This window comes from Pedobacter cryoconitis, assembly GCF_003259615.1.
Classification (GTDB): Bacteria; Bacteroidota; Bacteroidia; order Sphingobacteriales; family Sphingobacteriaceae; genus Pedobacter; species Pedobacter cryoconitis.
Genome location: NZ_QLLR01000021.1, coordinates 1 through 104,572 on the forward strand (window position 1 = coordinate 1; position 104,572 = coordinate 104,572).

102 protein-coding genes are annotated in these 104,572 nt (G+C 39.7%); 64 read left to right on the forward strand and 38 right to left on the reverse strand.

Annotated elements, in window-relative coordinates; genetic code table 11:
* On the forward strand, nt 1-226 hold a 226-nt coding region (locus LY11_RS17870; protein ID WP_170132714.1), incomplete at its 5' end, for an ATP-binding protein.
* Nucleotides 227-287: 61 nt separating this feature from the next.
* On the opposite strand, the gene LY11_RS17875 is transcribed toward LY11_RS17870, so the two are convergent.
* The 5 genes from LY11_RS17875 to LY11_RS26750 all read right to left on the reverse strand — a co-directional run bounded on the left by LY11_RS17875 (nt 288) and on the right by LY11_RS26750 (nt 3,853).
* Nucleotides 288-1,385: a hypothetical protein gene (locus LY11_RS17875; RefSeq protein WP_111635016.1), complete on the reverse strand. Its 1,098-nt coding sequence runs from the start codon at nt 1,383-1,385 to the stop codon at nt 288-290.
* A 27-nt stretch (nt 1,386-1,412) separates the two neighbouring features.
* On the reverse strand, nt 1,413-2,420 hold the full coding sequence (gene gwsS / locus LY11_RS17880; RefSeq protein ID WP_111635017.1) for a grasp-with-spasm system SPASM domain peptide maturase: 1,008 nt from the start codon (nt 2,418-2,420) through the stop codon (nt 1,413-1,415).
* A complete protein-coding gene (locus LY11_RS17885) occupies nt 2,410-2,604 on the reverse strand; it encodes a hypothetical protein (RefSeq protein WP_111635018.1) in 195 nt (64 codons plus the stop codon). The genes gwsS and LY11_RS17885 overlap by 11 nt, the downstream gene beginning before the upstream one ends.
* 1 nt (nt 2,605) lies before the next feature.
* Nucleotides 2,606-3,583: a grasp-with-spasm system ATP-grasp peptide maturase gene (gwsG, locus tag LY11_RS17890; protein WP_170132715.1), complete on the reverse strand. Its 978-nt coding sequence runs from the start codon at nt 3,581-3,583 to the stop codon at nt 2,606-2,608.
* 105 nt (nt 3,584-3,688) lie between these two features.
* Nucleotides 3,689-3,853 carry a hypothetical protein gene (locus LY11_RS26750; RefSeq protein WP_170132716.1) on the reverse strand — a complete coding sequence of 55 codons (165 nt, stop codon included), beginning with the start codon at nt 3,851-3,853 and terminating at the stop codon, nt 3,689-3,691.
* 259 nt (nt 3,854-4,112) lie between these two features.
* Here LY11_RS26750 and LY11_RS17895 point away from each other — a divergent pair, with 259 nt between their 5' ends.
* Nucleotides 4,113-5,267 carry a tetratricopeptide repeat protein gene (locus tag LY11_RS17895; RefSeq protein WP_111635020.1) on the forward strand — a complete coding sequence of 385 codons (1,155 nt, stop codon included), beginning with the start codon at nt 4,113-4,115 and terminating at the stop codon, nt 5,265-5,267.
* A gap of 136 nt (nt 5,268-5,403) precedes the next feature.
* The gene (locus tag LY11_RS17900) at nt 5,404-6,591 is read left to right on the forward strand and encodes a GAF domain-containing sensor histidine kinase (RefSeq protein ID WP_111635021.1); all 1,188 of its coding nucleotides are present in this window, start codon (nt 5,404-5,406) and stop codon (nt 6,589-6,591) included.
* A 1-nt stretch (nt 6,592) separates the two neighbouring features.
* Here the strand turns inward: LY11_RS17900 and LY11_RS17905 are convergent, their stop codons facing one another.
* Nucleotides 6,593-7,678 (reverse strand): Fic family protein, encoded by a 1,086-nt coding sequence (locus tag LY11_RS17905; RefSeq protein ID WP_111635022.1) that lies wholly within the window; start codon nt 7,676-7,678, stop codon nt 6,593-6,595.
* 218 nt (nt 7,679-7,896) lie between these two features.
* On the opposite strand from LY11_RS17905, the gene LY11_RS17910 reads away from it, so the two are divergent.
* Nucleotides 7,897-8,559 (forward strand): TetR/AcrR family transcriptional regulator, encoded by a 663-nt coding sequence (locus LY11_RS17910; protein WP_111635023.1) that lies wholly within the window; start codon nt 7,897-7,899, stop codon nt 8,557-8,559.
* 270 nt (nt 8,560-8,829) lie between these two features.
* Here the strand turns inward: LY11_RS17910 and LY11_RS17915 are convergent, their stop codons facing one another.
* The 7 genes from LY11_RS17915 to metK form a co-directional block, all read right to left on the reverse strand.
* Complete coding sequence (locus LY11_RS17915; protein WP_111635024.1) at nt 8,830-11,844, reverse strand: glycoside hydrolase domain-containing protein; 3,015 nt, start codon at nt 11,842-11,844, stop codon at nt 8,830-8,832.
* A 132-nt stretch (nt 11,845-11,976) separates the two neighbouring features.
* On the reverse strand, nt 11,977-12,321 hold the full coding sequence (locus LY11_RS17920; RefSeq protein WP_111635105.1) for an antibiotic biosynthesis monooxygenase family protein: 345 nt from the start codon (nt 12,319-12,321) through the stop codon (nt 11,977-11,979).
* Between the two features lie 13 nt (nt 12,322-12,334).
* The gene (locus LY11_RS17925; protein WP_111635025.1) at nt 12,335-13,096 is read right to left on the reverse strand and encodes a cytochrome P450; all 762 of its coding nucleotides are present in this window, start codon (nt 13,094-13,096) and stop codon (nt 12,335-12,337) included.
* 60 nt (nt 13,097-13,156) lie between these two features.
* Nucleotides 13,157-13,513, reverse strand: coding sequence for a hypothetical protein (locus LY11_RS17930; RefSeq protein ID WP_111635026.1), 357 nt, complete (start codon nt 13,511-13,513; stop codon nt 13,157-13,159).
* Nucleotides 13,514-13,591: 78 nt separating this feature from the next.
* Nucleotides 13,592-13,939, reverse strand: a complete 348-nt coding sequence (locus tag LY11_RS17935; RefSeq protein WP_111635027.1) for a hypothetical protein — start codon at nt 13,937-13,939, stop codon at nt 13,592-13,594.
* Nucleotides 13,940-13,991: 52 nt separating this feature from the next.
* Nucleotides 13,992-15,539 (reverse strand): alpha,alpha-trehalase TreF, encoded by a 1,548-nt coding sequence (gene treF / locus LY11_RS17940; protein WP_111635028.1) that lies wholly within the window; start codon nt 15,537-15,539, stop codon nt 13,992-13,994.
* A gap of 178 nt (nt 15,540-15,717) precedes the next feature.
* Nucleotides 15,718-16,986, reverse strand: a complete 1,269-nt coding sequence (gene metK / locus LY11_RS17945; protein WP_111635029.1) for a methionine adenosyltransferase — start codon at nt 16,984-16,986, stop codon at nt 15,718-15,720.
* 233 nt (nt 16,987-17,219) lie between these two features.
* Between metK and LY11_RS17950 the strand changes: the two genes are divergently transcribed.
* The 30 genes from LY11_RS17950 to LY11_RS18095 all read left to right on the forward strand — a co-directional run bounded on the left by LY11_RS17950 (nt 17,220) and on the right by LY11_RS18095 (nt 44,050).
* A complete protein-coding gene (locus LY11_RS17950; RefSeq protein WP_111635030.1) occupies nt 17,220-18,119 on the forward strand; it encodes a diacylglycerol/lipid kinase family protein in 900 nt (299 codons plus the stop codon).
* Nucleotides 18,120-18,129: 10 nt separating this feature from the next.
* A complete protein-coding gene (locus tag LY11_RS17955; protein ID WP_111635031.1) occupies nt 18,130-18,483 on the forward strand; it encodes a translation initiation factor in 354 nt (117 codons plus the stop codon).
* 133 nt (nt 18,484-18,616) lie between these two features.
* Entirely contained in the window at nt 18,617-20,221 is a 1,605-nt protein-coding gene (pckA, locus tag LY11_RS17960) for a phosphoenolpyruvate carboxykinase (ATP) (RefSeq protein WP_111635032.1), read from the forward strand.
* Between the two features lie 282 nt (nt 20,222-20,503).
* On the forward strand, nt 20,504-21,331 hold the full coding sequence (locus tag LY11_RS17965) for a MotA/TolQ/ExbB proton channel family protein (RefSeq protein ID WP_111635033.1): 828 nt from the start codon (nt 20,504-20,506) through the stop codon (nt 21,329-21,331).
* A gap of 86 nt (nt 21,332-21,417) precedes the next feature.
* Entirely contained in the window at nt 21,418-22,032 is a 615-nt protein-coding gene (locus LY11_RS17970; RefSeq protein ID WP_111635034.1) for an ExbD/TolR family protein, read from the forward strand.
* An 8-nt stretch (nt 22,033-22,040) separates the two neighbouring features.
* Nucleotides 22,041-22,577 (forward strand): ExbD/TolR family protein, encoded by a 537-nt coding sequence (locus tag LY11_RS17975; protein WP_111635035.1) that lies wholly within the window; start codon nt 22,041-22,043, stop codon nt 22,575-22,577.
* A gap of 27 nt (nt 22,578-22,604) precedes the next feature.
* Nucleotides 22,605-23,426: an energy transducer TonB gene (locus LY11_RS17980; protein ID WP_111635036.1), complete on the forward strand. Its 822-nt coding sequence runs from the start codon at nt 22,605-22,607 to the stop codon at nt 23,424-23,426.
* Nucleotides 23,427-23,440: 14 nt separating this feature from the next.
* A complete protein-coding gene (locus LY11_RS17985) occupies nt 23,441-23,665 on the forward strand; it encodes a hypothetical protein (RefSeq protein ID WP_111635037.1) in 225 nt (74 codons plus the stop codon).
* Between the two features lies 1 nt (nt 23,666).
* Nucleotides 23,667-24,572, forward strand: coding sequence for a substrate-binding domain-containing protein (locus LY11_RS17990; RefSeq protein ID WP_111635038.1), 906 nt, complete (start codon nt 23,667-23,669; stop codon nt 24,570-24,572).
* 140 nt (nt 24,573-24,712) lie between these two features.
* A complete protein-coding gene (locus LY11_RS17995) occupies nt 24,713-26,431 on the forward strand; it encodes a tetratricopeptide repeat protein (RefSeq protein ID WP_111635039.1) in 1,719 nt (572 codons plus the stop codon).
* A 227-nt stretch (nt 26,432-26,658) separates the two neighbouring features.
* The gene (locus LY11_RS18000; protein ID WP_111635040.1) at nt 26,659-27,030 is read left to right on the forward strand and encodes an NADH-quinone oxidoreductase subunit A; all 372 of its coding nucleotides are present in this window, start codon (nt 26,659-26,661) and stop codon (nt 27,028-27,030) included.
* 106 nt (nt 27,031-27,136) lie between these two features.
* Nucleotides 27,137-27,679: an NADH-quinone oxidoreductase subunit B gene (locus tag LY11_RS18005; RefSeq protein WP_068405166.1), complete on the forward strand. Its 543-nt coding sequence runs from the start codon at nt 27,137-27,139 to the stop codon at nt 27,677-27,679.
* Nucleotides 27,679-28,179 (forward strand): NADH-quinone oxidoreductase subunit C, encoded by a 501-nt coding sequence (locus tag LY11_RS18010; RefSeq protein ID WP_111635041.1) that lies wholly within the window; start codon nt 27,679-27,681, stop codon nt 28,177-28,179. Before LY11_RS18005 ends, LY11_RS18010 begins: the two co-directional genes overlap by 1 nt.
* 4 nt (nt 28,180-28,183) lie before the next feature.
* Complete coding sequence (locus LY11_RS18015; RefSeq protein ID WP_111635042.1) at nt 28,184-29,398, forward strand: NADH-quinone oxidoreductase subunit D; 1,215 nt, start codon at nt 28,184-28,186, stop codon at nt 29,396-29,398.
* Complete coding sequence (locus LY11_RS18020; protein ID WP_111635043.1) at nt 29,391-29,903, forward strand: NADH-quinone oxidoreductase subunit NuoE family protein; 513 nt, start codon at nt 29,391-29,393, stop codon at nt 29,901-29,903. Before LY11_RS18015 ends, LY11_RS18020 begins: the two co-directional genes overlap by 8 nt.
* Nucleotides 29,903-31,270 carry an NADH-quinone oxidoreductase subunit NuoF gene (gene nuoF / locus LY11_RS18025; RefSeq protein ID WP_111635044.1) on the forward strand — a complete coding sequence of 456 codons (1,368 nt, stop codon included), beginning with the start codon at nt 29,903-29,905 and terminating at the stop codon, nt 31,268-31,270. The genes LY11_RS18020 and nuoF overlap by 1 nt, the downstream gene beginning before the upstream one ends.
* A 61-nt stretch (nt 31,271-31,331) precedes the next feature.
* On the forward strand, nt 31,332-32,336 hold the full coding sequence (locus LY11_RS18030) for a 2Fe-2S iron-sulfur cluster-binding protein (RefSeq protein ID WP_068405175.1): 1,005 nt from the start codon (nt 31,332-31,334) through the stop codon (nt 32,334-32,336).
* Entirely contained in the window at nt 32,336-33,376 is a 1,041-nt protein-coding gene (nuoH, locus tag LY11_RS18035; RefSeq protein WP_111635045.1) for an NADH-quinone oxidoreductase subunit NuoH, read from the forward strand. Before LY11_RS18030 ends, nuoH begins: the two co-directional genes overlap by 1 nt.
* 33 nt (nt 33,377-33,409) lie before the next feature.
* Nucleotides 33,410-33,910, forward strand: a complete 501-nt coding sequence (locus tag LY11_RS18040) for a NuoI/complex I 23 kDa subunit family protein (protein WP_111635046.1) — start codon at nt 33,410-33,412, stop codon at nt 33,908-33,910.
* An 80-nt stretch (nt 33,911-33,990) separates the two neighbouring features.
* Nucleotides 33,991-34,488: an NADH-quinone oxidoreductase subunit J family protein gene (locus LY11_RS18045; RefSeq protein WP_068405181.1), complete on the forward strand. Its 498-nt coding sequence runs from the start codon at nt 33,991-33,993 to the stop codon at nt 34,486-34,488.
* Entirely contained in the window at nt 34,488-34,817 is a 330-nt protein-coding gene (gene nuoK / locus LY11_RS18050; RefSeq protein ID WP_111635047.1) for an NADH-quinone oxidoreductase subunit NuoK, read from the forward strand. Before LY11_RS18045 ends, nuoK begins: the two co-directional genes overlap by 1 nt.
* Nucleotides 34,818-34,838: 21 nt before the next feature.
* Nucleotides 34,839-36,731: an NADH-quinone oxidoreductase subunit L gene (nuoL, locus tag LY11_RS18055; protein ID WP_111635048.1), complete on the forward strand. Its 1,893-nt coding sequence runs from the start codon at nt 34,839-34,841 to the stop codon at nt 36,729-36,731.
* A gap of 21 nt (nt 36,732-36,752) precedes the next feature.
* A complete protein-coding gene (locus LY11_RS18060; protein WP_111635049.1) occupies nt 36,753-38,219 on the forward strand; it encodes a complex I subunit 4 family protein in 1,467 nt (488 codons plus the stop codon).
* A gap of 4 nt (nt 38,220-38,223) precedes the next feature.
* Nucleotides 38,224-39,597: an NADH-quinone oxidoreductase subunit N gene (locus LY11_RS18065; RefSeq protein WP_111635050.1), complete on the forward strand. Its 1,374-nt coding sequence runs from the start codon at nt 38,224-38,226 to the stop codon at nt 39,595-39,597.
* Nucleotides 39,598-39,641: 44 nt separating this feature from the next.
* Complete coding sequence (locus LY11_RS18070) at nt 39,642-40,286, forward strand: DedA family protein (protein ID WP_111635051.1); 645 nt, start codon at nt 39,642-39,644, stop codon at nt 40,284-40,286.
* A 13-nt stretch (nt 40,287-40,299) separates the two neighbouring features.
* Nucleotides 40,300-40,851, forward strand: coding sequence for an inorganic diphosphatase (locus LY11_RS18075; protein ID WP_183868339.1), 552 nt, complete (start codon nt 40,300-40,302; stop codon nt 40,849-40,851).
* On the forward strand, nt 40,851-42,176 hold the full coding sequence (locus tag LY11_RS18080) for a hemolysin family protein (RefSeq protein WP_111635052.1): 1,326 nt from the start codon (nt 40,851-40,853) through the stop codon (nt 42,174-42,176). The genes LY11_RS18075 and LY11_RS18080 overlap by 1 nt, the downstream gene beginning before the upstream one ends.
* Before the next feature lie 11 nt (nt 42,177-42,187).
* Complete coding sequence (locus LY11_RS18085) at nt 42,188-42,892, forward strand: 16S rRNA (uracil(1498)-N(3))-methyltransferase (protein WP_111635053.1); 705 nt, start codon at nt 42,188-42,190, stop codon at nt 42,890-42,892.
* On the forward strand, nt 42,889-43,548 hold the full coding sequence (locus LY11_RS18090; protein WP_111635054.1) for a DUF4159 domain-containing protein: 660 nt from the start codon (nt 42,889-42,891) through the stop codon (nt 43,546-43,548). Before LY11_RS18085 ends, LY11_RS18090 begins: the two co-directional genes overlap by 4 nt.
* Nucleotide 43,549: 1 nt before the next feature.
* Nucleotides 43,550-44,050 (forward strand): biotin/lipoyl-containing protein, encoded by a 501-nt coding sequence (locus LY11_RS18095; RefSeq protein ID WP_111635055.1) that lies wholly within the window; start codon nt 43,550-43,552, stop codon nt 44,048-44,050.
* Between the two features lie 120 nt (nt 44,051-44,170).
* On the opposite strand, the gene LY11_RS18100 is transcribed toward LY11_RS18095, so the two are convergent.
* Nucleotides 44,171-45,775 (reverse strand): SUMF1/EgtB/PvdO family nonheme iron enzyme, encoded by a 1,605-nt coding sequence (locus tag LY11_RS18100; protein WP_111635056.1) that lies wholly within the window; start codon nt 45,773-45,775, stop codon nt 44,171-44,173.
* A gap of 218 nt (nt 45,776-45,993) precedes the next feature.
* Between LY11_RS18100 and porV the strand changes: the two genes are divergently transcribed.
* From porV to LY11_RS18115, 3 genes are read left to right on the forward strand one after another with little or no spacing between them, the layout of a single operon-like run.
* A complete protein-coding gene (gene porV, locus LY11_RS18105; RefSeq protein WP_146610869.1) occupies nt 45,994-47,178 on the forward strand; it encodes a type IX secretion system outer membrane channel protein PorV in 1,185 nt (394 codons plus the stop codon).
* 11 nt (nt 47,179-47,189) lie between these two features.
* On the forward strand, nt 47,190-47,666 hold the full coding sequence (gene ispF / locus LY11_RS18110; RefSeq protein WP_068405202.1) for a 2-C-methyl-D-erythritol 2,4-cyclodiphosphate synthase: 477 nt from the start codon (nt 47,190-47,192) through the stop codon (nt 47,664-47,666).
* 46 nt (nt 47,667-47,712) lie between these two features.
* On the forward strand, nt 47,713-47,928 hold the full coding sequence (locus tag LY11_RS18115) for a hypothetical protein (protein ID WP_146610870.1): 216 nt from the start codon (nt 47,713-47,715) through the stop codon (nt 47,926-47,928).
* 65 nt (nt 47,929-47,993) lie between these two features.
* On the opposite strand, the gene LY11_RS18120 is transcribed toward LY11_RS18115, so the two are convergent.
* The 9 genes from LY11_RS18120 to LY11_RS18160 all read right to left on the reverse strand — a co-directional run bounded on the left by LY11_RS18120 (nt 47,994) and on the right by LY11_RS18160 (nt 55,569).
* Nucleotides 47,994-48,866 carry a pirin family protein gene (locus tag LY11_RS18120; protein WP_111635058.1) on the reverse strand — a complete coding sequence of 291 codons (873 nt, stop codon included), beginning with the start codon at nt 48,864-48,866 and terminating at the stop codon, nt 47,994-47,996.
* A 64-nt stretch (nt 48,867-48,930) separates the two neighbouring features.
* Nucleotides 48,931-49,461 (reverse strand): YceI family protein, encoded by a 531-nt coding sequence (locus LY11_RS18125; protein WP_111635059.1) that lies wholly within the window; start codon nt 49,459-49,461, stop codon nt 48,931-48,933.
* Between the two features lie 86 nt (nt 49,462-49,547).
* Nucleotides 49,548-50,135, reverse strand: a complete 588-nt coding sequence (locus LY11_RS18130) for a Crp/Fnr family transcriptional regulator (RefSeq protein ID WP_068405211.1) — start codon at nt 50,133-50,135, stop codon at nt 49,548-49,550.
* A 17-nt stretch (nt 50,136-50,152) separates the two neighbouring features.
* A complete protein-coding gene (locus LY11_RS18135; RefSeq protein WP_111635060.1) occupies nt 50,153-50,311 on the reverse strand; it encodes a FeoB-associated Cys-rich membrane protein in 159 nt (52 codons plus the stop codon).
* Nucleotides 50,312-50,361: 50 nt separating this feature from the next.
* On the reverse strand, nt 50,362-51,555 hold the full coding sequence (locus LY11_RS18140; protein ID WP_111635061.1) for a hypothetical protein: 1,194 nt from the start codon (nt 51,553-51,555) through the stop codon (nt 50,362-50,364).
* 1 nt (nt 51,556) lies between these two features.
* Nucleotides 51,557-52,387, reverse strand: a complete 831-nt coding sequence (locus tag LY11_RS18145; RefSeq protein WP_111635062.1) for a type 1 glutamine amidotransferase — start codon at nt 52,385-52,387, stop codon at nt 51,557-51,559.
* Nucleotides 52,384-53,490 (reverse strand): carboxylate-amine ligase, encoded by a 1,107-nt coding sequence (locus LY11_RS18150; RefSeq protein WP_111635063.1) that lies wholly within the window; start codon nt 53,488-53,490, stop codon nt 52,384-52,386. Before LY11_RS18150 ends, LY11_RS18145 begins: the two co-directional genes overlap by 4 nt.
* Before the next feature lie 21 nt (nt 53,491-53,511).
* Nucleotides 53,512-54,786 (reverse strand): hypothetical protein, encoded by a 1,275-nt coding sequence (locus LY11_RS18155; protein WP_111635064.1) that lies wholly within the window; start codon nt 54,784-54,786, stop codon nt 53,512-53,514.
* Nucleotides 54,787-54,825: 39 nt separating this feature from the next.
* A complete protein-coding gene (locus LY11_RS18160) occupies nt 54,826-55,569 on the reverse strand; it encodes an esterase family protein (RefSeq protein WP_211321592.1) in 744 nt (247 codons plus the stop codon).
* A gap of 186 nt (nt 55,570-55,755) precedes the next feature.
* Here LY11_RS18160 and LY11_RS18165 point away from each other — a divergent pair, with 186 nt between their 5' ends.
* Nucleotides 55,756-56,577 (forward strand): alpha/beta hydrolase, encoded by an 822-nt coding sequence (locus LY11_RS18165; RefSeq protein WP_111635065.1) that lies wholly within the window; start codon nt 55,756-55,758, stop codon nt 56,575-56,577.
* Nucleotides 56,578-56,638: 61 nt separating this feature from the next.
* On the opposite strand, the gene LY11_RS18170 is transcribed toward LY11_RS18165, so the two are convergent.
* Nucleotides 56,639-57,310, reverse strand: a complete 672-nt coding sequence (locus tag LY11_RS18170; RefSeq protein WP_111635066.1) for an oxidoreductase — start codon at nt 57,308-57,310, stop codon at nt 56,639-56,641.
* Nucleotides 57,311-57,589: 279 nt separating this feature from the next.
* Between LY11_RS18170 and typA the strand changes: the two genes are divergently transcribed.
* The 3 genes from typA to LY11_RS18185 all read left to right on the forward strand — a co-directional run bounded on the left by typA (nt 57,590) and on the right by LY11_RS18185 (nt 61,477).
* Nucleotides 57,590-59,392 carry a translational GTPase TypA gene (gene typA, locus LY11_RS18175; protein WP_111635067.1) on the forward strand — a complete coding sequence of 601 codons (1,803 nt, stop codon included), beginning with the start codon at nt 57,590-57,592 and terminating at the stop codon, nt 59,390-59,392.
* A 119-nt stretch (nt 59,393-59,511) separates the two neighbouring features.
* Complete coding sequence (locus tag LY11_RS18180; protein ID WP_111635068.1) at nt 59,512-60,228, forward strand: 3-ketoacyl-ACP reductase; 717 nt, start codon at nt 59,512-59,514, stop codon at nt 60,226-60,228.
* 28 nt (nt 60,229-60,256) lie between these two features.
* Nucleotides 60,257-61,477 carry a serine hydrolase domain-containing protein gene (locus LY11_RS18185; protein WP_111635069.1) on the forward strand — a complete coding sequence of 407 codons (1,221 nt, stop codon included), beginning with the start codon at nt 60,257-60,259 and terminating at the stop codon, nt 61,475-61,477.
* A gap of 101 nt (nt 61,478-61,578) precedes the next feature.
* Here the strand turns inward: LY11_RS18185 and LY11_RS18190 are convergent, their stop codons facing one another.
* Together LY11_RS18190 and LY11_RS18195 are read right to left on the reverse strand one after the other, a co-directional pair.
* Nucleotides 61,579-62,331 (reverse strand): glycosyltransferase family 2 protein, encoded by a 753-nt coding sequence (locus LY11_RS18190; protein ID WP_111635070.1) that lies wholly within the window; start codon nt 62,329-62,331, stop codon nt 61,579-61,581.
* Between the two features lie 18 nt (nt 62,332-62,349).
* Entirely contained in the window at nt 62,350-63,621 is a 1,272-nt protein-coding gene (locus LY11_RS18195) for a glycosyltransferase (RefSeq protein WP_111635071.1), read from the reverse strand.
* 246 nt (nt 63,622-63,867) lie between these two features.
* Here LY11_RS18195 and LY11_RS18200 point away from each other — a divergent pair, with 246 nt between their 5' ends.
* On the forward strand, nt 63,868-64,620 hold the full coding sequence (locus tag LY11_RS18200) for a class I SAM-dependent methyltransferase (protein WP_111635072.1): 753 nt from the start codon (nt 63,868-63,870) through the stop codon (nt 64,618-64,620).
* A gap of 350 nt (nt 64,621-64,970) precedes the next feature.
* Here the strand turns inward: LY11_RS18200 and LY11_RS18205 are convergent, their stop codons facing one another.
* The 7 genes from LY11_RS18205 to LY11_RS18235 form a co-directional block, all read right to left on the reverse strand.
* Nucleotides 64,971-65,876, reverse strand: coding sequence for a glycosyltransferase (locus tag LY11_RS18205; protein ID WP_111635073.1), 906 nt, complete (start codon nt 65,874-65,876; stop codon nt 64,971-64,973).
* A gap of 3 nt (nt 65,877-65,879) precedes the next feature.
* Nucleotides 65,880-66,641, reverse strand: a complete 762-nt coding sequence (locus LY11_RS18210) for a class I SAM-dependent methyltransferase (RefSeq protein ID WP_111635074.1) — start codon at nt 66,639-66,641, stop codon at nt 65,880-65,882.
* A 69-nt stretch (nt 66,642-66,710) separates the two neighbouring features.
* Nucleotides 66,711-68,051 carry a flippase gene (locus tag LY11_RS18215; RefSeq protein WP_111635075.1) on the reverse strand — a complete coding sequence of 447 codons (1,341 nt, stop codon included), beginning with the start codon at nt 68,049-68,051 and terminating at the stop codon, nt 66,711-66,713.
* An 18-nt stretch (nt 68,052-68,069) separates the two neighbouring features.
* The gene (locus LY11_RS18220; RefSeq protein WP_111635076.1) at nt 68,070-68,582 is read right to left on the reverse strand and encodes a DinB family protein; all 513 of its coding nucleotides are present in this window, start codon (nt 68,580-68,582) and stop codon (nt 68,070-68,072) included.
* Nucleotides 68,583-68,676: 94 nt separating this feature from the next.
* Nucleotides 68,677-69,366 (reverse strand): YjjG family noncanonical pyrimidine nucleotidase, encoded by a 690-nt coding sequence (locus tag LY11_RS18225; RefSeq protein ID WP_111635077.1) that lies wholly within the window; start codon nt 69,364-69,366, stop codon nt 68,677-68,679.
* The gene (gene upp / locus LY11_RS18230; protein WP_111635078.1) at nt 69,366-70,010 is read right to left on the reverse strand and encodes a uracil phosphoribosyltransferase; all 645 of its coding nucleotides are present in this window, start codon (nt 70,008-70,010) and stop codon (nt 69,366-69,368) included. The genes LY11_RS18225 and upp overlap by 1 nt, the downstream gene beginning before the upstream one ends.
* Complete coding sequence (locus tag LY11_RS18235) at nt 70,000-71,121, reverse strand: DUF7033 domain-containing protein (RefSeq protein WP_111635079.1); 1,122 nt, start codon at nt 71,119-71,121, stop codon at nt 70,000-70,002. Before LY11_RS18235 ends, upp begins: the two co-directional genes overlap by 11 nt.
* 68 nt (nt 71,122-71,189) lie before the next feature.
* On the opposite strand from LY11_RS18235, the gene uvrB reads away from it, so the two are divergent.
* From uvrB to LY11_RS18330, 19 genes are all read left to right on the forward strand, one after another.
* Nucleotides 71,190-73,238 (forward strand): excinuclease ABC subunit UvrB, encoded by a 2,049-nt coding sequence (gene uvrB, locus LY11_RS18240; protein WP_111635080.1) that lies wholly within the window; start codon nt 71,190-71,192, stop codon nt 73,236-73,238.
* Nucleotides 73,238-73,438 (forward strand): YwbE family protein, encoded by a 201-nt coding sequence (locus LY11_RS18245; RefSeq protein WP_068405291.1) that lies wholly within the window; start codon nt 73,238-73,240, stop codon nt 73,436-73,438. Before uvrB ends, LY11_RS18245 begins: the two co-directional genes overlap by 1 nt.
* A gap of 134 nt (nt 73,439-73,572) precedes the next feature.
* Entirely contained in the window at nt 73,573-73,845 is a 273-nt protein-coding gene (locus LY11_RS18250; RefSeq protein WP_111635081.1) for a DUF4834 family protein, read from the forward strand.
* Nucleotides 73,846-73,929: 84 nt separating this feature from the next.
* Nucleotides 73,930-76,395 (forward strand): hypothetical protein, encoded by a 2,466-nt coding sequence (locus LY11_RS18255; protein WP_111635082.1) that lies wholly within the window; start codon nt 73,930-73,932, stop codon nt 76,393-76,395.
* Between the two features lie 434 nt (nt 76,396-76,829).
* Nucleotides 76,830-77,681: a UDP-2,3-diacylglucosamine diphosphatase gene (locus LY11_RS18260; protein ID WP_111635083.1), complete on the forward strand. Its 852-nt coding sequence runs from the start codon at nt 76,830-76,832 to the stop codon at nt 77,679-77,681.
* Between the two features lie 28 nt (nt 77,682-77,709).
* Entirely contained in the window at nt 77,710-78,696 is a 987-nt protein-coding gene (locus LY11_RS18265; RefSeq protein ID WP_111635084.1) for a glycosyltransferase family protein, read from the forward strand.
* A gap of 96 nt (nt 78,697-78,792) precedes the next feature.
* Complete coding sequence (locus tag LY11_RS18270; RefSeq protein ID WP_245952824.1) at nt 78,793-79,707, forward strand: DUF6427 family protein; 915 nt, start codon at nt 78,793-78,795, stop codon at nt 79,705-79,707.
* A 74-nt stretch (nt 79,708-79,781) separates the two neighbouring features.
* On the forward strand, nt 79,782-80,537 hold the full coding sequence (locus LY11_RS18275) for a type III pantothenate kinase (RefSeq protein WP_111635086.1): 756 nt from the start codon (nt 79,782-79,784) through the stop codon (nt 80,535-80,537).
* Nucleotides 80,521-81,840, forward strand: a complete 1,320-nt coding sequence (locus tag LY11_RS18280) for a PorV/PorQ family protein (protein ID WP_111635087.1) — start codon at nt 80,521-80,523, stop codon at nt 81,838-81,840. Before LY11_RS18275 ends, LY11_RS18280 begins: the two co-directional genes overlap by 17 nt.
* Nucleotides 81,840-82,412, forward strand: coding sequence for an LptA/OstA family protein (locus LY11_RS18285; protein WP_111635088.1), 573 nt, complete (start codon nt 81,840-81,842; stop codon nt 82,410-82,412). The genes LY11_RS18280 and LY11_RS18285 overlap by 1 nt, the downstream gene beginning before the upstream one ends.
* Before the next feature lie 384 nt (nt 82,413-82,796).
* Nucleotides 82,797-86,006 carry a SusC/RagA family TonB-linked outer membrane protein gene (locus LY11_RS18290; RefSeq protein ID WP_111635089.1) on the forward strand — a complete coding sequence of 1,070 codons (3,210 nt, stop codon included), beginning with the start codon at nt 82,797-82,799 and terminating at the stop codon, nt 86,004-86,006.
* 17 nt (nt 86,007-86,023) lie between these two features.
* Nucleotides 86,024-87,451, forward strand: a complete 1,428-nt coding sequence (locus tag LY11_RS18295) for a SusD/RagB family nutrient-binding outer membrane lipoprotein (RefSeq protein ID WP_111635090.1) — start codon at nt 86,024-86,026, stop codon at nt 87,449-87,451.
* Between the two features lie 256 nt (nt 87,452-87,707).
* Nucleotides 87,708-90,473, forward strand: coding sequence for a TonB-dependent receptor (locus LY11_RS18300; protein WP_111635091.1), 2,766 nt, complete (start codon nt 87,708-87,710; stop codon nt 90,471-90,473).
* A gap of 203 nt (nt 90,474-90,676) precedes the next feature.
* Complete coding sequence (locus LY11_RS18305) at nt 90,677-92,764, forward strand: peptidylprolyl isomerase (protein WP_317048005.1); 2,088 nt, start codon at nt 90,677-90,679, stop codon at nt 92,762-92,764.
* A 64-nt stretch (nt 92,765-92,828) separates the two neighbouring features.
* Complete coding sequence (locus LY11_RS18310) at nt 92,829-93,344, forward strand: DUF2480 family protein (RefSeq protein WP_111635093.1); 516 nt, start codon at nt 92,829-92,831, stop codon at nt 93,342-93,344.
* 32 nt (nt 93,345-93,376) lie between these two features.
* Entirely contained in the window at nt 93,377-94,153 is a 777-nt protein-coding gene (locus tag LY11_RS18315) for a DUF3108 domain-containing protein (RefSeq protein ID WP_111635094.1), read from the forward strand.
* A gap of 3 nt (nt 94,154-94,156) precedes the next feature.
* Nucleotides 94,157-94,723, forward strand: coding sequence for a DUF3109 family protein (locus LY11_RS18320; protein ID WP_111635095.1), 567 nt, complete (start codon nt 94,157-94,159; stop codon nt 94,721-94,723).
* A gap of 18 nt (nt 94,724-94,741) precedes the next feature.
* Nucleotides 94,742-95,602, forward strand: a complete 861-nt coding sequence (gene rfbA / locus LY11_RS18325) for a glucose-1-phosphate thymidylyltransferase RfbA (RefSeq protein WP_111635096.1) — start codon at nt 94,742-94,744, stop codon at nt 95,600-95,602.
* A 25-nt stretch (nt 95,603-95,627) separates the two neighbouring features.
* The gene (locus tag LY11_RS18330; RefSeq protein WP_111635097.1) at nt 95,628-96,500 is read left to right on the forward strand and encodes an ROK family protein; all 873 of its coding nucleotides are present in this window, start codon (nt 95,628-95,630) and stop codon (nt 96,498-96,500) included.
* Between the two features lie 61 nt (nt 96,501-96,561).
* Here LY11_RS18330 and LY11_RS18335 read toward each other — a convergent pair whose 3' ends face one another.
* The gene (locus tag LY11_RS18335; protein WP_111635098.1) at nt 96,562-98,337 is read right to left on the reverse strand and encodes an aminopeptidase P family protein; all 1,776 of its coding nucleotides are present in this window, start codon (nt 98,335-98,337) and stop codon (nt 96,562-96,564) included.
* 232 nt (nt 98,338-98,569) lie between these two features.
* Here LY11_RS18335 and LY11_RS18340 point away from each other — a divergent pair, with 232 nt between their 5' ends.
* Together LY11_RS18340 and LY11_RS18345 are read left to right on the forward strand one after the other, a co-directional pair.
* Complete coding sequence (locus LY11_RS18340; protein WP_245952825.1) at nt 98,570-98,791, forward strand: hypothetical protein; 222 nt, start codon at nt 98,570-98,572, stop codon at nt 98,789-98,791.
* A gap of 120 nt (nt 98,792-98,911) precedes the next feature.
* Nucleotides 98,912-100,021, forward strand: coding sequence for a HesA/MoeB/ThiF family protein (locus LY11_RS18345; RefSeq protein WP_111635100.1), 1,110 nt, complete (start codon nt 98,912-98,914; stop codon nt 100,019-100,021).
* Nucleotides 100,022-100,089: 68 nt separating this feature from the next.
* Here the strand turns inward: LY11_RS18345 and LY11_RS18350 are convergent, their stop codons facing one another.
* Genes LY11_RS18350 through LY11_RS18365 form a run of 4 tightly spaced genes read right to left on the reverse strand, consistent with a single transcriptional unit; the run spans nt 100,090 to nt 104,284 of the window.
* Nucleotides 100,090-101,310 (reverse strand): ABC transporter permease, encoded by a 1,221-nt coding sequence (locus tag LY11_RS18350; RefSeq protein WP_111635101.1) that lies wholly within the window; start codon nt 101,308-101,310, stop codon nt 100,090-100,092.
* A gap of 11 nt (nt 101,311-101,321) precedes the next feature.
* Entirely contained in the window at nt 101,322-102,068 is a 747-nt protein-coding gene (locus LY11_RS18355) for an ABC transporter ATP-binding protein (protein ID WP_111635102.1), read from the reverse strand.
* Nucleotides 102,065-103,312, reverse strand: coding sequence for an efflux RND transporter periplasmic adaptor subunit (locus LY11_RS18360; protein WP_111635103.1), 1,248 nt, complete (start codon nt 103,310-103,312; stop codon nt 102,065-102,067). The genes LY11_RS18355 and LY11_RS18360 overlap by 4 nt, the downstream gene beginning before the upstream one ends.
* Nucleotides 103,313-103,315: 3 nt before the next feature.
* Nucleotides 103,316-104,284 (reverse strand): TolC family protein, encoded by a 969-nt coding sequence (locus LY11_RS18365; protein ID WP_111635104.1) that lies wholly within the window; start codon nt 104,282-104,284, stop codon nt 103,316-103,318.
* Nucleotides 104,285-104,332: 48 nt separating this feature from the next.
* Between LY11_RS18365 and LY11_RS18370 the strand changes: the two genes are divergently transcribed.
* A partial coding sequence (locus LY11_RS18370) for a transposase (RefSeq protein ID WP_146610871.1) occupies nt 104,333-104,572 on the forward strand: 240 nt, incomplete at its 3' end.

Below are 104,572 nucleotides of genomic sequence, written 5' to 3' on the forward strand. Positions count from 1 at the left end.
TGGATTGAAGGCTTTGAATAATGATGCCAGGATTGCCGTGCTGGATATCCTGGAGGATAGATACGGGAATGGGGCTACAATCATTACTTCACAGCTTCCGGTGGATACATGGTATGCTTTTATTGATGAACCAACATTGGCCGACGCAATTATGGACAGGCTGTCAGCTTCTGCGCACAGAATAGCCCTTACGGGAAAATCTTTACGAAATAAAAAAAATCATTAAGTTTGAAAAATACCACTCTTGTTTAGTGGGTATAATGCATAGTTAGTGTATTTTATGCCGCTCAAAGAAGTGGTGTACTTTGCCGTGGAACACTGGTGTACTTTGTTCGGAATATCCACAAATCAATCATCTTGATTTTCGTCCCTGTTTTCTGCAGCATATAATCACTGCGTCCGAGCCTGTTTTTTGGCGTTGGCCAGGCTACAAGTAAATCATAATCACCTTTTCTGTCTGCAGCTGAAATACCCGGTGAATTCAAGCTGTCCAGTACTACGAATGGCATACCCGTGGATTCAGAAGCTGCTGAGCCATCCAGTCTGGCCATGAATTCATTTTCCTGCAATACGCTCTGATTGATGGTTAATGGATCAATACCCGATATTACTTTAAAATATTCAGCCATATACATACCCTTGCTCGTTGCTGCCTGTTCCCATATATGAGAAACGCCCGCATGCACAAGGATTTTAGCCTTAGGATCTTTTACAATGACCTGGTATAAATTTCTAGCCTGCAGTAATTCTCTCATATTTCTTCTGTGAGCCGGGAAATCTGGATTATCAGGCGTATGGTCTTCACTTTCATAAGCAATCAGGCGGAAACCTAACCTTTGTGCCTCTCTGATTAAATTAGCCATATTTGGTTCATTCGCATAGACGGCTGCTTTATCCCTGTTCAGGCTAACAGAATCTTCAGGCGTTAATGCTTCTAGGGCCAGGTATCTAAAACCAATATTATAGAATTGCTGCAGTAAATTGTAAGTTAAGATCCGGTGTTTTGGAATCAGATGATTTTCATTAATCATCACTACGGTTTGATCTTTTGCGCGGTTAATGATATACGGTATTGCTGGCGTAAAACTTACTTTATGATGCTTTGAAAGGGAATCTTTTTCCTTGAATTTATACGGGTAATCCTCGCCAATAAATGCAGTAAACAAGTTGATAGCCTGGTCATAACTGTAGGTAGATAAATTTCCCGGAGCCGATTTGTGAGCTTCATAATACTTTTTCCTAAGGACTTTAATGGTATCAATTGCTTTTAGATATTGGTTTTTCTTAATATAATTCAGGCCTAAATCATAAACATTAACATTTTGGCCAAAACTGTTTCCTGCATTAAGTATAAAAAAGATTAAAAGTAATTGAATTTTATTCATAGCTAAAATTAATGTTTATATTCAGACTTATGCCCAGCTCATCGTATAGGGATCATATTTACATTTGGCAGGTTTGCTATACTCATCCGGTATAAAAGCTCTGCAATCGGTACACATATAACGGAATTCACAATCTTTACAGACTTCAATTTTATCTTTATTCATGCTCCATACTTTCTGGAAATCGGGCTGATGGGATATTTCTAATAAACTTGTTGAAAAAACACTGCCAAAACTATGTTTCATAGCCGGACAGTTTTTTATGTCCCCTGTTTTGTCCACAGCTATTTTTCTGTTTAAACAAGAATTGAACTGCAGTGACTCCGTAAAGAAGTATTTGTTCGCTCTGAAATATTCCGGACTAATAAACCCGCAATGTGTTTCGTTAGTGATCTTCTGTTGGATATAGCGAAGTTCATGTATGCTGCCCGGAAATTTATAATCATACCCATCAGGAGCACTGTGAATGACCACTGAAATCACTCTGGGAAATAAGTTGATCAGCTTAAGGTACTGAAGTTTGGATATAAGTGGGTTGTAGCACAATGAGAGTTCAATACTGCGGATTTTTCCAATGCCGTCAGCAACATGTGTCAGCGTTTGCATCAGAAAGCTAAAATCAAAAGCATCGTAGAAGCGGAATTGTATAGTCGCACATCCGAGCTGCTCTAGCTGATTAACGACATCCCGGATGTTGAAGAATGAGTTGCGGTCATAATCAATTATTGCATTTGTAATATGATTTGGAGTCTTCCAATCTAAGCAGAGAAGTGGAAAAGATTCAGGTTCGTCCGTATAAAAAGCATACTCATTTTTAATCAGGTGATCGAAGTACTTAGAGATTTCTCCCGCATCCTCTTCACTATACGCAGAAGTAAGCTGAGCGACCGTAACTGAATTGCTTTGTAGTAAAAGCTCTGCGATCTGAAGTGGCAAAAAGATAAAATCACCCCTTTGAAGGTCAACTAAAGTTGCTCTTCTATTCCCTTTGACTATCAAGCAGCAGGCGAAAAGCCTGATATATTTATTTCCCATAATCAATATTCATTGAAATGGGCTTGGCAGCGTTGATAATGAGACTTGCGTCGTTCTTATAATGTGTACTTCTATAGCCAGCTGGCATCCCTGAAGATGTTTTTGGCTTTACGGGGTCTGCTGAAATTGCATTTAAAGGCAGAAACTTTACTAAACTCTTTTTGATGAAAAGTAAAATGGACATATTAATTTAATTTATTGATTAAAGACAAAGCAATCTTTTCTTCCAGAAAATAATTGCATGGATTAGAAACCATATCATACTGGCCTTTGGGATTAACTTCGAGGAATACGAACCGTCCGCTTTTAGTTTTAATCATATCAATAGAGCCCGTGTTTAAACCGGCATATTCCATGAAACATTGAATGCTTTTGAGAATGGTCTTTGGCAAATTATAAGGGACAAATCTATTTGGTTTCTTGAAATTGTAATTTCTGTAGTCAACCTTTGTCTGTTCATCTAATTGAGAGAAAATTGCCATTGCATAACATTCACTATCTAAATAAAATATCCTGAGCTCTATATCTTTTTCCAGGTATTCCTGAATCAAAGACGGGAGGAATTTTTTGCGCTTAAAGTATCTGAAAAAGTCTTTGCTTAATAATTTAGGAGAGATACTGTATTTATTTTCCGGGGTGCCGAAGATCTCTGATTCAGCAAGTGGTTTTATAATTGATTTTCCCTTTAATTTTTGTAAAAATGCTATAGCCTGTTTTCTATCATTGGTAATTAAAGATTCGGGAATGTCCAGGCCGGCTTTTGATGCCAATATCAATTGTTTGGTTTTATCTAAGCTATTCACAGCCTCTATATTGCATAACCACTTTGCCTTGGTAAACGAAATTGTTAAAGCCTGAATAAATGCTGTATACTCAAAAGATAGAAAGCTTGATAACTGATCACTTAATATGTTTTTCGATTGCAGCATTAAGTCTGAGCTTCTGAAAACTCCGGATTTCCGGAACCAGACGACCTTGAAATCTGAAGTTTGATGCTGATCAATTGTAAATTCACTATGATTGTGATCAATGCTGTAAGCGACGGTGTGATTGGCCAGTAAGTCGTCGATGTTTATTCTTTGATACTGAACATTATAATAATTTAGCCAATCGATGGTTTGATCTGTAGAATGATCTCCGTGGGCTGTTAAAATCAGGATCATAGGCATCAAATCATTTAATTAGATAATTCCTTTGACAGGATAATCAAAGTTGAAATAGCCTGGCTGATGAAATCTGTAAGAACATCGGCCAGGCTAAATGCAATGTTAATCGTTATCGCCTTTTACTGTGATTTCACCTGTTGTGCGATCTTTGTTTATAGATGGATACTCAGCAAGCGGTGCTTGAGCGCCACCTAAAACATTTTTCATTTCATTTTGATTTAATGGACTGATCATTTCAGCATTAAATTTTTCAATTTGATTACTCATAATATTTAGTATTAAAGGTTAAATAATAAGCGCAACATAGTTAATTTAATAAGTAAAACAAAATATTAATTAAACTATGGATTGTTTTTAATTATCTTTGAAGGTAACTAATGAAGTTTTGATGTTAATTAAATAGTCTTTAATGATGTCTGATGGCTGTTTGGTGAATGTTGGAAGATTATTTAATCGTTAAATGATTTATTATATTTAATGCTGACAGCTTAATGATTGGCGTAAAACAGAAGGTAATATATTCTAAATGAGGAAATTAATTTATATAATTATCATATTAAGCGCTCCGTTATTTTCAATCGCCCAAATTGTCTCAAAGATTGATCAGGAGAAGTTGCTTGATCTTTACCAGGCGCAGCGCTATACGGAGGCTGCAGATTACCTTAAATCGGTATACTCCGTTACTACCGAAGTGCCTAAAGAGATTTCTCAGCTTGCTTATGCCAATATGATGGCGGGAAATCTGCCTGTTGCAGAAAAATATTATCTCAAATTGCATAGTGATCATCCCAATAATTTACCGGTTTTATTTAACCTGGCTAATATCAGTCACCGCAGAGGCGATGATACGAGGTCAAAATCTTTTTATCTTGAAATCGCTAAGATAGATAGTACAAATTTCAACGTTTACAAGCAATTGGCAGCATTGGTGATTGCACCCACAGCTCCTGAAAAGATTGACTTTCTTACAAAAGCAAATGCGCTGAATCCTGTACATCCTGATGTAGCTTTCGATTTATCCTATAGTTTAAATCTGATCAATAAAAATGAACAGGCTTATACAGTTATACAAACTGCTTTAGCAGCGGACACCTCCAATATGATATTACTGAAAGCTAAAATGCCTGTATGTATTGCTTTGTCAAAAATAGAGGAAACTATTAAAACCGGTAATCAACTGATGACTTTAGGGGATAGTTCCGGTTACGTGCTTAATAACCTGGGTAAAGCTTATTTCATAAAAAAGGAATATCTTAAAGCACTGGGAATGTTTAAAGCTATTGAAAAACTACAGCAGAAAAGCGAAGTGATCCTGTATTATACAGCTTTATGCTATAGGGAATTAAATGATTATCCTAATTCGATTGAAAGTATGAAACTTGCTATCAAAGAGGGGATTTCTTCTAATACTGACAAATATTATAAGATTCTTGGGGAGACTTATGAAGCGAACTCAATGCTTAAAAATGCCAACGATTCTTATTTGAAAAGTCTCACCTTTGAGAATGACGGCGGGGTATTTTATAATTTAGGGCTGATCAACGATTTCAAAATTGCGCGCAAACAGACCGCAGTCAAATATTATAAGCTTTATTTAGCCAGTAAGCCCGATCCTGTTAAATATAAAGAGGTAATTGAATATGTAAAACTAAGGATTACAGCAATAAAAGCTAAAGAATAAGTATAAGCAGCGAAGCTCCTAAACGGTGGCTCGCTGCTCAATACTGTGGTAAAGCTTTGAATCGCTAACTGTTTAAAAAAAGATTAACTTTGGTTATACATGATTTCTAAAAATCGATCTTGTTAAGATTACATTTATGGAAGATAGTTTATCAATAGATTTTAATCAGGATATTGAGTCCGTCTCTAAAATAGCAGAAGTAAATAGCATCCTGGATGTCATTTGCAAAATTACAGGCATGGGGTTCGCTGCGGTTGCGCGGGTGACTAAAGAACGCTGGATCACCTGTGTAGTTCTAGATAAAATAAACTTCGGATTAAAGCCCGGAGACGAACTCAGGGTTGAAAGTACTATCTGTTACGAAATTGAAAATGCAAGAGAACCTGTGGTGATTAGCTATGTGGCTAAAGATGCCAAATATTCCAATCATCATACCCCAAAAGAATATGGCTTTCAAAGTTATATATCAGTTCCGATAATTCTGAATGACGATTATTTCTTCGGGACACTTTGTGCCATTGATCCTGCTCCTGCAAATTTAGATAAATCTGAAATTCTTGCAATGTTTAAATTGTATGCAAATATGATTGCTTTTCATTTGAATACCGCCCGGAAACTGATTGCTACAGAAAACTCTTTGAAAGAGGAAAAAGAAACCGCTGTATTGCGTGACCAGTTTATCGCGATATTAGGGCATGACCTGCGTAATCCACTAGGGGCAATACGGAATAGCGGCCAACTTTTAAAAAGATTAAACTTAGACGAACGCGGAAAGAAATTAGCCAATATTATTATAGACAGCTCATTCAGAATTAATGGGTTGATAGAAAATGTACTGGATTTTGCCCGGGGAAGACTTGGGGATGGAATAACCCTGAACTTTAACAGTGGAGGGACGCTTGAAGCATCCCTGCCCCAGGTGATAACTGAGCTCCGTATGCTCTCGCCAGAAAAAGAGATCATAGCAGATCTTTCAATTCAAACTGAGATCAGTTGTGACCATAAAAGAATAGCCCAGTTATTCTCAAATATACTTGGAAATGCCATGAGCTATGGTACGCCCGGTACTCCTATTGTTGTGAAAGCTATTTCTAATCAGCATGAGTTCCAATTAGACGTATATAATGAGGGCCAGAAGATACCCGAAGCCAAGCAGCAGAAGTTATTTCTTCCTTTTCACAGAGGAGCAGCAAACCGCAACGGCGAAGGATTGGGTTTAGGACTGTATATCTCTGCTGAAATTGCTAAAGCCCATGGGGGTAATTTAACGGTGGATTCTACGGAGGAGAGAACCTGCTTTAGTCTGCATATTCCCTGTCAATAGGCTAATTAATGAGCTGATAATTCGTACTCCTGCCAGCTCCCTGCTGCACAAGGATGTTCTTTTTAACCAAATCCTGAATATCTCTAAGCGCAGTATCCTTCGAAGCTTTAGTGATTTTTGACCATTTAGAGACTGTTAAATTCCCAAAGAACCCATCCAGCAACAAATCAAGTATTTCCTGCTGACGGATATTAAATGTTGTATTCCGGTTTACTTCCCAAAAAAGAGCCCTGGTTCTGATGGCATCCAGTATTATATCTGTACTGTCCATAGCACGGTACAGGCAATCTAAAAACCAATTTAACCACGCCGTGACATCCAATGACCCTTTTTGAGTTTTTTCAAGGATTTCATAATACTGATTCCGGTCTTTTTGTATTTGAGCAGACATACTATAAAACCGGTTTTCTGTTTGGTCCGCTCTCGCTAACAGCATATCTGTGATCGCCCTTGTCATACGGCCATTTCCATCGTCAAAAGGATGTATGGTCACAAACCATAGATGTGCGAGCGCTGCTTTAATAACCGGGTCAAGGTTCTGTTCGTTATTCAGCCAGTTCGTAAACCTGGTCATTTCAATGAGAAGCTTTTCTGCGGAAGGTGCTTCAAAATGTATTTTTTCTTTGCCCATTGCACCCGATACAACCTGCATAGGCCCATCACGTAATCCGGCCACTTTTATTTTATAAAGCCCGCTGCGTCCTGAAGGGAATAAAGAGCCATGCCAGTTATTTAATCTTTCGGCAGATAAAGGCTGCTGATATTGCTGAATTGCGTCGAGCATCATTTCTACTACACCATCCACGTGACGCTCTGTTTGTATAGCGCCTGCGATCTCTATGCCCAGGCGTTTGGCGATAGAAGAGCGGACTTGTTCATTGTCCAGGTATACGCCTTCAATTTCACTTGATTTGGTCACGTCCAGTGTAAGCGTTTGGAGGATAGTTTCTTCTTTGAGATTAAACCCAAGTGCACTCATCTGACCCAGTATTTTGCCTTGGCGGTATCTGACTTCGCCCAGTTTTTTAGTTAGATTTTTTGTGTTCCAATAAAGATTTGGCCAGTTAGTTAGTTCATGGATATACATATTCGCCGCATTTATGCAGTGAATATACGAACTAATCACCGCATGTTTGTTTAATCGCCGCTTTTATGCGGCGAATAGATCAATTAATCGCCGCATACAGGGTTGCTTAGCATCCAGCATACAGTTAATTCCTCTGCTCTCTAATTAAATCAACTAAAAAATAAGTTTGAAAGATTACATAAAACTCTATTTTTGGACAAATTCCTACGAAAGAGATTATGCTGGATAAAAATGTTTTAAACAAGACGGAACCGAAAAACAGGAAACTAACTGAGCGTAAGCTTATTGATGCAGTAGGGGAAATAATCCGTTCAAAGGGCTATACAGGTTTGGGCGTAAATGCTATTGCTAAAAGTGCCGGAGTCAGTAAAAAGCTGATTTATCGCTATTTTGGCACTGTAGATTCTTTGATTGAAACTTATCTTATAGAAAGGGATTATTGGGTTACTTTCTCTAAAAAGGTAAGTGATGCAGCGGTGGCCTCCAATAAAAAGCAGACCATGATTGAATTTTCGTCCAGCATCTTCGAAAATCAATTTGACTTCTTTTTTAATGAAGATGAAATGCAGCGGATCATCCTTTGGGAGATCTCGGAAAAAAGTAATATTTTAAATGAGCTGAGCAGAAAGCGTGAAGCTATGGGAGAGGAGCTGTTAAAGTTAACAGACCCTTATTTTAAAGATTCGGATATAAATTTCAGAGCTGTTTCGGCCATTATTATTTGTGGAATCTATTATTCTGTTTTACACACCAAAAAGAATGCGAGTACTTTATGTGGTCTTGACCTGAATACCGAAGCAGGAAGAAAAGAGATTACCAGGACAGTAAGAAAGATAGTAGAGCTGTGCTTCGGAAGTAAAAAGAAAAAAACAGCAGTATAGATACCTCATGGCTAAACACACCTAAAGCCATGAGGTATACTATTTAATGTTGGTAAGAACGATTTCTAATCTTCTCAAAGATTCACACAAAGCAAAGTTAGATCAGATTAATTCTCTAAGTGGTGACATAAGCTAAAAATAATTCAATTATTTTTAGCTTAAATATTTATTTAAATATCTTTTTATCAGCGTGTTATGTTTTGCTCTGTGAAAGTCGTGGATAAAATTATTTGACAGATCATTTCATAATCGAAAATTGGGCGCTGAAAATCACTCCAGAACCAGCAATAAACCTTCTCCTTTTTTAACAAGAATTTCTTCATTTACAGCGTAACTGCCTGCCGGTTGAAAGTTCCGTATAGCAGGTGCTTTAAGCTTTGCTTTTTTAGGATCAATGCCCAAAGCTTTCCAGTCCAGCTGAAGTTTCACTTTCATGTCTTCTTTAGCCCAGCTTGCTACAGCAATCAACGCCTTTTTATCCTTTAAATAAACGGTTGCCAAAACATTGGCCGCTGTTATTTTAACTGGATTGCTTTTGACCCAATAGCCAATCATCCGGCTATGCTGAAGATCAAAACTATCCCATATTTTCCAGATCGGGCGTGGATCTGCATTCGCTGACCAGGGCATCCGGTTTGTCATTCCATAAACCATTCCTCTCCATGGATTGCCTCCGCCTTCCAGCATTTCACCCATCAGTCCAAATGGAATCCCTGAAATTTCTGTCAGGTAAAAATCTTGCGTATTGTTTTCATAATCGAAGTTTTCTCCAAACCACAACCTGTTTAAATAGGGGAAATGATCCATGTATAAATTGGCACTGTTATTAAAACCATCGCGTTTATTATACTGGTTTGCCGAGTGCAGGTCAATTATACCAGGGTGACCATTTTGAGTTAATACTCTTTTAATTCTTTTCATGGTCGTTCTGTCGTAAGCCACATCATCCAGATAAATGCCGTCGATCCCAACATTTTGCACTAACCAGCTCATTCCTTCTACATAGTAATTATGCCAGCGGCTCATCCCGCTATTGATAATCGCCGCATCTTTTACTTCAGGGACATACCACGCGGCAATATAATCCGCATTTAAATGTTCCTGTAACCACGCATAACCGCCCCCTTTACCTTTAGAGAATACTTCGTGCCCAAGACTTCTTAAAGGTGCCAATTCATAAGCACTATTAGATACCTCGCGAACGGTATTGTATATTTTTACTTTTAAACCCAGGTGATGTGCCGAATCTATATAACTCTTCATCGCCTGGTGTGCGATAAATGGATAATTGATATAAGGGTTAATAGCAGTACCATGGTGGATGTTGATTACTGTAGCGCCTGTGGCCTTAATCGTGTCTACGGGAGCATATTTATGATAATACCTTGTTGCCCACTGGTCTGCTGTATTCAGCGTGTGGAAAGGGGTGATCATTAAATTGAAATTATAGTAAAGCGTATCTCCGGCTTTCATTTCCCTTGCGCCACTATAGTTGGTTACAGCAGTACGTGTTGCCTGCTGTTGAATATCAATCCCTCCCTGATCCTGATTTCCCCATGAACCGGGTAGTACAAGAGGTTTGTCGAGATAAAAATTGGTATTTAACGGGCGGGTATAGCGTTCATCCCTCAAAGAAAAGCGTAAACCTGCATTTACTGCACCAATCCAGGCCCCATCCTGATTTTTATGGGCAACATCCCACTTCCATTTATAATCGGCAGGTATTTTTCCGCCTTTTAAATTCAGCCCCATCATATATTCAGCAACTTCCTTTTTAAAAGGGATGACCATCCTGATGTCTTTAAGTTTTAGCGCTGTTAAGGCAGTAAGTTTAATCGTATAATTAATAAACCCGTCAAACTCCAGACTCGCTTTAACCTCCATTTTTAATTTTGGGGAAGTATTTAAGGCTGTCCATTCCACCTCGCCCGGCGTTAACTGTTTGATTTCAGGTTTTCTGGTTTTCCATTGGATGACCGAACCAGTTGCTTCTTCAGCAATCAGAGCAAAAGGAGCAGCCAATAATGGCCGCGGACGCTGGTCAATCCCTGTCATTTCTTCTGTAAAGAACGATTCGATTTGTGCCGGCATGCCATCGTCCCCAAGCATCACTTTTCTGCCTAATAAACTAATCGTATTCGTATTTATTTTTAGAGGAATATAAGGTTTGATCAATTCGTTTTTCTGGCCTGAAGTTGAATTCAACCACGTTAAGCGGGTTTGTTTCCAAGGTTCGTTCACGCCTCCGTTAACCGCCTTTTTCGGGCTGATTACTAGTTTAAGCTGTATGGGCACAGCTGCATTGCCCTCAGTCATCACGGTCACTGTGCCGCTATAGGTGGCGGGTTTTGTATCTTCCGGAATATCCAGTAAACACCATAAAGATTGGATTTCTCCTTTAGTCACGTCTACCTGTTTCTTTAATACCTGGTTATCCCAGTTGATGCCGTCGGTATTGAGGCACGAAAGTAAAGAAGAGGGAATAATAGCCCCATCAATACTTTTCAAATCAGTAAACTTTAACGTCACCTGATGCAGATCTTTTGAAAAGGCATATAAACCTAGCTGAAAGCTGAAGTTTTCACCCCGGTCTGCCGTATCTGTAAAGTTTAGCGCCGTTCCTTTAAGCGCCCAGCGCTGAGGAAGGTCTTTCTCCATCTTTACGGGATGTAACCTGTCTTCAGGGAAAACGAGGTAAGGCTGGCTTTTGTTTTTCGAAACCAGGCTTGCTACTTCTTTTGCAGTGGCGATGACTTCCATCGGGTAAAAGCTGTTTAACTGGTTATAAGATTCCAGATAATCTACTTTGGCAGCTATCGTCTTACCGCTTATTTTATTTTTCCAGGCTGATGTGGCCCGATCGGACGGTTTTTTATAAACTGCTGTCGGATAATTTGAACCCGGCTGTACATGAAAAGGCAGGTAATAAATATAGTAAGTGCCTGCGCCAGAAACTGGTTCGAAATAAATAGTTCCTGTCTCTCTGGTCAGGGCCTGCGTTTTTACATTCCATATCCGCTGATTGGAGCGGGCATCCACCACAATAATTTCTTTGTTTGCCGGATCATCCTTTCTTCGCCATTCTACGACCGTTTTTGCTACTGCGCCAGCTGAGCTGACCTTAACAACCGCACGGTGGTTACCTAATGAATCCGGGTTCCAGGTTTCTGTGCCGGTTTTATATTTTAATTGCTGTGCCTGGCTGAGTGTACAATTGATACTGAAAAGTAAGGCAACCCCAAAGATTGCTTTAGAAAAAAAATTTACCTCGGTTAATTTGAACATGGTCTTAGGTTAGGGGTGTTTTCCTAAGCTGAAGGTATTCATTTTAATCACGAAAGGCCTGAAAATGGCCCTGATTTAGGGCTTAAAATTAACGCAAACGTTTGAAATGCAGCCTTGCTAAACCGTTGTTATCTATCCGTGTACTATTCTGCTATCTTTTGGCGCTTCTTCCCGGTCAAACATTCCGTAGTCTCTCACCACAGTTGCTATTCTTAAATGGTAGTCCTTAAAAACCGTTTCACGGCCCTGTGCTTGTGCATTACGGTGCATTTCAATATTTCTCCATTCGAGAATTGCTTTTTCATCTTCCCAAAAGGACAAGGACAAGATTTTATTCGGATGTACCAGGCTCTGGAATCTTTCGATAGATATAAACCCCGCAACGGCAGCGAGTTCAGGATTAAGCTTTGCTGCAATGGCCAGATAGTCTGCCATTTTTCCCGCTGCGGGGATAACTTCAAAAATTACTGCGATCATTTTTCTTGATTTTTTAAAGGGTGATAAATAGATTTTTAACCAGTCTTGCATTTAAAAGTGGCTCATAGGTAATGGTTTGCGGCAGAATTTGAATACGTTGGTATAAAATTTTAAATGTTTCTGCAGTGAGGTGAATCACTAAATGTTTAGCCAGACATTGATGATGGCCCGCACCAAAGGTCAGGTGTTCCTGATTATTGATTCTAAAAGGATTATAGGTTAAGGGAGATTCAAACACTTGTGGATCAAGATTCGCTGCAGCCAGTAAAATAGTAATCATTTCTCCTGATTTGATCAATTGATCACCTATCAAAAGATCTTTTCCTGCAACCCTTCGGGTTAAATGTATGGGTGGGTCAAAACGTAAAGTTTCAATGACTGCTTGTTTGAAATAGTTTGCCGCTTCAATTTCCGGAACTGGCTGTGGGTGATCGGCAAGCTGCAAGAGTGTATTAGTCAGCAGACCTCTTCCTGCATCATAGCTTTGAATCAACAGGCCAATGAGATTAACGATCAGTAATGTTGCCCATTCGCTGGAAACTGAACTGTTTTTATCCGCTGTGTGATGGGGCAGGTATTTTTGCAATAGGGAAAATACCTTGTTGATCAGTTCATTAAGTTTTATAGTGTCCGCTGCGGTTTGTTGTGGGGACATGATTTTAACCAGTAGCGGCAGTTGATCAATCAGGAACTTACTATCTTCTGTTCCAATCTTCAGGCTTTTCAGGATATAGAGCGCTGGTAATTTTTTACAAACTACCTCAACCCAGTCCATAGGCAGTCCTGTGATAACTGGTGCTAATAGAAAATCAAGCAACTCAGGTACAGCAACAGGCTACATTTGATTATAAAGCTGTAATGCTACTGCTCTTGACTGCTGATGCTGCTGGAAATTATTCAGCCGGGCTAACTGTTGAATTAACTGAATTGCATTTTGATTCAGGCCAGTATGGCTGGTTTGAAGTTCAGGAATCAGTGCATCCTGATGTTGTAAAGCCTCTTTAGCTAAAGAATAAGCATAGATAATCCAGCTTTGCTGCGCGGAAGCATAATAAATGGGGTGTGCTGCTCTTTTTTGTACATAAAATGTACGGGATTCAATTGTATTCCAATCTAAAATAATTCCGGTGTCCATGAAGTTTTTGTTATTGACTTCACCAAAATTACCAAACCTGAAAAGCTGATACTTCATTCTAAAATGAAGTGTCCTTAAGACAGGTAAAACGCACAAAGGAAAACTGGTTAAGTTTTCCTTTGATTCACTGGCTATTTATTTAAATAATTCTTGCAGATCTCTGTCGGCGGTAGGGATCTTTTTGAGAAAATCATCAAAACCCGTTCCTTCATGAGAGCTGTACATGCCATAGGCATCAATAATGTAGCCAATCTGGCCTTCTTTGTCTTCTAACAAATAAAGCACAGAATTATCTGCCGGATCTGAGTCACCTTCAAAACGATAAGTTTTTATGATAGTCAGATCTTCCGGTACATAGATTTTGTGCAGACCAACACCTTGCATTTTGCCGTGGTCAGTCATCTTTATTTCGTTATCTAACCCTTTTTGCCTTAATTTTTCTAAAATCTGGCTAAGTGTGTTCATTTCCGCTGGTTGTTCCATAATAAAGATTGTTTGCTTATTAAACAAAGCCTTCAATAAATGGTTTTCTTTTTTATTTCGTGTACCCGTATTTTTTCATCAATGAAATTAATACCCCATTCGTCCATCCAAATCCATCCTGAGAAGCATATTCTCCACCTCCGGCTTTCAATTGCAGGTCTACCACATTGTATTTCTCCATCAACTTTCCTGTACGCTGATAAACGTTCGTATTTAAATTGATCCAGCGCACTGCAATCTGTTTCTCTAAACCATGAAAACCATAATTACCTAACCCGGTAATCGCCATCCATTGTAAGGGAGCCCAGCCGTTAGGTGCATCCCATTGTTGATGCGTATTCAGCGGTGTAGAAACCAATCCTCCCGGTTTCAGGAATTTTTGCTGTAAAATATGCTGAGCCAGTTTTGCCTGTTTTAAATCTGCCAGGTTAAAGGATAAAGGAAACATGCCTGCCAAACTCAATACAGGAGACTGTTTTTTAGTTTTAAAATTGTAATCTGTAAACCAGGAATACTTTGGAGACCAGAAATATTTCCGGATACTGGCTTTCCTTTTTAAGGCCAAGGTCTGATACTGCTTTTCTTTGACTACATCGTGTTGAAGTGCATAACATTTCTGCAGGGTGAGTTCCAGGTTATACAATAAACAATTCAGGTCTACAGGAACAATTTGTGTAGTTTGAATGGTCTTTAATTGCATGCCATCTGCCAGCCACCTGCTGCTGAAATCCCAGCCGCTTTCTGCTGCCGATCTTATATCACGGTATATTTCCGGGTTTTTTGCTTCGGCTTGCTGGCCGATCAGCACATCTTCCTTATAAGATTCTTGTCTGGGCGTATTTAACTGGTCGTAATAGCGGTTCAGCTTACTTCCGTCGGGCATAACCACTACATGTTTAGTCGGAGCAGACTGATCCATCCAATACGTATATTCTTTTTCCAGCGCCGGTAAATAGGTAGCGTAGGCCTCATTTCCTTTGATTTGGGCAAGCAGCCCGATCATCAGTGAGAAAAACGGAGGTTGAGATCTGCTGAGGTAATAATTTCTGTTTCCGTTTGGAATATGTCCATTCTGCTCAATCAGGTAAGCAAAGTTTTTGATCATATTTTCAATGGTTTCATTTTCTCCGGATACCTGCAGCCCTAACATCGTAAAATAACTGTCCCAATAATAGACTTCTCTGAAGCGTCCGCCGGGAACGATATAAGGAGAAGGGAGATCAAGCAGGGAATTATTAGCGATTTTTTCTGCTGGTTTACGAAGCAGTGCCTCCCAGAGTTGATTGATATGTTTAGCTACCGGTTGATTAGCCGTGATTACTACTGTAGCATTGGTATCTGGAAGAATAAAGTTATCATTTACAAAAGCCTTAATGCTAAATTTTGTTTTGGCGGCTTTTAATTTCATATAATCCTCAAGAATTTTTTCAGGATCTCTTTTTGGGATACAATCCACAAAAGTTTTACCGTCCTTCAATACATTCTGCATTTGTACATCAATAAACAGTTGCCCATAAAGCGAATCAGGTGTTTTAGTCTGGGCGGAAACTCTTCCCAGCTGAAGCCCGATAAAGAGGATAAATATAATCTTTCGTATCATAATCTCATATTTTGAATAATAATACGATTTATTCTGGCTTTACCGATAAAACCCGCTGATTTTCCATTCTTTTTCCGGCCTGCCTAACTTCTCTTAAGAACCTGACCAGAACTTAAACGCAAAAGGGCGATGTCTGTGAAGACATCGCCCTTTTTACTGTATTTTTTACCTGACCGGATTATAGAGAGAACGCTTTTTTAACTGCGTCTACAAAGTCTAATTTTTCCCAGGTGAATAATTCTACTGTAACTTCTTTTTCAGTACCGTTAGATGCTTTAAAGATTTTGGTAATTACTTCATTGTTTTTACCAAAGTGCCCGTAAGCTGCAGTTTCTGAATAAATAGGGTTTCTTAATTTCAAACGGGTTTCAATACCATAAGGAGTCATATCGAAGATTTTTTCAACTTCTTTCGCGATTTCACCATCAGTAAGTAATTTACCGTCTGCTGCTTTAACCTTAGCTGTTCCGTAAGTGTTTACGTAAATACCCATTGGCTGAGCAACACCAATTGCATAAGATACCTGTACCAGGATTTCATCTGCAACACCAGCTGCCACTAAGTTTTTAGCGATGTGTCTGGTTGCATAAGCTGCCGAACGGTCAACTTTAGATGGATCTTTTCCTGAGAATGCACCACCACCGTGTGCACCTTTACCACCGTAAGTATCAACAATGATCTTTCTTCCGGTTAAACCAGTATCTCCATGAGGGCCACCAATCACAAATTTACCAGTTGGGTTAATGTGATATTTGATGTCCTTGTTGAACAATTTGCTAAACTGAGGATATTGGCTTGATACACGTGGGATCAGGATGTTGATAATATCTTCTTTTATCTTTTTAAGCATGGTCTGCTCTTCATCGAAATCATCATGTTGTGTAGATACCACGATAGAATCGATTCTTACAGGCTCATTGTTATCATTGTATTCTAAAGTAACCTGAGACTTTGCATCCGGACGTAAATAAGTGATTTCCGTATTTTCACGACGGATTGCAGCTAATTCAATCAGAATTTTGTGTGCAAGGTCAAGTGCAAGCGGCATAAAGTTTTCAGTCTCTCTGGTTGCATAACCGAACATCATTCCCTGGTCACCAGCTCCCTGAGTAGTTTTGTCTTCTTTGTCTACACCCTGGTTAATGTCAGGAGATTGCTCATGAATAGCAGACAGTACACTACAAGAGTTACTATCAAACATATATTCACCTTTAGTGTAACCAATTTTATTGATTACTTCTCTTGCGATCTTCTGTACATCAAGATATGCCTTGGATTTAACTTCTCCGGCAAGGAAAACTTGTCCGGTAGTTACTAAAGTCTCACAAGCAACTTTTGATTCAGGATCAAATGCTAAAAAATTATCAATTAGTGCATCCGAAATTTGATCTGCTACTTTATCAGGATGACCTTCAGAAACAGATTCTGATGTAAATAAATATGACATTTTAAATAATTAGTTAAATAATCAACAATTCTTTAAAATGGACAATGACCCCGTAAAAACAGGCAGTAAAATGAAGTGTATGAATGGTTAGCACTTTTTTTTACGTGGTTGCAATCCCGTCATGCTAACATAACATCGCAAATCAGTCCACCTTTATATTGCAAAATTACTATATATATTCAAAATAGTCAAAAAATATCAATTATTTTGTGCCATAATTAAATCATATCCCTTTGGCAAAGTCGAACATTCTATTTATTATTAATCCTATATCCGGGGGTAAGGATAAATTAAAGATACCTGCTATCATTGATGCGAATCTGGACAGATCCAAATTTAATCCGAATTTTAGCTTTACGGAATACGTAGGACACGCTGCTGAGATAGCGGAAGAAGCTGCAAATAAGAACTTTGATATTATTGTTGCCGTTGGTGGTGATGGAACAATCAATGAGATTGCAGCGAAAGTAATGCAGCAGCAAAAGATTCTGGGAATTATCCCTTTCGGATCGGGAAATGGTTTGGCAAGATTCTTAAAAATACCGATGAATACGGCTAAAGCAATTCAGGTATTGAATGAGCTGACTGTAACTAAAATTGATACGGGAACATTTAATGATAAGTTTTTCTTTAATATGGCCGGAATGGGATTTGATGCACATATCAGTTCTGTCTTTGTCGGCAATAAAAAAAGAGGCTTAACGGGATACTTCAAGCTCGGGCTCAAGGAAATGATTAATTATAAACCTGAAACTTATCATATCCGGGTTGATGGGGTAGGGTATACCAGGACGGCTTTTGTGGTCAGTGTCGCAAATTCTTCTCAATATGGAAATAATGCGCATGTTTCACCGCATGCTTCAGTGACCGATGGTTTGCTGGATGTCTGTATTATCAAATCTTTCCCCTTATACAAATTGCCTTGGTTAGCTTATCATATGCTGAATGCAAGCACGGATAAGTCAGATCTGGTAGAAATTATCCAGGGAAAAGAGATCCAGATTACCAGGGTGGAGGATGCTGCTATCCACATTGACGGTGAACCTTATTTTATGGGCAGAGAGATTGAGGTAACGATCTCACCGCTATCTTTAAATGTAATTGTACCGGCAGCAATGGGAGTTACCATTTAATACTATTATTATGAAACCGAATAAAAAATCATTGAGCGACCTTGGCGGGATCATGTATTCCACTGACCCTTCTTTTAGTTATGAAACTGACAAGGAGACACCGCAGGAAGTAATTGCCAATAATCAACAAGATTTACGGGTGATGCTGGACCGGAAAAACAGGGGGGGGAAAGCGGTGACGCTGGTTACTGGTTTTCGGGGAAGTGCAGAAGATTTAGAGAAATTATCAAAAATGCTGAAGACCAAATGCGGGGTAGGCGGAAGTGCTAAAGATGGAGAGATTATGGTGCAGGGTGACTTCAGAGATAAGGTAGTTTTGATGCTTCAAAAAGAAGGCTATAAAGTGAAAAAATCTGGCGGATAATACGGTTGCTAAATCGTTGATATACAGATTGTTGTTCTATAGTGTATATGCCACAATAAGTGAAATATTTCCTTTGAAATGATAATTTTTCAATAAATATCTCCTTAGCTTTGCCTAAACAAATAATCATTTTATGAGCAAAGTTTTAATGCCTAAACCAGACTTATCCCGGTTGAATTTGGGTACTGAGAATGCATACTATCAGTTAAGTGTACCGGAACTGGTGGAAGAAGCGATCAATAATGGAGAGGGTACACTCTCATCTTCAGGTGCTTTGGCAATTGATACTGGTAAATTTACTGGTCGTTCGCCAAAGGACAGGTTTATAGTGCTGGATGAGGTAACGAGGGATTCAGTTTGGTGGGGCGATATTAATATTCAGTTTAGTCAGTCAAATTTCGAGTCTTTATTGCACAAAGTTTGTACACACCTTAATCAGGATAAGTTTTATGTGAGAGACGCTTATGCTTGTGCGGATGAAGCCTACAAAATGAGCATCAGGGTGATCACTGAAACCGCTTATCAAAATCTATTTGCTAATAATTTATTCCTCAGACCAGAAGAAGGGGAGGTGATTGAAAATCCTGAATGGACAATTATTGCCGCACCAACTTTTTTGGCCGATCCGGCAGTTGATGGCACACGTCAGGCTAACTTTGCAATTCTGAATTTCACAGACAAAATCATATTGATTGGTGGAACAGGTTATACGGGTGAAATTAAAAAAGGTATTTTCTCTGTTTTAAACTTCATTCTGCCTGAATTCAAAAATACTTTATCTATGCACTGTTCTGCCAATGTTGGCGCTCAGGGGGATACTGCAATTTTCTTTGGCCTGTCTGGTACTGGTAAAACAACTTTATCTGCTGACCCTGCAAGAGGGCTGATTGGTGATGATGAGCATGGCTGGGGAGATTCTTCTGTCTTCAATTTTGAAGGTGGATGTTATGCTAAATGTGTGGACCTGACTGCTGAAAAGGAGCCACAGATCTATAATGCGATCAAATTCGGCGCTTTACTGGAAAATATCAATTATTTTCCAAACACCAGGACAGTCGATTATTCAAATATTGAAAAAACTGAGAATACAAGGGTAGCTTATCCGATAGACTATATTGACAATGCGGTTTTACCTTCTATTGCAGGTATTCCTAAAAATATTTTCTTTTTGACGGCAGATGCTTTCGGGGTTTTACCTCCATTGTCAAAATTAACTCCAGGTCAGGCAATGTTTCATTTCATTTCCGGCTATACGGCCAAGGTTGCAGGTACAGAGGCTGGGGTAACTGAGCCTCAGGTAACTTTCTCTGCTTGTTTTGGAAAAGCTTTCCTGCCTTTGCACCCGACTAAATATGCCGATCTGCTTGGAAAGAAAATGGAAGAGCACAAGGTGAATGTCTGGTTAGTGAACACAGGCTGGAGCGGTGGTGCTTATGGTACAGGCAGCCGGATGAAGTTAAGCTATACCCGTGCTTTAATCACGGCGGCTTTAAATGGCGGTTTAACTTCAGCAACATTTATTGAACACCCTGTTTTCGGATTATTAATGCCAGACGCTTGTCCGGGTGTTCCTTCAGAAATTTTAAACCCAAGAAATACCTGGTCAGACAAACATCAATATGATCAGAAAGCAAACGAACTTGCTAAAGCGTTTATTGACAACTTTAAGCAGTTTGAGGAGTTCGCGAACGACGAAATACTGAAATCAGTCCCAAAAGTTGTAGAAAACACACTTTAAATCATTTTTTTTAAGGAAAAATTTGCATTTGAATTTTTTTTTAGTTTTCATTGTGAAAGATTGTCTTCTAACCGAGACAATCTTTTTTAATAATAGCTACGCGACGATAGATTTATTGCGAAAATCAAATTTACCTGGTAATGATAATTTAATTTGGAATTAAAATCAAAGTTGTAGATTTGTTATTGCAACATTTGATTCTATTCGTCGTTGTGTGTATTACAAGATATTTAATCTAAATTTAAAAAAAAACAAAGTACTAAAAACTCAAAAACTAAAAAAATGGCAAACGCACCAAAACCAACAACAGTTAAAAAGGAAAGCTCATCAGCTTCAAATCTATTCGCTACTCTAGTCATCCCTATTTGTATTGTTATCGCAGCACTTATCTATAAATTCGTTCTAGGAGATGCAAATAACTTTATTGACAACAACGTTGAGAACTTACCTAAAGTTGGTAACTATGCAGGTATGGCTTACAAAGGTGGACCAATCGTTCCTATCTTAATGGGTATGCTTTTAATGGTAGTCGTATTCTCAGTAGAACGTTTCATCGTTATCGGAAAAGCAACTGGTACATCTAATTTAGATGCTTTTGTGAAAAAAGTACAAGCACTTTTAAATTCAAATAATATCGAAGCAGCTATGGCTGAGTGCGATAAACAACAAGGTTCGGTTGCTAACGTAATCAAATCTGGTTTGAAAAAATATCGTGAGATGGAAGTTGAAGCAAACATGGACACAGACCAGAAATGTTTAGCTATCCAAAAAGATATTGAAGAAGCTACAACATTAGAAATGCCAATGTTAGAGCAAAACTTAACAGTAATCGCAACATTAGTATCAGTAGGTACATTAATGGGATTATTAGGAACAGTAACAGGTATGATCAAGGCCTTCGGTGGTTTAGGTGCTTCTGGAGCTCCGGATTCAGCAGCATTAGCAACAGGTATCTCTGAGGCACTTATCAATACTGCAACTGGTATCGGTACTTCAACTTTAGCGATTATCATGTACAACATCCTGACTTCTAAAATTGATAAATTAACTTATGCAATTGATGAAGCTGGTTTTAGCATCATCCAAACTTATGCTTCTACGCATAAATAGAAAATAATGTAATTTTTTTTTACCGGCTTTATGGAAAACCGGAAGAATTAACATCATTATATAAAACATAAGTAATTTTTAAAATTATGCCTAGAGCAAAGGTTCAAAGAAAGAGTACCTCGATTGATATGACCGCCATGTGCGACGTGTCCTTCTTGTTACTTACTTACTTTATTTTATCAGCAACTGCAAAACAACCGGATCCTTTGGATGTAAGACTTCCTACGTCAACGTATAAAATCAAAGTTCCTGAAAAGGACATCGCGATTTTAACAATTGGCTCGGATAAAGTTTTCTTCGAAGCTGCTGGCCAGGATGTGAAAGTAGCTACGCTGGAAAAAATTGGTGAGCAATATAAGATCAGTTTTACACCAGAAGAGAAAAAACGCTTTAGCGTTATTGGATCATTCGGTGTGCCGATCCAGAGTTTAAAACAGTTTGTGATGCTGGACGGAGATAAAAGAAAGAAATCAGGTCTGGAAACAGGTATACCTACCGATTCTACCAATAATCAATTGGCAGACTGGATTCTTCAATCCCGTAAAGCTGTTGCCGAACTGCATTCTGAAACAATGAGGGTAAGTATTAAAGGCGATGCCGAAGAAGGCTACCCTATGGTCAAGAAAATTGTTGACATCCTTCAAAAACAAAAAATTAACAAATTCAGTTTAATCACCACTGCTGAAGGCGGTAGCAAATAATTTAAAACATGGCAGAATTAGATACCTCCGGCGGGGGTGGCAAAAAGGGTGGGAAAGTAAGGAGTAAGAAATCGTCTACGAAAGTAGATTTAACCGCGATGGTTGATTTGGCGTTCTTATTGATTACCTTCTTCATGTTAACCACCACGCTGAATAAACCAATCGCAATGGATATTGCGAAGCCAGATAAAGAAGATAAATCTGAAGAGAGACTTGAATTAAGGGCTTCTCAGACCATGACTATTTTATTAGGTAAAAATAATAAAGTTGCCTGGTATATGGGAGAAGCTGGTAAATCAGCTCCTGAAGTTCAGGATTTTACTCAGATCAGAAAATCGATACTGGATAACAAACAAAAAGTGCAGGCTGCAAGTGGAAAATCTATCGTTATGGTGATTAAGCCTACTTCTGGCGCAACCTATAAAAACTTTGTTGATATCATGGATGAGTTAGCAATTACCGGAATCAAATCGGCTCCTGCAATTGATGATGAAAACATTACTGATGCTGAAAAAGCATTCATGAAATCTCAGAATCTTTTATAATATTATTAACATTTTAAATAACAAGCAATGTTCGGATCTAAAATAGATTTATTCAATAAGGGATGGCTTGATGTTGTTTTCGCTAAAAAGAACAAAGAATACGGAGCTTACGAGTTACGTAGACAAAATGGCGCGAATACTTCAAGAGCACTACTTTTTGCTTCGGCAGCTTTTATATTTTTGTTTCTTTTACCTAAGATCGTTACTTTGATCAAGGGTCAGCTTCCTGAAGAGGAAATTGTGAAACAAGTTGAAGTTACTGTTGCACCACCGCCACCGGTGGATCCAAAAACACCTCCACCGCCACCGGTTGAGCCACCGCCGCCAAAGACGGATCAAGTTAAGTTCCCTCCTCCGATTGTAAAACCGGATAACCAGGTACGTGATGAAGATCCTCCTCAGATTGAGCAGTTAAAAGCAGCTGACCCAGGTCAGAAAACAATTGAAGGTGATCCGGGTGCTGATATTGTAGTGGTTGGTCCTGTAGGAGAAGGCCCTAAACAAGCAGCAGTAGTGGAAGATACTAAAGTCTATGACTTCGTAAGTATCGAAACTCAGCCAGGTTTCCCTGGAGGTATGGACAAGTTTTATGCTTATTTGCATAAAGCGGTAAGATATCCTCCTATGGCTCAGGAAAATAATATTCAGGGTAAGGTGTTCTTATCTTTCGTAGTTGAGAAAGATGGCCGTCTGACTGATATTAAAGTTGAGCGTAAATTAGGTGGTGGTACTGATGAAGAGGCAATCAGGGTATTAAAGGCTAGTCCGAAATGGACTCCTGGTATCCAGAATGGTAAACCTGTTCGTGTTAAATATAACATCCCGATCAGTTTCACTTTATCTAACTAAATATTATTACAATAATGTTTAACTTCAATATTTTCAAACAGAAATCGCCTCAACAGCGATTTCTGTTCATTTTAGGCCTGGTGATGCTGATCATGTATGTGGTACTTGGAACAGCACTAATCTTCTGGAAAGACATTCCTTTCGAGATTAAGCCTACCTACCGCATCTTATTCGGACTACTACTGATCGCTTATGCGGTGATAAGATTTTTCCGCTTGATTAATCAAAAAGACAATTAGCATGAACAAACTAGTTTTTATCCTGCCATTATTTTTATTCATTGCTTGTAAGCAAAAGCCTAAAAGTGATGATGGGAAGGACTCCCGTGTTTCAGGTACAGTAAAATTGCTTGTTGATGAGAGTTTCTCTTCAGTGCTGGAAGATCAGATTGAGGTTTTTAAACTGGACTATCCGGATGCTAAATTTGAATTGACACAAGGAAATGAGAATAAAATCCTGCCTACTTTCTTAAATGATAGTGTAAGGGTTGCTGTTTTATCCAGAATGCTTACTCCTGACGAAGAAAAAGCTTATAGTAAGAGAAGTATTCCAATTTTTACTTCCAGGTTCGCTATTGATGGTATTGCGCTGATTACGGGAAATGATAATCCTGATTCAACAATTACTGCTGATGAAGTGATCTCTATCATGAAAGGAACATCTGTTTCCGGAAAACAATTGGTTTTCGACAACGCTTATTCAAGCACACTGCGCTATTTTAAGGACCTTTCTCAGGTTAAAGAATTACCTAAGTCAGGTATTTATACTTTACAGAATAATAAAGACGTTATAAAATACGTTGCAGAGCATAAGAACTTTATTGGGGTGGTTGGGGTGAACTGGCTATTGAAAAATGGCCGTGATCAGCAGGACTTTACCGACCAGGTGAAAGTTATGGGTGTGAAAAACACCAAGGGTAAAAAGGGGGATGATACCTTCTATAAACCTAGTCAAAAGAACTTAATTGATGGTATATACCCGTTCCTCAGGAATGTTTATATCATTAATGCAGAAGGAAAAAATGGTTTAGGCACGGGTTTTGCAACATGGTTAACGGGCCAGAGAGGTCAGTTAATCGTTTTAAAATCGGGATTGGGACCAAATATGATGAATCCGAGAGAGATTAATATAAAAAAGGAAAATTAATATTATATTGAGCCGTGGCTTTCAATGGTCAGGTAATAGAAAAAAACGAATTAGCTATACAATAAATAAAAAATAAGTAACCGATGAAATGCGCATAATCCATGCAAGCTTCATTACCTTTAAAATCAAATCGAAAACGGATGAAAATGACAAAGAAAGCAATAACCTTAAGTTTAGGTTTAGTAGTAATGGGTTCTGCCTCTTTTGCTCAAAACTTAAGTGATGCAAAAAAAGCAATTGATGCTGAGCAGTATGCTAAAGCAACTTCTATGCTTAAATCACTAGTAAGTTCTCAGGCGGGTAAAGGGGAGAACTATTTTAACTTAGGTGATGTATATCTGCATAATGAATATGTAGATTCTGCTAAAGCAGTTTTTACTAAAGGAATTGCTGCTGATCCTAAATTTGCGTTAAACTATGTTGGATTAGGACATGTAGATCTTGCAACCAACAATGCAGCATCGGCAAAAACTAATTTTGACAAAGCTATCGGACTGGCTTCTAAAAAAGACCACACTCCTTATTTATACATTGGTAAAGCTTACCTGGAGCAAGATAAACCAGATTTCGCTGCAGCATTAACTAACTTAACAAAAGCAGACGAAGTAGATGCAGCTGATAAAGACCCTGAGACATTTTTGGCTTTAGGTGATTTATATGCAGCACAGAAAAAAAATTCTGAAGCATTAAGCAATTACCTGCGCGCATTGAATATCAATGAAGGCTTAGTAAGAGCTAAAGTTCAAATCGGAAGAATGTACAAAGAGTCAAGAGCATTCCCTGAGTCTGAAACACAATTGAAAGAAGTAATCACAGCTGATCCTAACTATGGTCCTGCTTACCGTGAAATTGCTGAATTATACATGCAGTGGGCTAATTTCGAGCCAGCTCATTACGATGAGAAATCTAAACAAGCTTTAGAGAACTACAAAAAATACATGGACTTAACTGACAAATCTTTCGATACAAGATTACGTTATGCACAGTTCTTGTTCTATGCAAAAGACTTCAAAGCTTTAGAAACTGAAACAGCTGATATTGCTAAATTATATCCTAACAACCAAAAAACATTAGTAATCAATCGTTTACAAGCATACTCTGCAGCTGAAAACAAAAGCCCTGAGAGTTTGAAATTGTTAACTGATTTCTTCGCTAAAAACCCTGATACTTCTCGTTTAATCGCTGCCGATTACCTTTACTTAGGTAAAGCACAATTAGTTGCCGGACAGGATAGTTTAGCTTTAAAAAGCATCAGAACAGCGATCGCTAAAGATTCTACAAATATAGAAGCATTAGAAGATGTTGGTAAAGCATTATACACAAACAAAAAATACGATCAGGCGGCTGCAGTTTATAAAGATGCGATCAAATTGAATCCAAACGGTAAAGGTTCATTAACTAACTATTATTACCTGGCTTCTGCTGATTACTTTGATTATGCAAACAAAGACAAAGACAAAAAGAATCCAAGTAAAACTATTTTAGTAGAGGCTGACTCAGCTTTAGCACACTTAAATAAAGTTTCACCTGAATTCACTTTAGCTTATATTATGAGAGGCCGTGTTGCCGGTTATATGGATGATCAAACTAATCCTAAAGGATTAAGAGCGCCTTTCTACCAAGCATACATAGATCTTGTAACGGTTACAAAACCTGAATTAGGTGCTGCTGAAGCAGAAAAAAGAAACTTAGTCGAAGCTTATACTAACTTAGGGTTCTTCTATTCTCCTACAGATAAAGCAAAAGCAACTGAATTATTCAACAAAGCTTTAGTAATTGACCCGGCAAATGCAAATGCACAAACTGGTTTAAAACAATTAGCTGCTCCTGCTGCTAAAGCTCCTTCTAAGAAGAAATAATATTTAAATCTGAATATTTTAAAAGGCTACCTCATAATGGTGGCCTTTTTTATGTCTTCTAAAATCATATAAGGCTTTTAGAACGCTTTTATTCCTATTTAGGCAGTACCGGTGATTAATTGTGGAAATGTTCAATACAGTAGCATAATGTGTAAAAAAGGGGCAAGTTGATTAAGTATTTGATTTCCCCCTTTTTTCTTTTACTTTTGTAGCTTAATCAAGATTATATGGAAACGCAGAGTTTGCCTTCAGATTTTTTACCTATCATTTTTCAGGTTATCGTAGCCCTTGGCTTTGTTGTAGTAACTCTTATTGCTACACATTACTTAGGTCCCTCACGTAAAACAAGTGACAAGCTGGGTACATTTGAAGCTGGGGTAAAGGTTGTCGGTAATGCGCGCCAGCCATTCTCGATTAAATACTTCCTTGTTGCGATCTTATTCGTACTATTTGACGTGGAAGTTATCTTTATGTATCCATGGGCTGTGAATTTCAGAGAACTCGGATGGCCGGGATTAATTGAAATGTTCGTGTTTATGGGAACGCTTTTATTAGGCTTTATTTACATCCTGAAGAAGAAAGCACTTGACTGGAACTAATTATTTAGATCGGTTCTAAATCGAGATAGACTAAGCCTTTTTGGCTCGAAATATTGTAGATTTGTGGTTCATTCTGTATTAGAATGAGCCTTTTTTGTTTTATGATATGAGTGACATCAATATAGTAGACGCGCCCCCAGGCATTGAAGGATCTGGCTTTTTCGCTACTTCTTTAGACAAGGTTATTGGTTTAGCCCGTTCCCATTCATTATGGCCATTGCCATTTGCAACCTCATGCTGTGGAATTGAATTCATGGCTACAATGGGTTCGCACTATGATTTTGGTCGTTTTGGTTCAGAACGTTTAAGTTTTTCTCCACGTCAGGCAGACTTATTAATGGTTATGGGTACCATAGCTAAGAAAATGAGTCCTGTCCTAAAACAAGTGTATTTACAGATGGCAGAGCCCCGTTGGGTGATGGCAGTAGGTGCATGCGCATCAAGTGGTGGTATTTTTGACACTTACTCAGTGCTGCAGGGAATCGATGAGATTATTCCGGTAGATGTTTACGTTCCTGGCTGTCCGCCAAGACCAGAAGCTATTTTAGACGGTTTCGGTAAGATACAGGAATTAGTAAGAAATGAATCTGGCAGAAGAAGAGATTCTGATCAGTATAAACAAATGTTGGCTTCATACGGAATCGAATAATGGCAGAGGTTAACAATAGTAGCGTAATACAACTGTTAGCTGACCGTTTCGGAGCTAAAGTGAGTGGAGTGAACGAACCTTATGGTTTGCTGACTGTAGAAACCACAAAAGATGTAATCATTGTGGTGCTGACTTATTTGAAAGAAACAGAAGGTGCTAAATTTTCCTTCCTTACTGATATTACTGCAGTGCATTACCCTGACACTAAACATATCGCTGTAGTTTACCATTTACACAACATGGTGAACAAAATCAGGATCAGAGTTAAGGTATTCATCCATGAACAAACCCCTTCAATCCCAACAGCTACTGTGCTCTGGAATGGTGCGAACTGGATGGAAAGAGAAACATATGACTTTTTCGGAGTTAAATTCGAAGGTCACCCCGATTTAAGAAGGATTTTAAATATGGATGAGCTGAATGTTCACCCGATGTTAAAACAATATCCTTTGGAAGATCCGAACAGAGTTGATAAAAAAGACGAATACTTTGGTAGATAAGAACATGAATCACAATCAACCAGTATATACAGACAACGATCCTCAGAATGAGCTGGTCACCTTAAACTTAGGCCCGACTCACCCTGCAACACACGGTGTTTTTCAAAACGTACTTCAGTTAGACGGAGAGCGTATTGTAAGCGGAGTTTCTACCATCGGGTATATTCACCGCGCTTTTGAAAAGATTGCTGAACACAGGCCATTCTATCAGATCACACCCCTGACAGACAGATTAAACTACTGCTCATCACCTATTAACAATATGGGATGGCACATGACAGTAGAGAAACTGTTAAATATAAAAGTACCAAAACGTGTAGATTATTTAAGGATAATCGTCATGGAACTGGCGCGTATTTCAGACCATATTATCTGTAATACGATTATCGCACAGGATACCGGTGCAACAACCACCTTCTTATATCTTTTCCAGTTCAGAGAACATATCTATGAAATTTATGAAGAGATATGTGGTGCGCGTTTAACAACAAATATTGGCCGTATAGGTGGTTTTGAAAGAGATTTCAATGACATCGCCTTTGCTAAAATCAATAAATTCTTAAAAGAATTCCCTGTTGCTTTAAGGGAATTTGAAAGCCTGCTTAACCGTAACCGTATCTTTATTGACCGTACTGCAGGTGTTGCCTGTGTTACGCCAGAACAAGCTTTGGATTACAGCTGGAGCGGCCCTTTGTTACGTGCAACTGGTGTCGACTATGATGTACGTGTAAGTGAGCCTTATTGTTCTTATGATGAATTCGATTTTGAAGTCCCTGTAGGTACAAGCGGTGATATTTACGATCGTTATTTAGTGCGTAACGAGGAAATGTGGCAGAGTGTAAGTCTGATTGAACAGGCATTGGAGAAACTTAAACACGAGCCTGCAGGGATTTTCCACGCAGATGTGCCTGATTTCTATTTACCTGCCAAAGAAGAAGTTTACAACAATATGGAGGCCTTGATTTACCATTTCAAAATTGTAATGGGAGAGATTGATGCACCTAAAGCAGAAGTATATCATGCTGTTGAAGGCGGAAACGGAGAACTTGGATTTTATCTGATCAATGACGGTGGAAGAACACCTTACCGTCTGCACTTCAGAAGACCTAGTTTTATCAATTATTCCATGTATGCGAAGATGAGTGAGGGAATGTTACTGTCTGATGCCATTATCAACATGAGTAGTATGAATATTATTGCCGGAGAATTAGATGCTTAAAGTAGAAGAACAACAACCAGTAGAGTTTTCGTCAGCTTTGATCGCAAAGTGTGATGAAATTTCAAGTAGATATCCTGATGGGAAACAAAAATCTGCCCTATTGCCTATACTTCACGAAGTTCAGGCAGAACTGGGTTGGTTAAGCTCCAATGCGATGGATAAAGTAGCAGCATATTTAAAAATTGAACCTATCGAAGTTTACGAGGTAGCCTCTTTTTACAGTATGTATTTCCTACAGCCAAAGGGTAAATATGTTTTAGAAGTTTGCCGCACCGGGCCTTGCTGCCTGGTAGGAGCGGAAAAACTGATGGAGCATATGGAACAGACTCTTGGGGTGAAAGAAGGAGAGGTTACAGCTGATGGTTTATTCAGCTGGAGAGGTGTTGAATGTCTTGCAGCCTGTGGTTTCGGCCCGGTTCTGCAAATAGGCCCTGAATACACTTTTTATGAAAACCTCGACAATCAAAAGGTAGACACATTGATAGAAGAATTACGCAAAAAATAATGGCCCGTAAACTCTTATTAGAACATATAAACGTACCAGGCATCAATACACTTGATGTTTACCGCCAAAAAGGCGGGTACCGTGCTGTGGAGAAAGCTTTGAAGACCCTGACCCCTGATGAAGTGGTGGAAGAGGTTAAAAAGTCTGGCTTACGCGGACGTGGCGGTGCTGGTTTCCCTACAGGAATGAAGTGGAGCTTTCTGGCAAAACCAGAGGGTGTTGCCCGCTACCTGGTATGTAATGCTGACGAATCAGAGCCGGGTACTTTTAAAGACCGCTATCTGATGACCTACATTCCTCATGCTTTAATTGAAGGAATGATTGTGTCAAGTTTTGCATTAGGGGCGAATACATCTTATATCTACGTTCGTGGAGAGATGATGCCGCAAATCAGGATTCTGGAAAGAGCAATTGCAGAAGCAAAAGCTGCTGGCTTTTTAGGAAAAAACATTTTAGGGTCGGGTTATGACCTGGAGATTTATGTTCAGCCAGGCGGCGGAGCTTATATCTGCGGTGAAGAAACGGCTTTATTAGAATCACTGGAAGGTAAAAGGGGTAATCCAAGGATTAAACCGCCATTCCCGGCTATCGCTGGTTTATATGGCTGCCCGACAGTAGTGAACAATGTAGAATCTATTGCCGCAGTCGTGCCTATCATCAACGACGGTGGTGATGAATATATGAAAATCGGTATTGGACGCAGTACAGGAACCAAACTGATCTCTGCTTCGGGTAACCTGGTCAGACCAGGTGTGTACGAAATAGAATTAGGCCTTCCGGTAGAAGAGTTCATTTATTCTGATGAATATTGTGGTGGTATTGCCAATGGCAAAAGATTGAAGGCTACAGTGGCCGGAGGTTCTTCTGTTCCGGTATTGCCTGCCAACCTGACGTTGAAGTTAGCGAACGGTGAACCACGCTTAATGAGTTACGAATCGCTTTCTGAAGGTGGATTTGCTACTGGAACCATGATGGGTTCAGGTGGTTTTATCGCTTTTGATGAAGATCAGTGTATCGTAAGAAACACCTGGAATTTTTCCCGTTTTTATCACCATGAGAGCTGTGGTCAGTGTTCTCCTTGCCGTGAAGGTACTGGATGGATGGAAAAAGTCTTACACAGACTGGAGCATGGACATGGTAAGATGAGCGATATTGACTTATTGGTTGATGTGTCTAAAAAGATCGAAGGAAATACGATTTGTCCTTTAGGGGATGCTGCTGCATGGCCTGTGGCAAGTGCAATCAGACATTTCAGGGACGAGTTTGAATGGCATGTGAAAGAGCCTATAAAAAGTCTTCAGGGAAATTATGGTATCGCTAATTATGCAGTGCCGATTCCTAAAGCAGAAGTAAAACAGGAAAATTAACTGTCAGACCTGGGTTTTTTAATTGAGAAACGCAGGAATGATAAAAGAATATCATTTAACAATGAGTGAAAAAGTTAAGGTAACCATAGACGGGATAACCGTCGAAGTAGAGCCCGGTACAACGATCCTGAATGCTGCAAGGCAAATAGGAGGAGACATTGTGCCTCCTGCAATGTGCTACTATTCCAAATTGGAAGGTAGCGGAGGTAAGTGCCGTACTTGTATCGTAAAAGTAAGCAAGGGCTCTGAAAAAGACCCAAGACCAATGCCTAAACTGGTTGCTTCGTGCCGTACTACAGTAATGGACGGGATGGAAGTGCAGAATATTACTTCTCCGGAAGTAATTGAAGCCAGAAGTGGTGTGGTAGAAATGCTGTTGATTAATCACCCGCTTGATTGTCCTGTTTGTGACCAGGCCGGAGAATGTGATTTGCAGAATCTGGGCTATGAGCATGGTTTACAGAAAACACGTTATGAATTTGAGCGCCGTACTTTTGAGCGTATCGACATAGGAGATAAGATCCAGTTACATATGAACAGGTGCATTTTATGCTACCGTTGTGTGTTTACAGCAGATCAGATCACTAATAAACGTGTTCATGGTATCTTAAACAGAGGTGATCATTCAGAAATTTCTACTTATATCCAGACTGCTGTTGATAACGATTTCTCCGGAAATGTGATTGACGTGTGTCCGGTTGGTGCTTTAACTGATAAAACTTTCCGTTTCAAAAACAGAGTTTGGTTTACTAAACCTGTGGATGCACATAGAGACTGCCCTACTTGTAGTGGTAAAGTGACTTTATGGTATAAAGGAGAAGATGTTTTAAGAGTAACTGCCCGTAAAGACATTTATGGTGAAGTGGAGGAATTCATTTGTAACACCTGCCGTTTCGATAAAAAGAAAACAGCAGACTGGACTATTGAACATCCTACGCATATTAGTGATACTTCCGTAATCTCTTCTAATCATTACGAAACGATGATTCCATTGCCTGTAATTCAGGAAGATCTTCGTTTGCAGGAAGCTAATAAAGTTGAACTGGAAAAAACCGCTAAATTCTAATGGATATCTCATTCGTCATAGAAAAATTTATACTGGTCGCTATCATTTTTGGTATAAGTTTAGTTATCGCTATGTATTCTACATACGCGGAAAGAAAAGTTGCTGCATTTTTGCAGGATAGGCTTGGACCAGACCGTGCAGGCCCTTTCGGGATCTTGCAGCCCTTGGCAGACGGACTGAAAATGTTCATGAAGGAAGAAATTATTCCTACACATGCGAACAAGTGGTTGTTTATGGTTGGGCCAGGTTTAGCGATGCTGACCGCCTGTATCGGAACTGCTGTTATTCCATGGGGAAGCCCGATTACTACAGCTGCCGGAAGGGTTATTCCTTTGCAGGTTACTGATATTAACGTTGGTGTTTTATATATTTTCGGGGTAGTTTCTCTGGGTGTATACGGCGTAATGATCGGAGGCTGGGCTTCTAACAATAAATACTCTCTTTTAAGTGCTATTCGTGCGGCTTCGCAGAATATCAGTTATGAGGTTGCAATGGGACTTTCTATTATCGCCTTATTATTGGTGACCAATACGATGAGTTTGAAAGAAATTGTGGATATGCAGCATGGATGGCACTGGAATGTGCTTTATCAGCCATTAGGCTTCCTGCTGTTTATCATTTGTGCATTTGCCGAAACCAACAGGGCACCCTTCGATTTACCGGAGTGTGAAACTGAATTAATTGGTGGATACCATACTGAATATTCTTCGATGAAGTTAGGTTTTTACCTGTTTGCGGAATATATCAATATGTTTGTGTCTTCGGCAGTAATGGCTACGCTATACTTCGGAGGATATAACTATCCGGGTATGGACTGGGTACTGACGCAGGTTGGTCCTGTGATTGCGCCATTAATCGGAACAGCTGTATTGTTCGCTAAAATATTTGCCTTCATATTTTTCTTTATGTGGGTAAGATGGACAATTCCACGTTTCCGTTATGATCAGCTGATGCACCTGGGCTGGAAAGTTCTGATCCCAATTGCCATAGCGAACGTAATTATCACAGGTATTGTGATTGCAATAGTAGAAAAGTTTTAACTATCCGCTCAGCGGAATATAAAAGGAGGTTTAATGGAACCATTAACCAGTAAAAAGAAAATATTAATACAAAAGCCACTTAATTTTGCGGAGCGGATGTATCTGCCTGCATTAGGAAAGGGTCTGGCTATTACGATCAGTCACTTCTTCAAAAAAGAAGCGACGATCAGGTATCCTGAAGTGCAGCGTGAAATGTCTATCAACTGGAGAGGGATGCACTCTCTGAAAAGGGATGAAGACGGAAAGGAACGTTGTACTGCCTGTGGATTATGTGCATTATCGTGCCCTGCAGAAGCAATCACTATGATTGCTGCTGAACGTAAACCAGAAGAGAAGGACTTGTATAGAGAAGAGAAATATGCGGCTGTATATGAAATCAATATGCTGCGCTGCATTTTCTGCGGTTTATGTGAAGAAGCTTGTCCGAAAGAAGCAATTTACCTGGACGGGCCGATTGTTCCTTCAGATTACCTGCGTAAAGACTTTATTTACGGTAAAGACAAACTGGTAGAAGAGCCTCTAGTAAAGAAATAATGAAATTGAAGCGTGTAGTCGCTTCTTGATATAAACAGTTTATACATTTGCCGTTTACGGCTTTAAAACAAAAATAATAAATGGGTACATCAGTATTCTATTTGGTCGCTTTTTTAAGTATTTTCTTTTCACTGATGGTGATTTTCGCAAAGAACCCGGTGCATAGTGTACTTTATCTGATCGTAACGTTTTTTACGTTCACAGTCCATTACATTTTGCTTAATGCCCAGTTTCTGGCAGTGGTAAACTTTATTGTGTACATGGGGGCAATTATGGTACTATTCCTGTTTGTCCTGATGCTGCTCAATCTCAATAAAGAGAATGAACCGCTGAAGTCTGGTTTGGTAAAGGTTGTAGGTATCGTTGCCGGGTGTTGCCTGGTGGTGACGCTGGTTGGCTCTTTAAAGGCTACAGCTGTATCTGATCCTTTAGTGTTGCAGAATCCAAACTTAGGTCTGGTTAAGAACCTGGGTAAAGAATTGTTCGGTCCATTTATGCTGCCTTTCGAGTTGTCTTCAATTCTATTGCTTACAGCTATGGTGGGTGCCGTATTATTAACTAAAAAAGAAAAAGTATAGTGAATAATCTTACTCAAACCTTACAGGGTGTACCGCTTAATCATTATATATGGTTAAGTGCTATCATTTTCACCATCGGTGTAATGGGCGTACTGACCCGCAGAAATGCTATCGTAATTTTTATGTCGGTAGAATTGATGCTGAATGCTGTTAATTTATTACTTACTGCTTTCTCTGTACATAGCAACGATCCTTCGGGGCAGGTGTTTGTATTTTTCATCATGGCTTTGGCAGCGGCCGAAGTAGCAGTGGGCTTGAGTATTATTGTAATGGTTTACAGAAATACGCAGTCTACAGATATTAATGTATTGAATCGCCTTAAGTGGTAATTATTAAGAATAAATTATAAAATGATAAATTTAGTTTGGCTGGTTCCGTTAATTCCTCTTTTAGGCTTTATCATCAACGGTCTTGGGAGAAATACATTATCCAAAAACCTGATCGGTTTTATTGGGAGTAGCGTGATATTCATATCTTTTGTGATTAGTATCGGCATCTTTTTAGCTTTAGGCAATGATGCTGTGAAATCGCATGAGGTTTTCTTGTTTGACTGGATCAGTGCCGGTTCATTAAAAATTCCGGTTTCCTTCCTGGTAGATCCATTGAGTTCAATCATGTTGCTGATCATTACCGGAATTGGTTTCCTGATTCATGTATACTCAATCGGATATATGCACGATGATGAAGGATTCGGTAAATTCTTCAGCTATTTAAACTTGTTTATCTTTTTCATGTTGTTGCTGGTTCTTGGATCAAACTATATCGTGATGTTTATCGGATGGGAGGGTGTTGGTTTATGCTCTTACTTACTGATCGGCTTCTGGTTTACCAACAGCAGTTACGCAACAGCAGCAAAGAAAGCCTTCGTCATGAACCGTATCGGTGATTTAGGCTTCTTAATCGCGGTATTCCTGATCTTCACGACTTTCGGTAGTGTGGAGTTCTCTAAAATATTCCCGCTGGCAGGCAACATGCTTCCGGGCAATTCTACCATTGCATTAATTGCTTTGTTATTATTTGTAGGTGCCTGTGGTAAATCTGCTCAGATTCCATTGTTTACCTGGTTACCCGATGCGATGGCTGGTCCAACGCCTGTTTCTGCCCTGATTCACGCGGCAACGATGGTAACTGCTGGTATCTATATGATTGCACGTTCAAATGTCTTATTTGATTTGGCTCCTGTTGTTCAGCACTTAATTGCAATTATTGGTCTGGCAACAGCTGTGATGGGTGCACTGGTTGCCCTGACACAAACAGATATTAAAAAAGTACTGGCATATTCTACGGTATCCCAATTGGGTTATATGTTCTTAGGATTGGGTGTTGGTGCTTATAACGGTTCTTTCTTCCACGTGATTACACATGCTTTCTTTAAAGCATTATTGTTCTTATGCGCAGGATCGGTGATCCACGCGATGCACCATGAGCAGGATATGAGACATATGGGTGGTTTACGTAAAAAACTTCCGGTTACTTTCTTAACCATGCTGATTGGTACGATTGCGATTTCAGGTTTACCTCCGTTCTCGGGTTTCTTCTCGAAAGACGAGATCCTTTCTCATGTATACGAGTATAATAAAGTAATGTGGGCAATCGGCGTATTTACTGCCTTTTTAACTGCATTCTATATGTTCAGAATGTTGTTCCTTACCTTTTTCGGTAAATACAGAGGAACGCACCATGCTGAAGAAAAAATTCATGAATCGCCAAAAAGTATGACTATCCCTTTAATCGTTCTTGCCGTGCTTTCAGCTATCGGTGGGGCAATTGGTATTCCGGAGTCATTGGGAGGTTCACATTGGTTATCACATTGGCTTGCGCCGGTTATCCAGCATCATGGAGAAGCACCGGACCATGCTACTGAATATATTTTAATGGCTGTTTCAGTTGTAGGGGTATTGATTTCTATCGCATTTGCTTATAGCAAATACGTGAAACAAAACCACGTTCCTGTGGCAGACGAAGGACAACGTTCTGCATTGGCTAAACTATCTTATCATAAATTCTATGTAGATGAGATTTATGATACTTTAATCAGAAAACCTCTGGATGCTATTTCAGTATTCTTTTATAAGGTATTTGATAAAAAGATTATTGACGGTATTGTCAATGGTTTAGGATGGAGCACATCGGAAGCAAGTAAAGGAGTCAGATTACTGCAATCAGGTAATGTTGGGTTCTATATTTTTATGATGGTGGTTGGAATCATCTCGTTGTTATTGTATACTTATTTATCTCTATAAAAGATCGTCCAAGAAAACATAATGGAACAACTTTTAATACTTCTAATATTTCTGCCAGTAGTTGGTGCACTGGTTACAGCATTTACCGGCAATGCCGCTAAACATGTAGCCCTGGTTTTCGCTGTTGCTTCATTGGCATTAACAGCTGTTGTTGCCGGACAGTTTATCCCGGATGCAAGTACACAATTTGTCGTGAACTTACCCTGGATTCAGGATCTTGGAATTCATTTCCATGCAGGTATCGACGGGATCAGCTTAATCACAGTTTTGCTGACCAATGTGCTGGTACCGATTATTATCCTGGCAAGTTATCAGCATAACTATAAATCACCTGCTGGTTTCTTTGCTTTAATCTTATTTATGCAGGCAGGTTTACTGGTTGTATTTACAGCGATGGATGCTTTCTTATTCTATATCGGATGGGAAGCTGCATTAATTCCAATCTATTTTATCTGTGCAATCTGGGGAGGTAAAGACCGCATTAAAGTAAACATGAAGTTCTTTGTGTATACGATTGCCGGTTCTTTATTCATGTTATTAGGTATCATTTACCTGTACTTACAGAATCCTGCGCATAATTTTGATATACAGGCATTCTACCAGCTTCATTTAGATCCTGTTCAGCAGGGCTGGATATTCTGGTCATTCTTTATTGCTTTTGCGATTAAAATGCCAATTTTCCCATTCCATACGTGGCAGCCGGATACTTATACTGAGGCACCGGCAGCAGGTACGATGTTACTTTCGGGTATCATGTTGAAAATGGGTATTTATGGTGTGATCAGATGGTTATTGCCAATTGTTCCGGCAGGTGTACAGGAGTGGGGTAATACTGTAATCGTCCTTTCTATTATCGGAATCGTCTATGCTTCTTTAATTGCTTTCAAGCAGAAAGATGCGAAAAGACTAATTGCTTATTCATCTATTGCCCACGTAGGGTTGATCTCTGCGGGTATCTTCGCTTTAAATACGCAGGGTATGCAAGGTGCGATGATTCAAATGTTAAGTCATGGTGTAAACGTAATCGGCTTATTCTTTGTCCTTGATATTATCTTCTCGAGAGTAAAAACAAATACAATTGCTGAACTGGGTGGTATTGCGAAATCAGCACCAAAACTGGCAATTGCATTCCTGATCATTGTATTGGGAACAGTAGCTTTACCAGGAACCAACGGTTTTATCGGAGAGTTTCTATTGCTGATCGGTATTTACCAGTACAATATCTGGGCTGTCGTATTTGCAGGTTTAACGGTTATTTTTGGTGCGGTATATATGTTCCGCCTGTATCAGAATATCATGTTGGGCAAGACCAATGACCTTACTGCAGGATTTGCAGACATTAAAGGAACTGAACAAATTGTACTGGTTATAATTTGTACGTTGATTATCGTATTAGGTGTTTATCCTAAACCAATTCTGCATTTATCAGAAGCTTCGGTACAACAATTATTAGAACAGGTAAATCAAAAATTAACATCGGTAAAATAAGGAAATGAATATCATTATAACAATTGTTGTTACAGCTTTAGCGGTGCTTTATGCAGGTTTATTCAAAGCAAAGAAAGCTTTGTTACCACTAACTCTTGTGGGGTTATTGATCTCTCTGGCCTTTGCAGTTACCGCCTGGAATTCTAATACGGTGTATTATGGAATGATGGAAATGGATAATTTTGCCATCGCTTTTTCTTCTCTTACTATTTTAGGGACGATTTTCATCTTTTTACTGACGCAGAATTACTTTGCTAAAGACAGTGAGAACGTAGCAGAATATTATACTTTGATCTTATTCGCGCTTGCGGGTATCGTGATTATGGTATCTTATACGAATATGTCCATGTTATTTATTGGAATAGAAATTATGTCTGTGGCTTTATATATCCTTGCGGGTATCCGGAAGAGCAATTTTGCTTCCAATGAGGCTTCTTTAAAATACTTCCTGATGGGAGCCTTTTCTACAGGTTTCCTTTTATTCGGGATCACTTTAGTTTATGGTGCTACAGGTTCATTCAGCCTGCACGCAATCAATCAGTACCTGGTTGGAAACTACCAGGCAGTATCTCCATTGTTTTATCCTGGAGTAATTCTGATCATGGTGGGCCTGTGTTTCAAAATCGGTGCTGCACCTTTCCACTTCTGGACTCCGGATGTGTATGAAGGCGCACCTTCTCTGATTACTGCTTTTATGTCTACGGTCGTGAAAACTGCTGGTTTTGCAGCGTTCCTGCGTCTTTTCGCTGGTACTTTTGCTCCGCTTCATGATTTCTGGATGCCACCATTGATGGCTATCGTATGTATTACCTTATTTATTGGTAACGTGACGGCCCTTTTCCAAAAGAACTTCAAAAGGATGCTCGCTTATTCAAGTATCTCTCATGCAGGTTACCTGTTATTCTCTTTAGTTACTTTGACTGCCAATTCGGCAAACAATGTAATGGTTTATGCAGCTGCCTATACTTTTGCCAGTATTATTGCTTTCGCGGTCCTGATTTTGGTGAAACAGAAAACAGGTCATGATAATTTTGAAAGTTTCAACGGATTAGGAAAACGCAACCCTTTAGTGGCGCTGGCCTTGACTATTGCAATGCTTTCTCTTGCTGGTATACCGCTTACTGCTGGTTTTATAGGAAAATACCTGATGTTTTTAAATGTGATGAATGAATACCAGATTTACCTGGTTGCATTTGCGATTTTAAATGCGCTTGTAGGCTTTTACTATTACTTAAGGGTAATTGTTGCCATGTACTTTAAAGAAGGCGCTGAGGTCGTATTAGAAACGCCAATTCAATACAAAGTGGTTTTAATTTTATCGGTAATCATCACGATATTCTTAGGAGTTTATCCAACTATAATATTAAATCTGATATAGGCATTTCTCAGGAAATTATTTGTAATTTTACGATTACTTGAACTATGCACGATTTCTGGACCTCCGTACATCACTTTATTGATCCTGAGAAATTACTTAAAGAAGGTGGCTTTTACGTCCTGATATTCGTAATTTTTGCTGAGACAGGATTATTTTTTGGATTTTTCTTACCTGGGGATTACTTACTGTTTCTTGCCGGGATGTTCGTGGCGACGGGTAAACTTGACGTAAATATTTACGTGCTTATCTTTGGTCTGATCGCTGCAGCGGTTTCGGGGAATTTCACCGGTTATTGGTTTGGTAAGAAAACAGGACCGGTTTTATACGATCGTAAAGACACTTTTTTCTTCAAAAAACGCTATCTTAAAGCTGCTGAAGCTTACTACCACAAACAAGGTGCTTTTGCTTTAATCATGGGACGGTTTGTTCCCATTGTCAGGACTTTTGCGCCAATCATTGCCGGAGTTGTCAGACTGGATTTTAAGAGGTTTGCACTATATAATATTTGTGGTGCTTTTTTATGGATAACATCTTTAACTTTGCTGGGCTATTTTCTTGGCAAGAAATTTGAAAAGGAAATCAACGCTTACCTGCTTTATATTATTGTAGGTTTTATGGTTATAACTACTATCCCGCTGCTCTATACTTTTTTGAAGAAGCGGGTACATACAAACGAAGAGAATAAATAACAACATTAAAAAAATGCAAATAGACACAAAACATCCCTGGCACAGTGTTTCTCCAGGTGCGAATTTACCAGAATCGGTAAATGCTATTATTGAAATTCCTAAAGGATCAAAAGCTAAATACGAAATAGATAAAGACTCTCATTTGATTAAATTGGATCGTGTCCTGTTTTCTTCTGTCATGTATCCTGCAAACTATGGTTTCATTCCTCAGACTTACTGTGATGACAATGACCCATTAGATATTCTTGTTTTGTGTTCTGTGGACGTTTACCCTTTATCTATTGTTGAGGCAAAAGTTATCGGTGTAATGCACATGGTGGATAATGGTGAACAGGATGATAAAATCATCGCTGTTGCAAAAAATGATATGTCAGTGAATTATATCAATGATATTTCTGAATTGCCACCACACCAGATGAAGGAAATCGTAAGATTCTTCCAGGATTATAAGGCTTTAGAAGAAAAGAACGTAACTATCGAAAAGTTGATGGGCGTTACTTATGCTTATAAAGTTATTGAAGAAAGTATAGAACTTTATAATAGTACATTTAGAAACAACTCTTAATGGGCTTTCAAATATTCTTAACCTTTTTCTTAGTCGTCTTAAACGGCTTTTTCGTTGCAGCTGAGTTTGCAATCGTTAAAGTCAGAGCGTCGCAAATAGAAATTAAGGCTAAATCTGGTAATAGAGTAGCTAATATTGCTAAATATATTACACAACATCTTGATGGATACCTGGCTGCAACGCAGCTGGGTATTACATTAGCATCACTGGGATTAGGCTGGGTTGGAGAATCAGTAATGGAACATCTGTTAAACAATTTATTAACCTCATTAAACCAGTCCCCTGCATTCATCGATTCCTTCTCGAAAACTGCTTCTCCAATTATTGCATTTAGTTTTATTACGATAATGCACATCGTATTCGGAGAGCTTGCACCAAAATCAATTGCTATTCAGCGTCCTGTAGCGACTACACTTTTTATCTCTGTTCCATTACAGATTTTCTATGTAGTCTTCAGACCATTTATCTGGTTACTGAACGGATTTGCAAATATCATTTTGAAAGTTTTTGGTATTTCGACAGTTGGTGGTCACGAGGCGGTACACAGTACAGAAGAACTATATTACCTGTTAGATCAGGGAAGAGAGAGTGGCGCGCTGGATAACAACGAGCATGAACTCATCCGCAACGTTTTTGATTTCAATGAACGTGTGGTTAAAAATATTATGGTACCCAGAACCAAGATTTCGGGTATCGAACTGTCTACGCCAAAAGAAGAAGTAATCACCTTGATTATTGCTGAAGGATACTCCAGGATGCCTGTATACGATGATATTATTGATAAGATCATCGGTATTATACACGCTAAAGATGTTTTGCCTTTACTGGCAGGAAATAAAGAGTGGTCATTAAAAGATATTATCAGAAAGCCTTATTTCGTTCCGGAAACAAAGAAGATCAATGATCTGTTAAGTGAGCTTCAGCAGAAGCGCATTCAGATTGCTATTGTGATCGATGAATTTGGTGGTACAGCAGGTATGGTAACGCTGGAAGATATTGTAGAAGAGATTGTAGGAGAGATTCAGGATGAATATGATGAAGAGAAACCTACGGTAGAAAAGATTTCTGATACAGAATTCGTAATCAATGCTTATGCAACGGTATACGATGTGAATGAACACCTTCCGCATGATCTTCCTGAAGATCTGGATTTTGATACTGTTGGTGGTTTGGTATCCCATGCTTTCGGGAAAATCCCTGATGTAGGGGATAGTGAAGAATGTTACGGCTATTTATTTACCATCCTTAAAAAGACAGAACAAAACATTGAAACCATCAAGCTTGAATTGGTGATCAGTAACAATGATCTGGTAGATAATCACTAAAATTAGATAAGATGCACGTTTTTTATACGCCGGATATTACCGCTGATTCCTATATTTTAAATGAGGAAGAAAGCAGGCACTGTATGAAAGTACTGCGTTTGGTGATCGGTGATGTTGTTCATCTGATTGATGGTAAAGGCGGGCTGTATGAAGCAGAGATTATCGCTGAATCTAAAAGAAATGTAACCCTGCAGGTGCTGAAGGTCACCAGGGAATATCAAAAGAGAAACCACGGCCTTCATATTGCCGTGGCTCCTACAAAAAATATAGACAGGCTGGAATGGTTCCTTGAGAAAGCAACGGAAATTGGAATTGATACCATTACCCCGCTGATCTGTGAACGTTCAGAGCGTAAGATTGTCAAAGAAGAGCGCTTGAATAAAGTGATCACTTCGGCAGTCAAACAATCTTTACAAGCTTATCATCCGGTATTAAATGATGCGATGGGCTTCAAAGAGTTCATCAGTAAATATACCGCTGATTATAAAATGATTGCACATTGTGTAGACGGAGAACCACGCGGTTTTATCAGCCAGGTTTCCAAACCGGGCCAGAATTATCTGATCCTGATCGGGCCGGAAGGAGATTTCACCCCAAATGAAATCCAGCTGGCTTTGCAAAATGACTTTAAACCATTAACTTTAGGTAATACACGTCTCAGGACAGAAACTGCTGCTTTGGCTGCATGTTTTGAGGTGAATTACTTAAATAGATGAAATTCAGGCTACTAATCTTTTTCCCTTTACTGGTTTTACTGACCAGCAGTTTTCACACACCTGCTTATCAGCTGGCAAGACTAAAATATAGTGGTGGCGGGGATTGGTATGGCAACAGGACAGCTCTGGTTAACCTTGCTGCCTTTTGTAATCAAAACCTGCATACTAATTTTGCTCCCGAAGAAGCAGTTGCAGAAGCGGGCAGCCCTGAAATCTTTAATTATCCTTTTATTTACATGACCGGACATGGTAATGTGGTCTTTAGTGTGCAGGAAGCTCAGAATATCCGCCGTTATTTGATAGGCGGAGGTTTTTTGCATATTGATGATAACTATGGTCTGGATAAATATGTGAGGGTGCAGATGAAAAAGGTATTTCCTGAGTTATCATTTATTGAATTACCTGCGAATCACCCGATTTACAATGAAAAGTTTAAATTTCCGAATGGTCTGCCTAAGATCCATGAGCATGATGGAAAGCGTGCACAGGGCTTTGCTTTATTATGGGAAGGTAGAATAGTTTGTTATTATACCTATGAATGTGATTTAGGAAACGGCTGGGAAGACTTTGGGACTTATCCGGGAGATACAGCCGAAAAAAGAAATAATGCGCTTAAAATGGGCGCAAATTTAGTCAGTTATGTTTTAACCCATTGATATGTATAAGATAAAAGTAAATGATACTTATAATTTTGATTTGTCGGCTGTAAATGACTCTTTACAACTGAACGGTGAAGCGGTTCCGGTCGATGTAAGAGAACTTCAGGATGGTCACCTGCACTTCATCTATAAAAACAAGTCTTACAACGCTGAGGTAGTTTCTGAAAATCATGAGGATAAAACTTCAGTGATTAAAATCAATGGAAAACTCTATGAAGTAGCTGTCGAAGATCAGTTTGATGGTTTACTGAAGGCAATGGGAATGGGAGCTGGCAGCGGAAAAGTAGCGCGGGAAATTAAAGCACCTATGCCGGGCTTAGTATTAAACATCAGTGTGGTGGAAGGGCAGGAGATTCAAAAAGGAGATAACCTGCTGGTATTGGAAGCGATGAAAATGGAGAACATGTTGAAATCGGTAACTGAAGGAGTTGTTAAAAAGATACACGTCAGTAAAGGTGATAAAGTTGAAAAGAACCAGGTTTTAATAGAGTTCGTATAAAATCCGGGCTGATCTGTAGAAAACCGGAAACCGGAAGTGATTAAATAAAAGAAGTAATTGCATAAAAAAAGAGGAACTGAAAGGTTCCTCTTTTTTTATTTATGAGCTAGTGTCTTTATGTTATTTCTTTTTCGCGTTGAAAGGCTTTTGCTGTTTAGGCTTGAACTGAGGTTTTCCAACAGAATGGATCTCAGAAGCACCCAGCATGGTCATCGCACAGCGGAAACCAATGTCAGCAGTAGACTCATCTTGTGGTAAGAAGCGTCTTGTTGCAGGGTTTAACCATAAAGCCTGGTCATCCCATGAACCACCCTTGTAAACTCTTGATTTATTGTTGACCAGTGTAATTTCACCATATAACTTGTTTTCCTCATCGCGGAAACCTCTTTGGTCAGCATAAGAATTTTTTACCGTATCTGCTTTAGCAGTAGCAGCTTGTTTTTCTGCCCAGGTTTGTTTTTTACCAGAAACAGCAGCAGTCATAATAGGTCTGTTATAAGCGTCTTTCTCCAGCCTTCCGGTTAATGGATCGGCAACCTTTTTATCCTGGTAATAATTTCCCCTGTATGGGTTTAAAGCATCTGCGTCTGCAAAAGTATTAGAGCGGTAAACATCGGCTACCCATTCATTTACGTTTCCAGCCATATTGTATAAACCGAAATCATTTGGCACATAAGAACGAACAGGAACCGTAATACTTCCTTTATCATTCAATGTACCGCCAACTCCCATATAATCACCTTTAGTTCTTTTAAAGTTGGCCAGGATCAAGCCACGGGTTTTGTTCTTCGCAGAACTGATACCCAGACCATCCCATGGATAGATTTTATTGCTGGAAATGTTTTCGTAATTCGTATTTCCGATTAAACCTAAAGCTGCATATTCCCATTCAGCTTCTGTAGGCAGGCGGTATGGTTGTTTGATAATACCGTCTTCTAACCTTACATTCCTTGTAGCGCCACCTTTTTGACCTTTGCCATTTGCGTTGGCAGCAGTAGCCGCAGGGCTGAAATCTTTCATTGCCTTGGTTCCTTTATCGTCATACTGTCCGTTTAAATACAGGTCAGTATTGAAAGGTCCGGTTGGTTTAGCAGCTGTAGCAGCAGCATTTGTTTTTTTACCGTTTTTACCTGTACCGTTCAGATCCTTATAACTGGTCATATAGTTTTGCTCTCTTAAAAGAGATTCATTGACTATATCTGTTCTCCATTCACAATATCTTTGTGCCTGTTCCCAGCTTACGCCTACAACAGGATAATCCTGATAAGCAGGGTGTCTTAAATAATTATCAACGTAAGGTTCATTGTAAGAAAGAGGCCTGCGCCAAACCAGCGTATCAGGTAACTCGTTGTAATAATATTCGTAGTTAGTCGGATCAACTTTTCTGATCCAGTTGAGATATTCTAACCAGTTTGTATTGGAAACCTCAGTCTCATCCATGTAGAAGGAAGATACCGTAGTCTCTCTTTTGTGGTTGTAATCTTTAAGCTCCTGTCCCGGAACATTGGTCGCGCTTCCGCTCATCACAAATACACCACCTTCAATTTCAACCAAACCCGGACCAGGTCCGCGCTTGAATTTATTGTTTACCTGAAACCCTCCGTTTTCTGGTCTATTGTATGCTAATCCTGTCTTTTCGGAGGTTGCACTTTTTTTCGATGTGCACGAAACTATTGAGGAAACAGACAATAAAAAAGCAAATGAATATAGGTATGTTTTTTCCATAATTGCGCATTGAGCTATTCTAACTTTTAAAATTACACAAAAAAAGATCGATGCAACAAAATAATTCAATAATATCATCATAGATTAACATCTTGCAATATATATGCGCGCAAATGTTAAGTCTTAAATTAAATAATTTGCTTATTTAAATTATATTTGAAGAAGAGAGTCAACACTGACCCATACCTATCTATGAACCTGAAAAAGAAAATCAACTAATGAGGATAATAAAACTGAAGTGCTCTTCAAGATTTCTATTGATTTGCTTCTTTTTTGCTGTGGAAACTTTCTCTCTGCAGGCACAGACACCAGAAACACAAAGTAATGGCAGCAGGTTTAACAGTTTGAAAACGGCAGTCCCGTTTTTACTGATCACGCCCGATGCGCGGGCCGGGGGGATGGGAGAGGCCGGGGTGGCGATCTCACCAGACGCGAATTCTGGTAGTATTAACCCTTCCAAACTTGCTTTTCTGGAAGAGAAATATGGATTTTCAGCTTCTTATAGCCCATGGTTGAGAAGTATTGTCTCTGATATTAATTTAGGCTACCTGAGTGGATTTTATAAACTGGATGACAGAACAACCCTGGCGGCTTCCATGCGTTATTTTTCTCTGGGTAAAATACAGCTGACTGATGCGAATCAGCAAGAGCTGGGTACTTCCAGTCCAAGTGAATTAGCTATTGATGCAACTTTTGCGCGTCGTTTTGGAGATTCCTTCTCTTTGGGAACCTCTGTCAGATACATTTATTCAAACCTGGCAGCAGGAAATTTTGGTGTCGGACAGCAATCAAAAGCGGGTAAATCTCTTGCGGTGGATATTTCTGCTTATTTCAAAAAGCCAACCTATATGCTTGGACATGACGCGATTGTATCCGCTGGCGCGAATATTTCAAACATCGGTACAAAAATGAGTTATGTAGATGGCGGTCAGAGTTCTTTTTTGCCGACAAACCTGAAAATCGGGGGAGCCGCAACGCTGATCCTGGATGATTATAATGAAATAACGCTTGCTCTGGATGTTAATAAACTTTTAGTACCTACCCAGCCGGTTTATAATCAGGACGGAAGTATACAGTCGGGCAGAGATCCTGACCGTTCAGTTCCTTCTGGTATCTTTGGCTCGTTCAACGATGCGCCGGGAGGCTTCAGCGAAGAGGTAAAAGAGATCAATATAGCCTCAGGACTGGAATATTGGTACAATAAGAAATTTGCGCTCAGAACCGGGTATTTTTATGAAAGCCCGCAAAAAGGAGATCGAAGATATTTCACTTTAGGTACAGGCTTTAAATACGAGAATTTTAATTTCGATGTATCTTACCTGGCCGCAAGTGCAAGAAAAAGCCCGTTGGCTAATACTTTAAGGTTTACCTTATTGTTTAACTTAGGGAATACCAGTAAATAAATATAAAAAAAATGAAGATTAAAGTAGGATTTGGATTTGACGTACACCAGTTAAAAGGTGGTCATCCATTCGTGGTTGGAGGAGTGAATCTTGAACACCATCAGGGAGCATTTGGACATTCAGATGCCGATGTTTTATTACATGCAATTTGTGATGCTTTATTAGGGGCTGCGAACCTTCGCGATATTGGCTTCCATTTTAAAAATACAGACCCAAGATGGAAAGGGATCAGCAGTGTTATCCTTTTGCAGGAAACAGTTAAATTGCTTACCGAAAAAGGCTGGAGCATTGGAAATATCGATGCAATGCTTTGTCTGGAAGCGCCCAAAATCAATCCTCATATTCCACAAATGCAGCAAAATATAGCTGATGCTATCGGCATGTCAACAGAAGATATTTCCATTAAAGCAACCACGAATGAAACGATGGGTTTTATTGGCAGGGAAGAAGGAGTGGTTGCCTATGCGGTTTGCCTGATTGAAAAATAAAAAACAATTGGTGCTGCAAGGGCGTTGTTTAGAAAAACCCCTTATTATGAAAAAATCATTCCAATGTTTACTCGTAGCAGGAATAACAGCCATTTCTATTTCATCCTGTACCATGGGTGATAAAGGAAGTGAGAAAGTTCCTGATTCAGTAAAAATAGATACTAATATCAAGGCTTCTTCACAGCCAGCACAGCAAAAGAGTTCTGATACTACGCTAATTGATAGTTTGCAGACAGATCACTCCAAGCCAGTTAAAAAATAATAAAGCCGCTGAGTCATAAGATTCAGCGGCTTTATTATTTAAGATCGGTTTGATCTCTTTGAAAATTAATCTTCGAGATAACCGAATTTACCCTCGTTATAATCGCTGATTGCCAATTTTATTTCTGCCTGATTGTTCATTAAGAACGGCCCGTATTGTGCAATTGGCTCATGGATAGGTTCCCCACTTAAAACCAGGATAATACTGTTTTCTGAAGCCTTAACACGGATTTCCTCTCCATCATTCTTAAAATATACGAATTCATTTGCAGCTGCTTGCGCTCCATTGATGACCAGGTTGCCTTCTACAATCAATATACCTGTATTAAAATCTACCGGAAAATTGAATATAGCTTCCCCATCAGCATTTAAACGTACATTATATACATTCATAGGACTGAAAGTGGTGGCGGCTCCTTTGACATCCTTATACTCACCTGCGATAACTTCTGCCGTTCCTGCATTTTCCGGTAAAATGTATCTTCCGATAGTATCATTTTGGATCGCCTGATACTTAGGTTTACTCATTTTATCTTTAGCAGGCAGATTTACCCACAGCTGAACCATTTGAAAAGCACCGCCCTTCCTGCTGAATTCCTTTTCATGATACTCTTTATGAAGGATACCACTTGCTGCTGTCATCCACTGTACATCACCAGGGTAAATAACCCCACTGTTTCCGGCGCTGTCATGATGTGCAATTGCACCATGGTAAGCAATCGTCACGGTTTCAAAACCACGGTGCGGATGTACTCCAACACCGCGTAACTGATTCGTTGGCGGAAGTTCCATTTTATCATTAAAATCGAGCATATAGAAAGGGCTCATTTTAATTTTATAGCCTCCCGGGAAAAAGTTACTCACTTTAAACCCATCACCGACCATGTGTGGTGTTGGTGCGGCTAAAACAGCCGAAACAGATTTTATAGTGGTTTCCATAAGCAATCGTTTTTGTAGCAGGTAATTGAACAGGTATTCGAACAGGTGTTAAAAAGGTTGTTGACTAGGCTTGTTTTGCAAATTGCAATTCACCTAATATTTTAACTTCCTCACCTAACATTACACCGCCAGTTTCTAATGCAGCATTGTAAGTCAGACCGAAATCAGTTCTGTTAATTTTTCCTTTGATCGTAAAACCAGCTTTCGTATTTCCCCATGGATCTTGTGCAGTTCCGCCAAATTCAACATCTAAAATAACTGGTTTAGTTACATCTTTGATAGTCAGGTCACCTTTCAATTGATAATCGTCACCATCTTTAGTAAACGATGTTGATACAAAAGAAATAGAAGGGAAGTCTGCAGCATTAAAGAAATCACCACTTTTCAGGTGACCGTCTCTGTCTTTGTTACTTGTGTCGATAGAATCAACACCTGCTTTGAAAGAAACAGCTGCATGTTCGAAATTATCATTTTCAGTATCTAATTCTGCAGAAAATTCATTGAAACTACCAGTTACGGTAGAGATCATCAAATGTTTTACTTTAAATTGAAGTTCACTGTGTGTTGGATCTAATACCCATTTAGTAGTTGCCATAATCTTTAGTTTTAATATTGGTTTTTATTATAACACAAATCTAAAGCTAATGTTAGGCGTGGATGTTGATGTATGATAAGAAATAATTAAACTTTGAAATGTTTGTGTGCGAGGTCTTTACGTACCCTGCTCAAAGATTCCGGCGTGATACCGAGATAAGAGGCAATCATCCATTGCGGCACACGAAGTGTCAGGTTAGGATATAGTTTGATAAAATCAAGGTATCTTTCTTCAGCAGTTGCACTTAATAACATATTGATCCTTTTTTGCATAAAGCGGATCGAATTGTTCAGCATGGTATAATTAAGATCAGCAAAACAAGGGATGTTTTTCGCTGCATCATCGAAATAGTTTTTAGGGATCTGTAAGACAGTTGTGCGTTCTACGGCATCAATATAGAAATCGGAAGGTTCATTGAAAAGGCTGTTTCTTTCAGACATCCACCAGTTCTCAGGAGCAAACTGAATAATGTTGACCTTTGCCTTGCTATCAATGGAATAGCAGCGTAGGAGTCCTTCAGTTACAAAATAACCCTTGGAATTGATTTCTCCGGGCGCAACAAGCACCTGGTTTTTTTCAATGACTTTGACCTTAATATCTCTTGAAATCAGTTCAAACTGCTCATCAGTTACTGTAATTCTTTTTTGCAGGTAATCTTTAAGCTGTTGGAACATATGGATATAGATGAAAACTATTTACTCTTAGTTTCAATATTTGAGAAATCTACACCACATTTACAATTAGATCCGCACCCACCACTTTTTGGGGATACGGCGCGATAAATGATGCGGCCTATATAAAATAATGCTGCAACAAATAAAAGGCCTACTAAAATAGCTTGAATATCCATAATACAATTATAATCAATTGATTTATTCAGGGAGTCTGTTAAATGTAAATTTACTGGGCCATTAGTCCCACAGTGCCGCCTACCCAGTCAAAATCGGCATTATAACGTACGCCTATCATTTTTCCCCTGCTTAAACGGGCTAGGTTAATACACAATTGCGGCTCTTCTCCATCCGGCCAGATATAGAGCAATCTGAGCTCTGCTTTAACCAGGCCGTCGGGCGATTGTACCACGGGTTCGTAATTCACTTTTCGCTGTAAAATCCAGTTTTCCGGATCAGTTATTCCGGTTATATCAGCCTTGCTGACATCTATAATCACCCCCATCCCGGCAAATGAAAATAAAGGTTTGAGTACGTAGTTCTCTAAATCTTCAGGAATAACTTCAATGGTATTGAGAAACCGGGTTTCAGGTACAAATTCATTCTTTAAAAAGGGCATGGTGAACTTGCTGATCCTGTAAAACCAATTGGGGTGTGTAATCCATTCGATGTCCAGGTTTTCTCTCGGATCGAAACTGGGCTTAAATAATTCCTGTTGCGTACTTACTTCATCAAAAATCAGGCGGTTATAAATCCTTCTTAAGCGTGTTTTTCTTCCTTGCTCCTTATAAAATAGCTGATTACCTTCTTTAAAAATATCTGTTAAACTTAGAATGCGGATGCCTAAATGTTTTGCAGTTACAAAGAAATCAATGGCCGTTTTCTGATTTGGCGCATCAATATCCATTAAGGCAACCTCTTCAGGTGCAAAAGGTCCCAGGATTACTTTTTTTAATAGTGCGATATAACTTTGCTGATCTATTCCATTAAAAAAAGGACTGAAATCTGCAAGTTCGTCCAGTTCGAAAGCCTCTTTGTAAGCATCGGCCAAATGTGCCTGAAAACCAAATAACGAAGGGAAGCCCTGCATTTCTATCAGACGCGGTACTAATCTGCCCTTTTCATCTTTACAAATACCAAAATCGAATGCTAAAAAATGAGGATGATCATTTTCATTGGGTACTATCCATTCTTTGGGAATTGCACTATCAGTAAGTGCTTTGAAATCGGGCTGTTTGATTAATTTGATAATTTCTTCACCTGCTTCGATCAGCTGATTTTTTAAATCTTCAGGAATGAAGACAGGTGTTTCGGCAAATCTGATTGTTAAGGGCGGATAATCTTTCCCAAGTGTATGTAAAAAGTTTACATACTTTTCTTTGGTAAAGTTCCGGTTAAAATATTCCCTATAAGTACGGACCATATCAGGCTTCTTTAAGAGATTGAATAGCTTCGGTTAAAAAATTGGGTAATATAGTTTTTTGTGTCAGCAGGATTCTGTCCGGATTGTCCAGGCTTTCCAGCATATCCAGGTATTTTTCTTCCCCATGTGCAGCAATAATGGTGTTTTTCTTTTCTTCTTCCAGTAAATATAACCTCATTCCTTCCGGATCTGCCTCTGGATGAAACTGTGTGCCCACAAATTCTTTAGAGAAACGAATGGACATCACACAGCGTTCCAGATCAACATGGGGACGTTCTTTCTCGAGTGCTAAAACTTCTGCCCCGGTTTTATTAAAAGTTTCATCCTCTGCGTCTACGACCTGCCAGTCTCTGCTATCAATTGCATAAAATGGATTAGTCAGGCCCGCATAAATAATATCATTTTCTCCCTGTTCTGTTAAAGTGACCGGGAAAATTCCGAAGGCGTTAGACTTACGCTCAGTAACGAGCCCTAAATTGTATTTGCGGCACGCCATCTGAAAAGAGTGGCAAATTAAGAAGGCATACTTTTTATCCTCATGTGATTGATTGTAGGCTTCCAGGTCATCCAGCAGCTTGAAAAATGAGCTTTCCCATTCCTGACCCTCTCCCTCATAAGGGCTGCCCGGGCCACCACTTGAAATATAAATATCGAATTCCGTTCCCGGAATTTCATCTTTTACCCTCAGATCGAATACCTGGATAGATAAATTCAGTGCATGATCTTCTTTATAAGTGGAAACAATATTCAGAATACCCCTCAATCCCTGGTTAGGGAATCCATTATTCATGTCTATTACCGCAACTTTAATTTCTTTTAGCTGTTCTGTCATCCGTGTGCCCCGATTAAAGTTTGTGAAGTAATGTAATCTACAACCGATTCAAAGCTGCCTGTTTGTGAATAAATTGCCAGTTGCCGGTCAGCGCCTGTACCGTTTTCAAGGATCTTGTGGATATAATTAAGATCCTCTCTGCAGCCTAGTTCGTCCACCACGTCATCTACAAAGTCCAATAATTCCAAAACGAGGTTACGGCAATTGATTTCCATTTCTTTGCCGAAATCGATCAGGTTCCCATCAATTCCATAACGGGCAGCCCGCCATTTGTTCTCATTGATCAGTGCCCTTGAATAATTGATAAAGCTCATGTTTTGCAGGCGAAGCTTATACAATTTAGCGCAAAGTGCCTGAAACAAGGCTACAAAAGCCATCGTTTCATCGATCAGCATCGGACAATCACAAATTCTGAATTCAATGGTTTCAAAGAAGGGGTGTACGCGGATGTCCCACCATATCTTTTTGGCATTATCAATACTATTGGTTTTAATCAATAGCTTGACATAGTTATCATAATCCTCGATACTATTGAATACATCGGGGATACCTGTTCTTGGAAACTTATCAAAGATCTTGGTTCTGTATGATTTATACCCGGTGTTTCTGCCTTCCCAAAAAGGTGAATTTGTAGATAAAGCAAATACATGGGGCAGAAAATAGCGTACCTGGTTGGCAATATGAATGGCCAGTTCCCGCGATTGGAAACCCACATGAACGTGCAGACCGAAAATCAGGTTGGAACGTGCGGCCTCCTGAAGTTCGTTGACAATTTCGCTATATCTTGGATGCTCAGTGATCAATTGCTTTTCCCAGTGTGAAAAAGGATGGGTTCCTGAAGCGCCAATACGCAGACCTTGCTCACCCGCAAGCACTGATACCGTATGGCGCAATTGCGATATTTCCCGCCGTGCCTGTTCCGTATTTTTACAAATGCCGGTCCCAACTTCCACAACTGCCTGGTGCATTTCTGCTTTCACCTGATCTTTGTGGATTTTTTGCGCAGCCTCCACTATTTTCTGATCATGAGAGGTTAGCTCGCGCGTAACCGGATCAATGACCATATATTCTTCTTCTACACCGAGCGTAAATTCATTCATCATCTTGAAACCTCCTTATTGAATCTATTTTTTCTTTGCTGCCGCTGTTTTACCAGTGGTTGCAGGTTTTGCTTTTTTAGCAGGTTCATCACTTTTGGCTGCTGTTTTAGGTTTCGCCGAGCTCGTTGTTTTAGGCTTCGCTGAACTTTCTTTTTTAGGCTTCGCTGAACTTTCTGTTGCAGGCTTTGCTGAATTTTCTGTTGCAGACTTTACTGAGCTTTTCGGTTTAGTTTTCACTGAACTTTCTATTGAACTTTCTGTTGCAGGTTTCGCCGAACTTTCTTTTTTAGGCTTCGCCGGACCTACCGCTTCAGCCGAAACTGCTTTTCCAGGCTTAACAACACCAGTTAAAGGTTTTCCGGCAATAGCCGATCTCAAATATTCGCCCCAAGTTAAGTTATCCTGACCATCAACCTGCGCTTTTGCTCTTTCTATCGCATATTTAGCCGAATGTTCTACTACCCAGTCAAAATTTTCCTGGCCCACACTGGCAATATCTGCATCAGGTGCAGGGTTGCAGAAATCAATAGCATAAGGGATTCCATCGCGCACGGCAAATTCTACCGTGTTAAAATCATACCCTAAATACTCATTTAGCTTTATCACATAATCATGAATAGTCTTTATCAGTTTTTCGTTAACAGCCTTTTCATCTACCGCATATCTTAAATGTGCAGGATTACGCGGCTCATATTGCATGATGCGCACATATTTTCCTCCGATACAATAACATCTGAAATACTCGTCAAACTCAATTTCCTCCTGCAGCATCATCACATGCTGATTCGTCTGGCTATGCTTATCAAAAAATTCTTCTTTGTTATTTAACTTATAAACTTCTTTCCAGCCTCCGCCGTCAAAAGGTTTCATATAGGCAGGAAAACCCGTGTATTCAAAAATATTATCCCAATCAAAAGGAAAAGCCAGGTTGCTGAAAGAATTTTCATTCGTATCATCTGGTCTTGCATGAGAAGGAATCAACGCCGTTTTAGGTACAGGTATCCCTAATTTGAGAGCCAGTGCATTGTTAAAAAACTTTTCATCAGCACTCCACCAAAAAGGATTGTTGATTACTGCTGTTCCCGTAATCGCTGCATTTTTCAGCAATGCTCTGTAAAAAGGAACATCCTGAGAAATCCGGTCAATAATTACAGCGTAGCCTAACGGTTCGGCTTGAAATATCTTATCAATATTGACAAATTCCGCCTGGAAATCTTTGCCTCCTAATTCATTTACACGTTTCACGAAGGCTTCAGGAAATGATCGTTCCTGTCCGAATAAGATGCCAATTTTCTTCATAGATTTTTATAATTAGGTAAGCGCTTTTTTATGATTTTGTTATATTCTTGCTAAATAATCCGGGAACATCTGTCGCCATACTGGCCAGTCATGGTCCGCATCAGGTCTGATGTCCAGCCAATGGTTTATGTTTTTCTGCTGAAGGATGCCTGATAAACGTTCATTAAAAGGCCGGCAAATATCACGGTCTGCGGTGCCCAGTATAATATTGATGTTCCAGAGGTCAGGGGCCTGATCATTCGGAAGAAAATCAACAGGGTTATTGTAATAAATATCCAGGTTATAAAAACCATCTGTCTGCGGTGTAATATCAAACGTTCCGCTCATGCTGAACAGATGACTCACTAAAGAAGGATGTTTGAAGGCGAAATTGGCCGCATGATAACCACCAAAACTACAACCAGCCACAACTACTTTTTGATAACCTGTTTCCTGAACTGCCATTGGGAAAAGCTCTTCAACCAGCATTTTATCATACCAGGAATGGTTATGTGCACGATCTGCCGGAGAAATATCTTTATTATACCAGCTCATTGCATCGATACTATCCGGACAATATATTTTGATTTTCCCCTGCTCAATCAGGTGTTGTACCGAAGCAATCAGACCGAAATCTTTTGTTTCATAATAACGGCCTTTACTTGTTGGGAAAAGCAGGACTGGCTGGCCGCTATGGCCATAAATCAGAAGTTCTATCTCGCCGCTCAAATTGGGGCTGTACCATTTCTTATATTCTTCTTTCACGCCTTTCCGATTAGTATATTGAAGATATGTAAAACTCATTCAAACCCAAAAGGTTTTGCCAATTTATTCTTATCCGGTATCGATTCATTAAAGCTGTATAAGTTTTAGTATAAAAACATCAACTGAATGGAATTAGCTTGCTTTTACACTCAAAAAAATAGATAAATTATTTACGGAGATTGTTAAATTTGCAGGGAATTTGTGAGAAAGGGAATTCGTTGAATTATGTATAATACTAAGTCTGTTCTTGGGTTAACACCCGTCATCTGTCAATTGGAGTCTGTTCACTTACAGCGTATAGTGGAAATAGAATTATTTTATCCTTCGGGTTTGCTGGGCAATGAAAAGTTGAATTTATTACTGTTAAACGATGGGCAGGATGCAGCAGGACTAAACCTGCAGGAGACGCTGAGCAGCCTGTATGAAGACAAGAAAATTGAACCCGTTGTTGTGGCTGCAATTAAAGCTTCCGCAGATCGTCTCCAGGAATATGGTGTTGCCGGTGTTCTTGACTTTGCAGCAAGAGGCAGCAAGGCTGACGCATATTCCAAATTCATTACGCTTGAATTAATGCCGTTCCTGGAAAATGAAACAGGAATGCCTTTTCTTGGCAAACGTGCATTCGCAGGATGTTCATTAGGCGGACTGACAGCTTTTGATATTGTCTGGAAAAACGATACTTTTTTTGATATTGCCGGAGTTTTCTCTGGTTCTTTCTGGTGGAGGAAAAAAGACCTGAAAGATGGCTATACCGATGATGACCGGATTATGCACCAGGTGATCAGGGATACAGAAGGACAACCTGCGGTGAAGTTTTGGCTGATGACCGGAACAGAGGATGAAACCGCTGACCGTAACCGTAATTTTATCATTGACTCTATTGATGATACCATTGATATTATCAAAGAATTAACCAAAAAAGGTTATAAAAGACAAGATGATATTTTTTACTATGAAATGGTAGGGGGAAAGCACAACGTTGCAACATGGGGTAAAGCATTACCATCGTTTTTATGCTGGGCATTTCCAAGGAAAACATTTTTATAATACAGCTTAAAAATTTTTACAGTAGCTGATTTTGATCTTGCAGCCCTATAGCATAAAGGTCTTACAGCACATCACTTAAAGCCTGAATCTGATCAGAAGGATGTGTAAATATCCCTTTCTGGTCATTTAAAGACTGTGCAACCATCACTTTTGCCACAGCGCCTACTTTAATACTCCTGTACTTTCTCCATTTACCCACCAAAAGTGGGTTGATAATGTGCATCAGCTTGTTCATCATACTTTCCCCGAAGCGTTTTTGTGACCTTTCCCCGTCCAGTAAAGAAGGGCGGTAGATATGGATACTCTTGAACGGAATCGCTTTCAGATCGCGTTCTACTTCTCCTTTTGTTCTGTTATAAAAAAAAGAAGAGGTTTCGTCCGCGCCCATGGCAGAAACTAGATGATAACTTTCTGCACCATTTTTAAGTGCTATCCGGGCGACATCCAGTGGATATTGATAGTCTATCTGACGATATTGCTGCTGATCAGGAGTCTGGCTTTTGGTTGTGCCAAGGCAGCAGAACACTGCATTTCCTTTAATGTCTGCCGCAAACGTATTAAGGCGGTCAAAATCTATTACCAGTTGATTTAACTTAGGATGCTGTATCGTTAATTTCTTGCGGACCAGTACCAGCACCTCCGTATAATGTATATCATCTAATAAGTCCTGTAATAAACTCCGGCCTATAGATCCGCTTGCACCAACCAGTATTGCTTTCCTATGTTCTGTCATAAACGTTATCTTTCAGCTTATTGTTAACTCTTTTTCAGCTGATCATTTCTGCGCAGCTGCTCAATCTTTAAAGATCACTTTTTCTGTTAAAAAACAGGTAATATCAATTTCTTTCTTTGTAGATCAGACAGTTTTGTTACACAATCATCTTTGAATAAGATGAAAAGAAATTTAGCGCCGGGATTGCTTTTTATGCGAAATATATTGACATAGTCCTAGTTGATAGGCTGATATATCAATTATTTACGTTATCTTTGCGCCAAAATTTAGGCGCATTTTATGCAAAAAATAAGAAACATAGCTATTATAGCACACGTTGACCACGGTAAAACTACATTGGTTGATAAGATTTTACACACTTGTTCTATTTTTCGTGACAACGAGCAAACAGGTGACTTAATACTTGACAATAACGACCTGGAAAGAGAACGTGGTATTACGATCGTTTCCAAAAACGTTTCAGTAATGTACAAGGATATTAAAATTAATATCATTGATACACCTGGTCACGCCGATTTCGGTGGTGAAGTTGAACGTGTATTAAAAATGGCTGATGGTGTATTGTTGTTATGCGATGCGTTTGAAGGTGCAATGCCTCAAACTCGTTTCGTAACTCAAAAAGCTTTGGCTTTAGGTTTGAAACCTATTGTTGTTGTAAATAAAGTAGACAAAGAAAACTGTCGTCCTGAAGAGGTTTATGAGCAGATTTTCGAATTGTTCTTTAACCTTGAAGCTACAGAAGATCAGTTGGATTTCCCTGTAATCTACGGTTCATCTAAACAAGGATGGATGAGTACTGATTACACTAAACCAACTACAGATATTTTCCCTTTATTAGATGCAGTTGTTGCTAACATTCCAGCTCCACCACTAATTGAAGGAACTTTACAAATGCAGATCACTTCGTTAGATTATTCATCTTTCGTAGGTCGTATCGCAGTTGGACGTGTTCACCGCGGATCAATTAAAGAAAACCAACCGGTTACTTTAATCAAACGTGATGGTAAAATGGTAAAATCAAGAGTAAAAGAATTATACACTTTCGAAGGATTAGGTAAAATTCGTACTACTGAAGTAAGTTCAGGTGATATTTGCGCAGTTGTAGGTATTGATGGATTTGACATCGGTGATACTATTGCTGATTTTGAAGCTCCTGAGCAATTACCAGTTATCAAAATTGATGAGCCGACTATGAACATGCTGTTCACAATCAACAACTCACCATTTTTCGGTAAAGAAGGTAAATTTGTTACTTCTCAACGTATCAAAGAACGTTTGTACAAAGAGATGGAGAAAAACCTTGCCTTGAAAGTTGTAGAAACTGAATCACCTGATGCTTATTTAGTATACGGTAGAGGTATTCTGCATTTATCAGTATTAATCGAGACTATGCGTCGCGAAGGGTACGAAATTCAGGTAGGACAACCACAGGTAATTATCAAAGAAATTGATGGTAAGAAATGTGAGCCGGTTGAAACACTGATCGTTGACGTTCCGGGTGAAGTTGCTGGTAAAGTAATTGAGCTGGTTACACAACGTAAAGGTGAACTGTTGATCATGGAGCCAAAAGGTGATTTACAACATTTAGAGTTTGAAATCCCTGCACGTGGTATCATTGGATTAAGAAATAACGTATTAACTGCTACAGGTGGTGAAGCGATTATGGCTCACCGTTTCAAAGCTTATGAGCCTTGGAAAGGTACTATTCCTGGAAGATTGAATGGTGTATTGGTTTCTATGGAAAAAGGAAGCACAACGGCTTATTCAATTGATAAATTACAGGATCGTGGTCGTTTCTTCGTTGATCCGGGTGTTGATGTTTATGAAGGTCAGATTATGGGTGAGCACATCCGTGATAATGATTTAGTAGTAAACATTGTTAAAGGAAAAGCTTTAACTAACATGCGTGCATCAGGTACAGATGATAGTAACCGTATTGCTCCGGCAATTAAGTTCTCTCTGGAAGAAGCAATGGAATACATCCAGGCTGATGAGTACATTGAAATCACTCCGTTAAGTATGCGTTTACGTAAAATTCACTTAACTGAAGCTGAACGTAAAATAAAAGGTAAAAACTTCTAAGACCTTATAAATTGAGTATGAATCCCGTAAGTATTTGCTTACGGGATTTTTTGTTTTAAGCCTATTTTGAGATCGTTTAAAACAAAGTTTCTTAGTTTTGTAGCTCAATAAATTATATCATGGAATCATTAAAAGGAAAAAATGCACTGATTACAGGTGCTGGTAAAGGAATTGGTCGTGCTTTGGCGATTGCCCTTGCGCAAGAAGGGGTGAATGTGGGGCTGATTGCAAGAACAGAAGCTGACTTGCAGAATGTAGCGGAAGAACTAAAATCTTTTAATGTTCATGTCGCTATCGCAACTGCGGATGTCGCTTCCATAGACTCTGTGAATACTGCTGTAGCAAAAGTAAAAACTGATTTAGGGGCTATAGATATTCTGATCAACAATGCTGGTATCAGCTCTTTTGGTTCCTTTATGGAATTAGAGCCAGCCAGATGGGAAGAGATTGTAAAAGTTAACCTGTTCGGTGCTTATTACGTAACCCGTGCCGTTCTGCCAGAAATGATAGACCGTAAAACCGGCGACATCGTGAATATTTCTTCTACAGCAGGTCAGCGTGGTGCTGCGGTAACCAGTGCTTATAGCGCTTCTAAATTTGCATTAATTGGTCTTTCTGAATCTCTGATGCAAGAAGTCCGCAAACATAATATCCGTGTAACTACTTTAACGCCAAGCACAGTGGCTACAGATATGGCGAAAGACCTGAAGCTTACTGACGGAAATCCTGACAAAGTAATGCAACCTGAAGATCTTGCAGAATTAGTGGTAAGTCAATTGAAATTAAACCGCAGAGTTTTTGTGAAAGAGGCGGGGCTTTGGTCTACAAATCCATAATACAAACTCATACTATAAGTTCTATGATATGAAACGGATTCTCTACTGGCTTGCGGCGGTAACTTTAGTTATTGTGCTCCTTTTTGTGGTACTGTTCACCTGGCGGCCTGAACTGGTGCGGGTTTTACGCTACCAATCTCCCGATGCCAATACTTATAAAATATTCCCGCAAGCCATTATCCAGCCCTCAGACGCTGCTTTTCATTTTGTAAAAGCAGCAGCTAACCGGGACGACCTTGATACTATCCAGGTGCTGAACTGGAAAAATGAATCCGTACCCTTCACCACCTATCTGAAAGACGGGAAAGCGAATCTCTTTATGGTTATCAGAAATGATACTATTATCTATCAGAAATTTGCCCCCGGTTATAGTGATACCACGCTGACTACACTTTTCTCAGTCGCCAAAACAATGGTTTCTATGCTGACTGGCGAAGCATTAGCATCAGGCAAGATTAAAAACCTCGACGATCACCTTACTCAGTACGTTCCTGAGCTGAAAAATAATCCCGCATTCAATCAGATCACGCTGAGAAACCTGTTGGAAATGAAATCCGGTTTAGAATTCAAGGATGTTTACGGAGGGATAATAGCTGCTTTCTTATCAGATGAGGCAAAATACTATTATACTGAGGATATCAAAAAAGAACTGCTTCAGGTAAAGCTGGCAAACAAACCCGGCACTGTCTGGAAATATAAAAGTATAGATGCTTTCCTGTTAACCTGGGCACTGGAAAATGCAACAGGTCAGAAAGCTGCCACCTACTTTCAGGATGAAATCTGGAAGAAAATAGGGACTGCCTATCCGGCAAGTTTCGGGTTAGACCATCCAGACGGATTCGCTAACACAGCCAGCAGATTTCAGTCAACCGCTATAGATTTAGCTAAACTCGGCCGTCTCTACCTGAATAAAGGACGTTATAATGGAAACCAGGTGATTCCTGAGCAATGGGTTAATCAATCTGTCAATCTGGGAAAGGAAGAAACTCCTGCAAACGCTAAAGGCTGGCAGAAATCGGCTCATCACTACTTATGGTGGGTTCCGCAACAAGGTGTGACCGGAGATTACGCTGCAGAAGGAATGAGAGGACAAAGACTGTACATTGATCCTTTGACCCATACGATCATTGTTCAATTTTCGGAAAAAGGGGCAGGGGGCTATCCTTTCAGAAAGGTCAGTCGTTATCTATCGGGCTTGCCCTTTACTTATCCGAAGAACCCACCTTTAGAATCAGCGATCAGTCAATAGAAAAGTATAACAATAAAACAGTATAGCAGTATAATAATAGAAAAATATAACAATAGAAAAAAAGAATACAGCAATCAGGACTTAATTCTTACCCATGATCCTTAATCGTTGGTTTTCTTATGCTTCACATAATATTGCGTCAGGTTGATTGCGATCCAGAAATGATTAACCAGGTTTGGGATCAATCCGTAATACTTATGAAAAATGCGGAAACGCTCCTTTAAACTCGCAAAATGTTTCTGTTTCGATATTCCGCCAACCAGATATTTCGCTACATAAAGCTGCGTATTCACAATACTTGATGCTTTTTTCGCAGCCTTAATAATCCAGTCAATATCAGAGCTGTATTTATATTTTAAATCATAAGGCTCTGCTAAACTGCGTTTCACATAAATTGCCTGGTGACTAATGCTCATTCCGTGCTTAAAACTGCGCCAGCTAAAACATTCCGGTGCACGGTGTCTCCTTTGTCCTAAGCTCTGCCAGTTATCATTAAACATTTCTGTTTCCCCATAATAAATATCAGCTCCGGGTGCAGTATCAAAAATATCCGTTACCGTTTCAGGCGCATAGATTTCGTCCCCCGAGTTCATGAACAGGATATAATCGCCCGTGGCTAATTTCAAACCCTTATTCATCGCATCATAAATTCCCTTATCTTTTTCAGAAATAAACTGTGCCAGCCGGGACTTATACTTATAAATTATATCTTTTGTTCCATCCGTTGAAGCGCCGTCAATCAGGATATATTCAATATTCGGGTACGTCTGATTTAATACCGAAAGCATAGTACGTTCGATATCCCTTACATTATTATATACGATGGTAATGACACTAAGCTTTGGCTGCAACATGAAATAAAATATAATTGATTAACGTGGATGTAAATTGATCAGGGATTGATATAAAGCAATGTGTTTATCAGCAATAACTGCTTCAGAAAAATGGGTAAGTATCGTTAAACGGGCTCCCTTCTGAATCTCTGCTGCATTTTCCTCATGGTATAACCACTCCATTCCTGTGGCCAGATCCTCAGCAGATTCATAATCCGCCAGGTACCCGTTCACCAGATGTTCCACCATATCCGGAATCCCACCTGTTTTAAAGGCCACTACGGGAGTTGCGCAAGCCAGGCTCTCCATAACCGTATTCGGCAGATTATCTTCAAGAGAAGCCGTAATAAACACGTCTGCGGCCGAATAGCACTTCGCCAGGTGTGCATCATTATCTATTTTGCCCAGGTAAGTGGTCTTAAAAGGGAAAACAGGCACATCAGTCTGGTCCTTATTGCCAAAGATCAGTAACTCTATATTTTCTTTGACGATACCCGGTCTGGTAGCCAGGTCGTTCATTGCTGCTATCAAATAATCCGTCCCCTTATGTTTATCATTATTAGAAGGCATAAACCCGCTCATTAAAACGAATTTATCAGGATTAATATTCAAAGACCTTTTGGCTTCCGCCTTTACATAAGGCTTAAAAACCTGAGTTTCGATAGTATTGGGAATAACTGTCGTTTCGCGGGCCCCCATTAAACTGCTGAACTTGACAGAGTCTGCCATCCAGCGGCTTGGAGCAACGATATGAAAACCCAGATTCGCATATCCTTTCTTCTTGCTTACCCAGTTCCAGTGAGAAATATCATTTGGGCCACTAATCTTTAACAGCGGGCAGGAGCCACACTGCTTATGAAAATTCTCACAAGCATACCTCACATGGCAGCCTCCCGTGAAAGCATTGCTATCATGGAAAGTCCAGACGATCGGTTTATCCAGCTCTTCCAGTTCGGCCAGCTTTTTCGGTGTTAAAAACCCATGATTAATCCAGTGAATATGAATCAGGTCCGCCTCCTTCAATGCGGCATTGTCAATTACAGAGCGGCCGAACCACTGCAAAGAAAAAGGGGTTTTCAGCGCTTTCGTTAAAAATTTGGCGAGGTACCTTTCGGCGAGAATATTGAAAATGGCCCTTCCCTTTTGAAAGAGACTTTTGCTGAACGAATCTGCTTTGGTACTCTCCTTAAACTGGTAATAAACCATCACGCGGGATTCAACGCCATTTGCCTGCAGCGCATCACTTAACCGGAGGCAAGCTCTTCCAGCCCCACCGTTTCCCTCGTATGTATTTAAATGGATTATCTTCAACAGTTCAAAATTACATATAATTGTTATCCTTTATTCGATGCTCAGCACAAATTTATCACCTAAATTTCAGCGGCCCCCTAATTTTTTAACTGTTTTCGGTTGAATATAATTAATTTTACGTTTCCCAAAATAAATAAAGAAACATATTTTTCTTCCATTTAACGTCAGATGCACAAACTCTAGTACCCCATTTGACGTTATTAACCAGAAGAGCACAAACAAAAAACGAAAAGAAACAAAAACAACATGGATAACCTTTTAACAGACAGACAATTTTGGGTAAACTATTGGGAAAGCAAAACAGGCCTGTCGGTGAATATCCCTGCAAACTACCTCTTTCATAAAGAGCTTACGACCATCGCTCAAACCCAAAAAGTAAAAACTGCCATAGAACTCGGAGGTTTTCCCGGCTACTACGCCGTCTTCCTTAAAAAATACCTGAAACTGGATGTTACCCTTTTAGACTACTTTGTCCATCAGCCCGTAACCAACGACCTGCTCAAAGCCAACAACCTGAAAGAAAGTGATATTCACAGCATAGAAACCGATCTGTTCAACCATAAAGAAACCCAGCAATACGACCTCGTTCTATCCTGCGGTTTGATCGAGCACTTTAATGACACCGCCGACATTATTCAGCGCCATATAGACTTCGTGAAACCAGGAGGGACCCTGTTCATTACCCTGCCTAACTTCAAAGCCATCAACGGCTGGTTTCAGAAATCCTTTGACCGGGCCAACTACGGCAAACACAATATCTCCTGCATGGACCCTGCCCTGCTTGCTGAAATCTGCAAAAAAGCAGGTCTTGAAGTTATCCAGTCTAAATACTTCGGACACTTCAGCATCTGGCTTGAAAACGAAAAACAACGCTCAGCCGGCGTAAAACTCTTAAAAAAATCCATATGGATTGCCGGTAAAGTATTCACGAAAATACTCCCGTTCAACTCCCGTCAATTATCCCCATATATCATCCTGGAAGCCAGAAAACACAAATAAAAGCAATTCTGAAGCTTCAGTAAGTAGTATCGTCCGGATATTGAACCAGTTTTTCCTTCAGAAAGTTTCAGGAATGGGTTTCTTCCGGATATAGAACCAGTTTTTTTCTTCAGAAAGTTTCAGGAGAGGGGGGATGTATATTTTTATTCTAAAAACATAACCTAATCTGCACCCTGCCCAACCGCCCCCAATATTTGAAAACCAGCTCTTCTTTTTAAGTTAAAGCAGTGCGACTTGTCCTGCCTGTTGAGAAATTAAAAACCTCCGATACTGTAGGTGACCAGCGTTGGTTTTACCAACAAAGGGCACCGACAGTATCGGAGGTTTTTAGATTTCCCTGGTGGAGAAACCTACTTCAAAAGACCAATCCCTTTCAAATACCTCTTCACCCGATCTACAAAACTCCCCTTCCTCGTACTTAAAAAACCTTTAATAACCTGATAAGCTAATAAATTCTCCTCAACAACCTCTGGAAAAACCTTTACCCTTCTCGGATTAATGATCACATTATAAATATCATTGATTCCAGAATGTACCCCAGAACCATCATGACCAATATTATTCACTAACGACTGGCTTGGATTCAACGTCAACCCACCCCTTAAAAACACCGAAGCATACCACCTGATAGCCCATGAATTATTCTTTCCATTCTTAAAATCCTTCATCTGTTTCCAGAAATTCATTTTGTGTTCAATAGAGAACTCAGCCCTTTTTCTCGCATCAAACTGCTTCATCAACACGTCAATATTCGGCTCAAAATGCTGCCACGCCCTGTCCCACGTTGCCCAGCCCCAGCTCGTTGCCGCTCTGTAAAAAAAAGTTTCCGGTAACGTATTCTCCTTCAGCGGGTACATATAAGCGCCAATGTGCATCACCTTATCCTGCTCACGATACCTATTCAGCGCATCATTAAAATAAGTCAGCGTATAAGGCGAAGTCACCAGGTCATCCTCAAAAACAATCACCTGCTTATAATCCTTTACCAATCTGCTTACCCCTGCAATCACAGACTCAGCAAGACCCATATTACTCTTTCTTTCGATAATCTCTACAGACTTGAACCCCTCGATATGCTTTAGTAACTCCCTTACCTCCCTCACATTCTCCTGCTCAGCCTCTGACCCGGGGCCATCAGAAAAAACAAATAACCGGCTTTCAGCTGCCAGTTCATTCTGTCTCAAAAACTTAAGCGTACGTTCAGTATGCTTAGGCCTGTTGTAAACAAATAAGGCAATAGGAGCGAAACTTTGCATGAATTAAAATATTTGAAGTGTCTGACTTGATTTCTTGGTTAAAACGGTATACGCATTCGCATATTGTTCCTGCTTTTTGGTTCCCAGTAAATTTCCAACGAATTTCTTGATCCGGTATTCCAGCTCGATCCTTAACACCTTTGAAAAAGTCTTAGGTGCTTTATTATTGACGAACTGGTTGAACTTAATCGTTTCCGTAGGTGTCAGGGAAACCTGGTCATCGATGATCTCTAAACCCTCACTCTGTAATAAAAAACGAAGCGAAGTAGGCGTATACATATTAATATGGCCATAATCCAGGAAATGTTTCATCCTTTTATCTACCCCGAAACGATAGTCCAGAGGAACTTCGACCACGATATGTTTAGCCACACGCTTTAACTCCCGGATCAGCACACGTTCATGCTCTACATGTTCCAGTACATGGGCTAAAATAACCAGGTCAAACTCATCATCCGCATAAGGGATCTGGTAACCATCAAAACTTTGTACCTCTTTCAACCTGCTTAAACCGCGGCTCTGAATCAGTTCAACACCGGTATCCGCAATTTCCAGTGCATAAAGTTCCTTGCCGAAATTCCACTCGTTTAAAAAATGGAGAATACTGCCATCACCCGCACCAACTTCCAGTACCTTAACTGGTTGGATACTCTTGCAAACATACATGATGTTTTTTGCCTTAGCTTCCGCCCCAAGCATGCGCCAGGTTGTATCGGTCTGTGTATAAAAATTGTCGTATGCTGATTTTACTTCATCGCTTAACATGGCAAAAATTCTTTTAAGATGTAATACTAAATTCTGAAAAATCCGGATAAACCCAGCCGCTGCTTAAAGCTAAACATGCGGTGAATTTTTCTGACTATTGAATATTTTTTGAAACACAGTGAACAAAAATAATGATTTTAACATCATTATACCCTGATCCCTGGTTTTGGGAATTAATAAAAGATAAAAAGCACTGACCGCACAAGCGATTAAAGTAGCGATCGACGCACCTACACCACCATATTTAGGGATCAGCCATAAATTCAGTAAAATATTGACTATGGCACCCGTTGCTGTCCGCTGAAAAGAGATCATCGTATAACCCTCTGCCAGTAAATACTGTGAACTCGCGCTGCCCAGGAAAACGAATAACCCCGACCAGATATGTATTGCTAACATTTGTCCAGCGCCATTATAGGTATCCCCATAAAGAAACTGGATAATAAACGGCGCTAAAAAGGTGATCACTACCGCTACCGGTAAACTAATAAATACCAGTAAATCATATAAATTCCTTAAACGTTTCTGATACCGGCCCAGATCAGTCTTCCGCGCATGAATTAAAGCCGGAAAAACAGACGTTACAATAGCAACAGGGATAAAAAACCAAGCCTCACTTATTTTTGCTGCCGCGCTGTAAATACCAACCTCAACACTACCTACACTTTTTAACATCACCTGGTCAATCTTCATATAGATAGAAACCATCACTGCCGAAAGGATCAGCGGAAAAGACTGTTTCAATAAACTAATAGCCCTTTTGCGGCTAAAAGTCCACGTAAACAAACTAAATCCCCTTTGATGATACATGTAAACCAGGCCAGCAGCAAGCGCAACACTGTCAAAAGTCAGCGAAGCTGCAAAATAGATCAGTGGCATTTTAAAAACAACCAATAAGACCTTCACTACAGCAGATAAGACCACACAAATATTCTGAACCTTAACTACGTATTTTGAAGCAACCTGCGATTGAAAATAAGAATCAATCACATTGAACGACTTGAAAAAAGAAGCAAAAGACAAGATTAAAATAATTAAGGTCAGGGAATCGCCCGGTTTTTCAGTATACGTATGAAAAAGTAAGTAAATACCGACCGTAATAGGGATTAATAACGCATTTACCCCTAAACGCATCAATAAAGAAGTCCCTAGAATTTCATCTTTTTTCTGCGGCTCATTCAAAATTTCCCGGATGATAAAAGTGTCCAGGCCTAAAGCACCGACAGCTGCGATAATCATCGTAAAAGCATCCGCAAAACTTAATTCTCCGAAAGAAGAAGCCCGAAGATACCGCGCAATCACAAAGCCAACTACCATGCTCAGGATCTTCCCAAACATCAGCCAACCCGTATTTTTAAAATACTTGTTAAACGCTTCCTCGTCAAAACCTTTTAAACCCGGTAATTTCATCCGCGCAAAGATGTGAAATTAAAAACTCTTCTCAATTCGCTTTAATTGTTTCAAATGATGTTTTAAATGGATTTCCATAAAACGGAACCATTGTGACGCATTGAGATAACCTAAACGTGGATGGCGGGTTTTAAGTGCAGGATCTGCCAGGTGAAGCTGGCTGTAAACCATATTCAGCTGTTCCACAAACTCTTCTATAAATTCAGCAGCAGCCTCTTTTGTAATTTTACTTTCCCTTCCGGCTAATGCTTTAGGTACTTTATATTTTGCCTTTGGAGGAAAGCTTCCGAAAAACAGGATCACCTTCACAATAAAAGCAGTGGGCTTTACTTTTCCTTCCCCCTTGATGCAGTTGTCAACTTCTTTAAGCGTCAATAAACTAATATCAAAAATATGAGCGTATACCTCACTGTAGGACCATCCCCCAATAGGTGGCGTTAACTGAAACTGACCTTCAGGAACCTTCCGTAAAAAATTATAATAATTAGCTGAAATATCTTTCAGCGAAGAAAAAACGGAAGAATTGCGCATAACTTAACTTATAGAATTAGAAATTTTAAACTCAGGTAACCACTAAAATAATGGCCTGAACCCAAACGGCTGTTCCGATTAAAACAGCAAATTGCTAAAAATGTTGCATTAATTCTTCCAGGTGCAAAATCTGCCACTCCACATCTGCAGGCTGTGCTATATTTAAAGGATTAAAGAAAATCGCTTTGATTCCGAAATCCTGCGCACCGCGAATATCTGCTTCCAGACTATCGCCAATCATGATACTCTCTTGCTTTTGAGCGCCCGCCTTTTGCAGTGCGTATTCGAAAATTGCACGGTCAGGTTTGTTCACACCCACATCTTCAGAAATAATTACATTCGAAAAATACGGGTTTAAATTACAAGCAGACATTTTAGTCAGGGTAGTTTCCTTGAACCCATTGGAGATAATATGCAGCGTATATTTTTGTTGTAAATAAGCCAGTACTTTTTCCGATCCTTCGAATAAGTTCTTCTTTCTGGGGCTCTGATTTACATAATCGGCTTCAAACCCTGGCGGAAGTAAATCCGGAGCTACCCCCAGTTGAACAAAAGTTCTGCTGAAACGCTCAGACCGCAATACTTCCTTGGTGATTTTCCCTAAATGATATTCCGCCCACAGCGAATGGTTATTTTCCGTATAAACATCGATGAATAAATCGCAGGCAGGGAGGCCCAGCAGATTCAATTCATACTGATGATATAATTCCGTTAAAGTTTCCCTCGCGTTTTTATCAAAATCCCAGATCGTATGGTCTAAATCAAAAAAGATATGTTTGATCATTAGATTTTTGTTCCGTAAGCAAGATCTCCTGCGTCACCTAATCCAGGTACGATATATGATTTAACGGTCATTTCATCATCTATTGCGCCTAACCATAATTTAGCATGTGGTAAGTTTGCACGTACATGTCTTACACCTTCAGCACTTGCAATAGCAGCGACAATATGTAATTCTTTAATTTTGTATTTCGCCATCAGTTCTTTACAGCACAGCACCATGCTTAAGCCAGTGGCCAGCATCGGATCAACCATAACTAAAACTCTGCCGGTTAAGTCAGGAGAAGAAATATAATCCACATGAATCTCTATCGTTCCTGCAGGATTTGACTTCCGGTAAGCGGTGACGAATGCAGCATCCGCACGGTCAAAGATATTCAGCATCCCTTGTTGCATAGGTAATCCGGCACGTAAAATCGTGGCCAGTACCGGCTGACTGTCCAGTGCTTTAGTTTTTGCAATCCCTAATGGAGTTTGTGTCTGCGAATCGTTATACGGTAAGTTTCTGCTGATCTCCCAGGCGAAAAATTCCCCCAGTCTTTCCAGGTTTTTACGGAAACGCATCGTATCCTTCTGTATATTTTCATCGCGCAATTCTGCCATGAAAATATTCGCAATAGAATTTGTTTTACTCAGGTCAAATATCATTTGACAAAGATAAAAAATTGCTTAACAATTGTGTGTATAGTCTTCTGCCAACTTTACCTTTACCGAATTCGGGCAGCGTTTCTTTATGCCATAACACGTAAAAATGGCCATTTAATAATTTGACATTCGTGATTAATTTTCCCCATTGATTGAGCGTTTCTTCAATGTTGAAAGTCCTGTTCTGCAGCAGGATAATATCATTGATAGCGACTGGATAAATCTGTAAATGCGTAGTTTTCTCCAGCTGCAGATCATACCAGAAAAAAGGGGTACAAGTGCCGGCTCTAAAACCAATGGTTGTATCATAACCCATTCTGTAGTCCTTAAGCACACCATATTTCAGCAATTGCAGATAACTCTTTGGAAAAGTGATCTGGCGGTCGCAAATCTGGTCTACCCCCGCAGAAGGTTTAAAAAAATAAACCGGGGACAGCCGGTATTTTTCATGCTGTTCATTCAGGAACAATGATAATCCGCTTCCCTTTGCCTGAGCGGCAGATCTGGGGCGTGAAATGAAAGGAATATTCCTTAAAAAATTAATTGCATGCTTAAAAATGTTAAAAGAGCTCATTCCCGGCGCATCATACATGCAGACCAGCGGAGTGAACTCAAATTTCTTTTGTCCGAAATGAAGTTTAGGATAACGCTTTAACAACAGATTTTTGAGCAGCAGTGCCCAGCCATCAATAACCGGAAATTCCAGCAGCTTCAATTTGGATTGTAAACTAGCTTCAGGAGGATAATTTCCTTCCGCATCCGGAGTAAAAGGAAGGTATTCTTCATAGCGGCTCACAAAATAAAACGCTGCAGCGAAAACATCAAATGGTAAACTGCTGTTATCAACTGCAAATGGGACTATCATATCCCCGAACGTTGTGGTTTTTATTGTTGGAGGCGAAATGGTATGTGCCAGCAGGAAATCGGAATTCTTAAAAAAAGGCTCATCGCCAACAGGCATATCAGAATAGGTGATTTTAGGCAATGCTGAAGCCTTAAATTCTTGCACGTTCGAACTGAACCCTGCCTGTGTTTTGAGGAGATCGGTGAAAATAAAGTTGAAAATATACTTTATCCTGGGCGTAAGTATGGGGACATATACCAGTAATTTCATGATGCCAATAAATTTAGGATATAATCACGACAATCCAATACATCAATAATTGTTATCTTTGAATAGCTATGAAATTTCAACTTGTTTCAGATTATAAACCTACGGGTGATCAACCAGCCGCCATTGAACAATTGGTTACAGGCGTTAACAATAATGAAAATTATCAGACCTTACTGGGTGTAACAGGATCTGGTAAAACGTTTACCGTGGCCAATGTAATTCAGCAAACGCAGAAACCTACCTTGATTTTGAGCCACAATAAAACACTGGCTGCTCAATTGTATGGAGAATTCAAGAACTTTTTTCCTGAAAATCAGGTGAATTATTTTGTTTCTTACTATGACTATTATCAGCCAGAGGCCTATATGCCCAGCAGCAATACTTATATCGAAAAGGATTTAAGTATCAATGAAGAGATTGAAAAACTCAGGCTGAGAACAACTTCTGCATTAATGTCGGGTAGAAGGGACGTGATTGTCGTTTCTTCCATATCCTGTATTTATGGTATGGGAAATCCGGAAGATTTCTCCCGCTCGGTATTCCGTTTTGCGGTAGGCACCAGGGTTTCCAGAAATACTTTCCTGCATAGCCTGGTTGAAATTTTATATGCACGGACTATCAACGATTTTAAAAGAGGGACATTCAGGGTTAAGGGAGATACTGTTGATATTTTTCCGGCTTATTTAGATACAGCTTACCGGGTTTCTTTTTTCGGTGATGATATTGAAGAATTAAGCATTATCGATCCGGTAACGGGTAAAACATTAGAAAAAGTAGAAGATATGGCCGTTTATCCGGCAAATCTGTTCGTGACCCCAAAAGATAGATTTACTTCTTCGATCTGGGGAATTCAGGAAGAACTGGAAGTCCGGAAAAATCAATTGATAGGAGACAGGCAATTACTGGAAGCCAAGCGATTGGAAGAAAGGGTCAATTTTGATATTGAAATGATGAAAGAACTGGGTTATTGCTCAGGTATTGAGAACTATTCAAGGTTCTTTGATGGCCGTCAGCCTGGTATGCGCCCTTTCTGTTTACTGGATTATTTCCCTGAAGATTACCTGATGGTGATTGATGAAAGTCATGTAACTGTACCACAAATCAGGGCGATGTACGGCGGAGACAGATCGCGTAAAATGTCATTGGTAGAATATGGTTTCCGCTTACCTTCTGCGCTGGACAACAGGCCTTTAAACTTTGAAGAGTTTGAAAGTCTTGCCCCGCAAACAATTTATGTAAGTGCAACACCCGCAGATTATGAACTGCAGAAAACAGAGGGGGTTGTAGTAGAGCAGGTGATCCGCCCTACGGGCTTGCTTGATCCGCTGATCGAAGTACGTCCGGCAGTGAACCAGGTGGATGATTTACTGGATGAAATTGATAAAACTATAAAAATGGGCGACCGTGTACTGGTAACCACTTTGACCAAACGTATGGCAGAGGAATTAACCAAATACATGGACAGGCTGAATATAAAATGCCGTTATATCCACTCTGAAGTGAAAACACTGGAAAGGGTAGAGATTTTACGGGGATTGCGTTTAGGCGAATTTGATGTGCTGATTGGCATCAACTTGTTAAGAGAAGGACTGGATTTACCGGAAGTTTCTTTTGTCGCGATCCTGGATGCCGATAAGGAAGGGTTTTTAAGATCAGACCGGGCATTAATCCAGACCGTGGGCAGGGCGGCGAGAAATGACAGAGGCAGGGTTATTCTTTATGCGGATAAAATAACAGATTCCATGGCCAGGACAATAGATGAAACCAGTCGCCGCAGAGAAAGACAAATTGCTTACAATACCGAACATGGCATTACCCCTAAAACAGTAGGGAAAAGCAGGGAAGCTATCCTGGAACAGACTTCGGTACTGGATTTCTCAGCGAATACGGAGCATAAAAATGCTTATGTGGAGACTAACCAGGCCAGTATCATGGCAGATCCGATTGTGCAATATATGACACAGCCGGAAATGCAGAAATCAATTGATAAGACACGTAAAGATATGGCTAAAGCAGCCAAAGACATGGATTTCTTAATGGCTGCGAGGTTGCGTGACGAAATGTTCGCAATGGAAACAGTTTTTGCAGAGCGATTCGGTAAACAAAAAGTTAAATAATGGACGGAAAGAACAGAGCGGATATTTATCCGGGATTAGAAGTAGAGATCATTTTAAAGAAAGATCAGCGCAGCGGGAAGCTGACCAGGGGTATAGTTGCTAACTTATTGACTTCCTCGGCTTTTCATTCCCGCGGCATTAAAGTTCGTCTGGAAGACGGGCAAATAGGAAGGGTTGCAGAAATCGTGGAAGAAGATTAAGCCATTAAATAGGTTTAAATGCAGATTACAAACACATTTCTGTACAAATTGTAATTATTATACAACAAACAGGCAGTGTTTGTAATAATCAACATTGAATTCTGTCTATATTTGTAGATTAACTGAAAAAATAAATGGGATTAATTAAATTTCTTTTTTTTACTATACTGATACTCTGGATCATCCGTCTTTTGTTAAGACTGGTTTTTCCTATGGTAATCAAAAGTATCTTCGGGAAAATGCAGCAACAGTCTACAGGTTATGCCGGACAGCAGCAACAACAACAACAACAGCGCTATTCTGCTAAACCAGAGGGCTCGTTGTCAATTGACTATGTACCGCCACAACCTAAGCAGGGAAATGCCGATAAACTAGGTGATTTCGTTGATTACGAGGAAATTAAATAAAAATATCCCGCTAATCGATATATTTCCTTCCTAATCTGTATCAATTTTATATTTTTGGGGTTAGTTTAATATAAACAGACCTTAATGAACAATTGGTTAAAAAGGAATGGCATACACTTAGCCATCAGTGCATTTTTTGTAATTTTATGTTTCGTCTATTTTAGTCCTGTCTTACAGGGGAAAGTTCCGATTCAAGGCGATGTCATGCAGGCTAAAGCCATGCAGCGGGAGATCATGGAGTACAAAGCCAAAGACGGCAAAGGACCACTCTGGACGAACGAAATGTTTGGCGGGATGCCTGCTTATCAGATCTGGGTTCAATATCCGCTCAATCTGACTACTTATGGGATAGCATTGATTACAGATGTTTTACCAAATCCTGTAGGAACAGTCTTAATGTATCTTTTAGGTTCCTATCTTTTGTTCTGCGTGCTGAAGGTTAATCCCTGGCTTGCTGCGGCAGGCGCAATCGCATTTGCATTTACCTCTTACAATTTTATAATTATTAGTGCCGGGCATAGCAATAAAGCCCTTGCCATTGGCCTTTTTGCGCCAATCCTTGCAGGTATTATTCTGACGATGCGGGGTAAATACTGGATGGGTGCAAGTTTAACAGCACTTTTCCTGGCCCTGAATATCAGGGCGAACCATATTCAGATGACTTATTATTTTCTGTTAGCGCTGTTAATTTACATCGGAATAGAAATCTATCACGCTGTTAAAGCGAATAAAACTAAAGAACTTTCTAAAGCCCTTGGGTTTCTTGGAATGGCCGTACTGCTGTCTGTCATGGTGAATGCAAGTAATCTTTGGACAACTTATGAATATGGAAAAGAAACTATCCGTGGTAAATCTAACCTGACTGCTGATGCAGCGGAACCAGATAGTGGCTTACCAAAGGAATATGCTTATCAGTGGAGCCAGGGGGTCAGTGAATCTTTCACTTTCTTAATCCCTAATTTATATGGTGGCGGAACAAATCGCCTGGATGGCAAATCAAACGTAGCTAAAGCGATTGAAACTGTAGGTGCTTCACCTGAGCAGGCGGCTGGTTTTGCAGCACAAATGCCGGTATACTGGGGAGATAAACCAGGTACGGCAGGCCCTTATTATTTCGGAGCTATCGTCTGTTTATTATTTGTATTCGGTTTGTTTATTGTACGTAACCGTATCAAATGGTGGATCTTAGCGACTACTATTTTATTCCTTTTCTTATCATTTGGTAAAAATCTGCCATTTATATCTGATCTGTTCTTCGACTATGTGCCGTTATACAATAAATTCAGAGCGGTAGAATCTATTCTGGCTGTCGTTGGCCTGTTGTTCCCAATATTAGCTGTACTTGCTGTTAAAGAAGCTCAGGACGGACAATATGACCAGAAATACCTGGTTAAAAAACTAACCTGGTCTGCGGGCATCACAGGTGGTTTCGCCTTGATTATCGCGGTTATACCTACTTTGTTCTTCAGTTTCAAAGCTTCTGACCATGAAGCTTTTCTGGGGGCGTTGAGTCAGCAAATTAATAATGATAAAAACATTGCATTGACAATTGGCAATGCACTGATACAAGACAGAGCAGAGCTGGCCAGAGCTGATGCTTTAAGAACTTTAATCTTTATCGCTATCGGATTTGGATTAACGTGGGCGTTCATCACTAAAAAGATGAAAGCAGAATACGCTTTTGGTTTACTGGCTTTATTTATCCTGATTGATATGTGGCAGGTAGATCGCCGTTATTTAAATAACCAGAATTTTGTGCCTGCATCTTCATTGACCAATCATTATCAGCCAAGGGATGTAGATACTTTTATTTTAGCAGATAAAGACCCTGATTTCAGGGTATTCGATACATCAATTCCTACTTTTACCAGTGCAGATGCTTCTTATTTCCACAAGACTGTTGGTGGGGCGCATTCAGCAAGGTTAAAACGTATTCAGGAGTTAGTTGATCATCAGTTTACAAAAAGCGTAAACCACGATGTACTGGATATGCTGAACACGAAATATATCATTACACAAGATCAGCAGACTGGTGCTTATAAAATGCAGCGCAATGAGTCTGCGGCTGGTAACGCATGGATCGTAGATCAGGTTCAGTTTGTAAAAAACTCTGACGAAGAAATGAAAGCGATCAGCAGCTTCGATCCTAAGAAAGAAGCGATTGTGGATATTAAGTATAAAAACTTAATTGATACGGCTAAAGCAGGTATCGGCGGGCCAACATCGATGATTAAGTTAGATAGTTATCATCCGGATCATATGGTTTATTCTTATAGTGCACCAAGAGACGTTATTGCGGTGTTCTCTGAGATCTATTATGATAAAGGCTGGAAAATGTACATTGATGATGTAGAGAAGCCTTATTTCAGAGCTGATTATACATTACGTGCTGCACAGCTTCCTGCTGGAAACCATAAAATTGACTTCATTTTCCACCCTACTTCTTACTATATGGGAGAGAAAATCTCCTTTGCAGGTTCAATCCTGTTGCTGTTAGGTTTAGGGTTTGCAGTTTATACGGATCAGAAAAAGACAAAAAAGATAGGTTAAGAATTTTTAACCGATCAAATGATAAGGGTTGTTGCATGGTGCAGCAACCCTTTTTTATTGGGCTGAAAAGTTGGGGGTCTGGCTAGGTGTGTTGCAGTTTGAACTAGCGTTGAACCGGGGTTGAAGCGGCATTGAACCGGCCTGAGCTACTTCAACCCCGGTTCAACGCCGCTTTAATGCCGCTTCAAACTGCAACACTACCCTTACACAATATAGCCGGAATCCTAACGCTTACTATCTTGAAATCTATTTGACTTAATCCTTAAAATACAAATATTTATACCATAATATTTACTTAATGTATTGTTAACCTGTGTTTTGCATATTTGTGTATATAAACTGAACTGATATGCAAGAAATAATTACGGTTGTCTGTGTTATCGCTCTTGTAGCTTTCTTTTTCAGTCCCTATGAACTCACCATAGATGAAGACGATGTGTAAAAGAGAAGTTGATATTGTCGTGATTTCTGATGTCCACCTGGGCACTTACGGATGTCATGCAAAAGAACTCCTTAAATATTTAAAAAGTATCAAACCCAAAATACTGATCCTGAATGGAGATATTATTGATATCTGGCAATTCAGCAAAAGATACTGGCCTGAAACACATATGAAAGTGGTCAGAAAACTGATGAAGTTTGTGACAGAAGGGGTGCCAGTATACTATCTGACAGGGAACCATGATGAACTATTGCGCAAATTCGCAGACATGCACCTTGGATCTTTTCATATCCAGAATAAACTGGTTTTAGAACTTGACGGTAAAAAAGCATGGTTTTTCCATGGAGATATCTTCGATGTGACCATGCAGCATTCTAAATGGCTTGCCAAACTGGGCGCGGTAGGTTATGACAGTTTAATTCTGATCAATAGCTTTGTCAACTGGGGACTGAAACTCTTTGGCAAAGAGAAAATGAGCTTTTCTAAGAAAGTTAAAGCGCAGTTTAAGGATGCAGTTAAGTTTATCAATAAATTCGAAGACACAGCTTCCGAACTGGCGGCACAAAATGGTTATGCCTATGTGGTGTGCGGTCATATTCATCAACCCGAAATGCGAACAGTAACTACCGAAGATGGGCAGGTATTGTATTTAAACAGCGGAGACTGGGTTGAAAACCTGACTGCGCTTGAATATAAAGACCAGAACTGGAACATCTTTAAGTACGATGCGAAAGACTTTCAAACCGACGAAGTAGAGGAGGGAATTCTTTCTGATAGTGAGGATTTACATAGTAAGCTGGATATCAATATGTTGCTACAAAAGATAAAATTAGAAATTGTCTAGCAAATAAAATTACAGATATTCGGCAAGGATGAAGATACTTTATGCTATTCAAGGTACAGGAAACGGCCATATCAGCCGCGCACGCGAAATCGTGCCTCTATTACAACAGCACGGCGATGTAGAATTATTAATCAGTGGTACACAGGCTGATGTTAAACTAAGTCAGCAAGTGGCTTATCAGCTTCATGGCTTCAGTTTTATTTTCGGTAAAAAGGGTGGGGTAGACCATTACGAAACCTGGAAATCAATGAATCTTCCGCGGTTTGTAAAAGATATGCGCCAGCTTCCTCTAAAAAATTATGATCTCGTTTTAAATGACTTTGAGCCTGTTACGGCCTGGGCATGTAAGTTAAAGGGAGTGGAGAGTGTGGGCCTGAGCCACCAGGCTTCCTTTCAGTCGAAGAAAGTTCCGAAGCCTAAAAGTATAGACTGGGCACAGCTAGTAATGAAATACTATGCGCCTTCTACCCATTATGTAGGTTTTCATTTCAAAGAATACGACGATTTTATCCATACACCAGTTATCCGTTCGGAGATCAGAAACCTTCAGACGAGTAACCTGGGACATTATACAGTATACTTGCCTGCAATTGCTGATGAAATGCTGGTTCCGATTTTGAAACAAATTCCACATGTGCAATGGCAGGTCTTCTCTAAACATACAAAGACAAGTTTCACGGATGGCAATGTTCAGGTACGTCCTGTCAATAATGAGCAGTTTAACCTGAGTTTGGCAAGTTGTGAAGGTTTATTCACAGGTGGCGGCTTTGAAGGGCCTGCTGAAGCTTTGTTTCTGGGTAAAAAACTACTGGTTGTCCCGATGAAATTTCAATATGAGCAACAGTGTAATGCTTATGCTTTACAGGAAATGGGTTTGCCGGTCATCTGGGGATCTAATAAAAACTGGCTGCCCGTGATTCAGAAATGGGTGCTTCAGCCGCAAACACATCGATTTAATTTTCCTGATGAGACTGCCAGTGTGATTGAAAAAGTTGTCAGCCAGTTTGCCAGATAAATTTCTTTACTTTGCCCTTCTATTTACGGCATGATCAATCAATTCAAAACGTTAAATCCTATTAATATACTCCTGCTGTTCGCATATACTTTTTTTATGCGGATCTCGATTCTGATCAATCCCCCGGTTCGGTTGAATTTTGAGTTTATGGAGCCGTATGCCAAGTTTTTGATTCAAATTCCTATAGGAGATGATTTTTCGGTCATTGGTAATATCCTGCTGGCTGGTATTTTGGTTTTTATACAGGCGATTATCTTTAACAGGATCGTTAATAACCATACTTTATTAGCTAAACCAAGCTTCCTGCCTGCCTTACTTTATATTACAGGAGCCAGTTTGTTCGATCCTTTTCTTATTCTCAGCCCGGTGCTGATCTCCAATTTCATGCTGATCCTGATCATGGATAAACTGCTGAAAATTGGTAAATCTCCCAATGCGATCATGATTATGTTTGATATTGGGCTCTTTATCGCGGTAGGCACACTGATTTATTTCCCTTTTGTCATGATGCTTTTGCTGATCTGGCTGAGCTTATTGTTATACCGTTCCTTTAACTGGCGAGAATGGGTTTCGGGATTGGTGGGTTTTCTGACCATTATCTTCTTCCTGGCTGTCTTCTATTACTGGAATGATAACCTGGGGATGTTCTATAAAATATGGCTCCCATTAAAAAATAAATTCCCGTCGATGTTCAAGATCAGGTATAATGATTACCTGGTACTGGTTCCGGTAGGGATTACGATGGTACTGGCCACGCTGCAGTTAAGGGAGAATTTCTTCAGGAGCTTTATCAGCACCAGGAAAGCCTTTCAAATGCTGTTCTTTATGTTTTTGATCGCGATTTTAAGTGTTTATACCAAGTCGAACTTTAAACTATACCATTTCTTACTTTGTGTGCCGCCGGGTGCAGTCTTGCTGGCTTACTATTTTTCGAACGCAACAAAACGATGGTTTTATGAAAGTTTGTTTGTTATTTTAGTCTTAACGATACAGTTCTTTTTGTTTGTTTAACTTTTTTTAACAATTTGACGGCTTGAAACTTGGTAAAGATTAATAGCTTTGTAACATGAAGTGTGGATTGGTAAATGCATAATCTCGTAATAGATATCGGCAATACTAACAGTAAAATAGCTGTTTTTAACGATAAAGTGCTGGTATTTTTTCAAATCCTTGAGCATTTTGATCAGCAGGTGCTGACGACATTGATCGCAGAATATAAAGTAGCTAATTCTACTGTTTCCAGTGTGAAGAAGGCTGATGCTGCACTTTTGGCTTTATTAGCGGCAAAAACTAATTATATGCCGTTTTCTACAAACTTGAATACGGGTATAAATAATTATTATAAAACAATATCCACACTCGGGCAGGACAGGTGGGCAAAAATAATTGCTGTTCATCACGCTTATCCTCAGCAAGATTGTTTGGTTATAGATGCAGGAACCTGTATTACCTATGATTTTTTAAACAAAGAGGGAGCTTATTATGGCGGGAGCATTAGTCTGGGCCTTAATATGCGGTTCAATGCTTTGAATCACTATACCGGCAAGCTGCCATTAGTGAAGTGGGACAGGGAATTACAAATTATTCCTCAGGGTACTGATACGGAGACAGCGATTACAAATGGCGTTCTACAGGGTGTAATCAACGAAGTTGAAGGATTTATAGCATTAAATAATAAAAATAATAAAGAACTGAAGGTAGTTATAACTGGAGGGGATGCTACTTTTTTGCTGGAACAATTAAAAAACAGCATCTTTGCACCTCAAATTATACACGATCCCTATTTAGTATTAAAAGGATTAAATGAAGTCATTGCATTTGAATATGTACAAAAAAATTAACTATATAACTGCAGTTTTAGTTCTGCTAGCCAGCATTTCTGTTAACGCACAGGTTACTACCCAGTCGCCATACTCTAAATATGGAGTCGGAAACCTCAAAGGTGTCTTACTCCCTCAGTTCAGGGCGATGGGCGGAATTTCGACAGCGGTCAACAAGCCTACCGGGTATAACAATATCAACATTCAGAATCCTTCATCCTATGCGGGAATCACTTCAACAACTATTGATGTTGGTGTTGCTGGTACTTTTACCAATCTTAAAAAGGATGGTGCAAGTGAAAACAGTTTCAACGGTACATTAAGTCACCTTGCTTTGGCTTTTCCTGTAAACAGGCATTCTGCTTTGAGTTTTGGTATCCTTCCTTATTCAGAGCTTGGTTACAACTTCTCGAACAAACAAACGATCACAGGTACACCTGGAAATCCTTCAACTTCTGATGTAAACAATGTTTATTCAGGTGAAGGCGGGTTATCGAAGGCCTATATCGGATACGGTTACCGTTTTGGAGATCACTTTAGAATTGGTGCCAATATGGAATATCTTTTCGGAAACCTGATTGAAAACAAAGGCGTTGAATTTGTAAACGACCCCAGTGCTTTTGCTACCCGTCTGCAAAATAAAAACAGTATCGGCGGAATCAGCTTCTCTTATGGTGCGCAGTATGACATCCGTTTAACCTCTAAAATGTTATTGACTTTTGGTTATTCAGGTTCTTCAGCTTCTACCATCAACTCTACCCGGACCTTTATGGCGAGCAAGTATTTGTATGATGGCAATACAGGGGAAGGAAACGTAACTGTAGAGACTGTGGATTCTATAGGAAGCGGAAAATCTAACCTGAAACTTCCTTTGGTACATAACTTCGGAATTGCATTGCAAAAAGATAATAAATGGTTGATCGGTGCAGATTTCAGAACCGGTAAATGGTCTTCTTATTCTATTAATGGCGTGAACCAGGGACTGCAAAACAGCCAGGGAGTATCAGTAGGTGGTCAGATTACACCTGATATTACTTCGATTAATAGTTATTTCAAAAGGGTTGACTATCGTTTAGGCTTTAGCTATGATAAAACTTATATTAATATCTCTGATCAGGATGTAAAACAAATGGCTATATCTTTTGGACTTGGCTTGCCATTGGCAAATTCTCAATCCAGAGGTACATTCTATAAAATGAACTTCACCACTGAACTGGGCCGCAGAGGAACTATGCAAAGTGGCACCCTTCAGGAAAACTATATCAGCGTTCACTTAGGCTTCACGCTGAATGATATGTGGTTCAAAAGATTTAAATTCGATTAATGAATACCGCCAGTATATTATCACGTATAGTTATACTGTGCTTTGTCCCGCTTTTTTTAAGTTCCTGCAATGGGGATGACTTAAAAAAAGCGGCTACAATATCCTCTAAAAAACTTACACTCAGTAAGGACCGGTCTTTAAAGGTAGAAATCGTTTTCAGCGATTCTGCCGTTGTTAAAGCCAAAGGGTTTGCACCCATCCTGGATCAGGTAAATCCATCTTCTGGCAGTAAATACCAGGAAATGCCGAAAGGAGTGAAAATTACCTTCTTCGATCCGAAGCAAAACGTCACAGGAACTATTACTTCTGATTATGCGATTAGAAAAGAGACAGAACAAATCACGATTTTTAAGAAAAATGTAGTGGTTGTCCGGGATGATCTGACTTTTAATACAGAAGAACTAACCTGGAATCAACAAAAAAAGATGTATTTCTCTCCAAAAGGCATAGTTACACGGCCGGACGGTACCGTTTTAAATGCGGTAAACTTCACAGCGCCTGAAGATTTTAGCAATGTTGTCTTTGAACAGGGCTCAGGTGAAACTTATGTCAAAGGAGATCTGGGGCAATAACCTGCCGCCCTTCCGAAAATGATTCTCTGCTAAGCTTTTCAAGCTTAGTCTGTAACTATATTGTTATGAATTCCTGCGATAAAAAAAACGACTGATTAAATCTTTCGAATGTTGGAATAAGTGTCCGTTTTAATATCGTTTTAGCTCTTTTTGGGATAAAAATCATGCGCGTTAAAATTAATCGGTGGTTAATTATGAAATGAGCAATTTGCCTATGCTTTTGGATAGGTGTTTTTTTGCATTAACGATTTAAATTGTCAAAAAATGTAAAAAAAAGTTTTGTACGTCATTTTCAAACCCTATATTAGTTGATTATCAACCAGTATGAGTATCAACCACTCATTAACCATTATTAACAATAACTAACTAAATTATTTAGAAATTATGAAAAAACTTCTACAGAGTTTGTTCGTACTTTTGTTTGTTGCAGTATCTGCAATGGCTCAGGAACGGACAATCAGTGGTACAGTTACGGCTCAGGAAGATGGCCTTCCCCTTCCGGGCGTAAGTGTAAAAATTAAAGGAACACAAATCGCAACAAGTACAGCAGGAAATGGAAAGTTTACGATTCGTGCAGGCAGCAATGCAGTATTAGTCTTCACTTTTATCGGTTATTTACCTAAAGAGGTTACTGCAGGCGCAAATGCAGTCAATGTGTCTTTAGTAGCAGACAATCAGCAACTGAATGAAGTTGTGGTCACAGCTATGGGACAGTTAAGAACTAAAAACTCTTTGCCTTATGCAGCGCAACAAGTTAAAGGTGATGAATTAACACAAACCAGAACCGCAAATGCAGCCTCTGCATTATCAGGAAAGGTTTCTGGTCTTCAAATTATTCAGGGTAACGCTATTGGCGGATCTACGAATGTGGTGATCAGGGGTAATAAATCATTATTAGGTAATAACCAGGCATTATTTGTAGTGGACGGTGTACCTGTTGATAACTCAACCAACAACTCTGCAGATCAGAAAAAAGGAAGAGGCGGATATGATTATGGTAACGCTGCGGCGGATATTAATCCTGATGACATCGAATCTGTAAACGTACTGAAAGGTGCCGCTGCAAGTGCATTGTATGGTTCAAGAGGTGCGAATGGTGTAGTGATGATTACAACCAAAAGCAGAAAACAAGGTGGTATGGGTATCACAGTCAACACTGGTCTGTCTATCGGATCAATTGACAAAAAAACATTCCCTAAATATCAGCAGGAGTATGGAGCTGGTTACTCAAAACCATACGAAAGTGGTGATGGTTTCCTGTTAATTGACGTATTGGGAAATGGTGTGAAAGAAAAAGTTGTGCCAACAGGTGAAGATGCTTCTTTCGGAGCTAAGTTTGATCCTAATTTGCTGGTTTACCAATGGGACGCATTCGATCCTCTTTCTCCAAACTACCACAAAAAGACTCCATGGGTTGCTGCGGCTAATGGCCCGGCTTCATTTTACGAGACAGCAATTTCTAACAGTAACAGTATCATGTTAGATGGTTCAACTGATAAAGGGACTATCAAAATTGGCTATAGCAGAAATGATGAAAGAGGTACTTTGCCTAATAGCAGGGTGCTGAAGAACATTGTGAATTTCGGCGGTACTTATAAAATCACTGATCGTTTAACGGCTTCAGCTACTGCAAACTTCTCGAAAATTGATGGTAAAGGCAGATATGGTTCTGGTTATAGCGGCTTAAACGTGAATCAGAATTTCAGACAATGGTATCAGACTAACGTGGATATTCAGGATCAGAAATCAGCTTATTTCAGAGAAAATAAAAACGTAACCTGGAACTGGGCAGATCCTTCTAAACCTTCTGGTTTGGTTGCGAAATATACTGACAACTATTACTGGACCAGATACCAGAATTATGAAAATGATACAAGAACAAGGATTTTCGGAAATGCGTCTGTAAATTATAAAGCTACGGATTGGTTGAACATCCTGGGTAGGGTAACTTTAGATACTTACAGTGAGCATCAGGAAGAACGCGTTGCGGTTGGTAGCAATGGCGCGGCTTCGTATTCACGTCAGGACAGAACTTTCAATGAAACCAATTATGATTTAATTGCAAACTTCGATAAAAATCTTTCTAAAGATTTTAACCTGAAAGCACTCTTAGGTACAAACATTAGAAAAAGTGAATTAAACGGTATTTATAACACGACCAATGGTGGTTTAATTGTACCTAACTTATACAGTATCTCTAACTCTGTTGGTGCACTGGCTGCTCCTATTGAAAACTTTGAGCCAAAAGAGGTTGATGGCTATTTTGGAGGGGTAACATTGGGTTATAGAGAATTCTTAACTTTTGATGCAACATTCAGAAGAGACAGATCTTCAACTTTACCTGTCAGCAATAATACCTACAACTACTACTCTTTAGCGGGTAGCTGGTTATTCTCAAAACATATCAATGCAGACTGGTTGTCTTCAGGTAAACTTCGTATTAACCATGCTACGGTTGGTAATGATGCACCATGGGGAAAAACTTTAAGTGTTTATAAAGTAGAAAATCAATTTGGCAGTACACCGGTTGTTTCTTATCCGAAAATATTAGGTAATCCTCTTTTGAAACCAGAAACAACAATCAGTACAGAATATGGTCTTGATATGTCGTTCTTAAAAGGCCGTGTTGGTTTTGATGCAACTTACTACACGACTAAAACTAAAGATCAGATTGTTCCTGTTGCAGTTTCTCCGGCTACTGGATTTAACAGCATTTACTTGAATGCAGGTACTATCCAGAATAAAGGTGTTGAGCTTTCTGCTTACGGTACGCCAATTAAAACCAATGATTTTAACTGGACCATTAATGTAAACTGGACCAAAAATCAAAGTAAAGTACTTGAGTTATTCGGTGACAGTAAAAACCTTCAAATTGAATCATTTAACTCTGGTGTGAGTTTAAATGCAACTTTAGGTCAGCCTTATGGTACAATTCAGGGTAAAACCTACCTTTTCAATGATCAGGGCCAGAAAATCGTAAATGAAGATGGTTACTATGACCAGACAACTTCAACAAGTAATGTAATAGGAAATATCAATCCGGATTGGATTGGTGGTATTTATAACAAATTCAGATATAAAAATCTTACTTTCGGTTTCCTGATTGACATTCGTAAAGGTGGTGATGTATGGTCGTTAGATCAGTTTTATGCAACATACACAGGTATTTCACCTACTACTGTCGGACTTAATGATTTAGGTAACCCGGTTAGAAATCCGGTTACTAATGATAGCAAAAGCGGTGGTCTTATTTATCCGGGTGTAACTGCTGATGGTAAGGTAAACACAAAACGTGTAGCTTATAATGCAGATTCACCAAGATTACCAGTATCTGATTATTCTTATGATGCAGGTTATATCAAATTACGTGAGGCTAGTTTAGGCTATTCTTTACCGAAATCAATGATTAAAAACTGGGGACCTGTTAAAGGTGTTGATCTTTCTGTTTACGGAAGAAACCTTTGGATTATCCATAAAAACCTTCCTGACGCAGATCCTGAAGAGAATTTATCTTCTGGTAATGTTCAGGGCTTCCAGAGTGGTGCATATCCTACCACTAGAATCATAGGATTTAATGCCAAATTATCATTCTAAACTCAAATTCAATTAAGATGAAAAAAGTTATAATATTTTTTATTGGCATGCTCTCATTAGCTGCGTGTAAAAAAGATATTTCTTCGCTAAATACCGATACGAAGAATCCCCCTGTTGTGCCTGCCGGACCTTTATTTTCATTCGCTACAAAAGCTTATGTGGATGCAATGACCAGTGCAAGTGTAAATGTTAATGTATTCAGATTTACGGTTAGTCATTGGGCAATGACTACTTATCAGGATGAGGCCAGATACGATTTTACCACCAGAACTATTCCTCAAATCTGGTTCAGAACAATGTATACAGACGTACTTCGAAATCTAAACAATTCTGCTGAATTAGTTGCTGCAGATCCTCTGTTAGCTGCTGGTGTGAAAGCAAATCAGTTAGCGATACTGGATATTATGCAGGTGGCAACTTATAGTACATTGGTGAATACTTTTGGAAATATCCCTTATAGTGAAGGATTGGATAAGGGTAATTTATTCCCTAAATATGATGACGCTAAAACAGTTTCACTGGATCTGATCAAACGTCTGGGCAATGACATCACTAAATTAAATGCAGCAAGCGATGGTTTTTCTGCAACAGCAGATATTATTAATAAGGGCTCGGTTGCTAAATGGATTAAATTTGCAAATACTTTGCGTATGCAGCAGGGATTGATCCTTGCTGATGTAGACGACGCTACTGCAAGAGCTGCTGTACAAGCTTCAGATGCTGGTGCAATTTCATCTGCTGCTGAAAATAGTATATTCAATTATTTAACAGGAGCACCGAGTCAAAATCCATTATTTGTTGATATTGTGACTGAAGCACGTGGTGATTATGTGGTTGCTGAAGATTTAATGAATAAACTATTGGCATTGTCTGATCCGCGTTTACCTCAGTATGCTGCGAAGAACTCTGTTGGTGTTTATGTTGGTGGTGTAGTTGGAAGTGGTAATACCCTGAGTATAATTTCGGAGCCTGCTCCGAAAGTTTATGCGGCTGACGCTCCAAGTGTAGTCATGGACTATGTAGAGACTGAATTCTACAGAGCTGAAGCAGTTGAAAGAGGTTATGCAGTTGCAGGTAGTGCTGAAGGGCATTATAAAAATGCAATTACTGCATCTATCTTATTTTGGGGAGGAACAGCAGAAGAAGCTGCTGCTTACTTAGCGCAACCAGCTGTAGCTTATGCAACAGCAACAGGTACGTGGAAAGAAAAAATCGGAACTCAAAAATGGATTGCTTTATATAGCCGTCCGTTTAATGGCTGGACCGAAATGAGAAGACTTGATTTTCCTAAAATTACACCTCCTGCAAGTGCGACATCTGCTTACCCAACCAGATTTACTTATCCAAGTAATGAACAACAGTTAAATGGTACTAATTATGCTGCTGCTGCTGCTGCAATTGGTGGTGATAAGCAAACAACTAAGTTATTCTGGGATAAATTTTAAATTTCAGGTGCTTTTTTACATAATTTAAGATCATTTCAATGATTTTAATCGAATACCCTCAGGATTCTTCCTGAGGGTATTCTTTTTTTAGGGTTAAAAAGCTTCTTATTTTGCTTTATGAAATAAAAATGGAATTCTGATTAAGAATTCCATTTTTATTGGGTTAAAAAATTGGTTTTTAGTGTGATAGGTGAAAAATAGCGTATATTAATGTAATAGAAATAATACCTGAACCAAAACTTATCAACCAAGACCTATGAAAAAACATTTATTAGTAGTTGCCTTGCTGTTCCTCTGTACAGGATTTATCATGGCACAAAAAAAGGCTGTTACCGGAACCGTTATTGACGGGGCCAGTAAAGAAAAGATTCCTGGTGTATCTATCCGGGTAAAGGGAAGTACTTTAAGTACGAGTACCAACCAGAACGGACAATTTTCTATCCTTGCAGGTCCGGCAGATCAGCTGATTTTCAGTTATACAGGTTATACCGCAGTAACAGCGACTGTAGGTGCCAGTACGGAAATGGATATAACCTTAGAAAGTAATACAGCTCAGTTAAATGAAGTGGTATTGATCGGTACGCGTTCTGCGGGCCGGGTAAAGCTAGAAACGGCTGTTCCGGTTGACATTGTGAATGTGAGTAAATCTGCGGCTACAACGGGCCGTATGGAGCTTACTGACATCTTAAATTATGCGGCACCTTCGTTTAATTATAATAAGCAGTCGGGTTCTGATGGGGCGGATCATGTGGAGCTGGGTACCTTAAGAGGTTTAGGGCCTGACCAGACTTTAGTGTTGATTAACGGTAAACGCCGCCACTCTACTGCTTTTGTTTCCGTATTCGGAACACGCGGAAGGGGTAACTCTGGTGTGGACCTGAGTACGATCCCTACAGCTTCAATTGAGCGGGTAGAGATTTTAAGAGACGGGGCATCGGCGCAATATGGCTCTGACGCGATAGCTGGGGTAATTAATATTGTGTTAAAGAAAACGGTGAACCAGTTTAATATCAATGCGGGTTATTCCGGATACTATGACCCCACATTCAATAGTAAAAATAGTGTAGTCGCCAATCAATATCCGCATGGCGGATCAATTGATGGAAATGCAGTCAATGTAGATGCAAACTATGGCTTTAAAATAGGCAAAGAGGGTTTCCTGAACATTACCGCAGATTATTCAAAAAGTGGAAAAACATATAGACAGGTGCGGGACACGACTACTTCAGATCCTAAAGCATTGCCTGTAAATACAGCCAGGCGTGCTAACGGGGACGGTTCGTCTGAGAATGGGACTATTTTTTTTAACAATGAAATCCCATTGAGTCCCAAAACTACTTTCTACAGTTTTGGCGGATACAGTTATAAAGGATCAGATGCTTATGCGTTTTCGAGAAACTTCCTGGCCCGGCCAGATCGTTTTCCGACAACCGGCACTGGTGCGTTGATTCCGGCAGACGGGATCATCTTTAATACACCTGACGGGGATTCTTATTATAATCCGTTAATTGAGACACATAACACGGATGTATCATTTGCTGGTGGTCTGAAAGGAAGTTTTGGGGATGCCTGGGATTGGGATCTGAGTAACAATACAGGAAGTAATAATTTTCATTTTTATGGTGAAAAAACGTTTAACGCATCCTTAGGAGCTGACAAAACACATTTTGATGATGGGGGATCGGCTTTCTTACAAAATACAACTAACCTGAATTTCAGTAAACATTTTGATAAAGTACTGTCTGGTTTTAACCTTGGTTTTGGTGCAGAATACCGTTATGAACGCTATAAAATCTTTTCGGGAGAAGAGGCCTCTTATAAAAATTATGATCCAAATGGGGTAAAAGCGGCAGGTTCGCAAGGCTTTCCGGGTTTCCAGCCTGGTGACGCTGTGAATGCAAACCGTAAAGTATTTGGTGGTTTCGTGGATTTTGAGGTTGACATTACTAAAAAATGGCTGATCGATTTCGCCAACAGGCTGGAGCACTACAATGATTTTGGCTATAACTTCAGCACTAAATTTGCTACCCGTTACAAGCTAACAGATAATTTTAATATCCGTGGTTCGGTAGGTACGGGGTTCCGTGCGCCATCCTTACAGCAAATTAACTATAGTTCGACCTTTACGAATGTTCAGGGCGCTATAATTTCTGAAGTAAAGATCGCACCTAATTACAGTCCGATCACGCAGGCGGCAGGTATTCCCAACCTGAAACAGGAAAAGTCTAAAAATGCAGGTCTTGGATTTACCTTCAAACCGGTTCCTGAATTCAGTATTACTGTAGACGGTTATATCATTAAGGTAACTGATCGTGTTGTACTATCCGGCCAGTTTAGTGCTGACGATACTTCGCTTGACCCTTCCTTTACCAATGCGTTAAAAGCATTACACGTAGGCTCTGCGCAATTCTTCGCTAATGCCGTTAACACGACTAACCGTGGTTTGGATGTGGTGCTGGATTACAATAAAACTATTGGAGATAACCGTTACCGGATGCTGTTTACAGGAAACTTCCAGCATATGACGATTGATAAGGTCAATTATCCGCCTATTCTGGGGAAAACGGAAACTTTACAGGAGACTTTCCTGAGTTCAAGGGAGAAGAAGTTTATCCTGGCTTCTGCACCTTCCGCTAAGTTCTCTTTAAACCCGGAATTCGGGCATAAGGATTTTACTGCGGGTTTGCGTTTTACTTACTTTGGAAAAGTTGAGATCAATGGATATGGCGATGGGTCAAGTATTTACCCGACAGTTCCGGCTGATAATGGTTCCGGCCCGCTGCCAGATCTGTATAATTACAGCGGAAAAGTAGTGAGTGATGTTTATTTCTCTTATAAATTGAACAAGCTCGCCCGGATTACGCTGGGTTCTGATAATATATTTAATGTACATCCTGATTTAGGGTATGTTCAGGGGGCGAAAGGATTTGCTTATAACAATGAACCTGCGGGACCTTTTGATGCGGTGCAAATGGGTGGAAATGGAAGGCGTTTCTTTGTTCGCGTGGGTTTAACGCTATAGTATTTCAGTTAAAAGGATAAAAAACCACACCGGCCGGCTGAGCTTGCCCGTGTGGTTTTTGTGTATTTTATCTGCACTGAAAACTTTATTGAATCAAATTTAAATTTGCTCATATTCAAAAACATTAAATTGTTTTCTTTTTTTGGCAAAAGTTGTATCTTGCGCCCTCTTTAGAAATATAAATAATAGATATTATGGGTTTTATGACATTTTTGCGGAATCGCATGGGCATTATCTTAGTGGGCGCCATCGGTTTTGCAATTGTTGCATTTTTAGTCGGTGATGCAATTAACGTAGGAAAGCCTTTCTGGGCAGCATCTCAAAAAGTTGTTGGGTCAGTAGATGGTGAGGACATCAACATCGATGAATTCGGTCCTAAAGTAGATCAGAATTTACAACAATTCAAACAGCAATACGGTGGTAGTGCTAATCCTCAAATGACAGCTATGGCTGTTGACAACGCATGGAATGGTGAATTGGCTACTTTATTGTTAGCTAAAGAATATCACCGTTTAGGTTTAGGTATTTCCAGCGAAGAATTGTTCGATTTATACCAGGGTAAAAATCCCAGCCCGCTGATCGTTCAATATTTTGGTAATCCTCAAACTGGTCAGGTTGACCGTGCTGCGGTAATCAATTCATTGAAACAACAAGCCTCAAATCCTCAGTTGAAACAACAATGGGATTTACTGGAAGCTGAAGTTGAAAAACAAGCTTTACAGCAGAAATATGCTAACTTAATTAAAAACTCTGTTTACGTAACTTCCATTGAAGCTAACGATGAATATCAGAACAGAAATAAACTGGCTAACTTTAACTATGTAAGCCTGGATTATGCAAGCATTCCTGACGCGTCAGTTAAGCCTTCGCAGTCTGACTATTCAGATTACTACAATAACAACAAGAAAAGATTTGATAATCCAACAGAGACCCGTTCATTTGAATATGTCTCTTTCAGTGTTAATCCAACTAAAGAAGACTCTGCTGCTGTTAAAGGCCAGATTGAAAAATTAGCTTCGGATTTCAAAGCTTCTAAAAGTGATTCTTTATTTGCAGCAGTTAATTCTGATGTAAAAGTTCCATATGCTTATATCAACAAAGGTAAATTAGATCCTAAAATTGATTCAGCAGTATTTGCTTTACCAGCAGGTAGTTTCTACGGACCAGTGTTCAGCGGAAACTCTTACAAACTGGTTAAAGTTATCGATACCCGTTTTTCTCCTGATTCAGTTAAAGCAAGTCACATTCTTTTAGACGCAACTAAATTAGGTGGTGTGGATAAAGCAGAGAAAATGGCTGACTCTTTAAAAAACCTGATTCAAAAAGGAGCAAGTTTTGCTGAATTGGCTAAAACCTACAGTGTAGACGGATCGAAAGATAAAGGTGGTGAGCTGGGTACTTTCTCCAGAGGACAAATGGTCCCTGAATTTGAGAATGCAGCATTTAATGGTCAGGTTGGTGAGCTGAAGGTAGTACGTTCACAGTTCGGTGTACACTTAATTAAAATCGAAAAACAAATTGGTTCTTCTAAAGTAGCTAAACTGGCTTACATTGAGAAAAACCTTACACCAAGCAGCAAAACTAAGGATCAGGCTTATAAAAAAGCATCTAACTTCCTGAATGTAGCTAAAGGTGATAATTTTAGTGCTGAAGCTAAGAAATTAGGTTATACAGTAGCGGTTGCAGATAGAATTACAGGAAGCCAGGGTTATGCGCCAGGACTGGATAATCCCCGTCAGTTGATCCGTGATGCTTTTGCAGCTAAAAAAGGTGACGTGTTAACAGAAGTTTATCAAATGGATAATGCTTTCGTTGTAGCACACGTAACTGACATTAAAGCAAAAGGTATTCTGCCTCTTGATGCTGTTAAAAAGGATATTGAGCCAATGGTAATCAATGCGGTTAAAGCAAAGATGCTGACGGAAAAATTAAACAATGCAGCTAAAGGTGCTGGCAGTCTGGCTCAGGTAGCTCAGAAAGTTGGTAAAACAGTTACTCCTGTTTCTAACATTGTTTTCTCTAACCCTATTGTACCGGGCGCGGCACAGGAAAATAAGCTGATTGGTAGTGTATTTGGTTCAACACCAGGTAAAATGTCCAAGCCAATTGATGGTGAACACGGTGTATATGTATTTACAGTAAACGGATTTACGAATCCTGCACCAATTGGAAATACTTACAAACAAAAAGAAACTATGCGTCAGGTTATTGCTCAGAAGTCATTAGGAGCAGCATTCCAGGCATTGCAAGATAAAAGTGACATAAAAGACAATAGAGTGAAATTCTATTAATCTTATTTTACGTAATTTTGAAACCGGAAGTATATCACTTCCGGTTTTTTTATTTTAAGCGAAAATGGATATTCAGGAAAATATAGTCAATAAGGTTGCTTCCAGTGGTTTGGTTACTTTCAATCTGGAGCTTTACTATGATCAGGGGGAAAGGGTAGTCTATGATATTAAAGATAACCTGTTCCATGGTCTGATGCTTAGAGAAAAGGATTTCAGAGAGTTCATCAAAACCCATGACTGGGCATCTTATACAGGAAAAAATGTAGCAGTGATCTGCAGTGCGGATGCTATTGTGCCTACCTGGGCCTATATGTTACTGGCAAATAAGCTGAAGCCATTTGCAAATGAAGTAGTTTTTGGTAGTTTAGATACGCTGGAAGCTGTTTTATTCAATAAAGCGCTGGCTAAAGTTGATCTTTCAGTTTACCAGGATGCCAGGGTTGTAGTGAAAGGATGTGCAGACATTGATGTTCCGGTATCTGCTTATGTGGAGATCACTTCATTGCTAACTCCGGTAGTTAAAAGTATTATGTATGGTGAACCTTGTTCCACAGTGCCTATCTTTAAACGAAAGGATTAGTATTTTTGGAGGAGTTTTTGTTTAGATCAGGTATGAGGAAATTGTTTTTGCTGTTTGTATTTTTAATTACCATTGCCGATGCTGAAGCTCAGGAGTTACCGTTAAAGAAAGAACCGATCTTTCAGGCAGGGGAAGTTTTATCTTATAGATTGAAATATGGCTTTATCACAGCTGCAGAGGCTACGATTAAAGTTATGAATTCGGACCTCAAATTTGAGGACAATGAGACTTATAAACTGGTAGTTGATGCGAAAACCTCAGGTACCTTCGATATTTTTTATAAAATCAGGGATCATTACGATTCTTATATAGACAAGACTAAACTGACTCCGTATTTTTATCAGGAGGACATCAAAGAAGCAAGTTATACAAGGAAAGATAAGGCGAGGTTTACGCAGGAAACTAAAAAGGTGGTTTCTAATAAGGGAACCTTTACCGCACCAACAAATCAGACCTTTGACCTGGTCTCTGCCTATTATTTTGCCCGCAGTCTGGATATATCCAAACTGAAGATAGGAGAGAAGTTCAAACTGAATTATTTTCTGGGTGATGGTATTCATCAGCTGGAGATTAAGTATGTTGGAAAAGAAGTTGTAAAAAGTAAGTTAGGAAGTATACGTTGTCTGAAATTCAGTCCGTCTATTGAGCCAGGCAGGATCTTCAGAAAAGATAGTGCTTTGTATCTCTGGATTACTGATGATGGCAACAGGGTGCCTGTAAAGGCTCAGGTAGAGATTATCGTGGGCGCAGTTACTATGGAAATTAAATCAGCCGACGGATTAAAATATCCGCTGGCCAAAGAAAAATAAACAATGATAGAAATACAAAATACCCTGATACACGAAGACGTTATACGCGAAAATTTTGTGTGTAACCTGAATAAGTGTAAAGGTATCTGTTGTGTGGAGGGAGATGCAGGAGCACCTTTAGAAGTGGCTGAAACAGCTATTCTTGCGGAGATTTATCCTAAGATAAAACATATGCTTGCGCCTAAAGGGATCGCAGCCATTGAAGAGTACGGTACCTCTGTAGTTGATGCAGATGGTGACCTGACTACCCCATGTGTGGATGGGAACAAAGAATGCGCTTATGTTACTTTCGAGAATGGGATTACTAAATGTGCCATTGAGAAAGCACACGAGCAGGGAATCGTAGACTGGCAAAAACCAATCTCCTGCCATTTATATCCGATCCGGATTACACAATATCCGGAATTTGATGTGCTGAATTATGACAGATGGCATATCTGTTCGGATGCCTGTGCATTCGGAAGGGAACTTAAAGTACCGGTTTATACCTTTTTAAAAGGTCCGCTGATCAGAAAATATGGCGCTGACTGGTATGAGGAATTAGAAAATAGTGTATCTTCAAATCGATAATTTTAAAAATATAATATTTTGAAAGGAATAATTTTAGCAGGGGGGAGCGGCACCAGGTTGCATCCTCTAACTCTGGTCATGAGTAAACAAATGATGCCTGTTTACGACAAACCAATGATTTATTATCCATTGTCCACATTAATGCTGGCTGGAATCAAAGAAATACTGATTATTTCTACCCCTCACGATCTTCCTAATTTTGAAAAACTTCTGGGAGACGGCAGCAGTTTAGGCTGTAAATTTACTTATGCTGTTCAGCATGAACCTAATGGTCTGGCCCAGGCTTTCGTTATTGGAGCCGACTTTATAGGAACGGATAAAGTTGCGCTTGTTTTAGGGGATAACATTTTCTACGGGGATGGTATGGCTAAGTTATTACAGGCAAGTTCTGATCCTGAAGGCGGAGTTGTTTTTGCTTACCGCGTATCTGATCCTGAACGATATGGTGTCGTAGAATTCGACGCAGATAAAAAGGCCATATCTATTGAAGAAAAACCTATAGCACCGAAATCTGATTATGCAGTTCCGGGGTTATATTTTTATGATAACAGCGTGGTAGAAATCGCGAAAAATATCAAACCTTCTCCACGTGGTGAATATGAAATTACTGATGTCAATAAAGTATACCTTGAACAAGGGAAGTTAAAAGTTGGTGTTTTGAGCCGTGGAACAGCCTGGCTGGATACAGGAACTTTCGCCTCTTTAATGCAGGCCGGACAGTTTGTACAGGTTATTGAAGAGCGTCAGGGTTTGAAAATCGGATGTATTGAAGAAGTAGCTTACAGAATGGGCTTTATTGATGCTGAACAACTATGCAAAATAGCTACTCCGCTTGTTAAAAGTGGATACGGTGCTTATTTGCTGAAAATTATCAAATAAATTTAAAACAATCTTAACCAGAAACATGAATTATAATTTGCCTGAACTGCCTTATATAGGGGTAGATATTGGAGGCTCTCATATTACAGCAGCACATGTAGGTGCTGCTGATTTGAAAGTAATAAAAAATTCGCTGATCAGAGAACGTGTAGCTTCTATGGAAGGTGCCGATGTAATTATTAAATCCTGGGTGGATGCTTTATTGCCGCTGATTCAAAATCAGGGCGAAGAAAGTACCTATGTTGGTATCGCAATGCCCGGACCTTTCGATTACGAAAAAGGTATCTCCCTGATGAAAGGAACTAAAAAATATGACTCTTTATATGGGTTAAATGTTTTAGAAATATTGGCAGAAAAATTAAATATCCCTACGAGTCATATTCTTTTCAGAAATGATGCTGAATCGTTTTTGCATGGTGAATTGGCTTCCGGAGCAGTAGCAGGAGAGAAACGTGCATTAGGGATCACGCTTGGGACAGGATTAGGTTCTGCAAGTAATTGTCAAGGTAAAACTGTAGATTCAGACCGCGCCTTTCTTCCATTCAAAGACAGTATTGCTGAAGAGTATATTTCTACCAGGTGGTTTTCAAAACGTTATAAAGAGCTAACCGGAAAAGACATTAAAAACGTAGAATCTCTGCTTGAATCTGATGACCAGGCAATCAAAGATCAGATCTTTGAAGAGTTTGGACAAAACCTTGCAAGTTTCCTGAATGATTTTATTGCTGAAGAAAAACCTGATGTGATTGTGATCGGTGGCAATATAGCCAAGACATGGGATTGTTTTATTCCGGAAGTTAAAAAGCATCTTCAAGATCAGCATGTAACTTTAAAACAGAGCATCATGTGGGAAGACGCAGCTTTAGTTGGCGCGGCTTATAGCTGGCAGCTGGCTTAAGATAAAGCATCTTAAAAAGGAAAGCGCCGTTCTCTGTTTAACAGAGAGCGGCGCTTTTTATTTATATAGCTTTGGTGGCTTCTTTCAGCCAGTTACTTTCTTCCTGATTTAGTCTTGGGCTTAGTTTTTCAAAAACATCAGCATGGTAATTGTTCAGCCAGTCGATCTGTGATTGATCCAGCAGTTCCTTTTTCACAATCGTCGTATTGATCGGAGCAATGGTCAGTGTTTCAAAACCATAAAATTCATTAAACTCATTCACTTCAATAGCGATGGTCTGTACCAGGTTTTCAATCCGGATACCGTGTCTTCCCGGACGGTACACTCCTGGTTCAATAGAGGTGATCATACCCAGTTCTATAGCAACCGGAGTATTGGTTGGGTTGAATACTTGCGGGCCTTCATGTACATTCAGGAAATAACCTACACCATGACCTGTTCCATGACCATAATTGATCGCGTAATCCCATAGTGGTTTTCTGGTGATGGCATCGATCTGGTATCCGCAGGTTCCTTTAGGGAATTTTGCTTTACAGCCGTCAATCATACCTTTCAGCACAAGTGTATAATCCGTTTCTTCCTGTTCGGTCGTAATGCCCATTGGAATAGTACGGGTAATATCCGTTGTGCCATAAAAATACTGGCCTCCCGAATCTACCAGGAACAGACTTTCAGGAATTACTTCTGCATCACTTTCTGCTGAAGGTGAATAATGTGGTAATGCACCATGTGCTCTGAAGGCACTGATCGTTGTAAAACTATCGCCGATAAAGCCATCTTGTGCTGCTCTGTATTCGCGTAATTGTGCAGCTGCAGAAAGTTCAGTAATCTTGGTTTTTCCAATTGTATCTTCTACCCATTTTAGAAACCTGGTGATCGCAACACCATCTTTAAGCATGGCCTCCCGGGTATTCGTAATTTCCGTTTCGTTCTTCACAGCTTTCAGATTCGCAGAAGGATTGGTTTCCTTAATAATCTTTACCGAAGCAGGTACCAGCTTTGCATAAGCGTAGCAGTTACGTTTAGGGTCTATAAAGATGGAAGTGCCTGCAGGAAGCTTTGTCAGGGCGCGTTCAATTTCTTCGTAAGGAAGTACTTCAACACCGCTTTTAAGCAGGGTTACCTTTTCATCTGCTGTTAATTTATCCGGGTTGATGAATAAAGTAGCATGGTCCTGATTAATCAGCGCGAAGGCTAACACTACAGGGTTAAAGTTTACATCTTTACCCCTGATATTGAATAACCAGGCAATATCATCCAGCGAAGAAACCAGGTGATGATCTGCCTGATGTTTAACTAAGGCGGTTCTTACTTCAGTTAACTTACTGTTTACCGATTGTCCGATATGTTCATCTGCAATTAAAAATGCAGCATCAACTGGTAACGATGGGCGGTTTTCCCAGATCGGGCTTAAATAATCTTTGCTGACTAATTGAATATCCCTGATTGCTAATTGCTGGGTAAGCAGATCGCCTAATAAAACAGAAAGCAATTTCTCATTGGTCGCTACGATAGCGCCTTTGTCCAATTTTTCATTTAACCACTGTATATATTCTGGTGCATGCTGAACTTTTTGTCTGACCAGTTCAAAACCGCTCCCTGCTAATTGTGCAGTTCCTTGTTCGAAATATCTGAAATCAGTCCACAGGCCAGCAAAATCGTGTGTAATTACTAAGGTGCCTGCAGAACCAGTAAACCCCGAAGTAAAGGGAATACATTTATAATGTTTTGGCAGGTATTCACTGATATGAGGATCAGCAGATGGGATGATATAGGCCTGTACATTATCGGCCTTCATTTGTTTACGTATTTCGCGTAGTTTATCCTGATATGTCATATTGCAAATGTTGTTGTATAGAATTTGATGTCCAAATTTAACGAATTTATTTACACGCTTGAGACAATGGATGTTTTGAAGACAGGGCAGAAAAAAATAGTAGCCCGAAAAAGTGGTCTAAATAGATTATAGGCTGAATTTTCAATTATTCTTTAGCAATAGCAACAAAAAGACGCTGTTATAGGAGTTTTAATTTATCTTTGGGGTCGAGGAGAAGAATATGGGATTGAAAATGCGTATAACGTATAGAGACACAGATTATGTGTACGAAATTATAGATGGTGCAGCAATAAATAAGGAAACTACCGAATTGAAAATAATTTTAAACGGGCAGCCGGTAACTTTATTGAAAAACGTTAATCAGGTTTGGATGCAGCAGGAGAGTGAATTTACTATTGAACCTGATCTTGCGCAGGCTTTAGGAAGATCTGTATCTTTGCGCTACCGTATGTAATTACAACCCAATATCCCTCAGAAAAGCTCTATCACTTTTGATTACGTCAGGATACCTGTTCTTTTTCGGGAGTTTTTCAATGCGCTATCTTTATGTTAACATCATTTTCTGAAGGTTAAAATGAATATAAAAGGCGAAGCACGCTATCAGCGGCAAATATTACTTAAAGATTTTGGATCGGGTGGTCAGCAGAAACTCTTTAACGCGAAAGTACTGGTTATTGGTGCTGGCGGGTTGGGGTGTCCCGTTTTACAATACCTCGCTGCGGCTGGTATCGGTACTTTGGGCATTGTAGACCATGACGTGGTGGAATTAAGTAACCTGCACAGACAAATTTTATATACTGTTGCAGATGTGGGGCTTTCAAAGGCATTCTGTGCAGCAGAAAGATTAAAGAAATTCAACCCTGATATTACCATTATCCCTTACCAGGTACAATTGACGAATCAGAATGCGGTATCAATTTTAAGTGAATTCGATATTGTAATTGACGGATCAGATAACTTCCCGACCCGGTATATGATCAACGATGCCTGTGTATTATTAGACAAACCTTTAATTTATGGTGCATTATCAGAATCCGAAGGACAGGTTGCCATCTTTAATGTGGCAGGTGCTGATGGCGTTAAAGTAAATTACAGAGATATTTTTCCAACTGCCCCACAACCGGGTGAAGTTTTAAATTGTTCGGAGGCAGGAGTCCTGGGTGTTTTACCAGGCATTATCGGAACCATGCAGGCCAGTGAGGCCATCAAACTGATTTCAGGAGCAGGAATGCCGCTGATCAACAAAATGATCATCTATAACCTGTATTCTGGCGAAACTTATAAACTCAAATTGTCACCTGCAGATTTAGCAGAGGCAGCTTTACCTGCTAATCTGGAAGCTTTCGCCCAAATGGACTATCAATGGTTTTGCGGATTTAAGCAACAAACCGGAGAAGTTAAAGAAATGAGCCCGGGAGAGTTTAACGCGGTGAAACAAGCAGAGGATTTCACCATTATTGATGTGCGTGAACCAGACGAACTTCCTGCAGCATCCGGATTTGACTATATGAGTTTACCCTTATCTGTGCTAAGAAAGCAGATTCCACCCCTTCAGGGAAATAAAGTGATTTTGTTCTGTCACTCTGGGATCAGAAGTATAATTGCAGGAGAATTATTGCTCGAAGCTTATCCCGATAAAGAATTCTATAGCCTTAAAGGTGGCATTTTACGGATGAATTTTTAACAGATAAGGACGCAAAAGTTGTCAATGGGGACAGAAAAAAGCAAGAACATATTTTCTGTCCCGGTTAATTATTCATAACGCAACGCTTCAATAGGGTCCAGACGGGAAGCTTTTAAGGCAGGATAATAGCCAAAGAAGATCCCTGTTACAGCGCAGACCAAAAAGGAAATCACAATAGAGAACTCAGAAATTACAGTCGGCCAGTTCAGCATTTTTGGGACAATCAATGCCGCAGATACCCCGATCACCACCCCAATTACACCACCTGTAATACTGATCATAACTGCTTCAATCAAAAACTGAAGCAGAATATCAATCCCTCTTGCCCCAATAGACATTCTTAACCCTATTTCACGTGTCCTTTCGGTTACAGAAACATACATGATGTTCATAATTCCAATGCCGCCGATCACCAAAGAAATACTGGCTACCGCAGTCAGCAAAGCGGTCATCATACTGCTGGTAGAATTCATCATGGTCATCAGCTCTGCCTGTGTTCTGACCTGAAAATCATTATCCTGGTTCTGTCTTAAACGGTGAGACTCCCTTAAAATCGAATTGATTTCATTAACCGCAGCATCAGAAGCCCCTTCATTAATCGCAGAAGCATAAATACTCCCAAAATAAATAGAAGAAGTTATTCTTTTTTGAATGGTCGTGTAAGGCGCAATAATCAGGTCATCCTGATCCTGTCCGAAATTACTGTATCCTTTAGGAACCAGCACACCGATAACCTGGAATGGGATTTTCCCAAACCTGATCACTTTCCCTATCGGATCTTCCCCATTCGGGAAAAGATTGTCAACCACCGTTTTACCCAGTAAACAAACTTTGGCTGATGCTCTTACATCTTGCTCGGAAAATACAATTCCCTCTTTGATGACCAGTTTTCTGATGTCCAGGTACTCCGGACTCACACCCTGTATATTTGTCGGCCAGTTATTGGCTCCATTAATGGCCTGTCCACTGGAGGAAGCTAAAGGAGAGAGAGTCGCTAGATCAGGTGCATTTTTCTTCATCGCCTCTACATCCTTATAAGTTAAAGTTTTAAAGCTGCTTCCGCCTAATCTTGCTCCGCCGGGTTCATTACTGTAAGGGGTAATCGTAATCATATTAGACCCCATACTGGATAGCGAGGCATTAATACTTTCCTTTGAACCTTCCCCAATGGACATCATGGTGATTACAGAACCAACGCCTATAATGATCCCAAGCATGGTAAGCAAGGCACGTAATTTATTGCGCTCTAAAGCTAAGAGGGCAAGTCTGATCAGATTAACGAGTTTCATAATCGTATATTTTAATAATCATCTGCTGCGGGCAGAGCAGCTAAAGCCTCTTTCGCAGAACGATGGTTGGTATTCATGGAATCTTTTTGAACCTTTCCGTCTCTAAGCATGATCGTTCTGCTGCTGAAACCTGCAATATCAGGCTCATGGGTAACGAACACAATTGTTTTCCCATTCTGATTCAGGTCCTGCATCAGTGCCATAATCTCATAGGATGTTCGCGTGTCCAGGTTACCCGTAGCCTCATCCGCAAGAATCATGACCGGTTCATTGACCAAAGCCCTTGCAATTGCTACACGCTGCTGCTGGCCACCAGACAACTGATTCGGCGTATGGTCAAATCGTCCATCCAGCTTTACCGCTTGCAAAGCTGCAATTGCCCGCTCTTTTCTCTCTTTTGAGCCTATTGCAGGATTATAAAGCAATGGCAACTCTACATTTTCCAGTGCCGTAGTGCGGGGCAATAAATTATAAGCCTGAAAGACGAAACCAATTTTTGTATTCCTGAGTTTGGCCAGTTCATCCCTGGAAAGCTCTTTGACATTAACTTTGTCGAGCATATAAATCCCATCAGTAGGCTTATCCAGGCATCCAAGCATGTTTAATAATGTCGTTTTTCCTGAACCGCTGCTACCCATAATGGTTACAAACTCTCCTGCATTCACCTCGAATGATACTCCTTTTAATGCCCTGACAATTTCAGTACCCATGGTAAACTCACGTTTTACATTCAGGATTTCAAGAATCTTGTTGCTCATCGTTTTCTTCCTCCCGGTCTTTGTGGCATAAACGGACTCTTTACACCCGCAGCATTAGCGGCAGCAACAGATTCAGTTCCGGTCACTACGACCTCATTATCATTTAATCCACTTAATACCTGCACATGATTATTATCATTCAACCCAGTTTTAATCTTTTTCTGAATCAGTTTGTTACCCTGTAAAACCCAGACATAACTATCAGGAACTTTCACCGTTTCAGATTTTGAGGTACTGTCTGAAGTTTGTTTCATCTTTTTATTGCCCTGTCCTTTACCTCCATGGCGGTTTTCAGGAGCAGGTACAAGCTCATATTGTTTCTTTAAGGCAGAGTCCGGGTTAAACTTGATGGCTTGCACAGAAATCAGCGAAGCATCCTTAACCTCCTTCGTATAAATTACAATATTGGCTGTCATCCCTGGCTTAAGCTTTTTATCATCGTTTGGCGCATCAATAAGCGTAGAATAAGTTACTACGTTTGCTGATATAGAAGGCTGCAGCCGGATTTCTTTGACCGTACCATTAAAAGTATCATCGATAAAAGCATCTACTGTAAAAGATGCTCTCAGCCCTACAACAACATTACCTATGTCAGCCTCATCCACCTTGGCCTGTACCTGCATTTTGGTAATGTCCTTTGCGATGGTAAAAATTGTAGGTGTATTGAAACTAGCCGCCAGCGTTTGCCCTATATTCACACTTCTGCCCAGCACAACACCATCAATAGGTGAGTAGATCTGTGTGAAAGAAAGGTTCCTTTCTGCTGCACGTAATTGTGCCTGCGCACTATTTACCGTTGCCTTAGCGACCTGGTAAGTATTTAAAGCGATGTCATAATCCTGTTTACTAATTGATCCGGTTTCAAACAATTGCTTTTGACGGTTAAAGTTGGCAGCCTGGTAACTCTGATTACTCTGTGCCTGCGCTACGCCCGCTTTGGCCTGATCGACTGTAGCCATGATCAATGTCTTGTCCAATTGTGCAACAAGCTGTCCCTTTTTTACTGTAGAGTTGAAATCGGCGTATAAAGCAGATACTGTTCCTGATACCTGCGTACCTACAGTAACGGTATCGACCGGCTGTATCGTCCCGGTTGCTGTTACACTTGTGGAGATTGCGCCCTTACTTATTGTTTCTGTTGTTAAAACAACAGGTTTTTCTTTTGCTCTTAAGAAAAAGAACCAAACCAGACCAGCTAAAACAATCACTGAGACTATAATTAACCTAATTTTTTTAGACTTCATGACTTATAATTTAATGGGTGTTCCCAGGTAAAAGGAGTAAATTCTTGCAGCCAGTGCGGCATTATATTTTGCTTGGATATAAGATTGCATGGCCTGTACATATAGATTTCGCTGTTGATAAAAGGCGACGATATTAAATACGCCGATCTTTAACTCCTGAGTGGCTATGCGGTAAACTTCCGTGTTATATTTTAGTTGTTCAATAGCGGAAACCAATTGACTCTGGGAGTTCTGAGCGGTTATGTAAGCTTTTTCTGTTGTTAGTGCTAATGTAGTTTTTGTGTTTTCCAGGGCCAGATCAGACTGAATAGCCTGTATTTTTGCTTTGGCTACATTGGTCTTATTGATTCTGTTGGTGAAAATCGGAACAGAGAGCGTTAGCCCGCCCTGTTGATAGAAATTATTATCAAACTGTTTGAAAGCATTATAAGTCGGGTCATTTGCATAACTGGTCCCTATTCCAGCTCCCAGAGTTAAAGTTGGGAGATAACCAGATTTTGCTTTATCCACATCAAATGCTGCGATGCGTACCCCAAGTTCTGCATTTTTAATTTCAGGTCTGTTCTGTAAGGCATAAGTTTGCACCGTTTGCAAATCCGGGATAGCTTGATCAGCAATTACAGTATCGGGTTTCACCACATCAAAAACATGCGTTGCAGGCAGCTGTAATAACTGTTTTAAAGTTATTTTATCCTGGCGCTCTGCATTTTGGGCAGTGATCAGATTATAATGATCTCCGGCAAGTTGCGCCTGAAATTGGGCAACATCCTTTTTTGCCGCAGTACCCACCTCAAAAAGATGTTGTGTCTGAGCAAGCTGTGCAGTAGATGTTTTAACCAGGTCCTGATTATACACGATACTTTCCTTATCAAGCAGAATACTTAAATAGGCTTGCGTAATTGCTAAAGTAATATCATTCTCAGTAGAAAGAACCGTGAAGTTTGCGGACTGAACAGCGAGTGGACTTGCTATATTTGAGTAGACACGGAGTTAAGGGATTTACATACCTTAACAGAAATTATGTCACGAGAGAGAAAAGCATACCCGAAGGAGTTCAAACTGATGAGTGTTGAACTGAGTTACACCCGCCCAGATCTAACGACCCTTGCGAAGGAATTGGATATCAACGTCACGTTATTATATAGATGGCGGAAGGAATTTTCAAGTAAGCAAGGCAGTAGTTTCCCTGGTAATGGGAATGTTATCCTCAGCGCAGCCGAGCAAGAAGTGGCTAATTTGAAAAAAGAACTGCGTGAAACG

Bases quoted from the DNA above. Each gene is read 5' to 3' on its own strand.
- LY11_RS17875 (WP_111635016.1), bottom strand. From the start codon at position 1,385: ATGAATAAAATTCAATTACTTTTAATCTTTTTTATACTTAATGCAGGA.
- gwsS (WP_111635017.1), bottom strand. From the start codon at position 2,420: ATGGGAAATAAATATATCAGGCTTTTCGCCTGCTGCTTGATAGTCAAA.
- LY11_RS17885 (WP_111635018.1), bottom strand. From the start codon at position 2,604: ATGTCCATTTTACTTTTCATCAAAAAGAGTTTAGTAAAGTTTCTGCCT.
- gwsG (WP_170132715.1), bottom strand. From the start codon at position 3,583: ATGATCCTGATTTTAACAGCCCACGGAGATCATTCTACAGATCAAACC.
- LY11_RS26750 (WP_170132716.1), bottom strand. From the start codon at position 3,853: ATGAGTAATCAAATTGAAAAATTTAATGCTGAAATGATCAGTCCATTA.
- LY11_RS17895 (WP_111635020.1), top strand. From the start codon at position 4,113: ATGAGGAAATTAATTTATATAATTATCATATTAAGCGCTCCGTTATTT.
- LY11_RS17900 (WP_111635021.1), top strand. From the start codon at position 5,404: ATGGAAGATAGTTTATCAATAGATTTTAATCAGGATATTGAGTCCGTC.
- LY11_RS17905 (WP_111635022.1), bottom strand. From the start codon at position 7,678: ATGTATATCCATGAACTAACTAACTGGCCAAATCTTTATTGGAACACA.
- LY11_RS17910 (WP_111635023.1), top strand. From the start codon at position 7,897: ATGCTGGATAAAAATGTTTTAAACAAGACGGAACCGAAAAACAGGAAA.
- LY11_RS17915 (WP_111635024.1), bottom strand. From the start codon at position 11,844: ATGTTCAAATTAACCGAGGTAAATTTTTTTTCTAAAGCAATCTTTGGG.
- LY11_RS17920 (WP_111635105.1), bottom strand. From the start codon at position 12,321: ATGATCGCAGTAATTTTTGAAGTTATCCCCGCAGCGGGAAAAATGGCA.
- LY11_RS17925 (WP_111635025.1), bottom strand. From the start codon at position 13,096: ATGGACTGGGTTGAGGTAGTTTGTAAAAAATTACCAGCGCTCTATATC.
- LY11_RS17930 (WP_111635026.1), bottom strand. From the start codon at position 13,513: ATGAAGTATCAGCTTTTCAGGTTTGGTAATTTTGGTGAAGTCAATAAC.
- LY11_RS17935 (WP_111635027.1), bottom strand. From the start codon at position 13,939: ATGGAACAACCAGCGGAAATGAACACACTTAGCCAGATTTTAGAAAAA.
- treF (WP_111635028.1), bottom strand. From the start codon at position 15,539: ATGATACGAAAGATTATATTTATCCTCTTTATCGGGCTTCAGCTGGGA.
- metK (WP_111635029.1), bottom strand. From the start codon at position 16,986: ATGTCATATTTATTTACATCAGAATCTGTTTCTGAAGGTCATCCTGAT.
- LY11_RS17955 (WP_111635031.1), top strand. From the start codon at position 18,130: ATGAAACCGAATAAAAAATCATTGAGCGACCTTGGCGGGATCATGTAT.
- pckA (WP_111635032.1), top strand. From the start codon at position 18,617: ATGAGCAAAGTTTTAATGCCTAAACCAGACTTATCCCGGTTGAATTTG.
- LY11_RS17965 (WP_111635033.1), top strand. From the start codon at position 20,504: ATGGCAAACGCACCAAAACCAACAACAGTTAAAAAGGAAAGCTCATCA.
- LY11_RS17970 (WP_111635034.1), top strand. From the start codon at position 21,418: ATGCCTAGAGCAAAGGTTCAAAGAAAGAGTACCTCGATTGATATGACC.
- LY11_RS17975 (WP_111635035.1), top strand. From the start codon at position 22,041: ATGGCAGAATTAGATACCTCCGGCGGGGGTGGCAAAAAGGGTGGGAAA.
- LY11_RS17980 (WP_111635036.1), top strand. From the start codon at position 22,605: ATGTTCGGATCTAAAATAGATTTATTCAATAAGGGATGGCTTGATGTT.
- LY11_RS17985 (WP_111635037.1), top strand. From the start codon at position 23,441: ATGTTTAACTTCAATATTTTCAAACAGAAATCGCCTCAACAGCGATTT.
- LY11_RS17990 (WP_111635038.1), top strand. From the start codon at position 23,667: ATGAACAAACTAGTTTTTATCCTGCCATTATTTTTATTCATTGCTTGT.
- LY11_RS17995 (WP_111635039.1), top strand. From the start codon at position 24,713: ATGAAAATGACAAAGAAAGCAATAACCTTAAGTTTAGGTTTAGTAGTA.
- LY11_RS18000 (WP_111635040.1), top strand. From the start codon at position 26,659: ATGGAAACGCAGAGTTTGCCTTCAGATTTTTTACCTATCATTTTTCAG.
- LY11_RS18005 (WP_068405166.1), top strand. From the start codon at position 27,137: ATGAGTGACATCAATATAGTAGACGCGCCCCCAGGCATTGAAGGATCT.
- LY11_RS18010 (WP_111635041.1), top strand. From the start codon at position 27,679: ATGGCAGAGGTTAACAATAGTAGCGTAATACAACTGTTAGCTGACCGT.
- LY11_RS18015 (WP_111635042.1), top strand. From the start codon at position 28,184: ATGAATCACAATCAACCAGTATATACAGACAACGATCCTCAGAATGAG.
- LY11_RS18020 (WP_111635043.1), top strand. From the start codon at position 29,391: ATGCTTAAAGTAGAAGAACAACAACCAGTAGAGTTTTCGTCAGCTTTG.
- nuoF (WP_111635044.1), top strand. From the start codon at position 29,903: ATGGCCCGTAAACTCTTATTAGAACATATAAACGTACCAGGCATCAAT.
- LY11_RS18030 (WP_068405175.1), top strand. From the start codon at position 31,332: ATGAGTGAAAAAGTTAAGGTAACCATAGACGGGATAACCGTCGAAGTA.
- nuoH (WP_111635045.1), top strand. From the start codon at position 32,336: ATGGATATCTCATTCGTCATAGAAAAATTTATACTGGTCGCTATCATT.
- LY11_RS18040 (WP_111635046.1), top strand. From the start codon at position 33,410: ATGGAACCATTAACCAGTAAAAAGAAAATATTAATACAAAAGCCACTT.
- LY11_RS18045 (WP_068405181.1), top strand. From the start codon at position 33,991: ATGGGTACATCAGTATTCTATTTGGTCGCTTTTTTAAGTATTTTCTTT.
- nuoL (WP_111635048.1), top strand. From the start codon at position 34,839: ATGATAAATTTAGTTTGGCTGGTTCCGTTAATTCCTCTTTTAGGCTTT.
- LY11_RS18060 (WP_111635049.1), top strand. From the start codon at position 36,753: ATGGAACAACTTTTAATACTTCTAATATTTCTGCCAGTAGTTGGTGCA.
- LY11_RS18065 (WP_111635050.1), top strand. From the start codon at position 38,224: ATGAATATCATTATAACAATTGTTGTTACAGCTTTAGCGGTGCTTTAT.
- LY11_RS18070 (WP_111635051.1), top strand. From the start codon at position 39,642: ATGCACGATTTCTGGACCTCCGTACATCACTTTATTGATCCTGAGAAA.
- LY11_RS18075 (WP_183868339.1), top strand. From the start codon at position 40,300: ATGCAAATAGACACAAAACATCCCTGGCACAGTGTTTCTCCAGGTGCG.
- LY11_RS18080 (WP_111635052.1), top strand. From the start codon at position 40,851: ATGGGCTTTCAAATATTCTTAACCTTTTTCTTAGTCGTCTTAAACGGC.
- LY11_RS18085 (WP_111635053.1), top strand. From the start codon at position 42,188: ATGCACGTTTTTTATACGCCGGATATTACCGCTGATTCCTATATTTTA.
- LY11_RS18090 (WP_111635054.1), top strand. From the start codon at position 42,889: ATGAAATTCAGGCTACTAATCTTTTTCCCTTTACTGGTTTTACTGACC.
- LY11_RS18095 (WP_111635055.1), top strand. From the start codon at position 43,550: ATGTATAAGATAAAAGTAAATGATACTTATAATTTTGATTTGTCGGCT.
- LY11_RS18100 (WP_111635056.1), bottom strand. From the start codon at position 45,775: ATGGAAAAAACATACCTATATTCATTTGCTTTTTTATTGTCTGTTTCC.
- porV (WP_146610869.1), top strand. From the start codon at position 45,994: ATGAGGATAATAAAACTGAAGTGCTCTTCAAGATTTCTATTGATTTGC.
- ispF (WP_068405202.1), top strand. From the start codon at position 47,190: ATGAAGATTAAAGTAGGATTTGGATTTGACGTACACCAGTTAAAAGGT.
- LY11_RS18115 (WP_146610870.1), top strand. From the start codon at position 47,713: ATGAAAAAATCATTCCAATGTTTACTCGTAGCAGGAATAACAGCCATT.
- LY11_RS18120 (WP_111635058.1), bottom strand. From the start codon at position 48,866: ATGGAAACCACTATAAAATCTGTTTCGGCTGTTTTAGCCGCACCAACA.
- LY11_RS18125 (WP_111635059.1), bottom strand. From the start codon at position 49,461: ATGGCAACTACTAAATGGGTATTAGATCCAACACACAGTGAACTTCAA.
- LY11_RS18130 (WP_068405211.1), bottom strand. From the start codon at position 50,135: ATGTTCCAACAGCTTAAAGATTACCTGCAAAAAAGAATTACAGTAACT.
- LY11_RS18135 (WP_111635060.1), bottom strand. From the start codon at position 50,311: ATGGATATTCAAGCTATTTTAGTAGGCCTTTTATTTGTTGCAGCATTA.
- LY11_RS18140 (WP_111635061.1), bottom strand. From the start codon at position 51,555: ATGGTCCGTACTTATAGGGAATATTTTAACCGGAACTTTACCAAAGAA.
- LY11_RS18145 (WP_111635062.1), bottom strand. From the start codon at position 52,387: ATGACAGAACAGCTAAAAGAAATTAAAGTTGCGGTAATAGACATGAAT.
- LY11_RS18150 (WP_111635063.1), bottom strand. From the start codon at position 53,490: ATGATGAATGAATTTACGCTCGGTGTAGAAGAAGAATATATGGTCATT.
- LY11_RS18155 (WP_111635064.1), bottom strand. From the start codon at position 54,786: ATGAAGAAAATTGGCATCTTATTCGGACAGGAACGATCATTTCCTGAA.
- LY11_RS18160 (WP_211321592.1), bottom strand. From the start codon at position 55,569: ATGAGTTTTACATATCTTCAATATACTAATCGGAAAGGCGTGAAAGAA.
- LY11_RS18165 (WP_111635065.1), top strand. From the start codon at position 55,756: ATGTATAATACTAAGTCTGTTCTTGGGTTAACACCCGTCATCTGTCAA.
- LY11_RS18170 (WP_111635066.1), bottom strand. From the start codon at position 57,310: ATGACAGAACATAGGAAAGCAATACTGGTTGGTGCAAGCGGATCTATA.
- typA (WP_111635067.1), top strand. From the start codon at position 57,590: ATGCAAAAAATAAGAAACATAGCTATTATAGCACACGTTGACCACGGT.
- LY11_RS18180 (WP_111635068.1), top strand. From the start codon at position 59,512: ATGGAATCATTAAAAGGAAAAAATGCACTGATTACAGGTGCTGGTAAA.
- LY11_RS18185 (WP_111635069.1), top strand. From the start codon at position 60,257: ATGAAACGGATTCTCTACTGGCTTGCGGCGGTAACTTTAGTTATTGTG.
- LY11_RS18190 (WP_111635070.1), bottom strand. From the start codon at position 62,331: ATGTTGCAGCCAAAGCTTAGTGTCATTACCATCGTATATAATAATGTA.
- LY11_RS18200 (WP_111635072.1), top strand. From the start codon at position 63,868: ATGGATAACCTTTTAACAGACAGACAATTTTGGGTAAACTATTGGGAA.
- LY11_RS18205 (WP_111635073.1), bottom strand. From the start codon at position 65,876: ATGCAAAGTTTCGCTCCTATTGCCTTATTTGTTTACAACAGGCCTAAG.
- LY11_RS18210 (WP_111635074.1), bottom strand. From the start codon at position 66,641: ATGTTAAGCGATGAAGTAAAATCAGCATACGACAATTTTTATACACAG.
- LY11_RS18215 (WP_111635075.1), bottom strand. From the start codon at position 68,051: ATGAAATTACCGGGTTTAAAAGGTTTTGACGAGGAAGCGTTTAACAAG.
- LY11_RS18220 (WP_111635076.1), bottom strand. From the start codon at position 68,582: ATGCGCAATTCTTCCGTTTTTTCTTCGCTGAAAGATATTTCAGCTAAT.
- LY11_RS18225 (WP_111635077.1), bottom strand. From the start codon at position 69,366: ATGATCAAACATATCTTTTTTGATTTAGACCATACGATCTGGGATTTT.
- upp (WP_111635078.1), bottom strand. From the start codon at position 70,010: ATGATATTTGACCTGAGTAAAACAAATTCTATTGCGAATATTTTCATG.
- LY11_RS18235 (WP_111635079.1), bottom strand. From the start codon at position 71,121: ATGAAATTACTGGTATATGTCCCCATACTTACGCCCAGGATAAAGTAT.
- uvrB (WP_111635080.1), top strand. From the start codon at position 71,190: ATGAAATTTCAACTTGTTTCAGATTATAAACCTACGGGTGATCAACCA.
- LY11_RS18245 (WP_068405291.1), top strand. From the start codon at position 73,238: ATGGACGGAAAGAACAGAGCGGATATTTATCCGGGATTAGAAGTAGAG.
- LY11_RS18250 (WP_111635081.1), top strand. From the start codon at position 73,573: ATGGGATTAATTAAATTTCTTTTTTTTACTATACTGATACTCTGGATC.
- LY11_RS18255 (WP_111635082.1), top strand. From the start codon at position 73,930: ATGAACAATTGGTTAAAAAGGAATGGCATACACTTAGCCATCAGTGCA.
- LY11_RS18260 (WP_111635083.1), top strand. From the start codon at position 76,830: ATGTGTAAAAGAGAAGTTGATATTGTCGTGATTTCTGATGTCCACCTG.
- LY11_RS18265 (WP_111635084.1), top strand. From the start codon at position 77,710: ATGAAGATACTTTATGCTATTCAAGGTACAGGAAACGGCCATATCAGC.
- LY11_RS18270 (WP_245952824.1), top strand. From the start codon at position 78,793: ATGCGGATCTCGATTCTGATCAATCCCCCGGTTCGGTTGAATTTTGAG.
- LY11_RS18275 (WP_111635086.1), top strand. From the start codon at position 79,782: ATGCATAATCTCGTAATAGATATCGGCAATACTAACAGTAAAATAGCT.
- LY11_RS18280 (WP_111635087.1), top strand. From the start codon at position 80,521: ATGTACAAAAAAATTAACTATATAACTGCAGTTTTAGTTCTGCTAGCC.
- LY11_RS18285 (WP_111635088.1), top strand. From the start codon at position 81,840: ATGAATACCGCCAGTATATTATCACGTATAGTTATACTGTGCTTTGTC.
- LY11_RS18290 (WP_111635089.1), top strand. From the start codon at position 82,797: ATGAAAAAACTTCTACAGAGTTTGTTCGTACTTTTGTTTGTTGCAGTA.
- LY11_RS18295 (WP_111635090.1), top strand. From the start codon at position 86,024: ATGAAAAAAGTTATAATATTTTTTATTGGCATGCTCTCATTAGCTGCG.
- LY11_RS18300 (WP_111635091.1), top strand. From the start codon at position 87,708: ATGAAAAAACATTTATTAGTAGTTGCCTTGCTGTTCCTCTGTACAGGA.
- LY11_RS18305 (WP_317048005.1), top strand. From the start codon at position 90,677: ATGACATTTTTGCGGAATCGCATGGGCATTATCTTAGTGGGCGCCATC.
- LY11_RS18310 (WP_111635093.1), top strand. From the start codon at position 92,829: ATGGATATTCAGGAAAATATAGTCAATAAGGTTGCTTCCAGTGGTTTG.
- LY11_RS18315 (WP_111635094.1), top strand. From the start codon at position 93,377: ATGAGGAAATTGTTTTTGCTGTTTGTATTTTTAATTACCATTGCCGAT.
- LY11_RS18320 (WP_111635095.1), top strand. From the start codon at position 94,157: ATGATAGAAATACAAAATACCCTGATACACGAAGACGTTATACGCGAA.
- LY11_RS18330 (WP_111635097.1), top strand. From the start codon at position 95,628: ATGAATTATAATTTGCCTGAACTGCCTTATATAGGGGTAGATATTGGA.
- LY11_RS18335 (WP_111635098.1), bottom strand. From the start codon at position 98,337: ATGACATATCAGGATAAACTACGCGAAATACGTAAACAAATGAAGGCC.
- LY11_RS18340 (WP_245952825.1), top strand. From the start codon at position 98,570: ATGCGTATAACGTATAGAGACACAGATTATGTGTACGAAATTATAGAT.
- LY11_RS18345 (WP_111635100.1), top strand. From the start codon at position 98,912: ATGAATATAAAAGGCGAAGCACGCTATCAGCGGCAAATATTACTTAAA.
- LY11_RS18350 (WP_111635101.1), bottom strand. From the start codon at position 101,310: ATGAAACTCGTTAATCTGATCAGACTTGCCCTCTTAGCTTTAGAGCGC.
- LY11_RS18355 (WP_111635102.1), bottom strand. From the start codon at position 102,068: ATGAGCAACAAGATTCTTGAAATCCTGAATGTAAAACGTGAGTTTACC.
- LY11_RS18360 (WP_111635103.1), bottom strand. From the start codon at position 103,312: ATGAAGTCTAAAAAAATTAGGTTAATTATAGTCTCAGTGATTGTTTTA.